Source organism: Sediminibacterium soli, from assembly GCF_009939225.1.
In the GTDB taxonomy this organism is placed as follows: domain Bacteria; phylum Bacteroidota; class Bacteroidia; order Chitinophagales; family Chitinophagaceae; genus Sediminibacterium; species Sediminibacterium soli.
In genome coordinates, this window is record NZ_JAACJR010000003.1 from 115,343 (window position 1) to 230,685 (window position 115,343).

At 50.7% G+C, this 115,343-nt stretch carries 102 protein-coding genes and 1 tRNA gene (2 of these 103 running past the window's edge); 70 read left to right on the forward strand and 33 right to left on the reverse strand.

The annotated features are described in order from the left end of the window. Positions 1-226: the start of a UDP-3-O-(3-hydroxymyristoyl)glucosamine N-acyltransferase gene (locus GWC94_RS00620; RefSeq protein WP_161833072.1), read on the reverse strand. Its footprint begins 719 nt before the window's first position; the window shows 226 of its 945 coding nt (coding positions 1-226); the start codon lies at positions 224-226; the stop codon falls past the left edge of the window. 421 nt (positions 227-647) lie between these two features. Here GWC94_RS00620 and GWC94_RS00625 point away from each other — a divergent pair, with 421 nt between their 5' ends. The 4 genes from GWC94_RS00625 (at position 648) to dctA (ending at position 4,694) form a co-directional block, all read left to right on the forward strand. Beyond that, positions 648-1,253: a pseudouridine synthase gene (locus GWC94_RS00625; RefSeq protein WP_161833073.1), complete on the forward strand. Its 606-nt coding sequence runs from the start codon at positions 648-650 to the stop codon at positions 1,251-1,253. Beyond that, positions 1,228-1,677 (forward strand): GNAT family N-acetyltransferase, encoded by a 450-nt coding sequence (locus GWC94_RS00630; RefSeq protein WP_161833074.1) that lies wholly within the window; start codon positions 1,228-1,230, stop codon positions 1,675-1,677. Before GWC94_RS00625 ends, GWC94_RS00630 begins: the two co-directional genes overlap by 26 nt. A gap of 70 nt (positions 1,678-1,747) precedes the next feature. Then, positions 1,748-3,271, forward strand: a complete 1,524-nt coding sequence (gene lysS / locus GWC94_RS00635; RefSeq protein ID WP_161833075.1) for a lysine--tRNA ligase — start codon at positions 1,748-1,750, stop codon at positions 3,269-3,271. Between the two features lie 178 nt (positions 3,272-3,449). Then, entirely contained in the window at positions 3,450-4,694 is a 1,245-nt protein-coding gene (gene dctA / locus GWC94_RS00640) for a C4-dicarboxylate transporter DctA (protein WP_161833076.1), read from the forward strand. Between the two features lie 102 nt (positions 4,695-4,796). Here the strand turns inward: dctA and GWC94_RS00645 are convergent, their stop codons facing one another. From GWC94_RS00645 to GWC94_RS17040, 4 genes are all read right to left on the reverse strand, one after another. After that, on the reverse strand, positions 4,797-5,615 hold the full coding sequence (locus tag GWC94_RS00645) for an SDR family oxidoreductase (protein ID WP_161833077.1): 819 nt from the start codon (positions 5,613-5,615) through the stop codon (positions 4,797-4,799). A gap of 37 nt (positions 5,616-5,652) precedes the next feature. Then, a complete protein-coding gene (gene gmk, locus GWC94_RS00650; RefSeq protein ID WP_161833078.1) occupies positions 5,653-6,228 on the reverse strand; it encodes a guanylate kinase in 576 nt (191 codons plus the stop codon). 50 nt (positions 6,229-6,278) lie between these two features. After that, entirely contained in the window at positions 6,279-6,863 is a 585-nt protein-coding gene (locus GWC94_RS00655) for a nitroreductase family protein (RefSeq protein WP_161833079.1), read from the reverse strand. Positions 6,864-6,947: 84 nt separating this feature from the next. Next, positions 6,948-7,694 carry a DUF6515 family protein gene (locus GWC94_RS17040; protein WP_394367105.1) on the reverse strand — a complete coding sequence of 249 codons (747 nt, stop codon included), beginning with the start codon at positions 7,692-7,694 and terminating at the stop codon, positions 6,948-6,950. Positions 7,695-8,024: 330 nt separating this feature from the next. On the opposite strand from GWC94_RS17040, the gene GWC94_RS17045 reads away from it, so the two are divergent. Then, positions 8,025-8,357 (forward strand): hypothetical protein, encoded by a 333-nt coding sequence (locus tag GWC94_RS17045; RefSeq protein ID WP_394367106.1) that lies wholly within the window; start codon positions 8,025-8,027, stop codon positions 8,355-8,357. A gap of 46 nt (positions 8,358-8,403) precedes the next feature. Here GWC94_RS17045 and murA read toward each other — a convergent pair whose 3' ends face one another. Together murA and GWC94_RS00670 are read right to left on the reverse strand one after the other, a co-directional pair. After that, positions 8,404-9,708: a UDP-N-acetylglucosamine 1-carboxyvinyltransferase gene (murA, locus tag GWC94_RS00665; RefSeq protein WP_161833081.1), complete on the reverse strand. Its 1,305-nt coding sequence runs from the start codon at positions 9,706-9,708 to the stop codon at positions 8,404-8,406. Positions 9,709-9,825: 117 nt separating this feature from the next. Continuing rightward, entirely contained in the window at positions 9,826-10,560 is a 735-nt protein-coding gene (locus GWC94_RS00670; protein ID WP_161833082.1) for a DUF4290 domain-containing protein, read from the reverse strand. Between the two features lie 123 nt (positions 10,561-10,683). Here GWC94_RS00670 and pheS point away from each other — a divergent pair, with 123 nt between their 5' ends. After that, positions 10,684-11,718: a phenylalanine--tRNA ligase subunit alpha gene (gene pheS / locus GWC94_RS00675; RefSeq protein ID WP_161833083.1), complete on the forward strand. Its 1,035-nt coding sequence runs from the start codon at positions 10,684-10,686 to the stop codon at positions 11,716-11,718. Between the two features lie 129 nt (positions 11,719-11,847). Further along, a complete protein-coding gene (gene recO / locus GWC94_RS00680; RefSeq protein WP_161833084.1) occupies positions 11,848-12,585 on the forward strand; it encodes a DNA repair protein RecO in 738 nt (245 codons plus the stop codon). Between the two features lie 31 nt (positions 12,586-12,616). On the opposite strand, the gene GWC94_RS00685 is transcribed toward recO, so the two are convergent. Next, on the reverse strand, positions 12,617-13,795 hold the full coding sequence (locus GWC94_RS00685; protein WP_161833085.1) for an amidohydrolase family protein: 1,179 nt from the start codon (positions 13,793-13,795) through the stop codon (positions 12,617-12,619). Between the two features lie 222 nt (positions 13,796-14,017). Here GWC94_RS00685 and rplM point away from each other — a divergent pair, with 222 nt between their 5' ends. The 10 genes from rplM (at position 14,018) to GWC94_RS00735 (ending at position 22,685) form a co-directional block, all read left to right on the forward strand. Beyond that, positions 14,018-14,461 (forward strand): 50S ribosomal protein L13, encoded by a 444-nt coding sequence (rplM, locus tag GWC94_RS00690; RefSeq protein WP_161833086.1) that lies wholly within the window; start codon positions 14,018-14,020, stop codon positions 14,459-14,461. A gap of 42 nt (positions 14,462-14,503) precedes the next feature. Beyond that, the gene (rpsI, locus tag GWC94_RS00695) at positions 14,504-14,893 is read left to right on the forward strand and encodes a 30S ribosomal protein S9 (protein ID WP_161833087.1); all 390 of its coding nucleotides are present in this window, start codon (positions 14,504-14,506) and stop codon (positions 14,891-14,893) included. A 101-nt stretch (positions 14,894-14,994) separates the two neighbouring features. Next, entirely contained in the window at positions 14,995-15,882 is an 888-nt protein-coding gene (gene rpsB / locus GWC94_RS00700) for a 30S ribosomal protein S2 (RefSeq protein ID WP_161833088.1), read from the forward strand. A gap of 111 nt (positions 15,883-15,993) precedes the next feature. After that, the gene (gene tsf / locus GWC94_RS00705) at positions 15,994-16,833 is read left to right on the forward strand and encodes a translation elongation factor Ts (protein ID WP_161833089.1); all 840 of its coding nucleotides are present in this window, start codon (positions 15,994-15,996) and stop codon (positions 16,831-16,833) included. A gap of 470 nt (positions 16,834-17,303) precedes the next feature. Beyond that, entirely contained in the window at positions 17,304-18,776 is a 1,473-nt protein-coding gene (locus tag GWC94_RS00710) for a sulfatase family protein (protein WP_235918411.1), read from the forward strand. 60 nt (positions 18,777-18,836) lie between these two features. Then, positions 18,837-19,082, forward strand: coding sequence for a hypothetical protein (locus tag GWC94_RS00715; RefSeq protein ID WP_161833091.1), 246 nt, complete (start codon positions 18,837-18,839; stop codon positions 19,080-19,082). A gap of 37 nt (positions 19,083-19,119) precedes the next feature. Beyond that, positions 19,120-19,266, forward strand: coding sequence for a hypothetical protein (locus GWC94_RS00720; protein ID WP_161833092.1), 147 nt, complete (start codon positions 19,120-19,122; stop codon positions 19,264-19,266). Between the two features lie 93 nt (positions 19,267-19,359). Next, positions 19,360-20,076, forward strand: coding sequence for a UMP kinase (gene pyrH / locus GWC94_RS00725; protein ID WP_161833093.1), 717 nt, complete (start codon positions 19,360-19,362; stop codon positions 20,074-20,076). Between the two features lie 58 nt (positions 20,077-20,134). Continuing rightward, a complete protein-coding gene (locus GWC94_RS00730; RefSeq protein WP_161833094.1) occupies positions 20,135-21,439 on the forward strand; it encodes a TolC family protein in 1,305 nt (434 codons plus the stop codon). Positions 21,440-21,530: 91 nt separating this feature from the next. Continuing rightward, positions 21,531-22,685, forward strand: coding sequence for a methionine aminotransferase (locus GWC94_RS00735; protein ID WP_161833095.1), 1,155 nt, complete (start codon positions 21,531-21,533; stop codon positions 22,683-22,685). Between the two features lie 52 nt (positions 22,686-22,737). On the opposite strand, the gene GWC94_RS00740 is transcribed toward GWC94_RS00735, so the two are convergent. The 7 genes from GWC94_RS00740 to GWC94_RS00765 form a co-directional block, all read right to left on the reverse strand. Beyond that, complete coding sequence (locus GWC94_RS00740; RefSeq protein WP_161833096.1) at positions 22,738-23,535, reverse strand: TIGR00266 family protein; 798 nt, start codon at positions 23,533-23,535, stop codon at positions 22,738-22,740. Between the two features lie 86 nt (positions 23,536-23,621). Continuing rightward, positions 23,622-23,831 carry a GxxExxY protein gene (locus GWC94_RS17050; protein ID WP_394367107.1) on the reverse strand — a complete coding sequence of 70 codons (210 nt, stop codon included), beginning with the start codon at positions 23,829-23,831 and terminating at the stop codon, positions 23,622-23,624. Next, complete coding sequence (locus GWC94_RS17055) at positions 23,765-23,998, reverse strand: GxxExxY protein (RefSeq protein WP_202628591.1); 234 nt, start codon at positions 23,996-23,998, stop codon at positions 23,765-23,767. Before GWC94_RS17055 ends, GWC94_RS17050 begins: the two co-directional genes overlap by 67 nt. 132 nt (positions 23,999-24,130) lie before the next feature. Continuing rightward, positions 24,131-27,694 (reverse strand): efflux RND transporter permease subunit, encoded by a 3,564-nt coding sequence (locus GWC94_RS00750; RefSeq protein WP_161833097.1) that lies wholly within the window; start codon positions 27,692-27,694, stop codon positions 24,131-24,133. 96 nt (positions 27,695-27,790) lie between these two features. Next, positions 27,791-28,990 (reverse strand): efflux RND transporter periplasmic adaptor subunit, encoded by a 1,200-nt coding sequence (locus tag GWC94_RS00755; RefSeq protein WP_161833098.1) that lies wholly within the window; start codon positions 28,988-28,990, stop codon positions 27,791-27,793. A gap of 26 nt (positions 28,991-29,016) precedes the next feature. Next, a complete protein-coding gene (locus tag GWC94_RS00760; protein WP_161833099.1) occupies positions 29,017-30,378 on the reverse strand; it encodes a TolC family protein in 1,362 nt (453 codons plus the stop codon). Beyond that, the gene (locus tag GWC94_RS00765) at positions 30,375-30,998 is read right to left on the reverse strand and encodes a TetR/AcrR family transcriptional regulator (RefSeq protein WP_161833100.1); all 624 of its coding nucleotides are present in this window, start codon (positions 30,996-30,998) and stop codon (positions 30,375-30,377) included. Before GWC94_RS00765 ends, GWC94_RS00760 begins: the two co-directional genes overlap by 4 nt. Positions 30,999-31,219: 221 nt before the next feature. Between GWC94_RS00765 and GWC94_RS00770 the strand changes: the two genes are divergently transcribed. The 16 genes from GWC94_RS00770 to GWC94_RS00845 all read left to right on the forward strand — a co-directional run bounded on the left by GWC94_RS00770 (position 31,220) and on the right by GWC94_RS00845 (position 51,077). After that, complete coding sequence (locus GWC94_RS00770; protein ID WP_161833101.1) at positions 31,220-31,861, forward strand: DUF502 domain-containing protein; 642 nt, start codon at positions 31,220-31,222, stop codon at positions 31,859-31,861. Between the two features lie 133 nt (positions 31,862-31,994). Continuing rightward, positions 31,995-33,086, forward strand: a complete 1,092-nt coding sequence (serC, locus tag GWC94_RS00775) for a 3-phosphoserine/phosphohydroxythreonine transaminase (RefSeq protein ID WP_235918413.1) — start codon at positions 31,995-31,997, stop codon at positions 33,084-33,086. 74 nt (positions 33,087-33,160) lie between these two features. Continuing rightward, positions 33,161-33,775 carry a TetR/AcrR family transcriptional regulator gene (locus GWC94_RS00780; RefSeq protein ID WP_161833102.1) on the forward strand — a complete coding sequence of 205 codons (615 nt, stop codon included), beginning with the start codon at positions 33,161-33,163 and terminating at the stop codon, positions 33,773-33,775. A gap of 33 nt (positions 33,776-33,808) precedes the next feature. Continuing rightward, positions 33,809-35,134: an inositol-3-phosphate synthase gene (locus tag GWC94_RS00785; protein WP_161833103.1), complete on the forward strand. Its 1,326-nt coding sequence runs from the start codon at positions 33,809-33,811 to the stop codon at positions 35,132-35,134. Beyond that, complete coding sequence (locus tag GWC94_RS00790; RefSeq protein WP_161833104.1) at positions 35,131-35,583, forward strand: phosphatidylglycerophosphatase A family protein; 453 nt, start codon at positions 35,131-35,133, stop codon at positions 35,581-35,583. Before GWC94_RS00785 ends, GWC94_RS00790 begins: the two co-directional genes overlap by 4 nt. Beyond that, positions 35,576-35,968, forward strand: a complete 393-nt coding sequence (locus tag GWC94_RS00795) for a GtrA family protein (protein WP_161833105.1) — start codon at positions 35,576-35,578, stop codon at positions 35,966-35,968. Before GWC94_RS00790 ends, GWC94_RS00795 begins: the two co-directional genes overlap by 8 nt. Next, complete coding sequence (locus GWC94_RS00800) at positions 35,965-38,517, forward strand: DUF5686 and carboxypeptidase-like regulatory domain-containing protein (RefSeq protein WP_161833106.1); 2,553 nt, start codon at positions 35,965-35,967, stop codon at positions 38,515-38,517. Before GWC94_RS00795 ends, GWC94_RS00800 begins: the two co-directional genes overlap by 4 nt. A 28-nt stretch (positions 38,518-38,545) precedes the next feature. Beyond that, complete coding sequence (locus tag GWC94_RS00805; protein ID WP_161833107.1) at positions 38,546-39,850, forward strand: DUF4833 domain-containing protein; 1,305 nt, start codon at positions 38,546-38,548, stop codon at positions 39,848-39,850. A 1-nt stretch (position 39,851) separates the two neighbouring features. After that, positions 39,852-40,790, forward strand: a complete 939-nt coding sequence (locus GWC94_RS00810; protein WP_161833108.1) for a phosphatase PAP2 family protein — start codon at positions 39,852-39,854, stop codon at positions 40,788-40,790. A 79-nt stretch (positions 40,791-40,869) separates the two neighbouring features. Continuing rightward, positions 40,870-42,096, forward strand: coding sequence for a DUF1015 domain-containing protein (locus GWC94_RS00815; RefSeq protein WP_161833109.1), 1,227 nt, complete (start codon positions 40,870-40,872; stop codon positions 42,094-42,096). A gap of 68 nt (positions 42,097-42,164) precedes the next feature. After that, positions 42,165-43,178, forward strand: coding sequence for a tetratricopeptide repeat protein (locus tag GWC94_RS00820; RefSeq protein WP_161833110.1), 1,014 nt, complete (start codon positions 42,165-42,167; stop codon positions 43,176-43,178). Positions 43,179-43,244: 66 nt separating this feature from the next. Next, positions 43,245-43,526 (forward strand): 2TM domain-containing protein, encoded by a 282-nt coding sequence (locus GWC94_RS00825; RefSeq protein ID WP_161833111.1) that lies wholly within the window; start codon positions 43,245-43,247, stop codon positions 43,524-43,526. Between the two features lie 32 nt (positions 43,527-43,558). Further along, positions 43,559-45,343 carry an AMP-dependent synthetase/ligase gene (locus tag GWC94_RS00830; protein ID WP_161833112.1) on the forward strand — a complete coding sequence of 595 codons (1,785 nt, stop codon included), beginning with the start codon at positions 43,559-43,561 and terminating at the stop codon, positions 45,341-45,343. A gap of 116 nt (positions 45,344-45,459) precedes the next feature. After that, positions 45,460-47,085, forward strand: a complete 1,626-nt coding sequence (locus tag GWC94_RS00835; protein ID WP_161833113.1) for an amidohydrolase — start codon at positions 45,460-45,462, stop codon at positions 47,083-47,085. Positions 47,086-47,159: 74 nt separating this feature from the next. Then, positions 47,160-49,556 (forward strand): PAS domain S-box protein, encoded by a 2,397-nt coding sequence (locus GWC94_RS00840; protein WP_161833114.1) that lies wholly within the window; start codon positions 47,160-47,162, stop codon positions 49,554-49,556. A gap of 42 nt (positions 49,557-49,598) precedes the next feature. Next, entirely contained in the window at positions 49,599-51,077 is a 1,479-nt protein-coding gene (locus tag GWC94_RS00845) for a response regulator (RefSeq protein WP_161833115.1), read from the forward strand. Here GWC94_RS00845 and GWC94_RS00850 read toward each other — a convergent pair. Together GWC94_RS00850 and GWC94_RS00855 are read right to left on the reverse strand one after the other, a co-directional pair. Next, positions 51,064-51,555 carry a nuclear transport factor 2 family protein gene (locus GWC94_RS00850; RefSeq protein WP_202628592.1) on the reverse strand — a complete coding sequence of 164 codons (492 nt, stop codon included), beginning with the start codon at positions 51,553-51,555 and terminating at the stop codon, positions 51,064-51,066. The genes GWC94_RS00845 and GWC94_RS00850 overlap by 14 nt on opposite strands. Next, entirely contained in the window at positions 51,556-52,062 is a 507-nt protein-coding gene (locus GWC94_RS00855; RefSeq protein ID WP_161833116.1) for a DUF1648 domain-containing protein, read from the reverse strand. It lies immediately after the preceding gene. An 83-nt stretch (positions 52,063-52,145) separates the two neighbouring features. On the opposite strand from GWC94_RS00855, the gene GWC94_RS00860 reads away from it, so the two are divergent. After that, on the forward strand, positions 52,146-52,619 hold the full coding sequence (locus GWC94_RS00860; RefSeq protein ID WP_161833117.1) for a DUF4112 domain-containing protein: 474 nt from the start codon (positions 52,146-52,148) through the stop codon (positions 52,617-52,619). 27 nt (positions 52,620-52,646) lie between these two features. On the opposite strand, the gene GWC94_RS00865 is transcribed toward GWC94_RS00860, so the two are convergent. The 10 genes from GWC94_RS00865 to GWC94_RS00910 all read right to left on the reverse strand — a co-directional run bounded on the left by GWC94_RS00865 (position 52,647) and on the right by GWC94_RS00910 (position 64,985). Then, complete coding sequence (locus GWC94_RS00865; RefSeq protein ID WP_161833118.1) at positions 52,647-53,123, reverse strand: DinB family protein; 477 nt, start codon at positions 53,121-53,123, stop codon at positions 52,647-52,649. Positions 53,124-53,240: 117 nt separating this feature from the next. Further along, the gene (locus tag GWC94_RS00870) at positions 53,241-54,356 is read right to left on the reverse strand and encodes an acyltransferase family protein (protein WP_161833119.1); all 1,116 of its coding nucleotides are present in this window, start codon (positions 54,354-54,356) and stop codon (positions 53,241-53,243) included. A gap of 139 nt (positions 54,357-54,495) precedes the next feature. Continuing rightward, positions 54,496-57,102, reverse strand: a complete 2,607-nt coding sequence (locus tag GWC94_RS00875) for an alpha-L-arabinofuranosidase C-terminal domain-containing protein (RefSeq protein ID WP_161833120.1) — start codon at positions 57,100-57,102, stop codon at positions 54,496-54,498. Positions 57,103-57,199: 97 nt separating this feature from the next. Continuing rightward, positions 57,200-58,084 carry an endonuclease/exonuclease/phosphatase family protein gene (locus GWC94_RS00880; RefSeq protein WP_161833121.1) on the reverse strand — a complete coding sequence of 295 codons (885 nt, stop codon included), beginning with the start codon at positions 58,082-58,084 and terminating at the stop codon, positions 57,200-57,202. 76 nt (positions 58,085-58,160) lie between these two features. Continuing rightward, positions 58,161-58,715, reverse strand: coding sequence for a cupin domain-containing protein (locus GWC94_RS00885; RefSeq protein WP_161833122.1), 555 nt, complete (start codon positions 58,713-58,715; stop codon positions 58,161-58,163). 128 nt (positions 58,716-58,843) lie between these two features. Further along, complete coding sequence (locus tag GWC94_RS00890) at positions 58,844-59,200, reverse strand: bleomycin resistance protein (RefSeq protein WP_161833123.1); 357 nt, start codon at positions 59,198-59,200, stop codon at positions 58,844-58,846. Between the two features lie 26 nt (positions 59,201-59,226). Next, positions 59,227-59,952: a YoaK family protein gene (locus GWC94_RS00895; protein WP_161833124.1), complete on the reverse strand. Its 726-nt coding sequence runs from the start codon at positions 59,950-59,952 to the stop codon at positions 59,227-59,229. Between the two features lie 66 nt (positions 59,953-60,018). Continuing rightward, the gene (locus GWC94_RS00900; protein ID WP_202628593.1) at positions 60,019-60,912 is read right to left on the reverse strand and encodes a hypothetical protein; all 894 of its coding nucleotides are present in this window, start codon (positions 60,910-60,912) and stop codon (positions 60,019-60,021) included. A 23-nt stretch (positions 60,913-60,935) separates the two neighbouring features. Then, on the reverse strand, positions 60,936-63,245 hold the full coding sequence (locus GWC94_RS00905; protein WP_161833125.1) for a glycoside hydrolase family 31 protein: 2,310 nt from the start codon (positions 63,243-63,245) through the stop codon (positions 60,936-60,938). A gap of 174 nt (positions 63,246-63,419) precedes the next feature. After that, entirely contained in the window at positions 63,420-64,985 is a 1,566-nt protein-coding gene (locus GWC94_RS00910) for a hypothetical protein (RefSeq protein WP_161833126.1), read from the reverse strand. A gap of 220 nt (positions 64,986-65,205) precedes the next feature. Here GWC94_RS00910 and GWC94_RS00915 point away from each other — a divergent pair, with 220 nt between their 5' ends. The 14 genes from GWC94_RS00915 (at position 65,206) to thrC (ending at position 83,968) form a co-directional block, all read left to right on the forward strand. Beyond that, positions 65,206-66,369 carry a 2-isopropylmalate synthase gene (locus GWC94_RS00915; protein ID WP_161833127.1) on the forward strand — a complete coding sequence of 388 codons (1,164 nt, stop codon included), beginning with the start codon at positions 65,206-65,208 and terminating at the stop codon, positions 66,367-66,369. Between the two features lie 73 nt (positions 66,370-66,442). Beyond that, a complete protein-coding gene (leuC, locus tag GWC94_RS00920) occupies positions 66,443-67,852 on the forward strand; it encodes a 3-isopropylmalate dehydratase large subunit (RefSeq protein ID WP_161833128.1) in 1,410 nt (469 codons plus the stop codon). A 48-nt stretch (positions 67,853-67,900) separates the two neighbouring features. Next, complete coding sequence (gene leuD / locus GWC94_RS00925) at positions 67,901-68,485, forward strand: 3-isopropylmalate dehydratase small subunit (RefSeq protein WP_161833129.1); 585 nt, start codon at positions 67,901-67,903, stop codon at positions 68,483-68,485. A gap of 6 nt (positions 68,486-68,491) precedes the next feature. Continuing rightward, positions 68,492-69,937 (forward strand): ATP-binding cassette domain-containing protein, encoded by a 1,446-nt coding sequence (locus GWC94_RS00930; RefSeq protein WP_161833130.1) that lies wholly within the window; start codon positions 68,492-68,494, stop codon positions 69,935-69,937. Positions 69,938-69,963: 26 nt separating this feature from the next. Further along, entirely contained in the window at positions 69,964-71,070 is a 1,107-nt protein-coding gene (gene leuB, locus GWC94_RS00935) for a 3-isopropylmalate dehydrogenase (protein ID WP_161833131.1), read from the forward strand. Between the two features lie 278 nt (positions 71,071-71,348). After that, the gene (ilvE, locus tag GWC94_RS00940) at positions 71,349-72,260 is read left to right on the forward strand and encodes a branched-chain-amino-acid transaminase (protein ID WP_161833132.1); all 912 of its coding nucleotides are present in this window, start codon (positions 71,349-71,351) and stop codon (positions 72,258-72,260) included. A 34-nt stretch (positions 72,261-72,294) separates the two neighbouring features. Beyond that, entirely contained in the window at positions 72,295-73,980 is a 1,686-nt protein-coding gene (gene ilvD, locus GWC94_RS00945; RefSeq protein WP_161833133.1) for a dihydroxy-acid dehydratase, read from the forward strand. Between the two features lie 92 nt (positions 73,981-74,072). Further along, positions 74,073-75,809 carry a biosynthetic-type acetolactate synthase large subunit gene (gene ilvB, locus GWC94_RS00950; protein WP_161833134.1) on the forward strand — a complete coding sequence of 579 codons (1,737 nt, stop codon included), beginning with the start codon at positions 74,073-74,075 and terminating at the stop codon, positions 75,807-75,809. A 5-nt stretch (positions 75,810-75,814) separates the two neighbouring features. Further along, positions 75,815-76,402 carry an acetolactate synthase small subunit gene (ilvN, locus tag GWC94_RS00955; protein ID WP_161833135.1) on the forward strand — a complete coding sequence of 196 codons (588 nt, stop codon included), beginning with the start codon at positions 75,815-75,817 and terminating at the stop codon, positions 76,400-76,402. Between the two features lie 77 nt (positions 76,403-76,479). Then, entirely contained in the window at positions 76,480-77,538 is a 1,059-nt protein-coding gene (gene ilvC, locus GWC94_RS00960; protein ID WP_161833136.1) for a ketol-acid reductoisomerase, read from the forward strand. Between the two features lie 56 nt (positions 77,539-77,594). Then, positions 77,595-78,953: a threonine ammonia-lyase gene (gene ilvA, locus GWC94_RS00965; protein ID WP_235918414.1), complete on the forward strand. Its 1,359-nt coding sequence runs from the start codon at positions 77,595-77,597 to the stop codon at positions 78,951-78,953. 238 nt (positions 78,954-79,191) lie between these two features. Next, the gene (gene thrA / locus GWC94_RS00970; RefSeq protein WP_161833137.1) at positions 79,192-81,633 is read left to right on the forward strand and encodes a bifunctional aspartate kinase/homoserine dehydrogenase I; all 2,442 of its coding nucleotides are present in this window, start codon (positions 79,192-79,194) and stop codon (positions 81,631-81,633) included. A gap of 66 nt (positions 81,634-81,699) precedes the next feature. After that, the gene (locus GWC94_RS00975; protein ID WP_235918415.1) at positions 81,700-82,638 is read left to right on the forward strand and encodes a homoserine kinase; all 939 of its coding nucleotides are present in this window, start codon (positions 81,700-81,702) and stop codon (positions 82,636-82,638) included. A gap of 34 nt (positions 82,639-82,672) precedes the next feature. Beyond that, positions 82,673-83,968, forward strand: coding sequence for a threonine synthase (thrC, locus tag GWC94_RS00980; RefSeq protein WP_161833139.1), 1,296 nt, complete (start codon positions 82,673-82,675; stop codon positions 83,966-83,968). A 357-nt stretch (positions 83,969-84,325) separates the two neighbouring features. Here thrC and GWC94_RS00985 read toward each other — a convergent pair whose 3' ends face one another. Continuing rightward, a complete protein-coding gene (locus GWC94_RS00985) occupies positions 84,326-85,336 on the reverse strand; it encodes a metal-dependent hydrolase (RefSeq protein ID WP_161833140.1) in 1,011 nt (336 codons plus the stop codon). Positions 85,337-85,392: 56 nt separating this feature from the next. On the opposite strand from GWC94_RS00985, the gene GWC94_RS00990 reads away from it, so the two are divergent. Continuing rightward, on the forward strand, positions 85,393-86,445 hold the full coding sequence (locus tag GWC94_RS00990) for an AI-2E family transporter (protein ID WP_161833141.1): 1,053 nt from the start codon (positions 85,393-85,395) through the stop codon (positions 86,443-86,445). A 30-nt stretch (positions 86,446-86,475) separates the two neighbouring features. Here GWC94_RS00990 and GWC94_RS00995 read toward each other — a convergent pair whose 3' ends face one another. Further along, positions 86,476-87,138 carry a DUF4159 domain-containing protein gene (locus GWC94_RS00995; protein WP_202628594.1) on the reverse strand — a complete coding sequence of 221 codons (663 nt, stop codon included), beginning with the start codon at positions 87,136-87,138 and terminating at the stop codon, positions 86,476-86,478. A gap of 149 nt (positions 87,139-87,287) precedes the next feature. Between GWC94_RS00995 and GWC94_RS01000 the strand changes: the two genes are divergently transcribed. Genes GWC94_RS01000 through GWC94_RS01020 form a run of 5 tightly spaced genes read left to right on the forward strand, consistent with a single transcriptional unit; the run spans position 87,288 to position 94,342 of the window. Continuing rightward, positions 87,288-88,289, forward strand: coding sequence for an AAA family ATPase (locus tag GWC94_RS01000; protein ID WP_202628595.1), 1,002 nt, complete (start codon positions 87,288-87,290; stop codon positions 88,287-88,289). A gap of 59 nt (positions 88,290-88,348) precedes the next feature. Then, complete coding sequence (locus GWC94_RS01005) at positions 88,349-89,236, forward strand: DUF58 domain-containing protein (RefSeq protein WP_202628596.1); 888 nt, start codon at positions 88,349-88,351, stop codon at positions 89,234-89,236. A 10-nt stretch (positions 89,237-89,246) separates the two neighbouring features. Further along, entirely contained in the window at positions 89,247-90,521 is a 1,275-nt protein-coding gene (locus GWC94_RS01010) for a BatA domain-containing protein (RefSeq protein WP_161833142.1), read from the forward strand. Positions 90,522-90,534: 13 nt separating this feature from the next. Next, positions 90,535-92,634, forward strand: a complete 2,100-nt coding sequence (locus GWC94_RS01015) for a DUF4175 domain-containing protein (RefSeq protein ID WP_161833143.1) — start codon at positions 90,535-90,537, stop codon at positions 92,632-92,634. Positions 92,635-92,653: 19 nt separating this feature from the next. Continuing rightward, positions 92,654-94,342, forward strand: coding sequence for a hypothetical protein (locus GWC94_RS01020; protein ID WP_161833144.1), 1,689 nt, complete (start codon positions 92,654-92,656; stop codon positions 94,340-94,342). Positions 94,343-94,561: 219 nt separating this feature from the next. Here the strand turns inward: GWC94_RS01020 and GWC94_RS01025 are convergent, their stop codons facing one another. Continuing rightward, positions 94,562-95,323, reverse strand: coding sequence for a LuxR C-terminal-related transcriptional regulator (locus tag GWC94_RS01025; RefSeq protein ID WP_235918416.1), 762 nt, complete (start codon positions 95,321-95,323; stop codon positions 94,562-94,564). Between the two features lie 173 nt (positions 95,324-95,496). On the opposite strand from GWC94_RS01025, the gene GWC94_RS01030 reads away from it, so the two are divergent. The 3 genes from GWC94_RS01030 (at position 95,497) to GWC94_RS01040 (ending at position 100,242) form a co-directional block, all read left to right on the forward strand. Beyond that, on the forward strand, positions 95,497-97,134 hold the full coding sequence (locus GWC94_RS01030; RefSeq protein WP_202628597.1) for a TldD/PmbA family protein: 1,638 nt from the start codon (positions 95,497-95,499) through the stop codon (positions 97,132-97,134). A 55-nt stretch (positions 97,135-97,189) separates the two neighbouring features. Further along, positions 97,190-98,527 carry a TldD/PmbA family protein gene (locus tag GWC94_RS01035; RefSeq protein WP_161833145.1) on the forward strand — a complete coding sequence of 446 codons (1,338 nt, stop codon included), beginning with the start codon at positions 97,190-97,192 and terminating at the stop codon, positions 98,525-98,527. Between the two features lie 89 nt (positions 98,528-98,616). Further along, positions 98,617-100,242 carry a TldD/PmbA family protein gene (locus GWC94_RS01040; protein WP_161833146.1) on the forward strand — a complete coding sequence of 542 codons (1,626 nt, stop codon included), beginning with the start codon at positions 98,617-98,619 and terminating at the stop codon, positions 100,240-100,242. Between the two features lie 163 nt (positions 100,243-100,405). Here the strand turns inward: GWC94_RS01040 and GWC94_RS01045 are convergent, their stop codons facing one another. After that, complete coding sequence (locus GWC94_RS01045) at positions 100,406-101,383, reverse strand: GlxA family transcriptional regulator (RefSeq protein WP_161833147.1); 978 nt, start codon at positions 101,381-101,383, stop codon at positions 100,406-100,408. Between the two features lie 285 nt (positions 101,384-101,668). On the opposite strand from GWC94_RS01045, the gene GWC94_RS01050 reads away from it, so the two are divergent. The 7 genes from GWC94_RS01050 (at position 101,669) to GWC94_RS01080 (ending at position 105,518) form a co-directional block, all read left to right on the forward strand. Beyond that, entirely contained in the window at positions 101,669-102,097 is a 429-nt protein-coding gene (locus GWC94_RS01050; RefSeq protein WP_161833148.1) for a VOC family protein, read from the forward strand. A gap of 108 nt (positions 102,098-102,205) precedes the next feature. Further along, positions 102,206-102,418, forward strand: coding sequence for a hypothetical protein (locus tag GWC94_RS01055; RefSeq protein ID WP_161833149.1), 213 nt, complete (start codon positions 102,206-102,208; stop codon positions 102,416-102,418). Positions 102,419-102,489: 71 nt separating this feature from the next. Then, positions 102,490-102,867 carry an ArsR/SmtB family transcription factor gene (locus GWC94_RS01060; RefSeq protein ID WP_161833150.1) on the forward strand — a complete coding sequence of 126 codons (378 nt, stop codon included), beginning with the start codon at positions 102,490-102,492 and terminating at the stop codon, positions 102,865-102,867. Next, on the forward strand, positions 102,836-103,303 hold the full coding sequence (locus GWC94_RS01065; protein WP_161833151.1) for an SRPBCC family protein: 468 nt from the start codon (positions 102,836-102,838) through the stop codon (positions 103,301-103,303). The genes GWC94_RS01060 and GWC94_RS01065 overlap by 32 nt, the downstream gene beginning before the upstream one ends. Before the next feature lie 57 nt (positions 103,304-103,360). Continuing rightward, the gene (locus GWC94_RS01070; protein WP_161833152.1) at positions 103,361-103,732 is read left to right on the forward strand and encodes a VOC family protein; all 372 of its coding nucleotides are present in this window, start codon (positions 103,361-103,363) and stop codon (positions 103,730-103,732) included. Positions 103,733-103,745: 13 nt separating this feature from the next. Then, positions 103,746-104,150 (forward strand): DoxX family protein, encoded by a 405-nt coding sequence (locus GWC94_RS01075; RefSeq protein ID WP_161833153.1) that lies wholly within the window; start codon positions 103,746-103,748, stop codon positions 104,148-104,150. Positions 104,151-104,213: 63 nt separating this feature from the next. Then, positions 104,214-105,518: a Gfo/Idh/MocA family protein gene (locus tag GWC94_RS01080; RefSeq protein ID WP_161833154.1), complete on the forward strand. Its 1,305-nt coding sequence runs from the start codon at positions 104,214-104,216 to the stop codon at positions 105,516-105,518. A 51-nt stretch (positions 105,519-105,569) separates the two neighbouring features. Here GWC94_RS01080 and GWC94_RS01085 read toward each other — a convergent pair whose 3' ends face one another. Both GWC94_RS01085 and GWC94_RS01090 read right to left on the reverse strand, forming a co-directional pair. Further along, the gene (locus GWC94_RS01085) at positions 105,570-106,736 is read right to left on the reverse strand and encodes a phospholipase D-like domain-containing protein (protein WP_161833155.1); all 1,167 of its coding nucleotides are present in this window, start codon (positions 106,734-106,736) and stop codon (positions 105,570-105,572) included. A 237-nt stretch (positions 106,737-106,973) separates the two neighbouring features. Next, the gene (locus GWC94_RS01090; RefSeq protein WP_161833156.1) at positions 106,974-108,407 is read right to left on the reverse strand and encodes a DUF3943 domain-containing protein; all 1,434 of its coding nucleotides are present in this window, start codon (positions 108,405-108,407) and stop codon (positions 106,974-106,976) included. 163 nt (positions 108,408-108,570) lie between these two features. Here GWC94_RS01090 and GWC94_RS01095 point away from each other — a divergent pair, with 163 nt between their 5' ends. From GWC94_RS01095 to GWC94_RS01120, 6 genes are all read left to right on the forward strand, one after another. Then, on the forward strand, positions 108,571-111,027 hold the full coding sequence (locus GWC94_RS01095; protein WP_161833157.1) for an outer membrane beta-barrel protein: 2,457 nt from the start codon (positions 108,571-108,573) through the stop codon (positions 111,025-111,027). Positions 111,028-111,143: 116 nt separating this feature from the next. Further along, on the forward strand, positions 111,144-112,211 hold the full coding sequence (locus tag GWC94_RS16965; protein WP_161833158.1) for a sensor histidine kinase: 1,068 nt from the start codon (positions 111,144-111,146) through the stop codon (positions 112,209-112,211). Next, entirely contained in the window at positions 112,208-112,924 is a 717-nt protein-coding gene (locus GWC94_RS01105; protein ID WP_161833159.1) for a LytR/AlgR family response regulator transcription factor, read from the forward strand. The genes GWC94_RS16965 and GWC94_RS01105 overlap by 4 nt, the downstream gene beginning before the upstream one ends. A gap of 90 nt (positions 112,925-113,014) precedes the next feature. After that, positions 113,015-113,914 carry a DUF1684 domain-containing protein gene (locus GWC94_RS01110; RefSeq protein ID WP_161833160.1) on the forward strand — a complete coding sequence of 300 codons (900 nt, stop codon included), beginning with the start codon at positions 113,015-113,017 and terminating at the stop codon, positions 113,912-113,914. A gap of 132 nt (positions 113,915-114,046) precedes the next feature. Then, a tRNA-Cys gene (locus GWC94_RS01115) sits at positions 114,047-114,117 on the forward strand. Between the two features lie 408 nt (positions 114,118-114,525). Continuing rightward, on the forward strand, positions 114,526-115,343 hold the beginning of the coding sequence (locus GWC94_RS01120) for a SusC/RagA family TonB-linked outer membrane protein (protein ID WP_161833161.1). It continues 2,437 nt past the right edge of the window; 818 of the gene's 3,255 nt are visible here — the first part of the coding sequence; the start codon lies at positions 114,526-114,528; its stop codon lies beyond the right edge, outside the window.

Below are 115,343 nucleotides of genomic sequence, written 5' to 3' on the forward strand. Positions count from 1 at the left end.
TTTTTCCCTCGGGGATCTGCACATCACCGGAGTTGATGATGATGGCGTCTGCATCGCTGCCAAGACATTTATCATAGTATTTAGGATGATCAACAAAAACCAGATCGCCTTTTTCAACTTTATGAATCTCGTTGATTCCGGTTACCTGAACCGATGTATTACCGGCGGTTTCTGCATTGATCAATGCGGCTATCCATTGCACTGAAACGGGAGCGGGAAACTTCATCTTGCCTCCTTTTGGTGAAAATCAAAGGTAATACCTCCAACCGACCGGAAATTTTTTTAACCTGCGGATAACGGTTCCGGAACCTTGTTTTCAGACTGCGCGCTGATGTTGCAGGTTGCTGTTCTTTGCGCGGAACAAAAAAATTGATTTCGCTGAAACCCTTTATTCATCGGCCTTTCAGCGAAATGAAAACGATGCACTGATCATAACTGCGGCGATTAAAGAGCAGTAAACCATTATGGGTAACATACAGATTCTGGCAATACAATTCACATTGCGCCGGAAAATGTTAATAAAATTGTTTAAAAAATTTTTTGCATTCGTTAAAACTCTTTTTAATATTGTGATGGGAAATTTATTTTCCCGTACTTACTAACCCATCCATATACAAAGTCTCGCTTCTGCGGGACTTTTGTTTTGTATGAACCTTTACTTCCTCATCCACAAACCTTACCAGGCACTTTCGCAGTTTTCTCCCTCGGAGCAAAAGAAAACGCTCGCGGATTTTTTTGATGTGCCGCGGGATGTGTACCCGGTAGGACGACTGGATTACGACAGCGAGGGACTGTTGCTGCTGACGAATGACAAAGACCTTAACCATCGCCTGCTTCATCCCCTGTTTGCACATGAGCGCGAATACTGGGTGCAGGTAGACGGCGCCGTTACCGAAGATGCGCTGATGTCTTTGCGGCAAGGAGTGGGTATTTCGGTAGACGGTAAACCATACCGCACCAAACCCGCGCGGGCTTTTTTATTTGACGGTGAGCCGGAGGTAAGCGAAAGAAATCCGCCGATCAGGTTCCGGAAAGAAATACCCGCGCCCTGGATACGCATGATATTGACAGAAGGTAAAAACAGACAGGTGAGAAAGATGACGGCAGCAGCAGGATTTCCTACCTTGCGTTTGATACGTTACCGCATCGGTCAGCTCGATATCGGCTCCCTGCAACCGGGTGACATGTCAGCGATCTCCCGAAACACCGTCCACCAAAAACTGTTCAATGTACACGGAAGCAACCAGAAATGAATATACCATCAGCACCGATTCTGCTAAACTGGATATAGCGGTGATCCATGGTTACCTGTCCAACGATTCTTACTGGGCGCAGCACATACCGATCGAAACGGTACAGAGATCCATCAACCATTCACTCTGCTTTGGTCTGTATGCCGCAGACAGGCAGGTGGGTTTTGCCAGGGTGGTTACCGACAGGGCCACTTTTGCTTACCTGGCCGATGTATTTATTTTACCCGGGCACCGCGGAAAAGGTTTGTCCAAATGGCTGGTGTCCGAGATCCATGCCCACCCCGATCTGCAGGGCCTGCGCAGGTGGCTGCTGGGTACAAAGGATGCTCATGGTCTTTACCGGCAATTTGGCTGGACGTCGATACCCGAAGAAATAGCCGGCCGTTTTATGCAGTTGCATAATCCCGATGTATACAGCCGATAACAGCGCCGGCAGCGGATGCATGTGTTTTCTTTTCCACCGCTTATCTTTGCATCCCTCTTAAAAAGCAATTATGAGCCTATCCCATTTGTCTGAGCAGGAGCTGATCCGTCGTGAGAAACTGGCAAAACTGCAGGAAGCAGGCATTGACCCTTACCCTGCGCCTTTGTACCCGGTAACGCATTATTCGGTTGACATAAAAGAACAGTATACCGAGGAAACAAAAGAACAGTTTGCCGCCGTTTGCGTGGCGGGCCGTATCATGAGCATCAACGATAAGGGAAAAGTATTCTTTATCAAGGTGCAGGACAGCAAAGGCATCATCCAGCTGTATGTAAAACGCGATGAGCTGTATCCGGGTGAGGATAAATCAGGCTGGGATGCACTTGTGAAACACGGGCTCGACCTGGGCGATTTCATCGGTGCAACGGGGTATGCATTCATCACCAAAACCGGGGAAACCTCCATCCATACCCAAACGCTGACCCTGCTGGCAAAATCACTGAAGCCATTGCCCGTAACAAAACGCGATGAAGAGGGCAATGTGTTTGACGCCGTTACCGATCCCGAATTCCGCTACCGCCAGCGTTATGCCGACCTGGTGATCAACCCCGAGGTAAAGAAAACATTCGAACAGCGTACAAAACTGATCAATACCATCCGCGATTTCCTGAATGCACAGGGGGCGCTGGAAGTGGATACGCCCGTGCTGCAGTCCATCCCCGGCGGTGCGGCGGCAAGACCCTTTGTTACGCATCACAATGCGCTGGATATTCCTTTTTACCTGCGTATCGCCAATGAGCTGTACCTGAAAAGACTGATCGTAGGCGGGTTTGACTGGGTATATGAATTCAGCCGCAATTTCAGGAACGAGGGTATGGACCGCACGCATAATCCTGAATTCACCGTACTGGAATGGTATACTGCCTACAAGGATTATTTCTGGATGATGGAGATCACCGAGCAGCTGATGGAGCAGATCGCCATCGCCCTGCATGGCACAACAGACGTAACAGTGGGCGATAAAACGATCAGCTTTAAAGCGCCGTTTAAAAGGATCAGTATTTACGATGCCATCCGGGAGAATACCGGTATCGATGTAAGTGAAATGGAAGAGGATGCACTGCGCAGAACCTGCCGTGAACTGAAGATAGATGTGCCCAATAATATCGGCAAAGGCAAACTGATCGACGAACTGTTCAGCGCAAGCAGCGAACACACTTTTATACAGCCCAGTTTTATCATCGATTATCCAGTGGAGATGAGTCCGCTTACCAAAAAACACAGGAGCAAAGCCGGTCTTGTGGAGCGTTTTGAGCTGATGGTGAATGGCAAGGAGATCGCCAATGCCTACAGCGAGCTCAACGACCCCATCGACCAGCGCGAACGTTTTGAAGAGCAGGTGAAACTGATGGAGCGCGGCGACGACGAAGCCATGTTCATCGACCACGATTTTCTGCGCGCACTCGAATACGGCATGCCGCCCACATCCGGTATCGGTATCGGTATCGACAGACTGTGTATGCTGATGACCAACCAGGCCTCCATCCAGGACGTGCTGCTGTTTCCGCAGATGCGCCCGGAGAAGCAGGGGTAAGACATCAGCGTGCGGGAGATATTATTCGCGGATTAGTGGATTTTCGGATTTGCGGATTTTTTGTGGAATACCAGGCTTACACGCAGGTAGCCTGGCGGTGCCAGTTATTCATCCGCAAATCCACTACCCCTTGTTCAATAGTCGATATTCCCTTAGTTTAGGCCACTAAACCCGCTGCATGAAATATCTCAAGGTATTGTATATACAGGTGCTGATCGGTATCTGCCTCGGTGTGCTGGTTGGCTGGCTGTTTCCCGGGTTCTCTTCCACCGCCAAACTGATCAGCGATACCTTCATCAACATGATCCGCATGGTGATCACACCGGTGATCTTCCTGACCGTGGTATTGGGTATTGCGGGTGCCGGCGACCTGAAAAAAGCGGGTCGGGTCGGCGGTAAGGGACTGATCTATTTCGAGATCGTAACAACGCTGGCACTGGTTATCGGCCTGGTGGTGGCCAATGTACTGAAACCGGGTGCGGGAATCCCGTCGGACCACCTGCCGAAAGAAAACCTCGACAAGTATACCGCCGCCGCCAAAGAAATGAACTGGGGCGAATTTTTTTCCCATATCGTTCCGTCCAATATACTCGATGCATTTGCCAAGGGCGATCTGCTGCAGGTGCTGTTCTTTGCGATACTGTTTGCGATAGCGATCTCAAAAATCGGTTCGGCCGGCGATAAACTGGTGGCCAGTTTTGAAAACCTCAACAAGGCATTCTTCGAACTGATCCATTTTGTGATGAAGCTGAGTCCTGCAGGTGCTTTCGGCGGTATGGCGTTTACCATCGGCAAATTCGGGTTTACCAGCCTGCTGGTGCTGGGTAAACTGATGATCGCATTTTATATTACCTCGCTGCTGTTCATATTCGTGGTACTGAATCTTATCGGCAGGTATTACGGGTTCAGTGTATGGAAGCTGCTGGTATACATCAAGGAAGAACTGCTGATCGTATTGGGCGCCAGCAGCAGCGAATCGGTATTACCCAATATCATGGAGAAACTGCAGAAAGCGGGTTGCGACAGAACGGTGGTGGGCCTGATCATTCCAACAGGGTACAGTTTTAACCTGGACGGAACAACCATCTACCTCAGTATGTCGGTACTGTTCCTGGCGCAGGTATTCAATATAGAGTTAAGTTTTGCGCAGCAGTTAACCATCATCGGTATTTTAATGATCACCAGTAAAGGCGCTGCAGGTGTTACGGGCAGCGGGTTTATCGTACTTACGTCCACACTTACCATTATGCATGTAATACCGATCGAGGGGCTGGCGCTGCTGATCGGCGTTGACCGTTTTATGAGCGAGGGAAGGGCCCTGACCAATATGATCGGCAATACCATTGCCACCGTAGTCATCGCGCGCAGCGAGAAGGCCGTGGATATGGAGGTGTACAGGAGGGTTGTGGAGAAGGCAACCTGAGATGGAGGGTATATGGCTGCATTGTCTTATGGTTGAATGGTTAAGTAACTGGTAACAATAAAACCATTGCAGTGTTTATGCAACTGCCAGCGCTGCATACGCTTACACAAACAGATCCTGGTATAACTGGCCGCCCGGCGTAACTGCATATTTTTCCAGATCGGTAATGCCTTCGGCAGCGAGTACCTGCTCATCGATAAATGTGTTGCCGCTGCAATCGGCGGCGGGTTTGCGCAGGATATAGTAAGCCGCATCTGCGAGGATATCGGTTGTGCGGCTCATTTTGGCAAGCGCTTCCCCGCCAAGCAGGTTTCTTACCGCGGCGGTATCGATGGTGGTTCGGGGCCACAGCGCGTTGGACGCGATTCCGTCTTTCCTGAATTCTGCCGCCCATCCCAGTGCCAGCATGCTCATGCTGTATTTGGTAATGGTATAGGCGATATGTCCGCCCATCCATTTGGGGTGCAGGTTTACGGGCGGCGACAAAGTGAGTATATGCGCGTTGCTGCCCTTTCTGAGATAAGGCAGGCAATGCTGTACCACGAGAAAAGTGCCGCGTACATTGATGCTCTGCATCAGGTCGAAACGTTTGGAAGGGGTTTGATCCGTAGCCGTGAGCTGTATGGCGGATGCATTGTTGATCACGATATCGATTCCGCCGAATGTGTCTGCGGCCTGCTGCACAGCAGAAGCAATCTGCTCTTCCTGCCGGATATCTACCTGTACCGCCAGCGCTTTACCGCCCGCCGCTTCCATCTCCTGCGCAGCAGAAAAGATGGTGCCGCCCAGTCTGGGGTCTTCTTCCACACTTTTTGCGGCAATAACAATATTGGCGCCTTCTTTGGCAAGTCTCAGCGCCATGGCTTTACCGATGCCCCTGCTGGCCCCGGTGATGAAAACGGTTTTGTTGCGGAACGACATATACTGCGGTTATACAATAAATGTCAGCAAAAGACCATTACCAGCCTAAGAAATTTTTGATCACCGCCTCTGTTTCCGCGCAGGCTTTTTCGAGGTGGTCGTTAACGATGATGCGGTTGAAATGGTGTTTGAAAGACAGTTCATAACTGGCTTTGCTGATGCGTGTGGCCAGGCTTTCGGCGCTTTCCGTTCCCCTGCTTTCGAGGCGGCGCTTCAGTTCATCGATAGAAGGCGGTTGTATGAAAATGGAGAGGCAATCACCTTCCAGCTGTTCCTGCACATGAATGGCGCCTTTTACGTCTATATCCAGTACCGGCACTTTTCCCCCGTCCCAGATCCGCTGCAGTTCTGCTTTCAGCGTGCCATAGTATTTTCCTTCGTACACCATTTCCCATTCGATAAAGGCGTTGGCATGGATCTTTTCATGAAAATCGTCCACGCTGATAAAATAATATTCAACACCGTTCTTTTCCGTTCCGCGGGGCAGCCGTGTAGTGGCAGAAATGGAAAAAGAAAGCCTGGAAAACTTATCGATCAGAAAACGTGTGATCGATGTTTTGCCCGCACCCGAGGGGGCTGTCAGAATGATCAGTTTATTTTCCTGGGAAGACATGCGCAAAGAAACAATTAAAACAGCAAATGCAAAGAAGGATCCCGCACGGTTTATTGCCAGCGGATCTTTTCTGCGAGCGGTATATTTCTTTTTGCCGGAGGCAGCGGTTTGTCGGTATAGCCAAGAAACAATAAACCCATTACGATATCCTCCGGTGCCATACCCAGGTAGGTTTTCATGGCCGGGTGATGTGTCATACCGCCTGTGCTCCATAATGCGGCGATGTTCAGCGCTGCGGCGCCCAGCAACAGGTTCTGGGTGGCGGCCGCAACGGCAGCCAGTTCTTCCTCTACCGGGATGGTGGCGCCGGGTGTTCTTTTCATATACACCACGATGATATGCGAGAGTGTATCGGCCTGTTCTTTCAGTTTATCGTATTTGCCCTGCATGAATTTATCTGAGCTGGTATGGGCGCGGTATAATTCGGCATGATCAAGACAAAATCGTTTTTTGGATTTCCCCTCGTAAACGGCAAAACGCCAGGGCTCGGTCCTTGCATGTGTGGGTGCCCAGTCGGCAAGCTCCAGTAACTGCCGTACCAGGCCATTATCGATGCTAACACCGTTCATATCGGCGGGTTTAACGCTTCTTCTTTTGCGGATGATACCCGATAACTGTTCAAATGATGCATTCATGCCGCAAAGGTACCTGCGCGGGCAGGAAATAAAAAACCACCGCGCTGTATACGGTGGCTTTTTATTGTCGATACACGGAATATCTTACTGATCGTAATCATCATCATAGTCGTCATCATAGTCGTCATCCAGCGCCACCACTTCGTATGCGTCCCTTCCATCTATGAGTATCGGCTGAAAAAGTGTGCCGTTGTATTCGAGATACACCATGCCATTGACCCTTATTTCATCGCATCCCTCGGGAAGATCGTACACGATGGCTCCGGGGGGCGCTTCCGTTACCACAAACCCGCGTGCGCTGGTGGCGTAGAATGTTCCCGCAAAATAATAATACAGGTTGCCGCCGAGGTTAATGGTGGTATAACCCGCAGGAAGGTGTGAAATATAAACACCATCGGGCGCAGGTATCACCTGGTATCCGTTGTTGTAAGGTTCGTAGAATATGCCCTGGTCATACCAGTAGTTTGATCCGTTCAGTATTACGCTGATGGCGGCGGGCCCCAGGTTTATCCTGAAATAACCTACGGGATGAAAGAACGATCCGTAAGAATACGGGCGGTAAGGATGGTAATTGTAATTATAGAATGAATAATACCTGCGGTTGTTCCATATTACCGGAGGACGCGAATACCGGGGGTGGTAGCCATAGGCATAGGTTCTGTTGGGAAAAGTAACGGCGCTGCCCATGCGCTCCATCCGGCGGTTATCGATGCGGGCCTGTTGTCTTCTGATATCGTAAGACCTGTCGTAGCCCCGCTGTGCTTCGCGTGTACGCTGCATACGCTGGTCCTGCTGCTCCCATTGGCGCTGGCGGTCGTTGTTGCGCTGCATTTCCCGGCTGCGCTGGTCGTTCTGGGCCTGTTGTCTCTGCTGCCATTCGCGTTGCCTGTCATTGTTCTGCTGGCGTTGCATTTCGGTTCCGCGCTGCGCATCCTGTCTTTGCTGCCACTCGCGTTGCCTGTCATCGTTCTGCCGGCGCTGCATTTCGGCCCCGCGCTGCACCTCCTGTCTCTGCTGCCACTCACGCTGGCGGTTTTCGTTTTGCCGCTGCATCTCCCGGTTGCGCTGATCATTCTGGGCCTGCTGTCTTTGTTGCCATTCGCGTTGCCTGTCATCGTTCTGCTGGCGCTGCATTTCGGCTCCGCGCTGCGCATCCTGTCTTTGCTGCCACTCACGCTGGCGGTTTTCGTTTTGCGGCTGCATATCGCGTCTGTTTTCAAAATTGCGGCCGGGATTGCCCTGTCTTCCTTCGCCACCTTGTCTTGGTCCGCCCTCCCGACCGCCTTCATGGCGTTGTGCTGCTGCCCCAAGGCTTACCGCGGCCAGCAGACCGCTCAGCAGGAGCTTATGTGTGTAAATGTTTTTCATATTGCAGGTTTTTCTGAGCAACTCACGGCAATACGCGTGCCTGAGATTGTTAAAGCAGAAAAACCACCGGGAAAAAAAGGCCGCACACCGGCATTAACAGCGTATTGGCGGCCAGGCCGCCGCTGACAGAAAAGCGGCAGGAATGGTTCATTGATAGGAGTGCCGTATATCTTCAGACCCTTTTTATATCGGCGCCCAGCCTGCGCAGTCTTTCATCGATAAACTGGTAGCCCCTGTCTATCTGTTCGATATTCTGGATCACGCTTTTTCCCTCGGCGCTCAGCGCTGCAATCAGCAGGGCCTGGCCGGCGCGGATATCGGGGCTGCTCATCGTAATACCGCGGAGTTTGTGTTTTCTGCCCAGACCGATCACCGTAGCGCGATGCGGGTCGCAGAGAATGATCTGCGCGCCCATATCAATGAGTTTGTCTACAAAGAACAGGCGGCTTTCAAACATCTTCTGGTGCACCAGCACACTGCCTCTTGCCTGTGTGGCCACCACCAGTACGATGCTTAAGAGATCGGGCGTAAACCCGGGCCAGGGATGATCATAAATGGTGAGTATGCCGCCGTCGAGGAATGTCTGTATCTCGTATACATCCTGCGACGGTATGTAGATATCATCTCCTTTTATCTCGAAGCGGATGCCGAGCTGTGCAAATTTTTCAGGGATAACACCCAGGTGCTCCACACCGGCGTTCCTGATGGTGATCTCGCTTTGCGTCATCGCCGCCATGCCGATAAAACTGCCGATTTCGATCATATCGGGCAGCATGCGGTGTTCGGTGCCATGCAGTACGGCAACACCTTCTATCACCAGCATATTGCTGCCGATGCCGCTGATCCGCGCGCCCATCCTGTTCAGCATTTTACATAACTGCTGCAGGTAGGGTTCACAGGCTGCATTGTAAATGGTGGTGGTGCCTTCGGCAAGTACGGCCGCCATTACGATATTGGCGGTACCGGTAACAGAGGGCTCGTCGAGCAGCATGAATGTACCCTTGAGCTGGTGTGTACTCAGTTTAAAACAACCGGCATCTTCGTCGTAGGCATAGGCAGCGCCCAGTTTTTCAAAACCGATGATATGGGTATCGAGTCTCCGGCGGCCGATCTTGTCGCCGCCCGGTTTGGGTATATAGGCACGCCTGAACCTGGCCAGCATAGGGCCGGCCAGCATAACGCTGCCCCGTAGCCTGCCCCCTTTTCTGCGGAACGCCTCGGATGCGAGATAGTCTGCATCCACCGAATCGGACTGGAATACGCAGGTATCGTTGCCGGTGCGCGTCACCTTCACACCGATATCTCCCAGCAGTTCGATCAGCAGGTTTACATCGAGTATATCCGGTATGTTGGAAATGGTAACCGGTTCCGCTGTCAGCAATACGGCCGATAATATCTGCAGCGCTTCGTTCTTGGCTCCCTGCGGAACGATATCGCCTTTGAGCTGTTTTCCGCCGATCACTTCAAATGAACTCATGATTGAATGGTTTAGGGGTTGTGCCGGTCCTTTCTTCGGGTTGGTCACAATCCAATAAAAAAGGCATCTTACGACGCCTTAAAATTATGTACCAGCCACAAACCAACCGGCAGATCGCTAAAATCTTTTCTTGAACTGACCGCCGCGGTTGTTGTTATTATTGTTGTTGTTGTTGTTGCGGTTGTTGTTCTTGTTACGGTTATTGCTGTTGTTGCGGTTATTACCCCTGTTGCCGCCCTGGTTACGGCCACCGAAATTCTGCTGCCAGCGTCCGCCGCGGCCGGAGGAATACTCGTCGCGCTCGAAATTCTGGTTGCGGTGTTTGATATACGGCGTGTTGCTGAACTCAAGCTGTCCGCCGGTGATATTGTTCAGTTCGGCGCGGATGGTATCGTCGTGCGCCAATTCCTTGTGCCAGTTGCTGTAGGCCAGCTTCATGTAATAGGCGATGGCGTGTGCAAAACCTGCTTTTTTCTCCGGGTCTTCTTCGCGAAGCGCCTTGTCGATCACCACTTCCAGGTTCTTGCCCAGGTGTGCATATTTGGGATGGCTTTTGGGATAAGGAAGCGGATCGGGTTTTTGCTTGTAGGTTTCGCGTTTCGGAATAGGGTAAGGGCTATCCACTTCGAGCTGGAAATCGCTGATGAAGAAAAGATGATCCCAAAGCTTATGACGGAAATCCTCCACGTTTTTGAGATGCGGGTTAAGAAAACCCATCAGTTCGATCACACACTGTGCCTGTTGCTGGCGCTTTTCACGGTCTTCGATGGTCAGCAGGTGTTCCACCATCTTCTGTACATGACGGCCGTATTCACGCATTCCCAGGTAATTTCTTTCTGTATTGTACTCCATAAATGTTCTGTGAGAACGACAAATGTACGGAATTAGCGGCTGGTGACCCAGAGATCGCTTTATTTGGCCGGTCTGCCGGTCCTGTCCGTCCTGAAAGCAGGCCGCTTTCCTTACCTTCGCCTTATGGAACAGTTAGTGCAACAGATCGAAGATCACCGCAGGGAAATAGCCGCTGCCGAAGCTGCCACACCCGAGGCGGTGGAGGAATTCCGCATCAGGTACCTGGGTACCAAAGGACTGGTAAAGAACATCATGGCCGAGATGAAACAGGTGCCCAATGAGCGCAAAAAGGAATTCGGCCAGGTACTGAACGATTTCAAACTGTTTGTTGAGAACAAATACGAAACGTTAAAAGAAAACCTGTCGGGTCAGCAGGCTGCGGATACCGTTTCGATCGACTGGAGCCTGCCGGGTAACCCTGTTCCGGTGGGTACCCGCCATCCCCTGAATATTGTTCGCAACCAGATCGTATCCATTTTCAGGCGGTTGGGTTTTGCCGTTGCAGAAGGACCTGAGATCGAAGACGACTGGCACAATTTCGGCGCCATGAACCTGCCCGAAGACCATCCTGCCCGCGATATGCAGGATACTTTTTATATCCATCAGAACCCCTCCTGGCTGCTGCGTACGCATACCAGCAGTGTGCAGGCCAGGGTGATGGAATCACAGAAACCCCCTATCCGTGTGATATGCCCGGGTCGGGTATACCGCAACGAAACCATCAGCGCAAGGGCGCATTGTTTCTTTCACCAGGTGGAAGGTTTGTATATTGACGAGAACGTGAGTTTTGCAGACCTGAAACAGACCCTGTATTTTTTTGTGCAGGAAATGTTTGGCAAAAATGTAAAAGTCAGGTTCCGCCCCAGCTATTTTCCGTTTACGGAACCCAGCGCTGAAATGGATATCAGCTGTCTGATCTGCGGCGGCAGCGGCTGCAATATCTGTAAACATACCGGCTGGGTGGAGATACTCGGCAGCGGCATGGTGCACCCGAACGTACTCGAAAATTTCGGTATCGATTCCAACAGGTATACCGGTTTTGCATTCGGCATGGGCGTGGAACGCATCACCCAGCTGAAATACCAGGTCAACGATCTCCGCCTCTACTCCCAAAACGACGTACGCTTTTTAAAGCAGTTTACCGGCGTGGTGGGATGAGGGGAACTCGTGAGTTGGCGTGAGTTATCGTGAGTTTGTCGGAAGCCAGCAAAATCGCTATTACGACACCATCCCAATCCACATCAACTCAGGTCGACTCACGATAACTTACGATAACCCCCACCTCTCATGGTCCACACCACCAAAGGCATCGTACTGAGAACGGTAAAATATGGTGATACCAGTATCATCACAACCGTATATACGGAGCTTTTCGGCATCCAGAGCTATCTGGTGAAAGGGGTAAGACAGAGCAGCAAAAAATCGGGCGGTAAAGCCGGGTTCTTTCAGCCCTCGGCCATGCTGGAGATGGAAGTATACCACAACGAGCTGAAGCAGCTGCAGTTTATCAAAGAATACCGCTGGAGTTACCTGTATGAGAAAGTGATGTCCGATGTGGTGCGGAATACCGTTGCCATGTATGTGATAGAACTGCTGCAGCACAGCCTGAAACAGCCCGAAGCCAATCCCGAACTGTTCTACCTGATCGAAGACACGCTGAAACAGCTGGATCGCGGAACGGATATGCTGGCGGGCAACCTGCCGCTTTATTTCACCCTGCACCTGGCTGGCGAGCTCGGGTTCCAGATGCAGGGAACCTACGCTGTAAACACACCGTATCTTGACCTTCAGGACGGAAATTTTGTAACCGCCTTACCATCGCATCCGTATTTTCTCGAGGGAAAACAGGCGGAAGCAACCTCGCAGTTACTGTCGCTGCAGTTCTACAGCGACCTGGATCATATTACCCTGAACCGGTCCATACGGCGGGATCTGCTGCAGGCTTATCAAACCTATCTGGCATTGCATATCGCCGATTTCGGTGATATGCGCAGTCTTCCCATACTGCAGGAAATCCTTTCCTGAAACGTATCGCATACAGCTGCGTGCAGCGTGGTTACAGCAGTTTTTGAATGGTTGTGGAATTGCCGATGCGGTTATCCGCTAAACCCTGCAGCAGGTTGATGCCGGGCGTTTTTCCTTTTTCAAAACTGCCGTATGCCGATTGCAGCTGCAGGGCCAGGGCTCCGTTATAGGTGGCCCACCCGAGCAGTTCTTCCACCGGTATTCCGGGGAAATGGCGGTGTATCGTTTTCAGTTCGTCTAGTACGCTTAGCGAGTGATTGCTTGCGAGGCTGTCTGTTCCTATTACGATCCTTGCACCGTACCGGCGCAGCAGCTGAACCGGGGGCAGTGACTGTTCAATATACTGGTTGGCATTCACACACAGGCACCAGTTGGCGGCAACAGGTACAGACGCCGCCCAGGCGATATCCGCTTCGCCGGTAAATGTATTGTGCACGAGCAATACCTGCCCGGCAGTCTGCAGTTTGTGCAGGTAGCATTGCAGGCTGGTCTTTCCCGGCGGGGTAAAGAAAGAAGTGTCCAGTTTCATCATCTGGTACATACGCGAAAAATCTCCCTGTCCGCTGGTGAACAGCTCGTCTTCAAAAGGGGTTTCCTGGTTGTGTATGGTGATCGTCTTCCCGGCAAATCCCGGCTGCATCAGTTGCCATAGCTGTTCCGATACCGAGTACGGGGCATGGGGCGATAAACTGGTTCGGTTGCCTGGCAGCAGGCCGTGTTCAAAAGCCGCTGCTGTTTCCTGGGCCCGCTCAAACCGGGCCTCAGCGGCTTCGGGCAGCCAGCCGCTTACTTCGGTGAAATTGTAATAGGCCATCCGCGCCTGCTGTTTCTGGGCAAGTGTGTGCATGTTATTACAGATATCGCCTACGGCAACAATGCCCGCATCGATCATATCGTCTTCGGCCAGGCGGATCGCGTCCAGGATCGCTTCTTCCGAAAAATGGCGCTCGGTAACCACCCGAAACACAAAATCCACCAGTCCTGTTTTTTCAGGGATCAGTCCTTTCATATGACTGAGTTCAAGATGGCAATGACAGTTGATAAGACCGGGTAAGAGAATACCCCCGAGTTGCTGGATATCCTCACCGGCCTGGCTGGCGGGTACCAGGTCGGCAACCGTTCCCTTTCCGTCTGTAATAAGAACAAAGCCGCTGCCCATCATTTCCGTTCCGGTAAATACCTGGTCTGCCTGAAATTTCCGGTAGTTCATGCTGCAAATGTATACAGGCGGGCGGTAGAAAATGGCAGCCGGCGGCACCCGCGGCGATTCCGTTGATCAAAAACAGTCAAAAAATTTATTGAAAATCAATTAAATACAAAGGTTCGATAAAAAATACAGTGTAAAATCTTTGGAAAAATGATCATTCTGCCGCTACCTTCGCCGTCCATTTTCAACCGGTGGGATAGCGCCGGGTCATTAAAACAGATAATCATGAGTAAACTTCATTTCACCACCAAGCATGCGAATGCGGCTACCGTACAGCACAACTGGTATGTGGTTGACGGTACTAATCAAACCGTGGGTCGTATCGCTTCAAAGATTGCTTCTGTTCTTCGTGGTAAGAACAAAGCGTATTACACGCCGCATGTTGACTGTGGCGATTACGTGATCGTTATCAATGCCGAGAAAGTTGTTTTCACCGGTAATAAGGGCGAGCAGAAACAGTATATCAACTTCTCCGGTTATCCCGGCGGTAAAAAAGAAGAAGCGGCAGAAGACCTGCTTCGTCGCCGTCCGGAAGTGGTTATGGAAAGGGCTGTAAAAGGCATGCTTCCCAAGAACCGCCTGGGCCGTAAGATGATCAAAAAACTGTTCGTGTACGCAGGTGCTAACCACCCGCACACTGCACAGCAACCCAAAGACTTCAAATTTTAATTCATTGCTTTTGCGCAAGCACTAAGCACCAAGCATACACAAATGGAAAAACAAAAAAATGCCGTTGGTCGCCGTAAAGAAGCCGTTACCCGTGTATTTATTACCAGGGGTGAAGGCAAGATCACTGTGAACGACAAAGATTACAAAGCTTATTTTCCACTCGTTTACCTGCAGAACCAGGTAGAAGCGCCTCTGAAAACTGCTGATGTACTGGGCAAATTTGATATCGTTATCAATGCCCAGGGCGGTGGTTTGAAAGGACAGGCCGAAGCAGCCAAACTGGGTATTGCCCGTGCGCTGCTCGAAGTAAACCCCGAGTTCCGTCCTGCACTGAAAGCTGCCGGTCAGCTTAAGCGCGATCCGCGTGGTGTTGAACGTAAGAAATTCGGTCATAAGAAAGCCCGCAGAAGCTTCCAGTTCAGCAAACGTTAATATCTGTCTATTGTTTGTGGTCTATGGTCTGTTGTTTTACAACCATAGACTACAGACCACAGACAACAAACCCTAATTGATCATCATTACAATAACAAAAGATGGAAAATAACACTTCACTGCAACAACAACTCCTGGAGGCCGGCGTTCATTTCGGTCACCTGAAAAAGAAGTGGAATCCAAAGATGCTGCCTTACATCTTTGCTGAAAAGAAAGGTATCCACATCATCGACCTGAACAAAACCGTTGATCACCTGCAGGATGCGGCAGCCGCTATCAAGCAGATCGCGAAAAGCGGTAAGAAGATCATGTTCGTGGCTACCAAAAAGCAGGCGAAAGAGATCGTGAGCGAATGCGCACGCCGCGTAAACATGCCGTTTGCCACAGAACGCTGGCTGGGTGGTATGCTCACCAACTTCAACACTGTTCGCAAGAGCGTGAAGAAAATGCAGAGCATCGAAAAAATGCTGAACGACGGCAGTGCGGAAAGCCTGACCAAGAAAGAGCGTCTGACCCTGAGCCGTGATAAAGATAAAATGGAGAAAGTGCTGGGTGGTATTGCACAGCTTGGCCGTTTGCCCGCAGCATTGTTCCTGATCGATATCGGTCATGAGCATATCGCATTGTCAGAAGCAAAACGTCTTGGCATCACTACTTTTGGTATGGTTGATACCAACTGCGATCCCAATAAAGTTGATTTTGCCATTCCATCGAATGATGATGCTACCAAATCAATTGCTATCGTAACCAATTACATCGTTGCCGCTATCGCAGAAGGTCTGGCCGAGCGTCAGGCTTCCAAAGACGAAGAGGAATCAGACGATGCGAACAATGAGAACGAAGCAAAAGCACGTCGGCTCGAAGCAGAAGCCCAGGCTGAAAGCGGCCGTGGCCGCAGCCGCAGCACCAATACAGAAGGCGGTGCGCCTGCAGGACCCAAACGTCGTGTACCCGGCAACCGCAGACCGGCGGGTGGTGGCCCACGATAGGTTGAATCAGTAATTGGTAATTAATAATTAATAATTGAGCGATCGGTTATTGCCGTATTACTGATTATCATTACTGCGTATTCATTGTTAATTATTAATCAGAAAAGCAACATGTCAACAGCAACAATAACCGCCGCAGACATCAACAAACTCCGCCAGGCAACCGGCGCGGGTATGATGGATTGCCGCAAAGCCCTGACAGAAACGAACGGAGATTTTGAAGCCGCTATCGACTGGCTGCGTAAACAGGGTCAGAAAGTGGCTGCAAAACGCAGCGACCGCGAAGCAAAAGAAGGTGTGATCATTGCAAAAACATCTGCCGATAACAAAACCGGTTTTATCGTTTGCATCAGCTGCGAGACCGATTTTGTATCTAAAAATGCAGATTTTGTAGCCTTTGCCCAGAGCATCGCAGATGCCGCCGTGGCAAACGATGTAAAGAGTGCAGAAGAACTGAACGAAGTAAGCGTGAACGGCGCAAAAGTATCCGACCTGATCAATGATAAACTGGCTGCCATCGGTGAAAAGATCGGTGTTGCCAAGTTTGAAAGAATTGAAGCGCCTTATGTGGCTTCCTATATTCACGGTGCATACCGCATGGGTGTACTGGTTGGCCTGTCGGAAGCTGCGGAAGAAGCGGGCAAAGATGTTGCCATGCAGATCGCGGCTATGAACCCCGTGGCAGTTGATGCCGACAGCGTTCCTGCCGAAACAGTGGAAAGGGAAAGAGCGATCGTGGTGGAAACCATGAAAGCAGATCCGAAAATGGCGGGTAAGCCTGATGAGATGATCGCCAAGATCGCCGAAGGCAAACTGAATGCATTCTTCAAAGAGCAGACCCTGCTGGCGCAGCCTTTTGTAAAAGACGGCGGCCAGAGCGTGGCTGATTACCTGAAATCAGTGAATTCAAACCTGAAAGTGACCGTGTTCAAACGCGTTGCCCTGGGATAATATCCATACGGAAAGAATATACAAACGGGAGCGCAACTGCGCTCCCGTTTTGTTTTCCGGCGATTGTATATCGGGATGAAAGGGCAGCGCGCAGGCACAGCCCTCCGCGGATGTCTCTCCGGAGGAGGACTTTGCTGTTTGGAGACCAGGTTATGACGGGCAATGGTATTTTATCTTAAGCATCTGAGCTTTGTTTTTTGCTACTATTATCATATTGACCGATGATATATTGTCGTTCTAAGCACAGCGCCCTCCTTTGGAGAGACATACATCTGCGAAGAATTGGTTGTGTCGGTAACGTAGTCCATGCGGAGAATGGAATAACTAAAGCAGTGAGTATACATCAAGACAATCGTTTGCAATGATTATAGGGGGCTGTATTCATTATATTAGCTGTACAATCAAGCCTTATCAAAATGACCAGCTATTTCATCCGGCCAAAAAAGCTATCAGTAATCGCTGCTCTTCTATTGGCGCAAATCATATCAGCGCAGCAAAAGCCTAATATCATTATTATCTATGCCGATGACCTTGGCTACGGAGACCTGGGTTGTTATGGTATGCGGGGGATTACAACACCGAACATAGACAGACTTGCGCAGCAGGGGTTGAAGTTTACCAATGCGCATACAACTTCCGCAACATGTACGCCATCGCGTTATGGCATTCTCACGGGACGTTATCCATGGAGACAAAAAGGGACAGGCGTGGCGCCGGGCGATGCGTCACTGATCATCCCGTTGGAAAGAGGTACCCTGCCTGCCGCTTTGCAGAATGCGGGTTACCGGACTGCCGCCATCGGCAAATGGCATCTCGGGCTGGGTAATAATGGTACGATAGATTGGAACAGAGAGATTAAACCGGGCCCTAATGAAGTGGGGTTTACTTATTCATTTATTATGCCGGCCACACTCGACAGGGTTCCCTGTGTTTACGTAGAAAATCATCATGTAGTGAACCTCGACCCGAACGATCCTATCGAGGTGAATTATAAACAAAAGATCGGCAGTGAGCCAACGGGAAAAGAAAATCCCGAGAAGCTTCGTATGAAACCCGATCCAAACCAGGGCCATGCCCAAACGATTGTAGACAGTATCAGTCGCATTGGCTGGATGAGTGGTGGCCACAGCGCTTTGTGGAAAGATGCTGACATTGCCGGTGATATTACCAAGAAAGCCATCACATTCATTGGAAAGAATCGCACGCAACCATTTTTCCTGTATTTCGCCACGGGCGATATACATGTGCCGCGTTATCCGCATAGCATGTTCAGGGGCAAAAGTGGAATGGGTTTACGGGGAGATGCCATATTACAACTCGACTGGACGGTGGGAAAGATCGTACATGCGCTCGACAGTCTTGGGTTGACAAAAAACACGCTGATTATTTTCAGCAGTGATAACGGGCCTGTTGTAAACGACGGTTACCTGGATGGGTCGGTTGAAAATCTCGGGGATCACAAGCCTGCCGGCGTTTTGCGCGGAGGTAAATACAGCATTTTTGAAGCAGGTACAAGAGTGCCTTTTATGGTAAAATGGCCAGGGCAGGTAAAGGCAGGTAAAACCACCAATACGCTTTTCAGCCAGGTGGATCTGTATGCTTCGCTTGCTAAACTTACCGGGCAATCACTGAAAGAAGGAGATGGTGCAGACAGTTTCGACAGGCTGAATGCCCTGCTGGGCAAAACTGCTGAGGACAGGCCCTTTGTTATAGAAGAGGCGCGCGGATTATCTATCACCAAAGGCGAATGGAAATACATAGCGCCCAACAACGGTGCAGCATTGGCTAAGGATGTGAACATTGAATTGGGCAACCTGCCGCAGCCCCAACTGTACAATATGAAAAATGATATACAGGAGCAGCATAATGCAGCGGAAAAACACCCGGAGATCGTAAAGGAATTGGCAGCGTTATTGGAAAGAATAAAGGAAGAGAAAAAATAGACCCTGCGATAAATACCTAATCAAAAAGCCAGCAGGATAGGTAAATTTGAAAAAGACAGTATGGGCATGATTTACGCCGATATCGAATTGATCAATGCAGATGATATGGCATTGCAGCGAAGGGGGCATATTGACCAGGATGAGATCAAAAAAATGCATATCAGTGTATTGGTGGATACCGGCTCCTATATGCTCGCAATTAACGAAAATATACAGCAGATACTTCAATTGCCTGTTATTGACAGCCGCAAAGCAAGGATGGCCAACGAGCAATCTATCTGGTGCGATGTAGTGGAGACCCGTTGAACTCCGGTTCGAAAATCGGAAAACGGTCTGCAACGCGTTGGTGCTGCCAGGCGATGCGGAACCGCTGCTTGGCGCTATTCCGGTGGAAGACCTGGACGTATTCATCAATCCGCTGAGGCAGAAGCTGACTGTAAACCCCGACTCGCCCGATTATGCCACGACCATCTTAAAGAAGATCGCCTAAGCCCATTTCACCGATTATTTCCGCTTTCTGCCTTCTTCTTGGCATTTGCCCAAAAAATCAGGTTATTTGCAGTCAATTCATCAATAACCTGCTATGCTTCCAAAGTACAAACGTATTCTCCTCAAGTTATCCGGGGAAGCCCTGCTGGGCGATCAGAAAAACGGTGACCCGTTTAACCCTCAGATCATCGAACAGTACGCACAGGATATCAAACAGGTAACCGATCTGGGTGTGCAGGTGGCGATCGTGATCGGCGGAGGTAATATCTACCGCGGTATGAACGAAGCCGACAGCGGTATCGAAAGAGCGCATGGCGATTATATGGGTATGCTGGCCACGGTGATCAATGCCATGGCCATGCAGGCGATGCTGGAGAAAATAGGCGTTTATACCCGTTTGCAGAGCGCCATCAATATGGAACAGGTGGCCGAACCCTATATACGCCGCAAGGCATTACGCCATCTTGAAAAAGGAAGGGTGGTGATCTTTGGCGCCGGAACGGGTAACCCTTATTTCACCACGGACACCGCCGGCTCCCTGCGGGCCATCGAAATGAAAGCCGATGTGATACTCAAAGGAACACGCGTGGACGGTGTATACGATGCCGACCCCGAAAAATACCCCGATGCGGTAAAATTTGAGAAGATCAGCTTCCAGGACTGCATCACGCAAAATCTGAAAGTGATGGATATGACGGCTTTTACGCTCTGTATGGAGAACAAACTGCCGATTATCGTGTTTGATATGAACAGGCAGGGCAACCTGCTGAAAGTGGTGGAAGGACAGAATGTAGGCACGCTGGTCAGCTGATCACCCGTTCGTCATAAAAAAGAATCAATCCCTGGTGCTGTCGGTAATTTCACGGAACATGAAACAAAGCCTTGTCATTGCTTTTTGCCTGCTTGGTCTGCAGAGCTATTCCCAACAAAGCTTGTCGCTGTTAGACGCGGTCAACGCCGCGCTTAAGAACAGTTATGATATCCAGATAGCCAGGAACAACCTGGAGATAAGCAGCGTCAACAACTATATCGGCATTGCCGGCGGGCTGCCTACCGTTACCGCCACGGCCAACGATAACGAGCAGATCACCACCATCAACCAGAAGTTCAACGATGCCTCGCGCAATACCAGCCGGAGCAACGTAGGCTCTAACAACCTTACCATGGGTGTTACCGGAAGCATGCTGCTGTTCAATGGATGGCGGGTGGTTGCCACCAAGCACAGGCTGGAAGAACTGGAAAAACAGAACCAGCAGGTATTGAACGCACAGGTGCAAAACACAATTGCTGCGGTGATGTCGAAGTATTACGATGTGGTAAGACAGCAGAACCTGTTAAACACGATCCAGACATCCATCACCGCTTCGCAGCAGAGACTTGATATCGTTAAAGCGCGCAGGGAAGTGGGCCTGGCCAACAATGCAGATTTGTTTCAGGCGCAGATAGACCTGAACGCCCTGCTGCAGTCGCTGCAAAGCCAGCAGCTGGTGATCAATACCGCAAAGACCGACCTGCAGTCGCTGCTGTCTGTGAAACCGGACAGCATGCTTCGTATTACCGATACGCTGATAACGATAGACAGGACATTGAACCTCGACAGCGTGAAAGCAGCCATGCAGGCAAACCCACAGCTGATCGCGGCTAACCGGCAGGTCAATATCAGCGAGCTGATCGAAAAAGAAACGGCGGCACAACGGTACCCTACATTGCGCGCCAGCACGGGTTACAATTTCAACAGTTCGCAGAGTGCGGCGGGCTTCAGCCTGCTGAACCAGAGCTACGGGCCATTCATCAGCCTGAACCTTTCGGTGCCTATTTACAATGGCACTATATTCAAGCGTCAGCAGAAAGTGGCGGAGATCAACACCCGCAATGCCGCGCTTATACGCGATGATCTTTACCTCAGCTTCGAGAACAGCGCGCTGCGTAATTACCAGGCCTATGCCAATGCCATCGGCCAGTTGAAAACACAGCAACAGACCTACGATATCGCCAAACAGTTGCTGGATGTTACCTTACAGCGTTTCCGGCAGGGTGTGGGTACGCTGGTGGAAGTAAAGCTTGCACAGCAATCTTTTGAAACAGAAGGATACCGGCTTGTGAACCTGAATTACCTGGCCAAAGTGGCCGAGGTGGAACTGAAAAGGCTGTCTAACCGCTTAACGCCACAATAACCACGGCTCCTGCTGCAAAATGATACCGGGAAGTGAATATCTTTCCGGTATCATTTTTTACCGGCGGTCCACACCGCAACAACAGATAACCATGATTGGAATACCGTCAAAACTGCCCGAGGTAGGAACAACCATTTTTACGGTCATGAGTCAACTGGCAGCCGAACACAACGCGGTTAATCTGGGACAGGGTTTTCCCGATTTTCCTATGAGCGGGGAGCTGACTTCGCTGGTGGCCGAAGCAATGCAAAACGGGTACAACCAGTATGCCCATATGAACGGTGTTCCGCTGCTGCGCGAGAGACTTGCAGAGAAAGCGGCAAAATTATACCGGGCTTCCATTGATCCCGAAACACAGATCACGATCACACCCGGCGGTACGTATGCGATCTATACCTCGCTGACAACTGTTTTGCAGCCGGGCGATGAAGTGATCGTATTTGAGCCGGCCTACGACAGTTATATCCCGAATATAGAAGTGAACGGCGCCATAGCGGTTCGCATATCGCTGCAATTCCCGTCCTATTCCATACCCTGGGAAGAGGTGCGCGCAAAGATCACGGCAAAGACAAGGATGATCATGATCAATACACCGCACAACCCCACGGGCAGTGTATTGAGCGAATCGGATATCGAAGAACTGCGCAAAACCGTCAGGGATACATCGATACTTATCCTGAGCGATGAAGTATATGAGCACCTGATCTTTGATGGCATTCGCCACCTGAGTGTGCTTCGCTATCCCGATCTACTGGAAAGAAGTTTTGTCTGTTTTTCATTCGGCAAGACCTACCATTGCACCGGGTGGAAGCTGGGCTACTGTATATCATCGCCTGCATTGATGAAGGAGTTCAGGAAAGTGCACCAGTTCAATTGTTTTTCCTGCGATACGCCCAAACAGGTGGGCATAGCGGCTTACACGGCCAACGAACAGGCCTATCTTTCACTCGGGGCCTTTATGCAGGAGAAGCGTGATTTTTTCCGCGAGCTGATGAAGGCAACGCCTTTTCAGTGCATTCCTTCGCACGGAAGTTATTTTGAGTGTTACAGCTACGGCCATTTTTCGCAGGAACCCGATAAAGACCTGGCAGCCAGGCTTACCAGAGAGTATGGTGTAACGGCCATTCCGGTTTCTGCATTCTATAAAAATGCAGAAGACAATAAAGTGCTTCGTTTCTGTTTTGCAAAAAAAGAAGCCACGCTCGAAAGAGCAATTACAGGGCTCAAAAATTTTCAGCCTGTGTAATGTCATTACTACCTGCCCTCCCGCAACATTCCCTGTTCCTTGCTCACTACTCTTACCGCCATCCGTCACCGTCCAGTAAATTGCCCAGACCGCCCAGTACGCTTCCTTCTTCACGCCGTGAGGTAGTGGCATACTGCAGTATCCGGCCGGCCAGGCGGCTGATCGGTAAGGTTTGTATCCATACCCTGCCCGGTCCTCTCAGTGTGGCAAAGAACAGTCCTTCTCCGCCGAAGATGGTATTCTTGATGCCGCCGACGAACTGTATATCGTAGTTAACCGTTGCGGTAAAGCCAACGATGCAACCCGTATCTATCTTCAGCATTTCTCCCGGCTGCAGGTCTTTCTGCAGTACATGTCCGCAGGCATGCAGGAAAGCCATGCCATCGCCTTCCAGCTTTTCCATAATAAAACCTTCTCCGCCAAAAAGACCCGTACCCAGCCTGCGCTGGAATTCGATGCCCACGCTTACGCCTTTGGCGGCGCACAGAAAGGAATCTTTCTGGCAGATGATGCGGTTACCCAGCTGCTGCAGGTCAACCGGTATGATCTTGCCAGGATAGGGTGAAGCGAAGCTTACCTGTCTTTTGGCGTGGCTGATATTGGTGAAAGCGGTCATGAACAGGTTTTCCCCTACCAGCACGCGCTTACCCGCATTCCATAGTTTGCCCAGCAGCCCGGTGTTCTGCTGCTGGCTGCCATCGCCGAAAATGGTTTCCATGCCGATGCCTTCATCCATCATCATAAAGGCGCCCGGTTCGGCTATGGCGGTTTCATTTGGATCGAGTTCTACTTCTACATACTGCATCTCCTCACCAAAAATGCGGTAGTCTATCTCGTGGTTTCGTATCATGGGGAATGGTTTGTGTGAAATTAGTAGGGATTGCGCTGATTTTATTACATGTCATCCCAAAAATCTGTGCTAATCTGTGGCATAAACTATAGTACAACCCGCTTTATCTTTAATGAGTCCTCCCCAAAATTTATTACAAGCCCCACCTTGCACCTGGAAACACGCAGATAATTCAGTAATTGCGAATATTGTATGTCTGCAATGCCCTCCTGAGCCTTTACTTCAACAATCACACTGGCAAATGCAACAAAGTCTGCGAAAAATTTATGAGGCAGTGTATAACCCTTGTACTGTATACGCTATTCCTTTTCTCTTTCATATGACAGAGACCGCTTTTGAATTCATATTCCAGCGCATCTTTATAGACGATTTCCAGGAATCCTTTTCCAAGAATGCGATGTATTTCAAATGCAACACCTATGATTGTTCGGGTTTCGGGTTGAAGAGGGTAAGATGTTGACATGGGATTTTTTTTGCCACAGATTGCACAGATTACCACAGATTTTTTAAGTAGGGTAGGGTATTTATACCTGATAAAAAAACCGCCCCTGTTGCTAGGGGCGGTCTGATTATTCAACCAAATATACAACTGAAACTAGGCTATGCGTTTTACCTCTCTCATTTTACCCATCCATACCCGTTTACCCTGTATCCATTTCACAAAGAACATTACACCGACAAGGATAAAGAAGAAAGGACCTGTAAAGCCCAACAGTGCTACGAACTTGGTTCCGTAGAACCTGGCCATCGGTCTTCTCAGGCGTTCGCTGATGATATACATACTTGGCACCATCACCAATGTCAGGAAGAACGCAAACAGCAGACCAAAGATGATCGTCCAGCTCAGCGGCCCCCAGAACACCACGCTGTCGCCACCGAAGAAGATATGCGGGTTCAGGTCACGGAACAGCGCCACGAAATCGATATTGAAGCCAACGGCCAGCGGTAACAGACCCAGCATCGTTGCAATAGCGGTAAGCATTACAGGAATGATACGGATCTTACCCGCCTCGATAGCGGCCTCTCTTGTTTTATAACCTCTTCCGCGCAGTTCATCCGTGAACTCGATCAGCAGGATACCGTTCTTGATAACGATACCCGCCAGACCGATGATACCCACGCCCACCATGATCGTTGCCATCGTCATACCTGTAAAGGCATAGCCCAGGAATACACCGATGATGGAGAAGAATATCTCTGTCAGTACAATAAACGGTTTGCTCAGGCTGTTGAACTGCAGCACCAGGATCAGGAAGATCAGCAGCAGCGCGGTCATCAGCGCGGTTCCGAGAAAGCTCATGGTTTCTGCCTGCTGCTCGCTTTCGCCCGTTTGTTTGATGGTTACATCGGCAGGTATCCTGGTCTTTTGCTTGAACTCTGCGATTTTCTTGGCGAGTTCCACATTCACCGGGCCCGTCAGTGAAGGGTCCAGTACGTTAGACTGCAACTGTATCGTGCGTTTTACGTTCTTTCTCTTTACACCGCCCGAGGTATTGGTATAGTCGATCGTTGCCACCGCGTTCAACGGTACCTGTTTGATGCCCATGGTTCCCATATCGCGGAAAGTAAGGCGCATATTCATCAGGTCGTTGATATTGTTGCGCTGCAGCATATCGTAACGGATCTGGATCTTGTATTCATCTTCGCCGTCTTTCAGCTTACTTGCCTCGCGGCCAAATACGGCCGAACGTATTTCCTGTCCTATCTGCGCGGTGCTCAGTCCTTCACGCAGCGCCCGCTCGCGATCGATATTGATGGTGATCTCGGGGTTCTGCAGGTCCACATCCATCTTCAGGCTTTCGATGCCGTAGATGCGGTTGGTGTCGAGGTGGTTCTGCAGGTCGTACGCCACTTTTGCGATCTGGTCAAAGTCATCGCCGCTGATCTCGATGTTCACGGGAGGATCGGTGGGAGGACCGGAGTCTTCCTGTCCAACCTCTATACTGGCGCCGGGTATGCCTTTCATCTGTTCGCGTATCGCAGCCATGATCGGTGCGGTTGACCTGCCATCGCGGTCCTTGAATTCAACAAAGGATACCTGCAGGCGACCGAGATGGCTTTGTGTGCTCCTGTTGTTATCACGCGGGTTGTTGGCGCTCACCGCCACGTTGGCGATCACGCTTTCCACCAGCGAGCCGGGTGCGCCGGGCTGGTCTTTACCCAGTACGGTATACACACGTTTTTCGAGTATGCGCAGTGCCGAATCGGTTGTGGCCGTTTTTGTACCGATGGGCATTTTCAGGTAAACATATACAAAATGCGGATCGCCGCTGGGGAAGAAGGGTTTGGGGTTATTACGGATCACCAGCAATACCAGCGAAACAGGGAACAGCAGGAACATGGCCACAAGCAGTCTTGCCGGACGTTTACCTTTCAGCACCCAATGCAGCAGTTTTTCGTACCGGTTCATCAGTCCGGGTAATATCCTTTCCTGGAAATAATGAATGATGCCGCGCAGTACATACCGGTTCAGCACCATCAGCAGCGCCATGAATAAAAGGAAATTGCCGAAGCCGTGCCATCCGAAGAGGTTGAACAACAAACCGAATGCGATGGTTACCCAGAAAAGCGGTTTACGGAATATTTTATTCTTGGCTTCTTCAAACTCCCTGCCTTCGGGGCGCATAAAGCTCACCGCGAATACGGGGTTGATGATGAATGCAACGATCAGCGAAGCCGCCAGCGTCAGGATCAGCATGGTGGGCAGGTAGATCATGAACTTACCGATAAGCCCTTTCCATAACAACAGCGGGAAGAAGGGTGCCAGCGTGGTAAGTGTACCGGCCAGCACGGGAACGAACACTTCACCCGCAGCTTCTTTTGCGGCGCGTTCAATCTTTACCTTGCCGTTGTGGTAAATACGGTGTGTATTCTCGATCACCACGATGGCGTCGTCCACAATAATACCCAGGCCGAACAGCAGCGCAAACAGCACAATGAAGTTCAGCGTTACATGCGTGCCCACAATGCCATCCGCCACCGGAAGAAAGAGGAATGCCACAAATACGCTCAGCGGCACACTCAGGGCAACGAAGAACGCATTGGTTACGCCCATAAAGAACATCAGTACCAGCAATACCAGTACAAAACCGATGATGATGGTGTTTACCAGGTCGTTGAAGGAGGTTCTTGTCTGTACGCTCTGGTCGCCGGTGATCACCACTTTCAGGTTGGGAGGCAGTTCGCCCTTGGTTTTCATATCGGCAACAACGGCTTTGATCTTATCCGCCGTTTCGATCAGGTTCTCACCGCTTCTCTTGATCACATTCAGGGTAACCACGTTCTTGCCGTCGAGGCGCGCATAGCTTTCGGTTTCTTTTACGGTATCAACGATCTGCGCTACATCGCGGAGATAGATAGGCGCCGCCTGCAGATTTTTTACCACGATGTTCTGCATATCGAATGCGGAAACAAACTGGCCTTTTACACGGATGGTTCTTTTCATTTCACCCACTTCCACAAGACCACCGCTGATATCGCGGTTCTCGTAGTTGATGGCATTGGCGATATCGGTAAAGGAAAGTTTGGCGGCCTGCATTTTGAATGGATCCACGTTTACCTGGATCTCACGCTCCGGCGCACCCACGATATCGGCACGGTTGATCTCGCTCAGCTCTTCGAACCTGTCCTGCATCTTGTCGGCATATTTCTTCAGCGTCATTCCGTCAAAATCACCGCTCACGTTCACGTACATGATGGGCATTTCGCTGAAATCGAATTCCTGCACATTGGGCTGCTGGGTAAGATCGTTGGGAAGATCGGTCTGCGCTTTGTCGATGGCATCCTTTACTTTGGTCTTGGCCAAATCCGTTTTTACATCCGTATCAAACTCGATGATGATCAGCGAATAGTCCTGCTGCGAGGTGGAAGTGATCTTGTTCACTTTTGCACCGCTGATGCCCTTCAGTTGTTTTTCGATGGGCCGGGTAACCAGGTTCTCGATGTCTTTGGGAGAAGTGCCAAAGTATACCGTGGTAACGCTGATGGTGGGCACCACGATATCCGGAAACTGTTCCTTGGGCAGCGTATTGAATTTTGTCAAACCATATAACGATATCAGTATCGTAATGATATAGACGGCCGTACGGTTGTCAACAGCCCAGCTGGTTGGCTTGAACTGTTTGAATTTTTTTGATATGCCTTCTAAGAATTGGTGCATATAATTGTTTTTAGTAGTCAGCTATTGGTTCGGGTAAAGTGAAAGGCAGGCGGTTGAAAGCCCGTGAGCCGGCCGGCTGCTTTTCACATTTGACTGTTAGGATTTCCGCAATACCTGTCCGTCGTAAATATTCTGGTATCCTTCGGTGATCAGTTGCTGTCCGGCGATCAGGCCGCTCCTGATCTCGATTGCCTGTCCGTAAAGCTCGCCAACCACCACATGTTTTTTGCGGGCCACCAGTTTACCGCCTTCGGTTACGGCGATGAACACAAACTTGCCGCTTTCATCGGTGCCCACTGTATTTACGGGAACGGCGATGGCATTGGCTGCAGAGTAGTCAAGTATTTTCACTTCTGCGATCTGGTTCGGGCGGATATTGTTATCCGCCGGCAGTTTGGCTTCCGCGCGGAACGAGCGGTTATTCGGATCGATCACCTGTCCGGAAAGCGTGATCGCCACCGTAAAGGTCCTGTTCACATCGGGCAGCCTTACTATCACCTGCGAACCGGGGCGCACTTTACCGCTGTAGTTCTCGGGTACATCGGTGATCACTTTCAGGTTATTGGTATTTACGATCTTGATCTGCGGCGTGGTGCCTACTGCACCGCTGAAAATTTCGCCCACCCTTACGTTCACTTCATCGGCAACGCCATCCACATCGGCGTAAACATTATAGCCACTCAGCTGTTCCTCCTGCACCTTGATGCTTTCATTGGCGGCGGCCAGCTGTTTTTCGAGTGTTTCCACATTGGTGCGCGCGGTAATCAGTTCTATTTCGGTGCCGATACCCTGTTTCCATAAATTGTTGCGGCGGTTGTATACATCTTTCGCCAGCGACAGTTGTGTTTTGATGGTTTCGGTATTCTGTCTTGAAGCGGCTACCTGCTGTCTGATGATCGCATCATCCAGTTTCAGCAGCAGCTGTCCTTTTCGTACCCTGTCGCCGCGTTTTACATAGATGGCCCTTACCTGTGCAGGTCCCATACGGGGGGCGATATAAGAGATATTGTCCGATTCAACACGTCCCTGCAGGTCTATATAGTGAGCAAAAGGCTGCAGCACCAGCGGGGCGGTGGTTACCAGTTTGGCTGCATCGCTGCCCGCGGCCGATGTATCGAGTTTGGCGATCTCCTGCTCCAGTGTTTTGATCTTGTCGCCGATAGCGGCCTGGTCTTTTTTCAATTTCTCCAGTTCGGTCTTTTTGCCTGCAAGGGTATTGGTATCGGTTGTACCACCGCCACAGGAAGCAACCGTAAGCGCCGTTGCCATAAAAATCACCTGTACTATCTTTTGCATATACTGAGTTTTGAAGTTTTGGTTAATTAGAGTTTGCCCGTCGCCTTGAGGTAATCAACCCTTGCGATGATGGCATTATAAAGTGCATTGATATAATTGGTTTGCGCGGTCACCAGGTCTGTCTGCGCTGCATTGATCTCCGTATTGGAGCCGGTACCGGCTTCGAATTTCTTTTTGGTCTGGCTGTATACGTTCTCGGCCAGCTGCATATTGCGTTTCTGGAAATCCATTGTCGCCAGCGCGCTGCTGAAATTGATCTTCGCGGTTTCCACTTCGCTGTCTATCGTTAAACGCAGGTTGTCCAGCTGGTTATCCGTTTGCTGCATCTCCAGTTTTGCCTTCCTGATGCGTGCGTCTTTGGCAAACCCGTCGAAGATGGGAATAGACAGGCTCAGCCCGATATACGAAGTCGTGAACCAGGGATACTTGCTGCCGCCCTTGAAAAAGGAAAAATCGTTGCGCTGTGCGTTCTTGCTGTACGAGGCATTGAAGGAAAGCGTTGGCAGATAGGCCAGTTTGTAACGGCGTATATTGAACTCGTTGAGTTTTCTGCCCAGTGAAAGGTACTGGTATTCCTTCCTGTTGTTATAGGCATAGCCCGTGTCGGCCAGTATACCGCTTTTTACCTGGTCGTCTGTGATCCTGTCTGTAAGCACCAGCGTATCCTTTACAGGCATACCCATCAGTGTTTTCAGGCCGATATAGCCCACAGAGATGCTGTTCAGCGCTTTTGTCTTTTCTGTCTGCAGGTTGGCCAGCTGCACGGATACTTTGTCGATATCCAGTTTTTCGGCAAAACCGTTTTTATACAGTTCGCCTGCATCGCTCTGCAGTTTGGTAAGACGGGCGATATTGGCATCGAGCAGTTCTATCTGTGTTTTGCTCACCGCCAGCTGGTAGTAGATCTTGTGGATATTTGCCTTGATCATCTCCTCGGTAACCTCTGCATTTTTCTGCTGGAAATCAAGCGATGTGGCCCTTGCCTGCAGCCCGATGAACACCTGTCCGTCGAACAGCAGCTGGTTCAGCGTAATACCGCCGTTGGCATTGTACTTGGTGCCGAACTGCACAGGTATATAGGTACCTGCCGGCTGACCGAACACTTCGCCCGGGATCAGTGAAGTGGGAATTTTGAGGTAATCGGTAACGCCGATATTGGCTGATACCTGCGGTAAAGCGGCGGAAGTAATGTCCCTGTTGGTCTGCTTCTGAATCTGCAAGTTCAGCAAGGCATTTTTAACCTGTACATTATGCTTCCTTGCATACTCCACCGCCTGCTGTACTGTGAATTCGTGACGGGTACTGCTGTCGCTCTGCGCCTGAACGGCAAACATTGCCAGCAGCCAGCCGCACAGCATCATGATACTTTTCATTCGTCTGTTGCTCATAAGGTGTGTGGTTTTTGTCTTTGGTGCTTATATTTTTGAATCAATTTCTGACCCTTTGCGGTGGCCAGTCCGCATAAAAAATTATCCGTGATCTCCTTGATCACCACGCCCAGGTTATGCCTGCCGGCCTGGAACAGCTCGGGGTTGAATACCAGGAATATCGACGCCAGCCTGAAACGGCTGAGGATATCCACCTGTATATCCTCGCGGTAAAGCCCGTCGCTGATACCCGATTCAAGGTTTTCCTTTACCATGGTGTACAGGAACTTATCTTTGTAATCGTTGTATTTTTTGAAAGCCCTCGGGTGGTATTTCTCCATATCGAAGATCAGCGAAGGGTTCATGCGACTGAAAATATCCAGTACCATATCCATGGCCATAAATATTTCATGTACCGCGTTTTCGCTTTTGTGTTTGTGCTGTTTGCACATTTTCTCACTGTCTGCGAGCTCGATATCGATCACATCGTCCACCAGCGCGTCTTTATCGGTATAAAACTGGTAAATGGTTTTCTTGCTTATACCAAGCTGGTTGGCCACCTCATCCATGCTTACGCTGCGTATGCCGTAACGCATAAACAGCTCATGGGCTTTGCTGACAATTCTTTCCTGTGGTTCCATAATCATATAGAAGGACGCAAAACTATGGAAACTTATTTTGAGGTTAGAGTTTCCAACGCTATTTTTTTATGAATTTGTGTTGAACGGTAAACGATCGCCCCTAAACAAATTCCCGCTGTAATGCTTATCGCTGTCAGTTTTCCTGATTGGTTCACTGACAAGTAAATGAATTACAGCGGCGATTGCTGATTTCTTGTTTATTTTACAGCGCAATACCACGCATGGCCAAAACCAACAACCCTACCCTTCGTTTTTACCTCAGACGTCTGCTCCAGCTGTTTATCCAGGGACTGGTGGTGCTGGCGCCCATCGGCATTACGCTATGGGTTGTCATTGGTCTGTTCAGTCTTGTAGATAATATACTGCCCAATATTATCCATACCGTGGCCCCCAGCCTTTTACCCAGGGATGCCGACGGTAATATCAACAGCATACCCGGTCTTGGCTTTGTGGTGGTGGTAACGCTTGTACTGATAGTCGGATGGCTCTCCTCTTTATTTTTTATCGGACGCGTAGTTTCTGTTTTTGATGCTGTTTTGGAGAAAACGCCGGGTATCAAGTTCATCTATTCCTCTGTAAAAGATTTTTTCGAAGCTTTTGCGGGCAACAAAAAGAAATTCGATAAACCCGTACTGGTCAATGTGGATGGGGCCGATGTATGGCGTATCGGTTTTATCACCCAGCCCAATGCCCACGAATTTGGTCTGCCGGAGCATGTAACCGTTTATGTGCCACACTCTTATGCCATTTCAGGTATTACCTATATGGTTCCCCGCAGCAGGGTCAGGCTGCTCACCAATATCAGCGCGGTGGACGCCATGAAGTATACCGTATCGGGTGGGGTCACGGATGTGCATGAGTGAGAGGGTGGTTTAATGGCTGCACTGTTATATTGTTTTACCGCAGACCGGGAAAAAATAATGCGCTGCCTGGCCAAACGGCAATCAAACCATGCAGCCATGAAACAGTGTCACCCCCCGCCCAAAAATCCCTACCTTGCAGCCGCAAGCAAACGGGATGAAACTGCATAATTTTAATTCAGGGCCTTCTATTCTGCCCCAGCCGGTACTCGATGAGGCGGCAAGAGCCATTCATGATTTTAACGGTACGGGTTTATCGATACTCGAGATCGGGCACCGTACGCCCTGGTTCCAGGAAGTACTGAACGAAGCGGTGGCTTCGGTAAAGAAGCTGATGCAGCTGGATGATGCCTACGAGGTGCTGTTCCTGCACGGGGGCGCTACCACGCAGTTCATGCAGGTGCCGATGAACCTGCTGGATACCGGCGATGCCGCAGCCTACTGCGTAAACGGCATCTGGGGAAGCAAGGCATCCAAGGAAGCCGCTGTGTTTGGCACCGCCGCCGTTGTATCCGATTCTGCCGATAAGGGACATACTTATATAGGTAAGGATTTTGATGTGCCGGCAGGCGCAAAATACCTGCATATCACCACCAATAATACCGTGGAGGGCACACAATGGCATAACTACCCATCTGCCGGCGCGCCGCTGATAGGCGATATGAGCAGCGATATCTTCAGCAGACCTGTTGATTTCAGGAAATTTTCACTGATCTATGCAGGCGCACAGAAGAATATGGGTGCCGCGGGGGTAAACCTGGTGGTGGTGAAGAAAGAGATACTGGGCCAGGTGAAGCGCCGCATACCCATCATCATGGACTACCGCAAACACATAGAAGCGGGCTCGCTGATGAACACGCCGCCGGTATTTGCCGTATATGTGAGCATGCTTACCCTGCGCTGGATACTCGCCGAAGGCGGGCTGGAAGCGATGGGTAAAAAAAGTAAGGAAAAATCCGATCTTTTATACAATACGATCGATACCCTGCCCGTCTTTACCTGTAAGGTGGCCAAAGAAGACAGGAGCCAGATGAATGCCGTTTTTTTTCTGACAGACCCTGCCCTCGAAACCCCCTTCCTGGACCTCTGTAAAAAAGAAGGCATGATAGGCGTAAAAGGCTATCGTACCGTTGGCGGTGTACGTGTAAGCATGTACAATGCGCTTGCCCCCGAAAGCGTTCAGGCATTTTGCACACTGATGAAGGATTTCGCCGTTAAACATGGCTGATCAACCGACTGAAAGCAGACAGAAAGTATTTTCCCCTAATTTTGGACCGGAAAACGATTTTGGTCGAAAATTATATGCAACCATCCAAAGACGATATCATCCGGGAAGACATCCTGCGCGAAGCGCAGAAGCTTTTCAGGCAATTCGGTTTGCGTAAAACAACCATGGAAGATATTGCCAAAGCCATCGGCAAAGGCAAAAGCACGCTGTATTACTACTACAGCAGCAAGGAAGAAATATTTGACGCCGTGGTGATGAAGGAAATGGCCGAGGTATTCACCAACGTACAGCAGGCTGTTGAAAAAGCCATGAGCGCCGAAGACAAGCTGAAAGCGTTTACCCTGACGCGCATCAAGGCCGTTCAGAAAAAAGTTACCCTTTACAAGATCGTTAACCGCGAAATGCAGGAAGCGGTGCACTGCATCAAGCACCTGCATACCGAATACGATACGCGCGAGACCAGGCTGGTGGAGAATATTCTGCGGTTCGGCATCAGTAACGGGGAATTTGATAAACAGCTGGCGGCAGAGCTGGATATACTGCCTTCGGTGATGGTGAGCTCGCTGCGCGGGCTGGAAAGGGATATGTTCACAGAGAGCAAATACGCCAGACTGGAATCCAGGATGGAGTCGATCATGAGCATTATGATGCGCGGGCTGAAAAGCAGCAAGCGCAGAACATTCGCCTGATACATTGCACAATAACTATAAAAACAACCAAACATGAAAGAACAAGTTCAATCTGCTGAGGGTAAACTGGGCATCTTGCTGCCCGGTCTGGGTGCGGTAGGTACCACGCTTATTGCGGGAGTGATTGCAGTTAACAAAGGAATTGCACAACCTATCGGTGCATTGACCCAGATGGGTAATATCAGGCTGGGAAAAAGAACAGAGAACCGGTATCCGCTGATAAAGGATTTTGTACCCCTGGCAGAATTGAGCGATGTGGTATTTGGCGGATGGGATGTATATGCCGACAATGTATACGAAGCGGCCAGCAAGGCAAAAGTGCTGGAGTCTTCGCTGCTCGATGCCATCAGGCCCGAACTCGAAGCCATTGTTCCCATGAAAGCGGTGTTTGACAAATCCTATATCAAAAACCTCGACGGAGACAATATAAAGAAAGCCGCAAGCAAACACGACCTGGCCCTGGCGGTAATGAACGATATCGAAACTTTCAGCCAAAAGAACAACTGCAGCCGCGTGGTGATCGTATGGTGCGGTTCCACTGAAAAATACCTGGAAGAAACCGATGTGCACCAGTCTGTAGAGGCATTTGAAGCAGGCTTGCACGATAACGACCCCGCCATTTCACCCAGCATGATCTATGCTTATGCGGCCCTGAAACTCGGCGTACCATTTGCCAACGGCGCGCCCAACCTCACCTGCGATATACCCGCGTTGATACAGCTGTCAAAAGAAACAGATACGCCCATCAGCGGTAAGGATTTCAAAACCGGTCAGACATTGATGAAAACCATTCTTGCACCCGGCTTGCATGCAAGGGCATTGGGCGTGCGCGGCTGGTTCTCCACCAATATCCTCGGCAACCGCGACGGACTGGTGCTGGATGATCCTGATAATTTCAAAACAAAAGAAGTTTCCAAACTGAGTGTGCTCGAAGACATCCTGCAGCCTGATATCAACCCGGGTCTGTACGGCGATCTGTACCATAAAGTGCGCATCAACTATTACCCTCCGCACGGTGATAACAAGGAGAGCTGGGACAATATCGACATATTCGGCTGGCTGGGGTATTCCATGCAGATCAAGATCAATTTCCTTTGCCGCGATTCCATCCTGGCCGCACCGATCGTGCTCGATCTTGCGCTGTTCATGGACCTTGCCAAACGCGCCAATATGAGCGGTATACAGGAGTGGCTGTCGTTCTATTTCAAATCGCCGCAAACCGCGCCGGGTCTGCGTCCCGAGCATGATATCTTCAAACAGCTGATCAAACTGCAGAACACGCTCAGGCATATGATGGGTGAAGACCTGATCACGCACCTGGGATTGGATTATTACCAGGACCTGGTGGAGGCATTATGATAAAACTGCACAAACTGTTCGCCAGTTGCCTGGGTATCGGCCTTATCAAAGGCGGCGGTACCCTGACGGCGGCAGTGGTATGTGCGCTCTGGTATTTTTTTCAGACAGACAGCGGCGCGGAGAACATACTGGTCATTATTACGTTCGCGATTACGGCGATGGGAATATGGTCGGCTCACCGGGTGGAGAAAGACTGGGGAAAAGACAGCAGCCGTGTGGTGATAGATGAGGCGGCAGGCATGTGCATAAGCCTGCTGCTTATTCCCGTAACCACAGTGCATGTGCTGATGGCACTGGGGCTGTTCCGTTTTTTTGATATCCTGAAACCGCTGTTCATCAGGAAAACCGAAGTGCTGCCCGGCGGATGGGGTGTAATGATGGATGATGTGCTGGCCGGCGTGTACAGTAACCTTGTTTTGCAACTGCTGATATACACCTTGCATGTTTAACTACCGCACATTCATCAGGGCACAGGCCTCATCATTCACCGCTTCGGCAACAGACTTTGCCGTAACGGTGGTGCTGAAAGAGTGGGCGCATTGCTGGTACCTGCTGGCAAGCATACTGGGCACGGTCAGCGGCGGTATCGTGAATTTCAGCATGAACCGCAGGTGGGTATTTGCGGCGCACAACAGGAAAATGTTCTTCCAGGCGGTGAAATACGTGCTGGTATGGGTGGGTAACCTGGTACTGGTGTCGCTGGGTGTTTTTTTGATGACGGATTACGGTAAGATCGGTTACCTCGTATCCAAAATTACCGTATCGCTGTTCGTGGGCTTTTTTTATAACTATACACTGCAAAAAAGATTTGTGTTTAAACAGGCGGATGAATGAAAAATAGACAGATGATAAGGAGGGGACTGGTTTCATTGCTATTGCTTCTGGGAATGATGCAATTGTCTGCACAGACCGTTGTACAGGGTGTTATCCGCGATATGGTCAGCAAACAGCCGCTGCAATATGTAAGCGTGGTATTCAAGGGCGGCCGCGGCACGGTTACCGACAGTCTGGGACAGTATACACTGCGTTCTTCGGGTAACGGCAGTTCCATACAGATCTCCTATGTTGGATATAAGGCAATACTGAAGACGATAGTGCCGGGCACCACCCAGCATATGGATTTTGAGCTGGAAACAGATCCCAGGGCCATCAACAACGTTACCGTAAGCACCAACAAACGCGCACCCTATCGCAACAAGGGCAATCCCGCAGTGGAACTCATCAGGCGTGTGATCGAGAACAAATCCCTTAACCGTGTGGAGCATTACGATTATGTGGAGTACGACCAGTACGAGAAAATACTGGTATCCATCAGCAACCCTTCGCAGAAACTGACCAGCTCAAAACTGCTTCGGAGATACCAGTTCGTATTCGATAACAAGGACAGCACCACGCTTGAAGGAAAAACCTTGCTGCCGGTATACCTGGAAGAAACCACCTCCAAAAAATACTACCGCCGCAAACCCGAAAAAACAAAGACCGTGGTAACCGGTGAAAAAAGGGTGAACTACGGGGAGTATATCGATAACAAAGGCATCAGCAGCTACCTCAACAGGCTGTATATGGATGTTGATATCTATGACAACGATATACCCCTGTTTACCTACCAGTTCCTGAGCCCTATCTCCGATCTGGGCCCTACCTTTTACATGTACTATATCCGCGATACCATTACCGATGCAAGCGGACTGAAACTGATCAAACTGTACTTTACGCCCCGTAATACCAACGATCTTTTGTTCAGGGGTAATATGTACGTAACGCTCGACGGTAACTATGCCGTGCAGAAGATCAATATGTTCCTCAGCAAGAATGCCAACCTGAACTGGGTGCGCGAGCTGCATATCGATCTTGATTTTGAAAGAGGCACCGACAGCCGCTATCACCTGATCAAAAGCAATGTGATGGCCGATGCCAGCGTAACCAAGAATACCGGCACCGGGTTCTTTGGCGAGCGCACCGTTTCGTTCCGGAATTTTACCATCAACCAGCCGCAGCCAGACAGCATATATGCCGGCGCCGACCTGGTAAAACAGGAGAAAGCAGAACAAAGAACGGATACATTCTGGACGGCCAACCGCCATGATACGCTGACGAATATCCAGGCCAAGGTGTACAGCAATATCGACAGCCTCGAAAAAATGCCATCCTTCCGCAGAACGATGGCGATCGCCATGTTCCTGTTCTCGGGGTATACTTCGGTGGGTCCGTATTTTGAGGTTGGTCCCGCGGCGGCATTCTACAGTTTTAACCCTGTGGAGGGTTTCAAACTTCGTTTTGGCGGAAGAACAACACCCAAATTCAACAAGCGTCTTTATTTCGAAACCTATGGCGCGTATGGCTTCAAGGATGAGAAATGGAAAGGTTTTCTGAGCACCACCTATTCGCTCAATAACAAGTCGATCTATACCTACCCGCTGAATTTTCTCCGGGCCAGTTTCCAGTACGATACCAAGATACCCGGGCAGGAACTGCAGTTTGTTTCGGAAGACAATTTCCTGCTTTCGTTTAAACGCGGCACCAACGACAAATGGTTATACAACCGCAACATACGACTGGAGTATGTGCACGAATTCGGCAACCATAAATCGTACACCTTGGGTTTCAGGAACTGGCAGCAGGATCCCGCGGGGTCTATCGTGTACGCCAAGCAGCAGAACGGAAGCATGGTTAACGTAGACAGGCTGACCACCACCGAACTTTCTGCAGAATTCCGCTGGGCGCCCAACGAACAGTTTTACCAGGGCAAGGTGTACCGCATACCCATCATCAACAAATACCCGATCGTTACGCTCCGCTTTATTGCGGGTATCAAAGGGCTGGTAAACGGAGAATACAATTACCAGAACCTGAACTTCCGCGTGGAGAAAAGGGCGTATATGTCGCAGCTCGGGTACAACGATATCGTGATCGAGGGCGGGTATATATTCGGCAAACTGCCCTATCCGCTGATGACGGTGCACCGCGCCAACCAGACCTATGCCTACCAGTTGAATTCCTATAACCTGATGAACTTCCAGGAATTTGCGAGCGATCATTTTGTTGCGGTGAACCTGGACCATCATTTCAACGGTCTTTTCTTCAACCGCATTCCGCTGCTGAAGAAACTGAAACTGCGGGAAGTGGTATCCGCCAAAATACTGTACGGCGGTGTGCGCAACGAGAACAACCCTTACAAAGACCCCACATTGATCCAGTACCCCTCGGTGAGCGGTATACCCGCTACCTATGCGCTGGATAAAACACCGTATATAGAGGGCAGTGTGGGTGTTGCCAATATTTTTAAGCTGTTCAGGGTAGACCTGGTGAAAAGGTTCAACTACCTCGATCACCCCGGAGTATCCTCGCTGGGCGTACGTGCCCGGTTCAAATTTGAATTTTAATTATTTTTGCCGATTGAAACAAACGGAAATGGCCGATATATCTCTCAGAACAAAATTGCAACACGGTATCTACCGTATCATCGATCCGTTTGTAAAATTCCTGATCAAGTGCGGTCTGACACCCAATGCGGTTACCACCATCGGGTTTATACTGAATATCTGTGTTACGGTGATCTTTATACTTGGCGCCGAAGCGGGTAACCGCAACGATCTTTCCTATGTGGGATGGGCAGGCGGACTGATATTGTTTGCGGGTTTGTTCGATATGCTGGACGGGCAGGTGGCAAGACTGGGCAACATGAGCTCTTCCTTTGGCGCTTTGTACGATTCGGTGCTGGACAGGTACAGCGAGATGGTGATGTTTTTCGGTATATGTTATTACCTGGTGGGCCACCATTATTTCTTCAGCTCCATCTTTGCATTTATTGCGCTGATCGGATCCATGATGGTGAGTTATACACGTGCAAGGGCGGAGGGGCTTGGTATTGACTGCAAAGACGGTCTGATGCAGCGGCCCGAACGCATCATACTGATCGGCGTATCTGCCATGGCATGCGGCATTACTGCGCATTATATAGGGGGCGATCACAAATGGTATATACCGGGTGTGAAGTTCCATGTACTGGAAACCATGTCTATTTTTACGATGCCTATTGTGCTGATGGCCCTGCTGACCAATATCACCGCGCTCAAAAGGCTGCTGGGCGCCAAGAAAACCCTCGACCAGCGCGATGCGGGCGGTAAAAAAATAATAGTGGCCGCTTCACTCATCGTGCTTGGCGGAATGGGGTTTACCTATAAGGAAAACGATGGCCGTAAGCTGCCCGTTGCAACGCAATCGGTCGTATCGGCCAAAGACCCGGGAGATAATTTCCCTGTTCCCGCCGGTAATGCCAACCAGCTGTTTTACCTGCAGCGAAACGCCAATTCCAATACGGTCGTTTACGAACTGAATTATGAAAAACCGGGCCGGCTCGATGAAGATGCACCGATACACCCGTTCTGGATCCGGTATGCCGATGGCGGCGAAAAAAAAGAACTCAATTATATCCAGCGTGTGTTTGCCTACGGCGTGAAAGTGTGGCCTAAAACAGACGACAGCTACGAGTTTGCATTTGTATCGTACAAAAAACAAAAATTCACATTGGCGCGCTCTCCCAAAGACGGGAAATACCATGTATATGCCACCATCAACCAGAAACAGGCCCTGCTCACCAGGGTATTCATACAGGTGGACGGAGGAACGTTCTGGTCGCCCAATGTTGTCTATATGGAAAAAAAAGGGATCGATCCTGAAACCGGCAAAGAGGTGATGGAAAGATTCAAACCCTGATATGTCCGCAACCACCGAAACAAAATCGCTGTATACCGGGAAGAGTTTTCTTATTGCCTGTACGGTATCGGCTGTTTACCTGCTGCTTTCCTGGCTGCTGATCGGGTATAAGCCGGATCAGTTATACCTGGTGGTATTCTTCAACAGTTTTTATTTTATATCCCGCACAACCAGGAAGTTCATCACCGGACTGTCCATCTTTATCGTGTACTGGGTGATCTTCGATTATATGAAGGCTTTTCCCAATTACCGGTATAACCAGGTGCATATAGCCGATCTGTACCAGGCCGAGAAAAACCTGTTTGGAATTTCAGGTGAGGGTGCAACCCTTACGCCCAATGAATACTGGGCGCTGCACAGCCGCAGTTTCCTGGATGTGATCACGGGTATATTTTATCTGTGCTGGGTGCCCGTTCCGCTGGCATTTGCCGTATACCTGTTTTTTAAGAACAGGATGGGTTTTCTGCATTTTTCGCTTAGTTTCTTCCTGGTGAACCTGATCGGATTTGCGGTCTACTATATCTACCCCGCGGCGCCGCCCTGGTATGTGCAGCAGCACGGGTTTGCTTTTATCGCCAATACACCGGGCAATACGGGCGGACTCGAGAAATTCGATCTTTTTTTCGGCGCGGGTATTTTTCAGTCACTTTACAGTAAGAGCTCGAATGTGTTTGCCGCCATGCCTTCGCTGCATGCTTCTTATCCGCTGATCGTGCTGTATTACGGTATTGTGTATAAGGCAAAATGGTTTAACCTGTTTTTCGGCATGGTTATGCTGGGAATATGGTTTGCGGCGGTGTACAACAGCCATCATTATGTGCTGGACGTGCTTGCAGGCATCGGTTGTGCCATTATCAGCCTGCTGGTATTCAGGGTATCGGTACAGAGAGAAACCTGGGTAAAGCGATTTGTGACCGGATTCGTCAAAAAAATTTCCTGAGCCTCAGCGTTTTTCGCATGTTTTATTTTTCCGCCCCGTTCTGACTTTTCGTTTGTAATTAATTGCGGATATTTGTCCAATGGCAATCGTAAAACCGTTCAAGGCGTTGAGACCGCAGGCCCAGCTGGCAAAACAGGTAGCAAGTCGCCCATATGATGTATTGAATAGCACCGAGGCAAAAACAGAGACGATAGGGAACCCCAATTCCTTTCTTCATATCACCAAAAGTGAAATAGACCTTCCCGATACAACCGATGTACACGATGCATCGGTATACGAGCAGGCAAAAAAGAACCTCTCCGCTTTTATCCAGCGCGATGTGCTGTTCAGGGAAAACAAAGCCTGCTTTTATATTTACCAGCTGGTGATGAATGGCCGCAGCCAGACCGGACTGGTGGGTGTAAGCAGTGTTGATGACTATGAGAACGATATCATTAAAAAACATGAATTTACCCGGCCTGAAAAAGAGCAGGATCGCATCAGCCATATCAGGGTATCGGGGGCGCAGACCGGGAATGTTTTCCTGGCCTACCGCAGCAATGCGGCACTCGATGAACTGATCGGCGACTGGAAGAAAAAGAAATCCGCTGTGTACGATTTTACCGCCGACGATGGTATACAGCATACAGTCTGGATCGTTAACGACGATGCGGCCATCGAAGCCATTGCGCAGGTTTTTGAAAAGAATGTCCCCTTTACCTATATCGCCGACGGGCACCACCGGGCGGCATCGGCAGCCAAGGTAAGAAAGGTGGCGGCCGGCGAGGGCGCCGATTATTTTCTGACCACCCTGTTTCCCTCAGACCAGTTGTACATTATGGACTATAACCGGGTGGTGAAAGACCTGAACGGCCTGACGGAAAAAGCGTTTCTCAAGGAACTCTCCCGGCAGTTCACGGCAGAACCGGTAACCGAGGGCGCTGTTAAACCGGCAAAACTGCACGAGTTCGGGATGTACCTGAACAAACAATGGTACAGGCTCGAAGCCAAAAAAACAAGCTATACCACCGATCCGATAGGCGTGCTGGATGTAACGATACTGCAGAATAACGTACTCGATAAACTGCTTGGCATCAAAGATCCGCGTACCGACAAACGCGTTGATTTTGTTGGCGGCATACGCGGATTGCAGGAACTGGAAAAACGGGTCAACAGCGGCGAAATGGCCGTGGCATTCAGCCTGTATCCCGTAACCATCGAACAGCTGTTCGATATAGCAGACAGCGGCAATGTAATGCCTCCCAAAAGCACCTGGTTTGAACCCAAACTCCGGGATGGCTTGCTTACACACCTTATTTACGAATAACAGGCACGATTTTTTCAGTTACCCTGAGCCGGTTCCTGGTATCGGCATAAACCCGGAAACCCTTTCACATGAAATATTTCGCGATCATACTCTTCGCCACACTGGCAACTGTTCAATTACAGGCACAAAACACAACCCAGCTGCGCGAGCAGTCGAGAACGGCTTTGCAGCAGGGCGATTTTGACAAAGCCATTGCCACGCTTAACCAGGCAAGACAGGCAGAGCCGAACAATATTGAAGTGCTGAAAGACCTTACCTATACCTATTTCCTCAAAAGAGATTTCGGTGCCGCGATAGAAACCGGCAAACCCATGGTGGAGCTTCCGGAGGCAGACCAGCAATCGTTCCAGATACTCGGTCTTTGCTACAAAGCCACCGCCTCTGCCAAGGAAGCAGCGAAACTGTACAAAACCGCGTTGCAGAAATTTCCCAACAGTGGCGTGATCTATAACGAATACGGTGAGCTGCTGGCCATGGATAAGAACCTGGATGACGCAATCGGCGAATGGGAAAAAGGCATTCGCCAGGATCCGAATTACAGCGGCAATTACTACAATGCCGCCATGTATTACAGCCGTACCATGAACTGGACCAGGCTTGTTTTGTACGGGGAGAATTTCCTCAACCTCGAAAGTTTTACAAAACGTTCCGATGATATAAAATCCGTTTTGTTCGATGCTTATAAAAAAGCGCTCGCGCCGGGGGCACTTGCCAACCTGCAGCAGGCAAAAGGTCTTTCCGATTTTGAGAAAGAGGTACTCGCCTCTTTTGTCCAGGCCGCTTCCGCAGTAAAAGACGGCGGCACGGTTGAAAGCATCACCGCCATGCGCAAACAGTTCATCCAGGACTGGGTGCGCATCAAACGGACACAATACCCTTACCGTTTATTCGAACACGGGCAGCAACTGATCGGCGATGGTTTGTTCGATGCCTATAACTACTGGCTGTTCCATACACCCGCCAATGAAGCTGCTTACCAGAGCTGGCAGGGCACCCACGCAAAAGAAGCAGACGGGTTTAAAAAACTGCAGGAAAGCAAGGTGTTCAAGATACCTGCGGGACAGTATTATTTCAAGTCGTAACAGTCCATCCGCCTGCTATAGTTATCTCAGCTTTTTTGCTTATTTTGACAGTTCTAAATCCTTTTTATGGAACCGTCAAAAGATCAGCGTCTCTGGCGAATGGCTCAGAAAAGAGCCAGCTTCAAGAAATCATTATACAGTTACCTGGTGATCTGTGCTTTCTTCTGGGCAATCTGGTGGATCACAACCGGGCGCACACAGGGCTTCAGCAGCCACCCATGGCCTGTATGGGTTATGCTGGGCTGGGGCGTTGCGCTGGGTTTCCAGTATTTTGATGCCTATAGCGGAAGTAAGGAAGACCTTGCCGAAGAGGAATATGAGCGACTGAAACGCGACCAGGGAGCCTGATCTGCTATTCTTTGATCTGATTAACGATTGCCATGACCACCAGGAGACTATTTGATTGTATCGATTACCAGCTGGAGCATTTTCCCAAACCCGATATGCTCAACGCCAAGGAAAAAGGAGTATGGGTGAACTACAGCACGCAGCAGGTGGCCGATATCGTGAACCGCTTCAGCGCAGGCCTGCTGAAACTCGGTGTAAGCGGCGGCGATTTCAGTGCAGAGAACAGCGATAAGATCGCCATCATCAGCAATAACCGCCCCGAATGGATCTTTACCGATATGGCCGCGCAGCAGCTGGGGGCCATCCTGGTTCCGGTTTACCCAACCACCAATCCTGCGGAACTGGCTTTTATCCTGCGCGATGCCGCGGTGAAATACATGTTCGTGAGCAGTCACGACCTGCTCGAAAAAGTAAAAAGCATAACCGCAGAAGTGCCCTCTCTGCAGGGCATTTATACTTTTGAACCTATCGATGGGGCAAAACACTGGAGCGAAGTAACCGCACTGGCCGACGAAGCCGCGCTGCAGCAGGTGGCGGTGATCAGGCAGTCAATCCCCGTAACACATCTTGCCACCATCATCTATACTTCGGGCACCACCGGTACGCCCAAAGGGGTGATGCTGAGCCATAAGAATATTTACAGCAACCTGTATTTTTCAAAACAGAGTTTCCCGTTCGAAGACGCGCCGCAAACCCGTGTGCTGAGCTTTCTTCCGCTGAACCATATCTTCGAAAAAACGGTTTCTTATATCTATCTGTACAGCGGCATCAGTATTTTTTACGCAGAGAGCCTGGAAACCATCGGCGATAACCTGCGCGAAATAAAACCCGACGGGTTTACCACCGTACCGCGCTTGCTGGAGAAAGTTTTTGAGCGGATCATGCACACCGGTTCGCAGCTAACAGGTATCAAAAAGAAACTGTTTTTCTGGGCGGTGGCGCTGGGAGAGAAATACGATAACCGCGTCAGCGGCGGCGCCTGGTACAATATGCAGCTGGCCATTGCCAATAAACTCATCTTCAGCAAATGGCGCGAGGCGCTGGGCGGCAAAGTGTCCTATATTGTAACCGGCGGTGCGGCCTGCCAGGTAAAACTGCTGCGCATTTTCAACGCCGCAAAGATCCCCGTTTACGAAGGGTATGGTCCTACAGAGAACAGTCCTGTGATTTCGGTTAACCGAAAAGAAGCAGGCGGAACAAAATTCGGCACCGTGGGTCCGCCCATCAAAGGCATCGAGGTGAGGCTGGAAGAAGACGGTGAAATATGCGTGTCGGGCCCCTGTGTAATGGAGGGGTATTACAAACGCCCCGATCTTACGGCAGATGCGGTGATCAACGGGTGGCTGCATACCGGCGATATCGGCGTATGGGACGAAAACAAATTTCTGAAGATCACCGACAGAAAAAAAGAACTGTTCAAGACAAGCGGCGGCAAATACGTGGCGCCGCAGCCGATCGAGAACAAACTCAAGGAAAACCCCTTTGTGGAGCAGGTAATGGTGGTGGGCGCGGAAAGGAAATTCGTAGGGGCCCTGATCGTTCCTTCCTTCACCTCGCTGAAAAACTGGGCAAAAGAAAAAAACATCAGCTTTCAAACCAACGAAGAACTGATACATAAACCTGAGACACTGGCATTGTACAAACAGATCGTGGAAGACAATAACGCGGTCTTTAACCATGTGGAACAGATCAAAAAATTCGAACTCCTTCCGCAGGAATGGACCATTGAAACCGGTGAGATGACACCCAAGCTGAGTCTGAAACGCAAGGTGGTGATGGAGAAATTCAGGGAAGCGATTGAGCGAATATACGGGTGAGGGAGTATCGGATATTGAACAGGGAACAGCAAATGTCGCAGTATTGATTTCTGCAGATCGGTATTCCCCCGCCCGGTAATCGGTATTTTCTTATTGTAAACTAAAACATCTCTGCTATGTCCACATTGCTTCGCCGGATGATGCCGGCTTTGTTATTTACGGTATGCGGTGCAACGGTTTTATGCGCCCAGCCGGTAAAAAAATATGATTCGGTTTTTGTCGGCAAACTGAAAGCCGCTGCGTTAACAGCTGTATCGGGCAAGGAAAAAGCGGTGCAGGAAATGGTGGATATGGTGTTCAGCTTCGGCGAGCTGGGCTTTCAGGAAACGGAAACATCAAAATACCTCACAGGCATTCTGGAAAAGAACGGGTTCGCCATCGAACGGAATATTTCCGGTATACCCACTGCCTGGATGGCGCGCTGGGGTAATGGCAGCCCGGTAATTGCACTGGGCAGCGATATCGATTGTATTCCCAAAGCTTCCCAGAAACCGGGCGTTGCCTACAAAGATCCTATCGTGGAAGGCGCGCCCGGTCATGGTGAGGGACATAACTCCGGTCAGGCCGTGATCATCTATGCGGCCATAGCGGCCAAGGAGCTGATGCAGAAAAACAATATACCCGGCACCCTGGTGATCTGGCCCGGCGTGGCGGAAGAACTGGTGGCCAGTAAAGCCTGGTATATACGCGACGGCTATTTTAAAAATGTGGACGCCTGCATCTTCACGCATGTGAGCAGCGATTTTGCCGCCGACTACGGCGATCCGGGTAATAACGGACTGGTATCCGTTCAGTTTTCTTTTGAAGGCGATGCGGCCCATGCAGCCGGCGCGCCCTGGAGAGGCAAAAGCGCATTGGATGCGGTGGAACTGATGGATATCGGCTGGAACTTCAAACGCGAGCACCTCAAACCCACACAGCGATCGCATTACGTGATCACCGATGGCGGCGACCAGCCCAATGTGGTGCCTTCCAAGGCAAGCGTATGGTATTATTTCCGCGAGCGCACTTACGAGGACATACAGGGCCTGTATGATGCAGGCGTAAAGATAGCGCAGGGTGCGGCTACCATGACCGATACAAAAATGAATTACCGCATACTGGGCACCGCATGGCCCGGGCATTTCAACAAGGCGCTGGCCATTGCCATGCATAAGAATATAAAAACGGTGGGCTTTCCGCAATGGAGCGAAGCCGATCAGCAGATGGCCCGGGCCGTGCAGAAACTGGTGGAAGCGCCCAAAAAAGACAACCAGGGAAAACCCATCGACGGGTTGAAATCAAAGATCGACACCGTAAAAGGTTCCGTGCCCTTCTCCTGGGGCGGCGGCTCTGACGATATTGCGGATATTGCATGGAATGTGCCCACCATCGTATTGCGGTACCCGGCCAATATACCCGGCACAAAAGGCCATCACTGGGCCGATGCCATCGCCATGGCTACCCCTATCGCACACAAGGGATCCCTGGCTGGGGCCAAAGCCACCGCGCTTACACTGATCGATCTGTTTACCGATCCGCAGGTGCTGGCAGAGGCAAAGGAGTATTTTCTGAACGTGCAGACAAAGGATGTTCAATACAAACCCTTTATCAAAAACACCGATCCTGCACCGGTTTTTCTCAATAAGGAGATCCAGGGAACCTACCGCGAGCAGATGAAGAAATTTTATTACGATCCGTCCAGATACAGAACCTATCTCGAGCAACTGGGCATCACGTATCCCACAACCGAAAAAAAATGATCTTGGCGGTTAAATAAAATGTAGCGAATTTAGACAACTTGCAACCAGCAGTAAGAATAAACCCGTCTGCTCCAATGCCATTACTGGTAAGTATAGATTCGTACCGATCGCTGTTTGAGAAATCACTCGATGCATTCTTTATTGCAAGACCTGAAGAAGGCAGGTTGGTCGAGGTAAATATGGCAGCCTGCCTGATGTTTGGTTACACCAGGGAGGAGATGTTTGGCCTGCACCGTGACCAGGTGATCGATACCTCCGGTCTGCATTTTTCCATGTTATTGCACGAGCGCAAGGAAGAAGGAAGCGTCAAAGGGGTGATTACCGGTATCCGGAAAAATGGCGAACGGTTTCCGATGGAGCTTTCTTCCGTGATCGTCGAAGACGAAAAAGGCGAGAAATTTGCCTGTACCGTTGCCACCGAGGTATCGGATAAAGCACTTGGTCCGGCAGCCGATATCATCAAGGGCGCCTCTGTGCTGCACCGGAAAGAAGAGGACAGCCGCGCGCTGCTTGAAAATGTATTGAACAGTCTCACCGACGGCTTCTTTATCCTTAACCGCAACTTCACGATCCTTTTCTGGAACGCCGCCATTGAAAAAATACTGCACCGCCCCGCCGCAGAAGTGATCGGCAGGAATATCTGGGATGAGTTTCCGGAATTCATCAAACTGTCCCAGCACGATTATTTCCATCACCTGGTGGACGATAACCGTTCTATCCGTTTCCGCGATTTTTTTCCCGAATACCATATCTGGGCGGATGTAAGCGTTTACCCTTCCGAGAAATATATTTCGGTGTACGTGAAAGACGTGACGGAGGTCAAGAACCTGCGAACGCTGGAGAAACTGGAGCGCGATGTGCTGGAGATGAATGCCCGCCCGAACAGCAATATCGAAAACACGCTTGATTTTTACCTGCGCGCCATCGAAGGATTGCACGAGGGCATGTATTGCTCGGTAATGCGTATCAAGGGCAATATGCTATATGAATGGGCGGGATCGAGCCTGCCGAAACCTGTCAGGGAGCGGTTGCAGAAAGGCATTCCGGTTGCGGAAAACTCGGGATCCTGCGGCACTTCGGCTTTCCGAAAAGAGAAAGTGGTGGTGACCGATATCGAAAACGATCCGCAATGGGCGGAAACCTGGCCCGAGGCCGCAGAAAGCGGGATCAAAGCAAGCTGGTCGCTTCCCATCATAGACTCGCATAACAGGGTAATGGGCACGTTTGCGATCTATTACAAAACCAATAAAACACCCACACCCAACGAAGAATACACACTCGAAAGGGTTAAGAACCTTTTGATGATCATTCTCGAAAACAAACTTTCGGTGGAGGCCGTACGGCACAGCAACCAGCGCTACGATATGGTGGCGCTTGCCACCAACGATGCGATATGGGACTGGGACACCGAGTCGGATATGGTATCCCGTACGGGCAAGGGATTGAAAATGTTGTTTGGCTACGATCTCGAGGAATCGCAGGACGACGGGAATTTCTGGCACAAACGCATACACCCGGATGATATTGGCCAGGTATTTGAGAAACAGAAAAGGATACTGGAGAACCCCGCGGAAATGTATTGGGAAGACGAATACCGTTTCCTGAAAAAGAGCGGCATCTATGCGTATGTGCACGACAAGGGATACATTATCCGCGACGATGCCGGCAGGGCCGTTCGGGTACTCGGTGCCACCAGGGATATCACGGAACGAAAGGAAAGCGAGGCGCTGCTGCTGGAACTCAATAACCGGCTGAAGCAACGGGCAGACGAACTGTCGGCCTCCAATGTGGAGCTCGAACGGTTTGCCTATATCGCCTCGCACGATATGCAGGAGCCGTTGCGGATGATCACCAGCTTTTTGCAGCTGTTCAAGAAGAAATACGAAGACCAGATAGACGAAACAGCGGAACAATACATCCATTTTGCGGTAGACGGTGCGGAGCGGATGAAAAAACTGATACAGGATCTCCTGCAATATTCGCGCGTGGGCTCCAACAAGGAAAATTTCGAGGAAATCAATACCAATGCCTTGCTTGATGAAGTGGTGAACGTATTTTTAGCGGCCCTGGAAGAAACAGGTGCCATCATTACTGTAGACGCATTGCCTGATCTGAAAGCAAACCGGACGCAGCTGTTCCAGCTTTTTCAGAACCTGATCGGCAACGCCATGAAATACCACAGCGGAGAACCGCCGGTGATACAGATAGAAGGAAAAGAAGAAGACAACCATTACCAGTTCAGCGTAAGCGATAACGGTATCGGCATCAAACCCGTTTTTTTTGAAAAGATATTTGTGCTGTTCCAGCGCCTGCACCATAAACACGAATACAGCGGCACCGGCATAGGGCTGGCTATCTGCAAGAAGATCGTTGACAGACATCATGGAAAGATCTGGGTTTCATCCGAACCCGGTAAAGGCAGCACTTTTTTCTTTACTATTGCCAAACATCTTGACGGAAAACTGAATTGATCAATACATAAACAGGAACAAGGCCAGCAGCCAGCAAGGTATATGAACGAAAAGCCCGCGAACATATCGGAGAACATCCATCAGTTGAACATACTGATCGTAGAAGACAATCCCGGAGACATGTTCCTGCTGGAAGAAACGCTTGGTATGACGCGTATTCCTTTTGGCAAGGTATGGAAAGCGCATACCGCCACGGATGCGATCAAAATACTGGGAGAACATACGGTTGATGTGGTATTGCTGGACCTTTCGCTTCCCGACAGCTCGGGGTTTAATTCTTACGAGCAGATCAATGAACACGCGTCCGCCATTCCCATCATCGTGCTGACCGGTCTGGCCGATATGGATCTTGCACTCGAAACCATGGCCAGCGGCGGACAGGATTACCTGATCAAAGGCGAGTTCGATGAACACCTGCTGGCAAAATCCATCCAGTACAGCATCGAACGCAACCGCATCCGCGAAAGCCTGCGCGAGAGCAACGAGAGCTACCGGAACCTGTTCTATAATAACCCCATGCCCATCTTCATCTGGGATCTTCATACCATGGACGTGCTGGAAGTGAACGAGGTGGCGCAGAAAGAATACGGGTACACCAGGGACGAAATGCTCACGATGAAGATCACCGATTTCAGGCCGAGCACCGATCATGAACGTACCAAAGCGTTTGCACAGGAGTTCCTGCTGTCGGATGTTGCGCGCAAATCAGCGATCTGGCACCAGTTGCGGAAGAACGGCGAACTGATGGTGCTGGATGTTTCATCGCACCGGATCGATTACAAGGGGCGCACTGCCATACTGGCCATCCATAACAATATCACGGAACGGGTGAGGCTGGAGGAAAAGCTGGAAGAGGAACGCCTGATGAAGCAGAAAGAGATCACCGAAGCCACCATACGCGTACAGGAAAAAGAACGGTACGATATCAGCTCCGAGTTGCATGATAACGTAAACCAGCAACTGACGGTGGCCATGATGTACATAGCCTCGGCCCAGCAGAGAAGTCCTGAAAACACCGAACTGCTGAAACAGTCCTCGTCGTTTATCCTTAACGCCATCGAAGAGATCCGCAAACTATCGCAGAACCTGGTTACCCCGCTGATCAAACATTTTGGCCTGGGAAAAGCCGCCGAAGGTTTGCTGGACGATATTTCCGCTGTCAATAATTTTCATATAGACTTCAACGCGGACAGTTTTTACGAAGAGGATATCCTGTACGATTTTAAACTGAACCTGTTCCGTATCCTGCAGGAGGTGATGAACAATATCATCAAACACGCAAAAGCCAGTACGGTAACCATCACCTTAACAAGAGATGCCTCGTTTATTCATCTTGCCGTGGTAGATGATGGCGTTGGATTTGATACCGGGAAACACAAAAAAGGCATCGGCATCTACAATATCATGAGCCGCGCGGATCTCTACAATGCAGAAGCGGAAATAAAATCCTCTCCCGGCAATGGCTGCCATATCACCATTCGTTTCCCGCTGACCGAAGACATCCTGGTCAGTGAAGACTGATCACCCTGGACAGCTTCCACTTTCCGTGTTCTTTGCGCCAGAGCTGAACAAATTTGGCGAAACGTGTTTGCGGGGGCGGTTTTTCCTGGTTATTATGAAACCCGTGCATACCCATTTCCACGGCGCCTGTATTGGGAATGGCATACACTTCTATACTGCCGGGTTTTAACTCGCGGGTCACTTTTCCGCAGATATTGTTCCTGAGTGCGGTCAGTATATCCTGTTTGTTGGTGGTGAGTCCGCCCTGGTCGTGGTAGAATTCAATATCGGCCGAGATCATCGAGTCCATCACCGCCATCTTGCAGTTGTTATACGCATCAAAGAAAAGACTGTCGGCCCTCACGATTTCTTTGTACAAACTTTCTTTATCGTCTGCTGCGTGTGAGAGACGGGCTGTTTTGCCGGGGTTGTTGCCTGCGGGGGCGCAGAAACCCATGGTTGCTGCGGCAAGCAGCAGCCAGACATGATTTTTTTTCATTTAAACGGATTTGGATGAACGCAGGGACCTGACCACAAAAAACAGAACGGGTACAAACATAAACACAATGATTATCGGGATCAGCCATGTGCCCATATGTATGTTTATTCCGGTTGCAATAAAATAAGTGTACACAAGTATGATCAGGAACAGCACCAGCAACAGGGTCTTCAGGTAACGGATCAGTCTTGTTGCCAGTGTGTATTGCCTGACGGCATTTGCCCCCGTGATGGATACCGGGTAATTGAAAATATGCGGGAACCGGTTGATCAGTGTCAGCAGAAAAAACAAAAAAGAACCGATCAGCGGCAGGATAAAAATGCTGCGTTTGTTACCCGATCTGTCTGCCACACCTTTGAAATTGAAATGGGTGGGAATGATATCCGGCAGCCTGCTGTAGGCAAAAACAGCAAACGCCCAGAGGCAGAGCAGCAGCGCTATACCCGACCATTCCAATACACGATCGGCTTTGGTTTGTGTGAGTTGTATTCTTGGTCTCGGACCCATGCAAAGCAATTGCGTAGTAAGGTACATACTTTTTTAACGGCCTCCTACCCCGGGCATGGCATTAAATTGGTACAACATGCGCTATGCGGCCAGTCAACCACCATAAAAGAGCGATGCAGTATGCCGAGCGACTGGTAAAACTGATGGATACCCAGTTCCGGATACCGGGAACGGGTATTCGTTTTGGCATAGACCCGCTGCTGGGGCTGGTACCGGGCATTGGTGATATGGCGGGTTTTGCTGCGGGCGCCCTGCTGGTGGTATTGCTGGCACACGCCGGCGCAAGCGGTTTTTTACTGGCGCGGATGATCTTCAATATTTTTATTGATGCGGTCATCGGTTCGATACCGGTAGTTGGAGACCTGTTCGATTTTGCGTACAAAGCCAACCGGCGCAACCTGAAACTGGTAAAGGAATATGCGCAGAAGGGAAAACACCGCGGTTCCGCATGGAAGCTGCTGTTACCGCTGCTGCTGCTTTTATTTACCGCGCTGGCCGCATTGGGCTATGGGTCCTTTCTGTTGATACGGTGGCTGGCAGCGGCAGCGGGTTATTGATGCAGGACCGGTTGCCAAAGCGTACGGTCACTGCCGGGCGGCACCCGTTACCCATTTTCTGATCAGTACGATCTGGCCAAGATGGTAATAGCCGTGTTCAATGATGCCGAATACACTGGCCGCAACAGTAGACCTGCCATTGTTTACGGGCGCCTGCCATTTCTCGTCCGGCAGCAACTGGATCCTATGCGACAGTTCCCTGAATGAATGGCGTGTTTTTTCGATCAGCTGCTGCCAGGAGAATTCATTGCTGATCGGTCCTGCATCAAATCCGTTGGATTCCGGTATCGCCGGACTTTCGCCATCGAGCCGCTGCAGGATGATATGGTTCCAGTAAGTGATATGATGCAATAACCCCGCAATGGTATTGGCCGAAGCCGGCGTTCGCAGGGTAACCTGTTCAAAATGCAGATCGCGGATGGCATCCTCTATCGAAACATCTGTCCAGTTGGGACCCGTCAGTACCTGTAATAGGTTTTGCGAAAGTGTGTCGGTGAGCTTCATGGTCGTAAAAGGTTGTAAGGTGATAAGTGTAATGGTTGCACAGTTACGGCGCCGAATAACAGAGATTTCCCTCCTGCTATAAGAAAGCCATTTAGCCATGCAGCCCGGTTCACCCGATCAATCCTGCCGCACCGTTTTCGAAAGCCATTTTCTTACCGGTATATCGTACCAGCGCAGGCAGGCATAGGCAAGCAGTATGGCCGCAGACACCACAGCGATTCCCCATACAACTGCCATACCTGTTTCCGTGCGGTGTTCGGCCACCCAGGCGGTATACAGGTAAACCAGGGGGTAATGGGTGATGTACAGCGGGTAGGAAAGATCCCCGAGAAACCTGCATACCGCAGTTGCTGTCTTCCCTTTTATTTCGCCGCCGGCACCTAAAAAAACGATCAGCGGAAACAGCAAGATCACGGAAAGCGCATCATACCATCCATTCATCCACAGTGTATCTGCACCGCCGATCCTTGGCATGGCGAGGACGAGAACCGTCAGCAGGCTGCACCAGGTAAAAGCGCTCGGGATCTTTTTCAGTCGTATGATCCTCGACAGCAGCAGCCCGGCCAGAAAAGGGTACAGCAGCCTGGTAATACCGATCCGCAGCTGCGGCGCATCCAGCGACCAGCCGCCGATCAGGTCGCCCGATTGGCTGGTAACGGCAAGCTGTATCAATGCCAGTGCCGCGATGGCGGTGAGGATACCAAGTACCAGGTCAGGTAATTTCCGCAGAACAAAAGCATAGAGGATATTGGCTGCATATTCAAAGAACAGTGACCATGCCGGTCCGTTCAGCGGGTGCATTTCATGCCAGCCGCGTATATCCATAGAGGAAGGTATGGGCACCAGCGTTAACCCGATGACCGTCACCAGCAGCATCTTCCAGAAAGGGGTTTCGCTGATCATCGGCCACAGGGTGCCTGCCTGGGAATAAAACAGCAGCGCGCCAACGATCATACCCGCCACCACCATGGGGTGCAGCCTGATCAGCCTGCGGCGAAAAAAACCGCCAGTGCGCATGCGGCCCCAGCGGTCGTCGTATGCATAGCCGATCACAAAACCGGAGAGCACAAAAAAGAAATCAACGGCAAGGTATCCGTGGTTGATGAACATATCCAGGTGACTGGTTGCATGCGCCTCGCAAACATGCATCAGTACCACCATCATGGAGGCCACACCACGCAGTCCGTCGAGGACCTGGTAATGGGGCTTACTGGGGAGCGGGGTATTTGTCATAGTACGGCAAACTTCTGTTTCCAAGATACAATTATAGCGGATGCACCGGCTTATTTTCAGGATGGATTTATACGCCGGCGAATAACCGCTGCCGCAGCCTATTTGTGCCGTGAAATTTACCGCGGCCGGCGCCCTGGCATTACTTCGTTTTTAACCGCAGCACCGTAAATGAATAGGCGGGCAGTTCCAGCAGCGGGGCGCTGCCGTTTAGAGACAGCCTTTCGGTTACCGGAACCACATTTTTGTCGGAAGGTTTTCCGCTCATGACCGTTCTGGTGGCCAGGTATTCGCTGCCAAGCATTCCGTTACAGTCGATGCGGCTGTTTACCGCAACCGGCAGCATGTTCACCAGTTTTACGATCAGTTCGCCGGTCTTGGTATCGGTTACCGCCGAATACGCAATGCGTTTGCTGATCGCTTCCTGCGTATGAGAGAGTTGTATGGTTGCCGGTATATATTGGTTTCCTGCATGACGGCCGTACAATTGCTGCACATAATAGCCGGTTGTTGGGGTAACGGTTGTGTTGTTGAAGTAGATCATATCCGGGTTCCACTGCGTATGTCCTTCCTTACCCAATAACGGTGCATAGGAGGCCATGCTCACCACATCGCCGTTGCGCTCGATGGCCGTAAGGTACAGCGCTTCGGCAAGCGATGTTTCCCAGTAAGTTTTGTTTCCGCCGGGCAGGCTGGCGGCATATTCGCCCAGGTATATTTTTGATTTTGTTCTGTCGTAACGGTCGTAAAAATCCTGGTTATGGATAAACCATCCCGGCGACTGGTAATAGTGTTCATCGATGAGCGGCACTTTCAGTTCGGATGCGATCCGCCATCCCTCTTCGTAATCCGTTCCTTCAAAAAAAGGTCCTGCCGTGCCTATCACGGTGATTTCGGGATGCGTTTTTTTCAACGCCTGGTAGATCATCCTGAAACGCTCTTCAAACACCGTGGTGATCTGGTCTTCGTTGCCGATGCCGATGTATTTTAGATGAAACGGTTCGGGGTGACCGGCTTCCGCCCTTTTTCTGCCCCAGGTGCTACGGGCATCGCCATTGGCATATTCGATAAGATCGATGATGTCCTGTATGTACTGCGGCATATCGCTCATGGCAATGCCGCCCTGCTGTCCGCCGCCGCCCGTTCCGGAGTTCTGGCAGGGCACGCCGGCAGCGATCACAGGCACCGGCTCGGCGCCGATGTCTTCACAGAACTGGAAGTATTCAAAATAACCAAGTCCCATGCTCTGGTGGTAGTTCCAGAGATTGCGGTCGGGTTTGCGTGTTTCCAACGGACCGATCGTATTCTTCCACCGGTAGATATTGCCGATGCCATCGCCATGTGCAACGCATCCGCCCGGAAAGCGAACGAACCTGGGATGTATATCGGCTATCGCCTGGGCAAGATCTGCTCGCAGACCGTTGGGTCTTTGCCGGAATGTTTTTTCCGGGAACAGCGATACCATATCGAATGCCAGTGTGCCGGGTTGCCGGGGTTCCAGTTCAATATGTGCATCGACCGCATCGGCAGACGGGGTCAGTACCGTTTTTCTGCGCTCCCATGCGGAAGAAAGATCGCCAATGCTTTGCTGCGCCAGCACGGCTCCCTGCGCACTCACCAGTTTTACAAGCACCGTGTTGTTACCGGAAAGCTGCCTGATAAAAGCGGAGAATGCATAGCTGTCTTCTTTTTTAACGGCCATTCCGTCGAACCCGCTGTTGGTGAGAGAGCTTCCTGGCGTAGTTACGGTCAGCACCGCATAATGAGACGTGTTTGCATGCACCGGCAAGACAGAATCGATCGAAAAAACGGTGCCCTCGCCGCGCAGAGACCAGGCGAATGTATGCGTCCAGTTTTTATCGCGATAGGATTTATCCGATGGGCGATACTCGAATCCCCTGTTCTGCACCAGCTCGGCATACAGCCCGCCGTCTGCCGCATAATTGATGTCTTCAAAAAAAACACCTGTCAGCAGGGTGCTGATGGGTTTTGCTTTCTGCGGCTGCAGATGTATGGCGGCGTCTACGGTGGTTAATCCTGCAAACCGTTGTGCATCCTCCCGGGCTGTTTCGGCGTTCAGCCTGCTGGCATATTGTCTTCGCTCATAGGCACTGATCAGTTCGCGTACAACCGCCCAGGGCACTTTGTGCATTTGTCCGCTCACCGCAGCGGTATCTATCCTGACCGTGATGCTTGCGTTTTTGTATTGCGCGGCGGTAACTTCTTTTGCGGTCGTATAAGACCGCAGGTCCCTGGTGGTGGTCTGGTAATATTTCCGTACCGAATCTGTGTATACAACCGTATACAGATCGCGCTTGTTATCGTAGGAGATCACCGGGCGCAGTACATTTCTGCCGCCATATACATAGGGGTAGCTCTGCGCCCGCCAGGTAACCAGGTTGTTCGAACTGGCATGCGCAAACTGCGGCGTGTAACTGTTCAGGCTCCAAACCAGCTGCCACGAGGCGTTTTTGCCCTGTATCAGGTAAGGCGTCACCATTTTCTTTTCAGCGCCCCAGCGGCCATAATCGCTTACGATATAGGCATGACCTTTGCCGATCGATAGCCAGTTATGGGTATCCTGGCTCCAGGCAAAACGCAGGCCGTTGATGCCGTAGGAGAACAGGTATACCGAATCGGGTTCGTTATAAACACCGGTTTTTTTAGCCGATACCGGCAGCGATAAACAAAGGGATGCGATACACAGGGGTAGCCATTGTCTTGCCTGGCAAAAGATGCGGGTAATCATTATGCAGTCTGGTTAGAAGTGCCAAATAAGTGAAAATACGGCTGTTTGCCGTTATGCACCTGCCTGCAAAAAGAAATAAATGAAAATAACGGGGCGCCTATTCCGATTTACGCGCGGTAAGCGTGGTTCTGTCGCCGTAATGGAAAGTGGCGAATACGGGGTAGTGATCACTCGATCTCGAAGTCTCTATTTTGTAGGCGTTTGCCAGTTTCAGTCCTTTTGAAAATACATAGTCGTGTCTGGGTTTTACCATTCCCATCATGGCCCTCGCGGTACTGCCCACTTTTGAAGTGGCCCATTCAAAACCGCCGCCGCTGAACTTTTCCACCACCCTGTTCCCGTCTTTCGGGAAAATGGTATTGAAGTCGCCCCCGATCAGTACATAATCGTATTCAGGACACTGCATCCTGGCATGGCTGATGATGGTATCGATCTGGTCCATACGCTTGCTTCTTTTCATCGAAAAAGTTTCGGTATGCACACTGTATACCAGGATCTTTTTCTCGTGTATGGTCACTTCGCCGATCGTTACATCGCGGCGCTGCTGGTTCTGCCATTTGGCATGTGGCAGGATCAGTTTCTCCGGTTTCTCGATCGCTCCTTTGCTAAGGATGGCGTTGCCGATATTTTTGTGGTCTGCGTTGTCATGTACGATGGGGATATACAGATAGTTCAGCCCGAGTGCCGCGGCGATGGCTTCCACACCCTGCTCGTTCATTTCCTGCAAGAGGTAAATATCGATGGGTTTCTGCTGACCAAACCGGCGAAGCTCCGCAATGGCCAGGTCTATCTTCTCGGCTTTTTTAATGTTGAAGGTGACGATGTTCAGCGAATCGGCCCCTGCGGCCTGTGCGGATGAATCCTTTTGACTGGCATAGTAGAACGGCCTGGAAGGATCGTTGTAAAACCGTACCGCGCGGCACGACATGGCACCGGCAACAAGGATCAGTAAATACCATTTAAGGGTTGAACGTGTTTGCATCTGTGACAACAAACTTAGAGAACCATTTTTCTAAGCGGCGGTTAATTGTGAAAACGATAACAGGCCTTACCGCTGCCTAAATGCTGAGGGGCGGGCCCACGATCTCCATGCCGTGGCTTCTCCATAGTTCCTTCAATTCTTTTTCCTGGTTCTTTGGTATGTCCTTACCCAGTTTCGCCATCTGCAGAAAAAAATCTTCCATGGTGCCTGCGGGCTGAAACAGCACAAGCATCTGTGCCTCCCCCTCGCTGGTTTTGGCAAAGGCATGCGCGATCTTACGCGGTGCAAAAGCGGAATCGCCGGGGTTAAGGGTAAAGGTTTCCTCTCCCACTTTCACCATAAAAACACCTTTGATCACATAGAACCATTCGTCCTGTTCGTGGTGAACATGCATGGCCGGTCCACCTTTTGTTTCGCGTACGGTGTCGTATACAAGCAGGTCGCCATCGGTGTCTTTGGATGATATCTTACAGTCGAATTTGCCGCCCATGATCTGCAGCTCTTCCTGGTAGCGGTCTTTGTTGGCGGCGATTTTAAACCCTTTCTTGCCCCTGTCGCCAGCGGGGTTTTTTGCCTGCGCGGCCAGCGCAGAGGCAACCAGGGGAAACTGGAGAAACAGTCGACGCTTCATAGTAAGTGGTTTAAATGGATAATTGGGTTTTACAAACAACAAAGTAAGCAACCCTGCCGGTATTTCAAATACCCCTGTATTGCCGTTACCGGAAATCCCTGCTGTATGCCTGTGGCCAGCGGTTAATTTTAGACTGTTTCGCCGAAAGTCAGCAGGTTGTTATCGGGATCGAGGAGTGAGAATTCTTTTTGTCCCCAGGGTTTTTGCTGCAGCCCGCCATTGGGGTGTACGGTTGCGCCGGATTCCTGCAGCTGCCTGTACACCTGGTCGATATCGTTTACACGGATATACACCTGCCCGTAATTCTCCTTAGGATCCAGCGCAGCAAACAAAAAGAAATGGATCTCAATGGCATCTTTTTTCACCATCAGGTATTCTGGATAATCCGCTGTGCCCAGCTGGCTGAAACCGAGTGTATCAATATAAAATGCTTTGGTCAGCTGCTTATCCCGCATAGGCAGTTTCGGATGGATGGCTGTTAACATGGTACTGAAATTAACTATTTCCCGAATTATCCTTTTTTTATCTTCCTGCGAAGCAGCAGCACCCTGAACTTCAGGCTGTCGTAAAAAAGCCCAAGCAGCAGAATGCCGGCAGCGGCAGCCAGTATCTGCAGACCGTACCCTGCGTAGGCAATACCCCCTACGATGCCGCCGGTAAAAAAGAAAGCAATGATGGTCAGGCGAAGCCGCATAGACGAAACAAGTCTTTGTCTGTGTTCTCTGGTTTTGTAAAAGAAATACTGCGACAACTCTATTCCCAGGTCCGTGAATAAACCCGTCAGGTGCGTTGTTCTGACATGAGCATTGGAAATGGTGGTGACCAGTGAGTTCTGGAGACCCATGGCGAACAGCAGGCCAAAGGCAATGGTATCGGGATGAGCCGATACCCAACCGGCATGCAGGGTTCCGGTGATGAACAGGAGCGCAGATTCGATAACCACGGGAACAACATACATATACCGTTCGCTTTTTCTCGACACCGACTCGATGATAAAATTGGAAGCAAACGATCCGAGGAAGAAGAACACTATGTAAAGGAAATAAACCAGCCCCTGTCCGAAATTCAGTTTGACGAACTCGTCCATGAAATAGGCAAAATGCCCCGTTACATTCGTCGTTAGCCTTTGAACCGCAAAAAAGCCCACCACATTCACGATACCTGCGATGAAAGACAACAGGGAGGCGATACGCAGGTTATGGTATAAGGTTCGTGTTTTGCCCTGGTGCCTGAACATATAGCGGGTTTCGACCTAAAGATAAAAACTTGCCTCAACCTGCGGTATAACCGGTGTATCCTTTGCCTAATTGCCGTTTCTTTTTACAGGGCGCGCATTTCTGCCGTAATAGATATCTGCCGGCACCCGGTGGCTCAGATACACTTCACCAAGAATCTGGTAAAGCGTTGGGTCGTAGGCCTGCAGTTCTTCCGGTGTCTGAACCCTTGTCTGGCCGTCGTAAAATTCGATGTTCGACCAGAACCACCATTGCGTACCCTCGGCCCAGTATTCGGCTACCGTGTTGATCGCATACTGGCCTTTGTAAAGCCCTCTGGTTTTGGCGTCTTCATATGCCAGTTCGATCTTACGGTATAAAACAGAGTCTGCGGTGCGCATGGCGCCCATGATATTGTGACTGAATTCATGCACCAGGATATTTTCACCATAATACCTGGTGCCGGGATAACCCAGTAAATTCTCTTCGGCGCAGGAGGTAACGGTGCCGCCCATACCACGCGCGCGGCGATTCCAGTATTCCCTGTCGGTCATGCCGGCTATACCGCCGGGCTTATCGTAGTTTTCCCGTTCGCCGGGTGTAAGACGCCTGTCGTCTCTGGCCGGTTTCTTCCAGTTGCTCCGTTCGGGCAGATCGGTTTCCATTTCTGTCTGCGCCATCACCAGCACACGCGCTTTTTTTGCCACCAGCACCGCACGTATATCGGGTCTTTTTACCAGCATATAGTTTACGATATCACGCGCTATCAGCAGGGCATCATCCGGCACTTTTGCCGACGAAACAATGGGGATGCCGAAAGCGTCTGCATATTTTTTATAGAAGGTGTCCACGCTTATCGTGGCTGGCGGCGGCGCAATCATGGCCTGTGCATACTCCCTCACAAGGGGCTGCTGCGCTTTAACACAGGAGCAGCAAACGCCGAATACGGCAAAGACAATGCATTTTTTTACCGGAAGTTTCATGGTTGACATCATCTGTTGAAGGGTTAGAATTGTATGGTTACCGGTTTGCCCGCGTAACGGATTTCTTTAATGGTTCCTGCCGGCAGAAGCTGCAGTTTAAATACCCGCGGGGTATTGCCTTGTTTTCCCGAAGGCGTAAGGGTGAGCTTTTTGTCTGTATCGTTCCAGGCAATGGTGGTCAGCGAAGCAATTCCTTTCAGGTAGTCCTGGCTGATGCCATCATCTTCATACAGCGTAAAAGAACCATTGGCCCCGCTGAACACTTTCAGCATGGTAGGCTCTTTTACCGTTTCAGCAGTGTGCTGCCGTACAGGATCGAAGGGAATAATGGCGCCCGCCTTCACATAAACAGGCATGGTGGCAAGATCCACCGCGCGGTGAACGGTTTGTCCTCCGGACTTTTTTTCATTGGTCCACCAATCGTACCAGTCGTTGCCTTCCGGCAGGTATACATCCCAACTGGTAACGCCTTTTTTAAATACGGGTGCAACCAGCATGTCGCGGCCCCACAGGTATTGAGAGCCCATGGCGCTGGCCTGTTTATCGTGGGCATAGTGCAGCCATAAGGCACGCATCAGCGGCATACCGGTATTGCGTGCCTCCCATGCCAGTGTGTAGGTGTAAGGCAGGAGCTGGTAATGCAGTTCATCGTATTTCCTGGCAATCGGTTCTATGGCGGGATTGTTCAGTTCCGACATGAGCGGTGTTATCCTGTCTTCAGAAGGGCCCATATACGATAAACCCCATCCCCAGGGAAGCCTTGTGCGCCAGGTTCTGCCATGCGATCTGAAAGAACCGCAGAAAGAAGCAAACTGGAACCAGCGTGCATACAGCTCGCCCGTCAGTTCGGTATTGGAATAAAACCCGCCGATATCGGAACCCCAGTACGGGCCGATGCTCAGTGAATAATTGATGCCTACGGCAACCTGTCCTTCCAGTGTCTTCCAGGAAGATTCCGTATCGCCCGACCAAACCCAGCCGCCCCACTGCGCAATACCCGGATACCCGTTGCGCTGCAAACTCCATGGGCGGATATTGGGGCGGGTGGAAAGCATGCCCTGGTAATACAACTGGTGCCGTTTGATCCTTTCAAAGAGATTGAACCAGTCGCCCTCATCGGGCCAGAACCCGTCAACACCGGCATTTACCAGCGGCACATGGTATTGCCAGTAATTCCTGATATGCGAGGCATCATCGGGTTCGCCGGCTTTGGCGGGAATGGATCCCTGCAAACTGGGCAGCTTATCCCTGTCAAACGGCACCATATGCAGGATCAGTTTTACCTGTTTATCGTGCATATCTTTTACAAACTGTGCCGGCTCACGGTGAAAAACTTCAGGATTGAATTCGAAAGAAGGCTGCTTTTTATTCCATCCCACCGGCGCAAAACCGGTGCCTAGATAGATCACGGCATCAACGGGAATCTGTTTATTGCGGAAAGTGTCCACGATCCCCAGCATCTGTTTTTCATCGATAAGGGTGCGGTGCGACTGCATATATCCCAATGCCCATTTGGGAGGCATGGCGGCAGGACCGGTGATGGAGGAAAAATCTTTCATATAGACGGCGGGGTCATGCGCATCGAACACAAAAAAATCATAGAGACCTTCTACGCGTTTCTCTGCGGGATGAATGCCTTTGCCCTGGTTCAGTTGCTGGTTGCGGGCGGTCTGCGGGGCGTTGACCGAAGCAGTGGGTTGCCAGGGAATAAAATAACCCTGGTCTTTGTGCTGCATATCAACCAACACCCAGGGCGTAGCCACAAACAAACCCCAGCCGGCCGTACCCAGCAGCAGGGCCACCGGGTTGCGCGAACCATAGGCATCGGCCTGCCAGCGCGGCTGCATACTGTCCATCATTCCTCTCCGATCGAATTGTATGGGTTGTTGCCGCCAGTTGACACCGCGTTCGGGCTTGGGTCCGCCCTCGCCCATTCCCAATACCGGTTGCGTATCGAGCCGGAAAGCCAGGCGGCCGTCGTCCAGAAAACGAAGTTCCTGCACCGGCTCGCCTTTGCTGTTGGTAATGGTTATGGTGAGGGGATTGGGTTTAATTTCAACCGTAAGATTGCCAACCTGTTTTTTTATCGGCTTATCAAGGCTGCAGATGGTGATGGCCGGTGCAGGATATTTTTTTTCTACCAGGGCCGGCGTAAACGGAAAATCGCCTGTATAGCCCAATGGCTTCAGCGTAACACGGATGCTGGCAGGCGTGGCCTGTCTGATATTGAGTTCGGCAGGTTGTCCGGCCGCCGTGATCTGCTGGGCCTTTGTTTGTATAACAGCTGCGGTAAACAATACCGGCAACAAAGAACGCCGCAAAAAAACATGCATATAGAAAGGTTTAGGTATGACAAAGCGGATCGGGCAGGAGCGCGCTGTTGCCCATCGGGTTGGTTCAACACAAAGCAAATTATCGTGTTTTGAAAGCAGGGGGTGCTTACTGATTAACCTATCCTTATCCATTTTTAACAGGGCGGCGGGGAAGCGGCCGCAATAGGCCTGCGCTTATTCTCCCAGCGTTTCCACCCTTCTTTTTCCTTCCAGGAATTTTTGCCGGATCACATCCTGTACGGGGGTATGGTTGATCTTGCTCTCGAGCCAGGAGATGATATCGAGGTACATAAACGCACGGCTTTCGAGACGGTTTTTTTCCAGCGGCCGCAGGCTTGCAAGCAGGGACTCGAACTGGGGCTTCAGCTGCCGGGGTGTGAGATGGAACGATTGCCGCAAAAAACGGAACACCTGTTCTTCCACTGCCCCCAGGTTCTGCATTTTGGCCATGAAACGGTAAACGGATTTCAGCAGGTACTCGAGCAGGTCAAAATGTCCCAGCTCGTAGTGGGCAATAAGGTGCAGCAGCCGCGCATAACATTGCAGATCGGTGCGCAGGTCCATCTTCCAGTTGATGATCTTGTTGAGGTAATCGATGCTGCTGCCAAAATCGCCGCTGCCAAAATACAGCGATGCGATCTTGTAATAAAAAACCAGTATGCGGTGCCTGTCGAGGTACAGTTCGTATTGCTGCAGTCTTTCTTCCAGTTCCGGAACCAGTTCCAGTCCTTTTGTAAACGTGCCCTCGAGAAAATGTTTGTTGATGCGCGCCGTTTGAATGTATACGAATGTCTGCACCACGTTGTTGCGGTTCTGCTGTACCACATCGGTTTCGGCAAATGCTTCAAACGCTTTGATGACTTCGTTGAACTTCTGGTAATTGCGCAGGTCAAAATGCGCGCTGAGCAGGTTGTGCATGCCCTTGATATAATGCGCCGTCTCTATCGCGATCATCTTGGGATCGTTATGGAAAAGATCCACCCATTTTTGGCAGTAACGGTAATACACCAGCAGGTCCTGTGTTATGAAGGCATGCCAGCAGTAACACTGGTACAGGTACAGCCGTTCGTAAAACCCTTCGCAGGACCTGGCCTGCAATACCGCGGCTTTCAGCAGCAGACTATCCACTTCCGCCGTATCCTCCGCATTGCGCGAATGTCCATTGCGGATATACCAGCTGTACAGTTCAAGCGAAAGATCCGACAGTCCGCTTACCAGGCTCAGCCTGGCCGTAACATTCTCCGCCTCGCGGCTTAAGGTCTCGGCCCTGTCCTGCATACTTCGGGTGATATGCAGCGATTCTATTTTCTTCTCCAGAAACAATGCCTGCAGCAGGTAGGTGGCCTGGTAATTTGCCTTTGCCTGTTCCTTTATGCGGTCCAGCGTTTTGAGGCTCTGGTAGTACAGTCCCTTGTTATACAGTATCCGCGCATAATCCAGCTGCTCATGCAGGGCCAGGTCTATATTCGCTTCGGGGTTAAGCAAACGAAGACTGCTCAGTATCTCCCTGTACAGATGCGCTTTGAGATTGGATAGCTGCTGTTTCTGAATACCGGGGTTTTTGGCCAGCAGCTGTTCTTCATCGTACAGCTTCATCTTGTCGAGCGCATCAAATAACTGCACCACTTTCAGATCGCCCGAACCGGAGTTGCGCGTCATATAGAGTTTGAAATTGCGCTTTTCTGACCTTTCCAGCGATTGGACCAGTTGAAAAAGCATATCGGTGGAGCGGTTGGGCATCGTAAATCATTTAACTACAAATAAATCAAAATCAATAACTTAAGTATTGGCTGGTCGGTTTATAGACCGTAAAATACCCCCAATTTTGATCTTTTCGGGCATGTGTACCTGAGTATATTCGATATGGCAGGCTATCAGGTTTGTTATTAAAGGCAATCGGTAACAAAAATAAATAGCCTGCCTTTTTTTATCTAACGATTCAAAAAACTGTTTTACTTCCATGGAGCAGGTCTATATTTTCGATACCACACTGCGCGACGGCGAACAGGTTCCGGGCTGCAAACTCAATACCAGGGAAAAGCTGGAACTGGCATTGAAACTGGAAGCGCTGGGAGTGGATATCATTGAAGCGGGTTTTCCGATCTCGAGCCCCGGCGATTTTGAATCGGTGGAAGAGATCTCCAAAATCATCAAAAATGCCACGGTTTGCGGACTGAGCCGCGCCGTTCAGAAAGATATCGAAGTGGCCGCGGCCGCATTGAAGCATGCCAAAAAGCCGCGTATCCACACCGGTATCGGCACTTCCGATTTCCATATCAGGTCCAAATTCAATTCCACGCGGGAAGAAATTCTCGAGCGCGCCGTTCAGGCGGTTAAATGGGCCAGGAATTTTGTGGATGATGTGGAGTTCTACGCAGAAGATGCGGGCCGTACCGATAACGAATACCTTGCGCGGGTGATCGAAGCGGTGATCAGGGCCGGTGCCACGGTATTGAACATTCCCGATACCACCGGCTACTGCCTGCCCGAGCAATACGGCCAGAAGATGGCTTACCTGAAGAACCATGTTCCGAATATCGACAAAGCCATTCTCTCCTGTCATTGTCATAACGACCTGGGCCTGGCCACCGCCAATTCAATTACGGGCGCGGTTGCAGGGGCAAGACAGATAGAATGTACCATCAACGGTCTGGGCGAAAGAGCAGGCAATACATCGCTCGAAGAAGTGGTGATGGTACTGAAGCAGCACAAACACCTTGGTTTGTACACCAATATCCATACGCAGATGCTGAACCCCATCAGCCGCGAGGTGGCCGATACCATGCGTGTACCGGTTCAGCCTAACAAAGCAATCGTGGGCGGCAACGCGTTCTCGCATTCATCCGGTATTCACCAGGATGGATTCCTGAAAGACTCACAGACCTACGAGATCATCAACCCCGATGAAGTGGGCGCCGATGGCAGCAAGATCGTGCTTACCGCACGCAGCGGCCGCAGTGCGCTGGCGCACCGTTTGCAAAAGATCGGTTATTCCTTTAACAGGAACGATGTGGATGTATTGTACGAATCATTCCTGCGGGTGGCAGACAGTAAGAAAGAAGTGGAAGAGGAAGACCTGCACCAGCTGGCGCGTGCATATAAACAGGAGCCGGCAACAGTTTAGGATTTTCTCATCAGTATAGTTTTAGTTTGAGAGCGTGGCGCTTCTGCGTCACGCTTAATTTGAATCTTCGTTTATGCCAAAGACATTATTTGACAAGATCTGGGAAAAGCACGTTGTACAGCAGATAGAAGGCGGGCCTTCCGTATTGTATATCGACAAACATTTTATTCATGAAGTAACCAGCCCGCAGGCATTCAAAGGGCTGGAGAAAAGAGGACTTAAGGTGTTTCGCCCCCAGCAGGTAGTGGCAACGGCCGATCACAACGTGCCTACCATCAACCAGCACCTGCCTATCAAAGACGAGTTATCGCGCCTGCAGGTGCAGCAGCTGATCGAGAACTGCAGAAAGCACAACATAGAATTATACGGTCTGGGTCATCCCTTCCAGGGTATTGTGCATGTGATCGGTCCCGAACTGGGCATCACGCAGCCGGGTATGACCATTGTTTGCGGCGACAGCCATACCTCCACACACGGTGCATTTGGCGCCATCGCATTCGGCATCGGCACAAGTGAAGTGGAAATGGTGTTTGCCTCGCAGTGCCTGTTGCAGAGCCATCCCAAACTGATGCGTATCAATATCGACGGTGAATTGCCGAAGGGCGTTGTTTCGAAAGACATCATTCTTTATATCATTTCAAAGATCACTGCAAGCGGCGCCACAGGCTATTTTGTAGAATACGCAGGCTCTGCCATCCGCGCACTGTCGATGGAGGCAAGAATGACCATCTGCAATATGAGCATCGAAATGGGTGCACGCGGGGGCATGATCGCACCCGACGAAACCACATTTGCGTATATGAAAGGCAGGTTGTTTGCACCGGGCAACGGCCAGTGGGAGCAAAAACTTGCTGAATGGAAAGAATTGCACAGCGATGAAGATGCGGTATTCGATACCGAACTCAATATCGATGCGGCCGATATTCAGCCCATGATCACCTACGGCACCAATCCGGGACTGGGTATTGCAATCAACGGCCAGGTGCCGGCAACAGATTCCATAGCCGATGAAGGCGAGCGGAAGAATATCGTTAAGGCACTGCAGTACATGGGACTCGAAGGAGGTAAATCCTTATTGGGTATGCCCGTGCAGCATGTGTTTATCGGCAGCTGCACCAACTCGCGCATCGAAGACCTGCGGCAGGTTGCCGCACTGGTGAAAGGAAGGAAGAAAAATGAACATGTGCAGGTGATGATCGTTCCCGGTTCGCAGCAGGTGGCCAAGCAGGTACAGGCGGAAGGACTTGATAAGGTATTTGCCGAAGCAGGGTTTGAAATACGCCAGGCGGGATGCAGCGCCTGTTTGGGTATGAATGAAGACAAGATACCTGCAGGCGAGTACTGCATCAGCACCAGTAACCGCAATTTCGAAGGCAGGCAGGGCGCAGGCGCCAGAACATTGCTTGCGAGCCCGCTTACCGCGGCAGCGGCCGCTATCACCGGCGTGGTAACGGATGTGCGGGAACTGATGGGGAACCAGTAATTAATGACCAATAGCGGAGACCCGGTGTCTCCTTGTTAAAATTTTACAATGGATGCATTAAAGACCATACAAAGCCGGTTTGTTCCGCTTCCGATGGAAAACGTGGATACGGACCAGATCATACCCGCGCGTTTTTTGAAAGCGACTACGCGCGACGGGTTCGGTAAAAATCTGTTTCGCGACTGGCGTTATGAGAACGACGACGAAGCAAGACCCAAAACAGATTTTGTGCTCAACCAGTCGCAATACAACGGCGGGATACTGGTGGCAGGGAAGAACTTCGGCTGCGGCTCTTCGCGCGAACATGCGGCATGGGCCATTAAAGACTATGGATTCAAAGCGGTGGTATCGAGTTTTTTTGCAGACATCTTCAAGAACAACTCGCTCAACAACGGCCTGCTGCCGGTAACAGTGAGTGAGGCTTTCCTGACAGCTGTTTTTGCGCAGAGTAATGAGGCCACACTTACCATCGATCTCGATAAACAGACCATCACCATCGATGCAACAGGAAAAAGCGAAGACTTTGAGATCAACGCTTACAAAAAAACCTGTCTGCTGAACGGCTACGATGATATCGATTATTTATTAAGCATAAAGCCGGCGATCGAAGTATTCGAAGCACAGGCACACTGATCCGCTATGCATACAGCCACCCTTTTGCAAGTGAATGACCTGGCGGTAAAACTGTCTGGCAGCGCTTTGCTGGAGGGTATTTCTTTTTCGCTGCAAAAAGGAGAACACCTGGCTGTTGTTGGCCCTTCGGGCAGCGGTAAAACAACGCTGATCAATGCACTGGCGGGTAAATGTTTTGCCAACGGCAGTATACATTTCGCCGGCGACGCAAAACCTGCGATAGCGGTGATCACGCAGCACCACCAGTTCAAAAGTCTTTCCAATCTCAGCTCTTTTTATTACCAGCAGCGGTTCAATTCCGCTGATTCGCAGGACAGCAGTACGGTAAAGGAAGACCTGCTGTCGAAAGGTTTTTCGGGTGGCGAAATAGAATCACAACTCGAACAGCTGGGTATGACACATGTAGCCGGCACACGCCTGATACAGTTGTCCAACGGCGAGCACAAAAGATTTCAGCTGGCCCAGGCCTTATTAAAAAAACCTGACTGGCTGTTGCTCGACAGTCCTTACACCGGCCTGGATGCGAAAGCCAGGGCCACCCTTAATCATATCATCGATTCGCTGGCAGAAAGTGGAATGAACATACTGTTGGTTACTTCCGAAGCCGATATGCCGTCGTGTATCACACATGTTGCATTGCTTAATGCGGGTAAACTGCGTGCTTTTCTTCCTGCGGGCCAGATTAACACCGTTAAACAGGAAAACGCCAGCGCGGTTTCTTATCCCCTCCGCCCCGTTAACCTCGCCGGCTGGCGGCCGTCTTCAGACGCCGATTTCTCTGTTGCCATCAAAATGGTGGACACGAATGTGGTGTATGACGACAGAAAAATACTGCACAATATCAACTGGGAAGTGAAGAGAGGGGAATGCTGGAATGTGTCGGGTCATAACGGATCGGGCAAATCCACATTGCTAAGCCTGGTGAACGGCGACAATCCGCAGGCTTTTGCCAACGAGATCTATCTGTTCGACAGAAAAAAAGGCACAGGCGAAACGATATGGGATATCAAACAGAAAATAGGGTATGTGTCGCCGGAGCTGCACCATTATTTCGAGCCGGGTATTTCCTGTTTCCAGGTGGTGGCTTCGGGATTGTTTGATACCATCGGTTTATTCAGACAGCTGAATGAAGCGCAGAAGAAAACGGTGGAGGAATGTATGGAGCTGCTGCATATCCGGCAGTTCGAAAAACGCGTATTCAGCCGGTTGTCGAACGGAGAGCAGCGTTGTGTATTGCTGGCAAGGGCCCTGGTTAAAAATCCGCCGCTGCTGATACTTGATGAACCCTGCCAGGGACTGGATGCAACCGTTTCCGCGCAGTTTATCGCGTTGATCAATGACATATGTGTGCAACTGAACAAAACGCTGATCTATGTAAGTCATTACGAAGCCGAAATACCGCCCTGCGTAACGCATACGCTGAAACTGGAGCAGGGAAAAATAGCCGCTTAGAAAACTAACTGAAACTACTATACAAGATGGAAAAGAAAATTGCAGTCATTTTAGGAGACGGGATCGGTCCCGAGGTCACGCGACAATCGATCAAGGTGCTGAATACGATCGCCAAACGTTTCGGACATGTATTTCAGTATACCGAAGCGATCATGGGCGCCGATGCGATAGACAAAACAGGCAACCCGCTTCCCGATGAAACCATCGCTGTCTGTCTTGCGAGCGATGCCATTCTTTTTGGCGCCATCGGTCACCCGAAATACGATAACGACCCGACGGCAAAAGTCCGTCCGGAACAGGGTTTGCTGAAGCTGCGCAAAGAGCTGCAGTTATTTGCAAATATCCGTCCCATAAATACCTATGCGGCCCTGCAGCATTTATCGCCGTTAAAGGCAAAGCAGCTGGCCGGTGTGGATTTCATCGTATTCCGAGAGCTGACAGGCGGCATTTATTTCGGAAAAAAGCAATTAAGCGAGGATGGTGCAAGCGCTGTTGATGAATGCACCTATACAAGAGTGGAGATCGAAAGGGTAACCCATCTGGCATTTCAATATGCGCAAAAAAGAAAGAACAAACTGACCCTGGTAGACAAAGCAAACGTACTGGAGACATCGCGTTTGTGGAGAAAAGTGGTGCAGGAGACAGCGGCGCAGTACAGTGATGTGGCGGTGGATTACATGTTCGTGGACAATGCGGCCATGCAGATCATACTCAATCCATCGCAGTTTGACGTGGTGCTTACAGAAAATATGTTTGGAGATATTATCAGCGATGAGGCAAGTGTGCTGAGCGGATCACTCGGGTTATTGCCTTCTGCATCTGTGGGCAATAAAACCGCTTTGTTCGAGCCGATACACGGGTCTTATCCGCAGGCTGCGGGAAAAGACATAGCCAACCCGCTGGGATCTATTCTCTCTGCAGCGATGTTGCTGGATCATTTCCAGCTGACAGAAGAAGCAGAAGCCGTGCGTAAAGCGGTTGAATGGACGCTGGCCAATGGGTTTGTTTCAAAAGATATCGATCCTGTCAATAATTATTCCACCACCGCTATCGGCGACCTGGTGAGCGATCATATTGAACGGCACAGCAGGCATAACCATCATGCCAGCGTAAACCAGTCGACGATCATCTAACACAACTAACGCATGTTTGTAAAAAACCTGCGCGATTTGTGGTACAGTTCTTTGTTTTTTTAAAAAGGCGGGAGTATATTCGTTCTGACAAATCTTTTATGTTCAGAAACAGGATACATACGGTAATGGGTATTGCTACGGTAATTATTATTGTGGTAGTCATTATTGTCCCTGTACTGCATGGAGGAGGCGTTCATTGCTGATTAAAGCGAACCAACATACGAACCCCGCCTCCACCAGGCGGGGTTTTTTGTTTTCGCCCGGTAAAAACAATGTATATGGCAAGTTATTATGACAACAACACGGTGATCTATCACAACGGCGCTTTTGTAAAAGCCGCCGATGCAAAAATGGACCTCTACAGCCAGTCGCTGCACTATGGCTATTCTGTTTTCGAGGGCATTCGTTCCTACAGGACGGCAGACGGTGAAACAAAGATCTTTAAGGTAAAAGAACACTACGACAGGCTGCAGGCTTCTGCCGCGGCGCTGAACCTGCCTTACACATGGAATACGCAGGAGCTGACTGATATCACTTACGAAGTGCTGAACCGAAACGGACTGGGCGATGCGTATATACGTCCGGTGATCTATGCGCCGGCAAATATGTCGTTCAACCCGAACGCCGAATCATTGATCGTAATAGAGGCATGGGAGATGGCGCCGTTCCTGGGAGAGAAACTGCTGCGTGTGACGGTATCGTCTTTCCAGCGTCCCAATCCCAAAGGATTTAAGATACATGCCAAGGCGGCAGGTCATTATGTGAATTCGATCCTGGCCAGCCAGGAAGCAAAAGGCAAAGGCTATGATGAAGCCCTGCTGCTCGATATGAACGATAAAATAGCCGAAGCGCCGGGTGCGAATGTGTTTTTCGAAAAAGCAGGCGTGTTGTATACCCCTGCGCTTGGCAACATACTGCCAGGTATTACAAGGGCCACGGTGCTGGAACTGTGCGATGAGTTGAACATACGCGTTGTGGAAGGGCAGTTTACCCAGCAGGACCTATACGGCGCGGATGCCGCTTTCTTCTGCGGAACGGCTGCAGAAGTGGTGGGTTTTCAGTCGCTGGATGATGTTGGTTTTGCAATGCCATGGGAAGAAACGCAAAGCAGGCTGGTACAGATTGCGTACAAAAACCTGGTGGTGGAGAATAAGACGGAATTGGTAAATGAAATAACAGGGATTGAATAAAATCTCTGCGTAACGCAGAGGGTAACAGAAAAAGATGGCAGAGTTAAACAAATACAGCAAAACGATCACACAGGATGTGACGCAGCCGGGCGCGCAGGCGATGCTTTACGCGATCGGTTTTAAAGACGAAGATTTTCAGAAGGCACAGGTAGGCATTGCCAGTATGGGATGGGACGGCAACCCCTGTAACATGCACCTCAACGACCTGGCCACTACAGCACGCGCCAGCGTGAACGGAGTGGAGGGACTGATCGGTCTTCGTTTTCATACCATTGGTGTAAGCGATGGTATCAGTATGGGAACGGATGGCATGCGCTACAGCCTGGTGAGCCGCGATGTGATTGCCGACAGTATCGAAACAAATGCTGGTGCACAATATTATGATGCGCTGATCACGATCCCCGGCTGTGATAAAAATATGCCCGGATCGATCATGGCCATGGCCAGGCTGAACCGCCCGTCGATCATGTTATACGGCGGAACCATTGCGCCGGGGCATTACAAAGGGCAGGACCTGAACCTGGTTTCTGCCTTCGAAGCATTGGGACAGAAAATAGCCGGCACGCTCGATGAAAGCGATTTTAAAGGCATCGTTCGTCACGCCTGTCCTGGCGCCGGCGCATGCGGCGGTATGTATACGGCCAATACCATGGCAAGTGCGATTGAAGCGCTGGGTATGAGCCTGCCTTATTCCTCTTCCAATCCTGCGATGAGCGAGGAAAAACAGAAAGAATGCGCGGAGGTTGGCAAAGCGATCAGGTTATTGCTCGAAAAAGATATCAAACCCAAAGACATCATGACGCGTAAGGCGTTCGAGAACGCCATTACGGTGATCATGGTACTGGGCGGAAGCACCAATGCCGTACTGCACCTGATCGCCATGGCCAAAGCCGTAGGCGTACAGCTTACGCAGGATGATTTTCAGGCTGTCAGCGACAAAGTGCCCGTACTGGCCGATTTCAAGCCAAGCGGTAAATACCTGATGGAAGACCTGCACGCGCATGGCGGCGTACCCGCGGTGATGAGGTATTTACTGAGCAAGGGTATGCTGCACGGCGATTGTCTTACCGTAACGGGAAAAACCGTTGCCGAGAACCTGGCCAATGCCCCGGTGCTGGATTTTACAAAGCAGGATATCATCTATCCGCTGGAAAAACCATTGAAAGCAACCGGTCACTTGCAGATACTCTACGGCAATCTTGCCGAGGGTGGCAGTGTTGCCAAGATCAGCGGTAAAGAAGGCGAGCGTTTTGAAGGAACGGCCCGCGTATTCGACGGGGAGCATGAGCTCATTGCCGGACTGGCAAGCGGCCGCGTGCATGCCCGTGATGTGGTGGTGATCCGCAATATCGGTCCCAAAGGCGCGCCCGGTATGCCCGAAATGCTGAAACCAACCGGCGCGATTATTGGGGCCGGACTGGGTAAATCGGTGGCGCTGATCACCGACGGCAGGTTCAGCGGCGGCACACATGGATTCGTGGTGGGACATATCACCCCCGAAGCATTTGACGGCGGCCTGATAGGTCTGGTAAAAGACGACGATATCATAGAGATAGACGCAGTGAAAAACAGCCTTACGCTGAAAGTGCCCGATGAAGAGATCGCCAGACGTAAAAAGGAATGGAAACAGCCTTCTCTGAAAGCAACATCAGGTGTTTTATATAAATACGCAAAACTGGTACGTCCCGCATCAGAAGGATGCGTGACAGATGAAAACTGATTTGAAAATTTGAAAATGGTCATATCATCAGCCCGATAAAAAGCAGCCATTTTCAAATTTTCAAATACTCAAATTTTCAAATTAAAAAAGCTATGAATACAGTTGAAGACATCAAACCCGCTGCAGCCGCTAAAGCAACAACAGAACTGTCGGGTTCGCAGGCTGTGCTGGAAGCATTGATAGCCGAGAGTGTGGATACCATTTTCGGTTATCCCGGCGGTGCCATCATGCCTATCTATGATGCTTTGTATGACTACCACGAGAAGCTGAAACACATCCTGGTCCGTCATGAGCAGGGAGGCATTCATGCAGCGCAGGGATATGCCAGGTCGTCGGGTAAGGTAGGCGTTGTGTTTGCCACCAGCGGACCCGGTGCCACCAACCTGGTAACGGGACTGGCAGATGCCATGATCGACAGTACGCCATTGGTTGCCATCACCGGTCAGGTGTTTGCACACCTGCTCGGCACGGATGCGTTCCAGGAGACAGATGTAATCAATATCACCACGCCTGTTACCAAGTGGAATTACCAGGTAACCGATGCAACGGAGATACCTGCCGTGCTGGCCAAAGCATTTTATATCGCGCGCAGCGGCAGACCGGGGCCGGTGCTGATCGATATCACCAAGAATGCGCAGCTGCAGAAGTTTGCGTACAAGGGATATGAAAAGAGCTGCCATGTGCGCAGCTATCGCCCCAAACCGATCGTCCGCAAAGAATATGTGGAAGAAGCGGCCAGGCTGATCAATGCGGCGGAAAAACCGTTCATTGTATTCGGTCAGGGTGTGATACTGGGTAAGGCGGAAAAAGAATTCCGCGCATTTGTGGAAAAATCAGGTATCCCGGCGGCCTGGACAATACTCGGATTGAGTGCCTTGCCAACCGATCACCCGCTGAATGTGGGTATGCTTGGTATGCATGGCAACTACGGACCCAATGTGATGACGAATGAATGCGATGTACTGATCGCCATCGGTATGCGCTTCGATGACCGTGTTACCGGCAGGCTCGATAAATATGCAAAGCAGGCGAAAGTCATTCATCTTGATATCGATCCCGCAGAAATAGACAAGAATGTAAAAGCAACCGTTGGCGTTTGGGGCGACTGTAAAGAAACACTGCCTATGCTGACCAAACTGGTTGAGGAAAGGGTGTACCCAAAATGGGTGGAGAAATTCCGCGCCTACGAGCAGGAAGAGAACAAGGAAGTGGTGTTTGAAGAATTGCATCCGTCTACGGAGAAGATGACCATGGGCGAGGTATTGCGTAACCTGAATGAACTCACCGGCGGCGATGCGATCATTGTCACCGATGTGGGCCAGCACCAGATGGTGGCCTGCCGGTATGCCAAATTCAACCAGACAAGAAGCAATATCACATCGGGTGGTTTGGGTACGATGGGCTTTGCGCTGCCCGCTGCGATAGGCGCCAAATTCGGGGCCATGGACAGAACGGTGGTAGCCATCATCGGCGATGGGGGCGTACAGATGACGATACAGGAACTGGGAACCATTATGCAGACGGATCTCGATGTGAAAATATTGATCCTAAACAACGAATTCCTGGGTATGGTGCGGCAGTGGCAGCAATTGTTCCACGATAAGCGTTATTCTTTCGTGGATATTACCAGCCCGGATTATGTACAGGTTGCCAAAGGATATGGTATTGACGGAAACAAAGTAACCGATCGGAAAAACCTCAGACAGTCATTGCAGACTATGCTGGAACACAAAGGCTCTTACCTGCTCGAAGTAATGGTGGGAAAAGAGAACAATGTTTTCCCGATGGTGCCACAGGGATGCAGTGTAAGCGAAATACGTTTAAAATAAACAGCATGAAACAGGAATTCACCATAACCGTTTACGCGGAAAACCATATCGGCCTGCTGGTTCGTGTGGCCACGATTTTTTCGAGAAGAAAGATCAATATAGAGAGCCTCGGAACATCGCCTTCCGAAATAGAAGGCATACACCGCCTCACCATCGTGATCGAAGAGACCGAGGAAGTGGTGCGCAAACTGGCGCGCCAGATAGAAAAACAGGTTGAGGTACTGAAAGTGTACTATAATAACGGCGAGGAAATCGTATGGCAGGAACTGGCATTGTATAAAGTGCCCACAGACGTGATTGCCGAGAAAGTAAAAGTGGAACGCCTGCTTCGTGAGTACGGCGCCCGGGCTGTTGTGATCAGAAAAGACTATACCATTTTCGAAACCAGCGGCCACAGGGAAGAAACAGATAAACTCGTGAATGTGCTGGCGCCGTACGGACTGATAGAATTTGTGAGAAGCGCACGCGTGGCCATCATCAAAAACAGCAAAGGCTTCCACGAAAAACTCAAGGAATTCGAAGAAACAGAACCCGGCCAGGAAGTGGTGGAGAATGAATTCCTGAACAAACAGGACGAAGTGTTTACGATGTGAGAAAGGTCGGTAACAATCGGCAATCAACAAATTGGCAATCAATAAACAAGTAATCAACAAACAAAAAAGACCTAATCATGGCAAAATTAAATTTCGGCGGAGTGGAAGAGAATGTTGTGACTCGCGATGAGTTTCCCCTGGCAAAAGCGCAGGAAGTTCTGAAGAACGAAGTAGTGGCGGTGATCGGCTACGGCGTACAGGGACCCGGCCAGGCATTGAACCAGAAAGAAAATGGTGTCAACGTAATCGTTGGTCAGCGTAAAAATTCCAAAAGCTGGGATAAGGCCGTGAAAGATGGTTTTGTACCGGGGCAGACACTCTTTGAAATCGAAGAAGCGCTCGAGAAAGGAACGATCATCTGTTACCTGCTCAGCGACGCTGCCCAGATAGCTATGTGGCCCACGGTAAAAAAACACCTTACGCCGGGCAAGGCGCTGTATTTCTCCCACGGCTTTGGTGTTACGTATAACGACCAGACAGGCATCATACCTCCTGCGGATGTGGATGTGTTTCTGGTGGCACCGAAAGGTTCGGGTACCTCGCTGCGCAGGATGTTCCTGCAGGGCCGCGGTCTGAACAGCAGCTACGCCATCTTCCAGGATGCCACGGGCCGTGCATATGAAAGAGTGGTGGCACTGGGCATCGCCATCGGCAGCGGATACCTGTTCGAAACCGATTTCAAAAAAGAAGTGTACAGCGATCTTACCGGCGAACGCGGTACGCTGATGGGAGCGATACAGGGAATTTTTGCGGCTCAGTACCAGGTGCTGCGCTCCAAAGGGCATTCGCCTTCGGAAGCATTCAATGAAACCGTTGAAGAACTTACGCAGTCACTGATGCCGCTGGTGGCTGAGAATGGTATGGACTGGATGTATGCAAACTGTTCCACTACCGCGCAGCGCGGTGCACTTGACTGGTGGAAAAAATTCCGCGACGCCACTTTGCCCGTATTCACCGAATTGTATGAAAGCGTGGCGGCAGGCAAGGAAGCCGGTAAATCTATCGAAAGCAACAGCAAAACAGATTACCGCGAGAAGCTGGAAGAAGAACTGAAAGAACTCCGCGAAAGCGAAATGTGGCAGGCAGGCAAAACGGTAAGAGGCCTGCGTCCCGAAAACCAGCAGGCTGCCTCCTGAGCATAAACCCATAAGCAAATCCACCGGAAAAGAAGGCGATACGGGTGTCAAAACCTATGGCCTTCTTTTCTCTCTTCCTGTCGGCAGGAAGTCTGTGGATGGGCACCATCGCCGGTTACCCTGCCCGCAGAGTACCTGAAACCGCAGACAACAAAATGCAAAAACAGTACACCCTACCGGTTCCGCAGCTCGATTTTCAATCGGCCGTATTGCGGCTTAAGAACGTTGCCACGCGTACACCGCTTACGTTCAGTCTCAGCCTCTCACGCAGGTACCAGTGCAATGTTTACCTGAAAAGAGAAGATCTTCAGGTGGTGCGCTCCTATAAACTGCGCGGGGCCTACAATATGATGAACAGTTTGCCGCAGGCGCAGCTGAAAAAAGGGGTGGTATGCGCCAGCGCCGGTAACCATGCACAGGGGTTTGCCTATAGCTGTAAAAAACTGGATGTGAAAGGTGTGGTATTCATGCCGATCATTACTCCGAACCAGAAAGTGAACCAGACAAAAATGTTCGGGGATGGTAACGTAGAAGTAAAACTGGTAGGCGATACTTTTGACGACTGCGCGGTTGCCGCGAAGCATTTTACCGCGGAACACGGCATGACATTTATCCCGCCATTTGAAGATATCAGGATCATTGAAGGACAGGCAACCGTAGGCATAGAGATACTGGAGGATCAGCCGGATATCGACTACCTGTTTGTTCCCGTCGGCGGAGGCGGACTGTGTTCGGGGGTGGGCACGTATTTCAAGACCTTTTCCCCAAAAACAAAGATCATCGGTCTGGAACCCGAGGGCGCACCTTCCATGAAACGCGCCATCGAAAACGGCGCCCCCATAACACTCGGACAGATAGAACGTTTTGTGGACGGGGCTGCAGTACAGCGCGTGGGCGATCTTACATTCAGTATCTGTAAGGAAGTATTGGACGATATGCACCTTGTTCCCGAGGGGAAAGTATGTTCTACGATCCTGAAACTGTATAATGAAAACGCGATCGTGGTGGAACCCGCCGGGGCCCTGTCGATAGCCGCACTGGACGATTATGCAGAAGAGATCAGGGGAAAGAATGTGGTTTGCATTGTCAGCGGCAGCAACAATGATATCGATCGCATGCAGGAAATCAAAGAGCGTTCGCTGCAGTATGAGGGACTGAAACATTACTTCCTGGTACGTTTTGCACAGCGCCCGGGGGCATTGAAGGAATTTGTGAACCATGTGCTCGGTCCCGACGACGATATCACCCGTTTTGAATACATGCAGAAGCACAACAAGGAAACAGGTCCGGCACTGGTGGGTATTGAACTGAAATCCAAATGCGATTATGAAAAGCTGCTGGCGAACATGCAGCGGTACCAGATCAACTTTACGGAATTAAGACAGGATGATAACCTGTTCGGATACCTTGTATAAACAGAGAAAATATATTTCGTTGTTAGATTTAATTCCCTATCTTCACGGTAGACAATGATACAGCAGCAGTCATACAACCGTATTTCTACCCAAACAGTCTCCCTGTTTGCGGCTGCTATTATTACGATTACATCTACAACAACCCTGTAAAGGGTTATACATTTTCATATCATCGTCTGGGCTTCACAGCTGTTTTCCGACAAAGGGTCTCTCTTTTCTTTATTCACATTAACACAACATGCAGGTAGTAAAATTCGGCGGCAGTTCCGTTGCGAACGCGGCCAACATACAAAAAGTAGTATCGATCGTTAAGGAACTGGTCGATAAAGAACCGGTGATCCTGGTGGTTTCTGCCCTAAGCGGCGTAACCGACCTGTTACTGAAAACCGGCGAGCTGGCATCGCATGCCGATGAGTCTTACAAACCATCTCTCAAAGAAATGGAGCTGCGGCATCTTGATACAGTTCGCGAACTGTTACCGATACAGCACCAGAGCGCCACACTCAGCCTGGTAAAACAACAGTTCAACGAACTGGATAATATCTGCGACGGTGTTTTCCTTCTCGGAGAACTGTCGGCAAGAACAAAAGACAGGATCGTAAGCTATGGAGAGCTGCTGTCTTCGCTCATCATATCCGCCACTTTTCAGTCGCTGCAGACCAACCAGCACTGGCTTGATTCGCGAAAGCTGATCGTTACCAACGAACGGTATGGCAATGCATCGGTGGATCACCAGGCCACAGAAAAAAGAATCAGTGAATACCTTTCGCAGCACAGGCACCGGCTGTATATAGCGCCCGGGTTTATTGCAAGCGATGCACATGGCAATACCACCACGCTGGGTCGCGGTGGCTCAGACTATACAGGCGCCATATATGCCGCGGCGGTACAGGCATCGGCACTGGAAATATGGACGGATGTAAGCGGGATGATGACGGCAGACCCGCGACTGGTTCAGAATGCAAGACCCATTGCACAGATCTCTTACCAGGAGGCAATGGAGCTCTCGCATTTTGGTGCAAAGATCATTTATCCGCCCACCATCCAGCCTGTGATGAACAGGAATATACCGGTATGGGTGAAGAATACCTTCGAGCCCGCCGCCTACGGTACGCTGATAGAAAACAAAACCACCGCATCGGATGGCATCATCCGTGGCATTTCCAGCATCAACGCGGTAAGCCTGCTAAGCCTGGAAGGAAGCGGCATGATCGGGATACCCGGTTTTTCGAAACGCCTGTTTGAAGCGCTGGCCAATGAAAATGTGAACGTAATCCTGATCACCCAAAGTTCGTCCGAACACTCTATCTGTGTTGCGATCAACGAAGCAGACACCTATAAAGCCAAACAGGCCGTTGACGGCGCATTTGACTACGAGATAAAGAACGCCCAGCTGGATCCCCTGAAAGTGGAGCTGGGTTTGTCGATCCTGGCGCTGGTGGGCGAACAGATGAAAAGCCATCCCGGCATCAGCGGTAAAATGTTCGGTGCGCTGGGCCGTAACGGTATCAATGTACGGGCGATAGCGCAGGGCTCTTCGGAGAAGAATATATCGGCGGTGATCTCTTTCCCCGATGTGCGTAAAGCGATCAACGTATTACACGAAGTGTTTTTTGAAACAACCTACAAGCAGCTGAACGTATTTATTGCGGGCGCCGGAAATGTAGGCGGCAAATTACTGGCACAGATAGCCAAGCAGGCATCGTTCCTGCAAAACGAACTGAGGCTGCAGCTGCGTGTGATCGGTATCGCCAACAGCCGCAGGATACTTTGCGAGGAAGAAGGCATCGATCTGGCTAACTGGAAAGAGCAGTTAAAAACTTCAGGAGAGGGTAATATCCATGATTTTGTACAGCAGATCATCCGTAAAAATCTTCGTAACAGCGTATTTGTAGATGTCACCGCCAATGCCGAAGTGGCATCGGTATACGGAAAACTGCTGGAGAAAAGCGTTTCCGTGGTGGCATGTAACAAGATAGCCTGCTCCTCGTCGTATGCCTCGTACAAACAGCTGAAATCGCTGGCGAGAGAATACAACGCTTCTTTCTTTTTCGAAACCAATGTGGGCGCGGGTCTGCCGGTGATCGGCACCCTGAACGACCTGTTGCGGAGCGGCGATAAAGTAAACAGGATACAGGCGGTGTTATCGGGCACGCTCAATTTTGTATTCAATCATTACGATGGCAAACGGCCATTTGCCGAAGTGGTTCGGCAGGCGCAGGATGAAGGCTATACCGAACCGGATCCGCGGCTTGACCTGGGCGGCACCGATGTGATGCGCAAGATCATGATCCTTGCCAGGGAAGCCGGCCAGCAGCTGGAAATGGAGGATATCCACAACGAATATTTTCTGCCGCAGTCTTGTTTTGCAGGCAGCGTGGAGGACTTCTACGCAGAAATGGGGCGGCAGGAAAAACATTTCAGGGCCCTGTACGATTCGGCTGCGGCGGAGAACTGCAAACTGAAATTTGTTGCCTCATACGAGAACGGCCATGCATCTGTTGGGCTGAAGCATATTCCAGGCGACTCAGATTTTTACCACCTGTATGGAAAAGACAACCTGGTTTTGTTCTACACAGACCGCTATCCCGAACAGCCGCTGGTGATCAAAGGCGCCGGCGCCGGCGCCGATGTAACGGCATCGGGTGTATTTGCGGATATTATCAGGGTGGCGGGATAGGATGATAAAAATGCGCAGTGTTTGGGTTTTCTATACGAGCTAAAAACAATGTTAACAAATCAAGCCATGGTATCTCCACATAATAAAACCGTTTCCGTACGCAGTCCGGCTACCGTTGCCAATATGGTTTGCGGGTTCGATGTGCTGGGTTTTGCAGTAAGGGAACCTTACGACGAAATGCGGATCTGCTTTTCGGATACGCCGGGTATCAGCATCGTTAACGAAGATGATTTCGGACTGCCTGCAGACCCTCAGAAAAATGTGGCCGGCGCAGCACTGCTGGCCATGCTGGAAGAAGTGGAAATAGAGGCAGGTCTGACCCTGAGGATAAGAAAGCACATCAAGCCCGGCAGCGGCGTAGGTTCCAGCGCGGCAAGCGCAGCGGGTGCTGTGGTGGCAGCGAACCATTTGTTCGGAAACCTGTTCGACAAAAAAGACCTGGTCCGTTTTGCCATGCACGGAGAAAAACTTGCGTCGGGCGTAAAGCATGCCGATAATATAGCACCCTGTATTTATGGCGGCGTTACGCTGATACGTTCGATACATCCGCTGGATATCATTCCGATCGCATCACCCGAGCTGTTCGTTACCATTGTTCACCCGCAGATTGAAGTGCGCACCGCCGATGCGCGCAGCATACTGAAGCAGCAGGTACAGTTAAAGGATGCGATCAGGCAATGGGGTAATATCGCCGGACTGGTGGCCGGACTGCTGCAAAACGACCACGACCTGATCGGCAGATCGCTGGAGGACGTGCTGATCGAACCCGTTCGCAGCATACTGATACCGGGTTTTGACGAAGTGAAAAGAAAATGCAGGGAAGCAGGTGCGCTCGGCGGTGGTATCTCGGGCTCAGGCCCTTCGATATGCATGCTGAGCAAAGATGCCGTTACGGCAAAACAGGTAGAACAGGAAATGAAATGTGTATACGACCGTCTGTCTTTGCCGCACCATACCTATGTTACCACCATTCATCCTTCGGGCATTGAGGTCATGAACGACTGACGAATGCCTATTCTCCATTGTTATTGAATCCAACATGAATTATTTCAGTTTACACCAACAGTCGCCGGTAGTTGATTTCAGGGATGCCACTTTGCAGGGACAGGCGCCCGACAAAGGTTTGTATTTCCCGCAATCCATACCGGTGTTCGAAAAAGACTTTATCTTCCATATCGAATCGCTTTCCCCGGCGGAGATCGCATTCCGTGTTATGCGGCCATATACGGGCAATACGATCCCGGAGGAAGACCTGCTGCGTATCGTTTCTGAAACCATCGGCTTTCCTTTTCCGCTGGTGGATATTACGGGCAGCATTGCATCGCTTGAATTGTTTCATGGGCCCACACTTGCCTTCAAGGATGTGGGCGCCAGGTTTATGAGCCGTTGCCTGGGCTATTTTTCCAGAGACACGGATAAGAAAACAACGGTACTGGTGGCCACTTCAGGCGATACAGGCGGCGCCGTGGCAAATGGATTTTTGGGTGTGGACGGCGTGGATGTGGTGATACTGTATCCTTCGGGAAAAGTAAGTCCCGTACAGGAGCTGCAGCTAACCACCTGCGGTCAGAATATTACCGCGCTTGAAGTGGACGGAAGTTTTGACGACTGCCAGGCGATGGTGAAAGACGCGTTCATGGATGCATCCCTGATGACGCACCGGAAGCTGACATCGGCCAATTCCATTAACGTGGCGCGCTGGCTGCCACAGCAGTTGTACTATCTCTTTGCCTGGCGGCAATGGAAGGACAAGGATCACCCGCCCGTGATCTCCGTACCCAGCGGTAATTTCGGAAATCTTTGTGCAGGCTTACTGGCACATTGCAGCGGTTTGCCGGTAAAGCAGTTCATCGCAGCCTGCAATGCAAACGATGCGGTGGTTGATTACCTGAATACCGGCCGGTATGCGGCAAAAAAAGCGGTAGCCACCCTCTCCAACGCGATGGATGTAGGAAGCCCCAGTAATTTTGTACGCATACTGCAGCTGTTTCAAAACGATCACCACCTTGTTGCGCAGAAAATAAAGGGATATTCGGTAAGCGATGCGCAAACAAAAGAAACGATTGCAAAAGTATACCGCGCCACAGGGTATACACTTGACCCGCATGGCGCCGTGGCCTACCATGCCCTGCAGGAATACCAGGAAAATAACCCGTTGGAAAAAGGACTGATACTGGAAACGGCCCACCCGGTTAAATTCCCCGAAACAGTGGAAGCCGCAACAGGCGCCCAAATTCCCGTACCCGATTCAGCACGGGAGTTATTTGGCCGCGAAAAGAAAAGCATACGCATAAACCCCGAGTTCTCCGCACTGAAAGAGTTCCTGTTTTCCTGATCCCCCTTTGTGCATTCTAAGTTCTTTGTTTAACCAAATATCTTTTGTTAAAGGTGCCATTAGGATAGGTTGGTTTATGCAGGCCATCGGGGTCTTGGCTTCAGCTATGCGCGGTGATAGTAAAACTTGTTTTTCGTATCCCTCTGTGTACCTCCGTGCCCCTGTGCCTCTGTTTTGAAACTGTGTCTCATTTACCTCCCGGTTTCAATAACCCGATGGTCGGGATTTTTTTCAACACAGAGCCACGGAGATACGGAGTTGCACAGAGATTTTTCTCCGACCTCTGTGTAAAAAAAATTAGCCGCGCGGCAAACATGCTATCGCTACGGATGACAGGGGCACAGAGGTTGCACGGAGTTAGTTGCCGAAGATGCGGTGCCAGTATTTACGCAATACCTCGCGGTTCCATCCTTCCAGTCTGCCTTTCTGCATAAACGCGAGATCGCGGGTGGCGGGTTGTAAGAAATAATGAAATACAAAACGGGCTTTGGGATCGTCCCAGCCGATGATCTGCCCGAAACGGAGATCGTTGAAAACAAGGGTATCGTTCCATTTCTCCACAGTATAGAACTGCTGCGAAAATTTTACGAGGTGCTGTACATCTTCCCGCAGCATCAGGGGGTTGAGCATGGAATCGTTCCTGGGGAAATAATTGAACCGTATTTCTTTTTTCTGATCCAGTACCGAGCGAAACCCCACGTAATACCCGCTGTCGTCACCCGCCACAACATACCATAGCCAGTTCTGTAAGGGAGCGGGCGTGGTAAAATACCGCTCGTGCGGAATTTTCTGCAGGGCGAATATCTCCCTGGCTTCCTGGTCGATCCTGAATTTGTTGTAGCTGCAGAGCAGCAGGTAAGCTGCCGGCAGAAATACCCCGAACCGCCACCAGAACCTGCGGTGACGATGGAACCGGTTCAGCACAGCCAGCACAACAAAGGCAATACCCGCCCATAGCGAGAAAAATGCATCGGCCACATAAATGGCGTTGAGCGAGAAGCGTATATCACTGAAAGGCTCAAACCAGCCCACACCGTAATTGTTGTACCCGTCCAGGAAAAGATGCACCAGTATTTCTGTTGCAAAAAACAACAGCCATTTTCGGAAAGAGATATCGTGCGGGCGGTGTACATGATCGGCGGTAAAGGCAAATGCCGGTATCATCACCGCGGCAAATAACAGGGAATGCGTGATACCCCTGTGTGCAAGCAGGTTGGCGGAGGGATCGAGCCAGAACGCCGCCAGGAAATCGATATCGGGAATGCTTTGGGCCAGCGCTCCCCAGATCATCGCTTTTTTGCCAAACCCTTTTTCAAAAAAAGCTTCCCCGATACAGGCGCCCAGGGCAATATGGGTAATGGAGTCCATGGTTATGCGCTAAGGGAGTTTTGTTTTATTTTCACTCTGTCAAATCCCAAAAAACCATGCCCGTAGAACATGTTTTTAACAACAAGATACGACAGGTAATCCTTTTGCTCATCCTGCTGGGACTGGCATTGGTGCTGCTGATCGAGCTGTCGGAGTTTATCCCGGCATTTCTCGGGGCGATCACGCTGTATATCATCAGCCGCGAACGGTATATCTATCTTACCACAAAAAGAAAATGGAAGCGGGGCGCCAGCGCCCTGTTGTTTATTTTACTGTTCCTGTTATGCATCGGCCTGCCTGTATGGATAGCGGTCGATATCCTGTCTCCGCGTGTTCAGTCGCTCTTTAACAACCAGGAAGCGATCATGCAAAGCCTGAAATCCATTTCGGCCCAGATACATAAATGGACAGGCCAGGAGCTGCTGTCCGATGCCAATATTGTCAATATCCAGAAAAAACTCACGGCATACATCCCTACCTTACTCAACAGCACGCTCACCATTCTGAGTAACCTGGCGCTGATGCTGTTCATCGCTTATTTCATGTTCACCAATCACCAGGTAATGGAAAAAAAGCTGGAAGGTTTTATCCCCTTACAAAGCAGGAACGTGCATATACTGGCCGGTGAAACAAAAAACATGATCCGCGCCAACGCACTGGGTATACCGCTGATCTCGCTGATCCAGGGCGTATTTGCGATGATCGGCTACTGGATCTTCGGTGTAAAGGATTTTGTGTTGTGGGGATTTATCACCGGTCTGTTTGCCTTCTTTCCCCTGGTGGGAACCATGATCATCTGGGTGCCCCTGGTGGTTTATGTGTATTCCACCGGCAGCTCCTTCAACGGCACAGGTTTACTGCTGTACAGCCTTATTGTTACAGGCAATGTAGATTACCTGGCACGCATCACTTTATTAAGAAAGATAGGCGATGTGCATCCCCTGATCACCGTGCTGGGCGTAATCGTGGGGTTGCAGCTGTTCGGGTTCTGGGGTTTTATTTTCGGCCCTTTGCTGATCAGCTATTTCATGCTCATGATCCGTATCTACAACAACGAATTCGGCGGATTTGGCGCGCAGACGCATCACCCCACCGGTGATAAGGACTGACAGCTATGGATTGTTTTTAATACCGCCAGTTCATAATCCCATCGCGTACAGGATGATGTTAACAGCGAATTTGGTATTGTCTTCGGATAGAAATCGTTTGTTGCGGAAATCGTAGTCCCATTCGCAACCATAGTCCTTGTTACTGTACAATACACCGATACGGCCGTTGATCTCGATCGCCTTCAGGTAGTCATGGATCAGGTCGTCGCCCCAGCCATTCAGTTCAAAACCGGTGTTGGGCGGCCCTTTTTCAAACCGGAAAAAGGAATGATAGATATCGTGTGTGTTCGGGATCTTTTTCATAGCGCCGCTGCCGAACAATGCGTTCATCTGCGCCTCGAAAGATTTTGCAAACAACCCGTCTATATCATGGTTGCAATCGTCCACAAAAACAAAACCGCCGTTCTGCACATATTTTTTAAAATTCGCGGCTTCCTGAAAATCGAACTGTACCAGTTTATGGCCGCTTAAATAGGCAAACGGATAACGGAATACCTCCGCGCTGGAAAGATCCGCCACTTTCTCCTGCATGGCTACGGGAATGGTGGTGTATTCGATGAGGGAATTGAGCACATTGGAGGGCATACGCTGGTCGGTGTCCCAATCGCCCGAGCGGTAACGAAGCCGCATAAAGGTAAATTTCGACCGGTCGGGCGCCTTGTTTTTAACTGGTATCATTCTTTCTTCAGCCATTTATCCTTTTTATCCGCAACGACCGGTTGCCATACCCTCAATTATCGCATTTTTTTTCTAATTTCCAACGGTTCGATGATGGACGGATCAATATCGGTCGCCGCCTGCCTTCAGGGAACAATTATTCAATTACTTCAAAAATCGTTGCATTGGACAGTACTGCAAAAACGGTAACGGATCTGTTGGCTAAACTGCCGGAGCTGAAAAAGGAAATTCAAAAAGTGATCGTAGGACAGGATGAAGTGCTGGATGAGATCATTGTGGCATTACTGGCTGGCGGACATTGTTTGCTCGAAGGCGTACCCGGTCTGGCAAAAACACTGATGGTGCGCACGCTTTCGCAGGCGCTGGCACTGCAATTCCGGCGTATACAGTTTACGCCCGATCTGATGCCCACCGATATTGTAGGAACGGAAATACTCGAAGAAGACCATACCACCGGCAAACGTTTCTTTAAATTCAACAAGGGGCCTTTGTTTGCCAATATCATCCTGGCGGACGAGATCAACCGCACGCCTCCCAAAACACAATCGGCCCTGCTGGAGGCGATGCAGGAATTTGAAGTGACTTATGCGGGCCAGACCTACCCGCTCGACAGGCCCTTCTTTATCCTCGCCACACAAAACCCCATCGAGCAGGCGGGAACCTATCCCCTGCCGGAAGCGCAGCTCGACAGGTTTCTTTTATATGTAAAGATCGCCTATCCTTCCCGGGAGGAAGAGATACAGGTGCTGAGCAATACAACCGGTACAAAAAAAGCAACCATCCGGCCCATACTCACCGCCGCAGAGATACAGCAGATGCAGCAACTGGTAAGAGAGGTAACCATTAACCACGACCTGGTACAGTATGCCGGTGATATTGTTCGCGCCACCAGGCCCGACGATACCCAGGTGACTTTTGTAAAGGAATGGGTTCGCTGGGGCGCGGGCCCCAGAGCAGGGCAAAGCCTAATTCTCACAGCTAAGGCAAGAGCGCTTTGCAAAGGACGTTATGCAGTGCTGACGGAAGACATCGCCGCGATGGCATACCCGGTGCTGCGTCACCGCGTACTGATGAATTTCAAGGCAGATGCGGAAAACATCAGCTCCGATCAGGTAACCGAAATGCTCCTGAAAGAAATAAAACGTCCCGCAACGATCCTGGGATAGGCGGACTTTGTAATTGAAAACTGTTCGGGTTATTTTTTATTAACGATTAATCATTTCCCTTGTCTCATCTGCTTCATCCAAAAAACCTGATCGCCATCCGCAACCTGGCACTGGCCGCGCGGACAACGATCGATGGGTTTATGGCAGGTATCAACAAGAGCAAGGTGAAGGGGCCGGGCCTCGAGTTCAGCCAGTACCGGAGCTACCAGGCCGGCGACGACCTGCGCTGGATGGACTGGAAAATGTACGCGCGTTCCGACAGGTATTATATCCGCGAATCGGAAATCGAGACAAGTGTTTCCGTTCGTTTTGTGATGGATGCAAGCGCATCGATGCTGCATGAAGACGACGGCATCAGTAAGATCGATTATGCGCGGTATATCATTGCATCACTGGCATGGCTGGCGCACCTGCAGGGCGATTCCGTGGGAATGTATGTATGCGGGGAAAACGGGTTGTATGCACTTCCTTCCCGCAATGACCACCAGCATATGTGGCGGTTATACCACCAGCTGGAACAGGTTGCGCCCGGCGGAAAAATGACCAACCCGGTTCATTTCAAGGAAATACTGGCAGGCAGTAACCGCAGGGAACTGGTGATGGTGGTAACCGATCTGTACCAGGAATCGGATGAGATATATCGTTTGCTCGATACTTTTTCAACACTCAAACATGAGGTCATGGTGCTGCATATCATGGGTGCCAACGAAATGCAGCTCCGCTACGAAGGATATGCCACGCTGGAAGACCTCGAAACAGGCGCGGTGATGGATATCAATGCAAACCAGTTGCGGAAAGAATATGATGCCAGGCTGCAGGAATGGCTGTCTGCAGCACGCATGGCCATGCTCGACAGAAATATTGCTTACCGCCTGGTGGTGATGGACGAACCTGTTGACCAGTTGCTGCGTGATTTCCTCAAACAAAGAAACAGGACCAAAGCCTGAGACCGACAACATGCTGCAATTACTGCAACCGATATGGATGTATACGGCAACCGCGATGGCGATACCATTGGCGATACACCTGTGGAACATCCGCAAAGGCAAACGCCTGAAAGTGGGCAGTCTTTCGCTGATCACCGAGTCGGTTCAGAAAAAAGCAAGACAGATCAGGATCACCGAATGGCTGCTGCTGTTGCTGCGCTGCCTTCTGGTATTACTGCTGGCCCTGTTTCTTTCGCAGCCGGTATGGCGGCGGTCACCGGCGCAGATAGGAAAAGGTTGGGTGTTGGTACCGCGCGAATCCGTAGCGACCGTATATCCCTCTTTCCGGCACGAAATAGATTCCCTGCTGAACGAAGGCTATACATTTCATCATTTCAATTTCCCTTTCGATGAGGCTTCGGTATCACAGCAGGTGCAGGATGCCTCGGGCAGCGATGTTTCTTACTGGCAAAGGATAGCACAGCTGAACGGGGTGCTGCCCGCGGGCTGGCCGGTATATGTGTATACGCCAGGCGGTATAGCCGGTTTTACAGGTGAAAAACCGGCGCTGGATATCGCGGTAACCTGGAAAACAGATCCGGCACCGGACCTGTATACAAGGGCGCGTTCCGATTCCTTACCCCTGCACATCAGTTTGTATTACGATAACCGGCACCGCGAAGATGCCAGGTACCTGGGTGCTGCGCTGGAGACCATCCGCTCTGTGCTGAAGCAAAACCTGGTGGTGCACCAGACTACCGAACCGGTGACCAGCGGTGGGCAGGACCTGGTGATCTGGCTGTCGGAGGAAGAGCCGGCCTACCGGGATACCGGGGCGCTCTATATCAGGTATGCAGCAGGAAAGACGGTTTCGGAAAACAGTCCGCTGGTCATTAACCGGGTTTCGGGTATGACCAACCCCCTGCTGATCTACCGGCGTGTTCTGTCGCAAAATAATCCGCATAAACCCCTATGGACCGACGCCTACGGAAACACAATCCTTGATTTTGATGCAATGAACAGGCAACTGCTGCTGTATACCCGCTTTGATCCGGGCTGGAACGGACTGGTCTGGGATGCTTCTTTTCCCGAACTGATCAGCCGTTTGCTGCAGCCGGAACACACAAACGCCACCCCACAGCAGGTAGATGCCAGCCAGCTGGTGTTTGCACCGCTCGCTAATCATACCAAAACGATCGCGGGAAAAGAAATGCCGGTAAGCGGTTTCGCCTGGTGGTTACTGGTTGCCTGTTTTGCAGCCGAGCGCTGGCTCTCATCATATAAACGGAAAAAGGATGCAGCCTGATCATCCCGCCTATATGCTCCATCGCATCGGCATCCGATGGAAACGCAGGATACTGCTGGCGGGAAGCCTATGGGCCATCGGCATCTCCATGCCTTTGGGTGTGCTGTTGTGGCGGTTATGGCAGGTATCACTTTTCTGGCTGGTCGTTTTCATTCCCCTTGTGTACATCGTTTTTCTTTTTCTAAACCGCTCCTGGCGTATCGGTGCAAACGATGTGGCGCGTTACCTTGATAAAACAGAACCTGCACTGGAAGAAAGCTGCATCCTGCTGCTGAATCCACCAACCGGCGTATTGCCTGGCCTGCAGTTGCAGAGAATTACCGCCGTTCTGCAGACGATCGATATGCCGAAGCCATGGTTATCGCCGTTGAAAAAATCACTCGCGGCATTAGGTGTTTCGGTGCTGCTGGTTCTGCTGGTTTGTTTTACGCCGCTGAAAAACAATATAGGCGGAAACAGCAAAGACACGGCTTCCTTACCTGAAAAGCATCCGCAGGGCGTATCTTCTGTGCGGGTGCGCATTCTTCCGCCCGTGTATACAGGAAACGCCGCCAGGGAACAGAAACAGTTTGGCCTGACGGTGGAAGAAAACAGCGGGGTTTACTGGACGGTGCAAACCAATTACCGGGCAGCAAACCTGTATTTTGTATTCAACGACTCGGTAAAACTGCCACTTCAGCCCGATACGGCACACAGGTATTGGAAACTGGAAAAACAGATTACCCGAACAGGTTTTTACCAGCTGGCAGCGGATTCGCTGTTGTCGGAACTGTATCGCATCGATATGGTGCCCGATGAATCGCCTTCCATCACCGTACACCAGCCCAGGGCCGGCACGGTAATCGATTTTGGCATGCCATTGCGCACCGGTTTGCGTGCAACGGTAACGGATGATTATGGCGTACAGGAAGCCTGGATTATGGCAACCATTGCCAGCGGCAGCGGGGAAGGAGTGAAATTCCGTGAAGAGCAGCTGCGTTTTCCCGTATCGTTTGCCGCTCATGCCAGACAGTACGCACTGGAAAGAACGATCGATCTTGCGGCGTTGAAAATGATACCCGGTGACGAACTTTATTTTTATATCCTCGCCAGAGACAATGCCGGGCACGAAAAGCGTTCAGATATATCATTGATCACGCTGGCGGATACCGCGCAGCTGATGAGCCTGAGCGGTCTGCAGATCGGCATGAGCGTAAAACCCGATTTCTTCCGCAGCCAGCGGCAGATCATCATTGAAACCGAACAGCTGCTTCGCGACAGGGATACGATCAGTACGGAACGTTTCCGGGAGCGAAGCAATAACCTCGGTATCGACCAGAAACTGCTGCGGATGCGGTATGGTAAATTCCTGGGCGAAGAAAATAACCTGGACGGGGCAGCTGCCGATGACCACGACCACGAAGGCGGCGGCAACGAGGCGGCGGATTTTGGCAATGCAGAAAAGATACTCGACGCCTTCTCGCACAAACACGATATTGCCGAAGACGCCACATTTTTCTCCGCCGAAACAAAGGCGCAGCTGAAAGCCACGCTGGCAGAAATGTGGAATGCAGAGCTGAACCTTCGTTTGTACAAACCGCGGGAAGCACTGCCTTATGAATACAAGGCATTGCGTTTGCTGAAAGAGCTGCAGCAGAAAGACCGGGTATATGTTGCCAAGACAAGCACCCGAACCACTCCGCTGAAACCGGAAAAACGGCTCACCGCCGATCTCAGTAAGATACAGGAACCGCTCTGGCAGAAAACGCTGACCCTGCCCGCGGAAGATACCCGGCAGTTAAGACTCGCCATGGCCGAACTGGAAAAGATGCGGTTGTCGGGACAGGCGCTTTTTCCGCCATCGATGAATATGGCCTACCGATACATCAGCAATGCGGCGGCTTCGGCGCCCTCCACCTACCTGACCGCGCTCGCATCGGTCAGGCGGATACAGGATGCCGCGGCAAAAAAACAGCCGGCCGCAAAAACGGATGTTCTGCAAACGCAAAAAGCATTGCAGCAACTGACCGGTGCAGGATTGCCCGCACCCTATCACCCCGGAACATCGATGCAGCAGGCAGGGCGGGATTATTTTCAACATTTACAACAGCAACGATCCTATGAACGGCCATGAAACAGCGGTAATAGCAGCAATGACAACGGTCTGGCTGTTGTTTGCCTGGCTGGAATGGCGCAGGCCAAACAGGAGTTATGTAGGGATGCGCATCTTCGCGATCACAATGGCATCGGTCTCTCTTGCCTTGCTGGGCATGGGCCTGCCCCGGAAAACGGTAACAGGCGTTGTGGGTCTTATGGTAACAGAAGGTGCCAAAGACACAAGCAGTTCAGCAACCAGGCAATACACCTACGAAACCTACCTGGCTTCGGGCGATACCTCGGTGAGGAAATGGCTGGTAACAGGCTACGGACTCTCGGAAGCACAGTTGCAATACCTGAAGCCCGAGATCACCGGTCATATTTACGAAGAACCCAAAGCCGGTATCCGTTCGGCGGGCTGGCAGCAGCAGCTGGCGCCGGGCGGGTCTTTGCAGGTGCAGGGTCATTGCTTTAACCGAACGGGGAAAGAGATGCAGCTGGCACTCGAAGGCTATGCAGCCCTACAGGACAGCATCCGTATTCCCGCAGGAAAAGAGATCGATTTCCGGTTGCGATCGGCGGTGAAGCATGCAGGTCGCGCTGTATTTCACCTGCAGTTAAAAAACGGGAAGGAGCTTATCGAAAACAACCCCGTTCCCTTCCTGGTAACGGAACCCGGCAGGATACGGGTACTCGTACTGGCGTCTTCGCCCGATTTCGAATACCGCTTTCTGCAGCGCTGGCTTGGCGAAAACGGTTTTACCGCCGTGGTGCGTACCGCCACCAGCAAAAACAAATACCAGCAGTCCTTTATCAACAGGAACGCATTCCCGCTCTCTAAACTCTCTGTCTCCCTGCTGGATAGTTTTGACGTATTGCTTGCCGACGAAGCGGCACTGAATAATATTGCCTCCGATGAAAAAGCCGCCGTCAGACAACAGGTCGGCGACAAAGGGCTCGGGTTACTGCTACGCACGGACACGGCGTTTACGGAAAAAGCGTTTTATTCAAAGGGGTTCCGTTTCCGGTCTGTGGTACCCAGGCAGCAACAGCTGGTTGCTGTACTTACCCAGACATCAGACTCGCTGCCCGCAGTTTCCCTTAACCAGTTTCTCTCCATCCAGCCCCAAGACCAGCTGCAGCAGCTGATCGGCGATAAGGAAGGCCATTTGCTCGCTGCATCCGCTTTATATGGAACGGGTCGTATAACGGTCAGTACCCTTGCAAACACTTTTAACTGGCAGCTCGCGGGTCAGCCGGCTGCCTATGCCGCTTACTGGACCTATCTGCTCGAACAGCTTGCAAGAAAGCAAACGCCATCGGGTCTTATAACGATACCGCAGGGTTTTTACCGCCTGGGCGGGTCTGTGCCGGTTACCGTTGTCGCTGCCGGCAATGCCGATACCGGTTTATTGGTGACGGATGAGGGCATTCGCGTACATACCGCCAGGGATACCCGTGTGCCCTATCTGCTGCATGGCGATTTCTGGCCCCTGCACGAGGGATGGCAGCGTATCGGCAGCGGACAGGCGGCAGCTGAGGTATATGTCTTCGGTAAGAGCGACTGGCCCATGGTGCGGGCATACCGGCATATTACCGCTACAAAGGAATGGATCAGCCGGCAGACCCGGTGGGGTAAGGAAGCGTTGCCGTATACGCCCCGGCCGTTTAACCCGTGTTGGCTAATCGGTCTGTTCCTGCTGGCGGCAGGCTTTTTATGGGCGGAGCGTAAATTCCTTTCCTGAAGCACCCGTCGGAAACAATATACCTACTAGTGGGTATTTGCCACCCTCTGCGTATGGTGTAAGTTCGCGTTCTGTATTTTAACCGAATTTATTGTGAAAAAGAAGGAAAGTATGTGGGGTATGCGGCTGCGCCGGAATATGCAGCCCAGGAAGGTATTTTCTATTATTATCCTGTCATACCTGCTTTATATGCCCTCGCTTACCGGGGGAAGGCCGCAGTTACAGGTCGAAAAACACCTTGTACCCTACCAGTTCCGCCATATTCCTGCAGTCAAGCTTGCGGAGAATATTGCGCCGGTGCGTAAGCACGGTGTGCTGGGAGAGAAATAATTCATCCGCGATCTGTTTACTGCTGTAACCGCCGGTGATCTTAACCAGTATCTCCCGCTCGCGGAGGGTCAGCTGCATAAACCGCCGGTAGCTTTCATGCGAAAGATTTTTGGGATGCAGCAGGTTCCGCAGCCGTTTTAAATAAAAAGGCAGCTGTTCAAGATCCACTTCCAGTCTGATCGTGGCAGATTCATCCCCCAGCTTATGATCGATCAGTAAATTGATTTCCTTGCTGAAAGGCAGCGTATTCGTTTCTTCTTTGGCTGTTATCCATTCCATCGCCTTATGGGCGCTGCCAAAATAGCGGGGATAAAAAGCAAACTTTCCTTCCTCAAATACATCCATCGTTGACAGCTGCGCCATTACATCACTGCCGAGTACGAATGCCAGTTTGTGCATGCCTGCCCGGTTACCCGGTTCGTTTACCTGCTCGTCTATCCAGCCATGCAGCGCAGGAGGTATGTTGAAATGAAAATCCGTATGATCCCATAAAGCGCGTTTTGGGTTGGCTTTTCCCAGTAAGTGAATATACTGCTTCATTTCACCAATGAATGTCTCTGCCGTCATTTCCTTACCTGTCCACCTGGGCATGATCAGCTTCTGCGATTCTATATAATCTATCGAAATCAGATCAGAAGCGTATTGGATCATAAACCGGGTTTCCTGTAATGATAATATAAAATCGGTACCGCGCCAAACGCCGGATGGTGAGCTCCCGGCGATGCCTGTTTTCCATTCACCCATTCGTCCATAAAACCGGGTAAAAATTTCTTTAAACAAAGCGGGTTCAATATATTACGAACCCAACCAAAACAGGAGGTAATTTGAAACGGAAAGACTTTTTACAAATGACTGCCATGGGAGCGGGCGCTATGTTCCTGCCCGATTTCTCCCTTTTTGGCCGTTCGGTGGATGCCGCCGAATTGCTGAACCCCGGTCCGGATGCGGCCTTTAAAAAACAGCTTGCCGATGTGGCTCTAACCGCCGCCAAAGCCAAAGGCGCCAGTTATGCCGACGTACGTATTGGCCGTTACCTGAACCAGTTCATCATTACCCGCGAGAACCGCGTTCAGAATATCGCCAATGGTGAATCCTATGGAGTAGGCATACGCGTGATCGCCAATGGCAGCTGGGGTTTTGCCGCTTCCAACGAAGTGACAAAAGAAGCCATTGCCAAAACCGCGGAAAGAGCGGTGGCGGTTGCCAAGGCCAATGCCAGGATCATGACCCAGCCCGTACAGCTGGCGCCGCAGAAAGGTTACGGCGAAGTGAGCTGGAAAACACCGATCGTTACCAACGCGTTTGAAGTGCCGATCAAGGAAAAAGTAGACCTGCTGCTGGCGGCAAACGCGCTTGCTATGGCAGGCGGCGCCAATTTTGTGAACTCGCAGATACTGGCCATCAACGAGCAGAAATATTTTGCCTCCACAGATGGTTCCTATATCGACCAGGATATCCACCGCCTGTTCCCGAGCTTTAATGTAACCAAAGTGGACCGCAACAGCGGTAAATTCGAAACACGTAAGGCGCTGAGCTCGCCCGTAGGCATGGGTTATGAATACCTGTCTGCCACCGATGCCGATAAAGTGGGCGGCGTGGTAACACGTTACAAGAACCGTTACGACCTGATGGAGGATATGAAAAACGCCACCGCGGAAGTAACGCAGAAGATCAGCGCAAAATCCGTAGAACCGGGTAAATACGACCTGATCCTCGATCCATCGCATCTCTGGCTCACCATACACGAGTCTGTGGCACACCCCACAGAGCTCGACCGCGTACTCGGTTACGAAGCCAACTACGCGGGCACCAGCTTCCTCACACTCGACAAGCTGCACAGCAAGAACTTCCAGTTCGGCAGCAAGCTGGTGAACATTGTGGCAGACAAAAAGCAGACCGGCTCACTTGGTGCGGTGGGATATGATGATGAGGGCGTGGCAACCAAAACATGGGATATTATCAAAGATGGCGTACTTGTTAACTTCCAGGCCATCCGCGACCAGGCGCATATCCTGGGCATGAAGGAGTCGCATGGCTGCTGCTATGCACAGAGCTGGAACGATGTACAGTTTCAGCGTATGCCTAATATCTCTTTGCAGGCGGGCAAAACACCGCTCAGCGTGGATGATATGATCAAAAACACGGAAAAAGGCATTTATATCATCGGCGACGGTTCTTTCTCCATCGACCAGCAGCGGTATAATTTCCAGTTTGGCGGACAAACCTTCTACGAGATCAAAAACGGCAGGATCGCGGGTATGCTGAAAGACGTGGCCTACCAGGCAAATACACGCGAGTTCTGGAATTCCTGCACTGCCATCGCCGATGAAAAAGATTACCGCCTGGGCGGTGCATTCAACGATGGCAAGGGACAGCCCGGCCAGTCGAATGCGGTATCACACGGCAGTTCCACCACCCGTTTCGACGGCGTGAACGTGATCAATACAGCGAGGAAAATTTAATAAACGGCAGAAGCCGGACAGGAACAAAACATTTCAAAACACCTAATCAAATACAATGGCAATACTCACGAAAGAAGAAGCCAAGGCGCTGCTTGCGAAAGTGATGGCGTTCTCCAAAGCCGAAGAATGCGAGGCAAGACTCAGCGGCTCCGAGCAGGGCAATATCCGTTATGCATTGAATGCCGTATCCACCGCAGGCGATGTAAGCACACTCAGCCTGTTTGTAAGCTCCACATACGGTAAAAAAACAGCCAGCGCATCCATCAACGAATTTGATGATGCCTCGCTGGAAAAAGTGGTACGCCGCGCCGAAGAGCTGGCCAGACTGGCACCCGACAACCCCGAGCGCATGCCGGCACTGGGCCCGCAGGATATCAAAGACAATCCGGCACAGTTCATCAACAGCACCGCCGCTCTTACGCCCGAAAAACGCGCCGAGATGGTAGGACAAAGCATCAAAGCCGCAAAAGAGGCCAAACTGGAAGCAGCAGGCTTTTTGGTCAACACATCGGGGTTCTCGGCCATGATGAACTCGAAAGGACTGTATGCCTATGATAAAAGCACGAACGTAAACTTCTCCGTTACCACGCGCAACGCAGACGGAACAGGTTCGGGCTATGCGGCAAAAGGATTTAATGATGTAAACAAAATGGATACGCTGGCTGCCACCAAAGTGGCTGCATCCAAAGCAAATGGTTCTGTTGGCGCCAAAGCGATAGAACCCGGCAAATACACCGTGATCCTGGAGCCATTGGCCGCAGCTTATATCATGGAAAACATGTTCGGCGGTTTTGATGCGCGCAGCGCGGATGAAGGCCGTAACTATATGAGCAAACCCGGCGGCGCCAACCGTTTGGGCGAGCAGCTGTTCGATGAAAAAGTAAACATCTATTCCGATCCGTTCCATCCGGATCTGCCGGGATCTACCTGGACAGGCGAGGGACAGCCCGTAAACAAAATGCATTGGGTGGAAAAAGGCGTGGTGAAGAACCTGGGCTATTCCCGTTACTGGGCGCAGCGCAAAAATGTGGCTGCAGTGCCGGGCCCTTCGAACATCATCATGGACGGAACCAATGCCTCGCTCGAAGACCTGATCAAAGGAACCGAAAAAGGTATCCTCGTATCGCGTTTCTGGTATATACGCCTGGTGGATGCACAGAGCATGCTGCTCACAGGACTGACACGCGACGGAACGTATTACATCGAGAACGGCCAGATCAAATACCCGATCAAGAACATGCGTTTCAACGAAAGCCCGGTGATCATGCTCAACAATGTGGATGCACTCGGCAGACAGGAACGTACGATCGGAACAGAATCGGGACGAAGCCTGCTGATACCAGCCATGCGTATCCGCGACTTTACCTTCACTTCTCTGTCGGACGCCGTTTAAATTTTTTTACCGATTGCCAAAGCCGTTGGGTTCCAGCCCGACGGCTTTTTAATTTCGCAACTGCATTTTCTCTGTCATAAATTGATAACATGAAAAGAAGAGATTTTATTCATCTTACCGGTATGGGCCTGGGCGCCGCGGCGATGCCCGCCTTTGGCCGTTCCGTCAGTATAGAAGAAGCACTCATACCTGTGGATACGGTCCTCAAAAAACGCATGGCCGATACCGCTTTGAATTCGGCAAAATCAAAAGGCGCCACGTATGTGGATGTGCGAATCGGCCGCTATCTTAACCAGGTAGTGGCTGCCCGGGAAAAACAGGTGCAGAACATCAGCAACACCGAATCCTACGGAATGGGCGTGCGCGTGATCGTGAATGGCTGCTGGGGATTTGCAGCTACCAACAACCTCACCACAGACAGCATTGCCAAAACCGCAGAGCTGGCCGTGCGCGTTGCCAGGGCCAACGCCAAACTGATGAGCGAACCGGTGCAACTGGCCCCGCAAAAAGGGTATGGAGAAGTAAACTGGAAAACGCCGATCATCAAAAATGCATTCGAAGTATCGATCCAGGAGAAAATAGACCTGCTGCTGGGTGTAAACAACCTGGCGCTTACCAACGGCGCCAATTTCATCAACTCGCAGTTGTTCCTGGTGAACGAACAGAAATATTTTGCGTCCACCGAAGGATCGTATATCGACCAGGATATCCACCGCCTCTGGCCAACTTTCACCGTTACCAAAATTGATCGTACAACCGGCCGTTTTGAAACGCGCAATGCATTGAGCGCCCCGCGCGGTATGGGATACGAATACCTGTTGCCCGATAAAAGCGAAGAAGTGCAGGCGCATTTTCCCCTGTATCGAAACAGGTATCATATCCTCGAAGACGTACGGCTGGCAACGGAACAGGCCGCGGAAAAACTTAAGGCGCGGCCCGTGGAACCGGGTAAATACGACCTGGTGATTGATCCCAGCCAGTTATTCCTTACCATACACGAATCCGTGGGTCATCCCACCGAACTCGACCGTGTGCTCGGTTACGAAGCCAACTATGCGGGAACCAGTTTTGCCACCCTCGATAAATGGAAGACAGGGCAGTTCAATTTCGGTAACAAACTCGTGAACTTTGTGGCAGACAAAACAGAACCCGGTTCCCTGGGCGCAACGGGCTACGACGACGAAGGCGTGAAAACCGGCGAATGGGATATCATCCGTAACGGCGTTCTGGTGAACTACCAGGCCACGCGCGACCAGGCACATATACTCGCCCTGAAACAATCACAGGGTTGTTCTTATGCCGATAACTGGGACAGCATCCAGTTTCAGCGCATGCCGAATGTTTCGCTGCAGGCCGGCAGGGAAAAAATGAGCGCGATGGATATGATCAAAGGCGTGGAAAAAGGTATTTATATGCTGGGCCGAAGCTCGTATTCGATAGACCAGCAGCGCTATAACTTCCAGTTTGGCGCACAGCTTTGTTACGAAATAAAGAACGGGCAGATAACCGGTATGCTGAAAGATGTGGCTTACCAGTCCAATACCCAGGAATTCTGGAACTCCGTGGGCGCTATCTGCGATAAAAGCGATTACCGTCTCGGTGGTTCTTTCTCAGATGGCAAGGGACAGCCCTCACAGGTAAGCGCCGTATCGCATGGATGTCCGACAACAAGGTTCAATGGTGTGAATGTAATTAATACGGGGAGGAAGATATAGGGGCACAGAGTTGAATGGAGATGGACACAGAGGTGAACGGAGACACGGGTTCAACACAGAGACACGGAGGCACAGGGTTGCACAGAGTCCCCTCCGTGTTCCTCTGTATCTCGGTGTCTCTGTGTTAAAAAAACTCCACACCCCAGTGCATTCCGCTATACATTCACGCAATGGCATCCTTGTGATACCGGTTCCGGTATTCGATAGGAGAGAGCCCTGTCACTTTCCGGAAAATGGTGCGGAAGGCTTTGACATCCGAATATCCCACATCATACATCACTTCATTCACATTCTTCCTGCTGGTTTCAAAATTCTTTTTCGCCGCTTCGATCTTTACACGCTGCATGTATTCCACCACCGTGTTGGACGTGGCTTTCTTGAACCGACGCTCGAAATTCCTTCTGCCGATCGATACCATGGCGGCCAGCTGCGCCACCGTGATCTTTTCCTCGAAATTCTTTTCGATGAATTCCTGCGCGATGCGCACCGGTTCATCGTTGTGTTTGATCTGCGTGTTGAAGATCATAAAAGGCGATTGCGATACGCGGTCCGGCTCAATGGCAAAGATCTTGGCCACATGAATGGCCGTAGGTCTGTCAACATATTTTTCAACCAGGTACAGCAACAGGTTCCAGTAAGAAGTGGCGCCGCCGCTCGAGTACAGGCCTTCTTCTTCTGTAATGATCCTGTCGTCTACGAGGTTCACCTGTGGAAACATGGCGCGGAAGGTATTGGCATGCTTCCAGTGGGTAGAGCATTTCTTGCCGTCGAGCAATCCTGTTGAAGCCAGCAGGAAAGCACCCACGCAAAGGCTTACGATCTCGGTTCCCTGCTCGTATTGTCTGACAAGCCATGGCATCAGCGCACTGTTTTTTTCCAGCGCTTTTTCCATATTACCCGCCAGCGCCGGCACAAAAATGATATCGGTCTGCCGGATGTCTTTGACCAGTATGTCTGTATGCACCGTATAGCGTTCGTCGTGCAGTTTTACTTCACGCGTCATTCCCGCCATCTGCACTTTGAACAGCGGTTCTTTGCCCGCTTCTTTCAGCAGACCGTTTACCACGGCAAACAAATGCCTCGGATCATCCACGCTGGCCAGTACGGCCGATTCAGGTACCAGGATCGTTACTTGTTTCATAAAATCAGGTTAGAGAGGTTGATGGATTAGCGGATTATTGGATTTTTTTTGACGCCGGCCTGGTGCATGCAAGAGTCGAATCAGTTGCTGACCGGGTATGCTCTGCGAAACTCCCCGTTTTCCTCCCGATCTTATCTCCCCAATCCGCCAACCCATAATCCGATAATCCGCTAATCCTCCACAAATGTAATCACCCCGCCTGTCGCAATCAACCCCTTTAATTGCCGGTTTTGCACCCGTTGGAACAGGCAGGGTGCGGGTAGTTTTACAGTCTAAATGTTCTGTATGACCTATATCAGCGCCTACCTGAATTTTAACGGCAGATGCCGGGAAGCCATGGAGTTTTACAGGGAATGCCTCGGCGCGGAGCTTACCCTGCAAACCGTTGAAGGCTCGGCCATGGAAAGCCAGTGCCCCTCTGCCATGGGACATTATATATTGCACGGCACTTTGCAGAAGAACTGCCTGCTGCTGATGGGGTCGGATATGACGGGGCCCGATGGCTTTTACCAGGGAAACAATATGGCGCTGAGTCTTAGCTGCAGCAGCGAAAAAGAGATCAGCGATTTTTACACAAAACTATCCGATGGCGGACAGGTGATCCACCAGTTGCGCACAGAATGCTGGGGCGCCATCTTTGGTGTATTCAACGACAGGTTCGGTATCCGCTGGATGCTGAACTACGACAGGGCCAGCAGCCCCAAAAATGAATAACAGAACAAGGCGCAGCCCAAACAAAACCGCCTGATTCCTCCCCGATCTCCATTCCTTGTTCATCTGCTCCTTGTTCCCTGCTCATCTGTTCACCCGTTCCCACTCCCCATGATCGAAGTATTCAAAACCGATATCAGCTCCTCCGCCCAGGCAAGCCATATAGCCGGTTTGCTGGTGCGGCATTTTCCGGGCGGGCGTATCAGTGTGGATCTGCAGGATTGCGACAGGGTGCTGCGGGTGGAAGCGGAAGCCGTTTGTGCGGAAACGGTGATACGGCTGCTGGCCGACCAGGGGTTTGCCTGCTGTGTGCTGGACTGGTAAAAAAAAGTTTACCGGAATTTTTGTGAAACCAAAAGGTTTCCTAAATTCGTGAAACCTTTTGGTTTCATTTTATGCGAAGAGACGTTTTCCAGGCCATAGCAGACCCCACCCGCCGGGAGATACTGGGCATGATCGCCCGGCAGCCGCTGAATGTGAACACCGTATCTGAACGGTTTGACGTAACCCGTGCGGCGGTGTACAAACACATGAAGATTTTGACGGAATGCGGTCTGGTGGTCATCAAACAGCAGGGAAGGGAGCGGTATTGCGAGGCCAAACTGTCCCAACTCAGCGAAGTGTCCGACTGGGTAGGGCAATACCGCGCTTTCTGGAACAAACGCCTCGATGCACTCGAAGCCTATCTTGACGAATTACAGTCTGAAAACCTGTCGGCCACCGGCAAAAAAAAGAAAAAACATGGCAAACCAGGATCCAAACGCAGACCGTGAGCTGCGGTTTTCACGCCTGCTGAACGCCCCGCGCGAACTGGTATTTAAAGTATGGACCAGTCCGGAGCATGTGGCCAAATGGTGGGGCCCCGAGGGGTTTACCAATACCATCCACGAAATGCAGGTTGCACCCGGCGGTAAATGGCTGCTGACGATGCACGGGCCCGACGGCAGGGACTATCCCAACACCATCCTTTACCGCGAGGTGATTGCACCTGAGAAACTCAGCTGGTGGCATGGCTCCGACGAACCCGGCGACCCGAACGGTTTTGAGGTAACGGTTGAATTTGAAGACAGGGGAGCGCAGACCCTGCTTACCATGCGTATGCTGTTTGCAACAGCCGCCGCCAGGGATTTTGTAGTGAGGGAATACGGCGCCATCGAAGGCAACAAACAGACCATGGACAGGCTTGAAGCCTATCTTGCAACTGTTTGACCGCAGTAACCGGTTTGCTGGTATGAAATTGGTGTACATCAAATACAAATCCTGAGAATGCATTCCGACAAACATCCCACCCTGGGTAACGGCAAGATCTGTTACCTTGAGCTGCCTGCGGAAAACATACAGGCATCAGCCGAATTTTACCATGCGGTATTCGGGTGGGAAACACGCGAACGCGGCGATGGTGCGCTGGCTTTTGATGACGGCGTGGGAGAGGTAAGCGGTATCTGGACACAGCGTTTTACGGCCAATGCCGGTCCGGGTATCCTGGTGTACATTATGGTGGACGATATGGACACAACGCTGGAACGGATCGTTGCCAATGGCGGGCAGATCGTACAGCCGGTGGGGATGGATGCGCCGGAGATTACCGCAAGGTTCAGCGATCCGGCAGGGAATATTCTCGGTGTATTTCAACAATAAACCCAAGCATAGTATGAAAAAAATCCTCAGCTCCTATTCCTGGGGCAACGACGGCGCTATCCTGCTGATCAGGTTAATACTGGGTGGTATGATGATGTACCATGGTTACGGCAAGATCGTTAACTACCATACGATTCTTCCGCAGTTCACAGACATTATCGGTATCGGCGCCAGACTGTCTTTTCACCTGGTGATCTTCGCGGAGTTCTTCTGCTCTTTCCTGGTACTGATCGGTTTCCTCACAAGGTTTGCCGCGGTGCCCATCCTGATTACCATGTTTGTTGCCTATTTCGTGGCGCTTAAGGACGCCGAATTTTCTGTGAAGGAACTGCCCTTTGTCTTTCTTTTGCTGAGCCTGGTGGTGATCGTCACCGGCGGCGGCAGGTATTCTGTTGACAGGCTGGTATTCAAGAATTAATTGGCATCGGAAATGAAAATGTGCTAATTTGAAGCATTAGCACATTTTCAATCCGATTGCACCATGCAAAAAAAACAGTTGCCCCTCAACACCCGCCGGCAATTTATGAAACAGGGCCTGCGGGCTGCTGTGGCATTTACCATTATTCCCAGGTTTGTAATGGGTCGCGGTTATACCGCGCCCAGCGATATGCTTACGCTGGGTTTTATCGGCACCGGTAAACAGGGTAATATCCTGCTGGATTATTTCCATAAGAATACGCAGACCGTTGTACTGGCTGCATCGGATGTTGACAGTAAAAAACTGCAGGCGTTTCATAAGCATGCCGAAAAACTGGCTGCACAGAAAGAAAACAAACTGCAGTACAAACCATTCTCACCCTATCCCGATTTCAGGGAACTGATACAGCGCAAAGACATCGACGCCGTGGTGATTGCCACACCCGATCACTGGCATGCCGTAATGGCTGTTATGGCGGCCAATGCCGGCAAACACGTGTATTGTGAAAAACCGATGGCGCACAGTGTGGGCGAGGGTCGCGCAATGGTCAATGCCATGAAGCGGAACAAAGTGATCCTGCAGACGGGAAGCATGCAGCGTTCCTGGGATAAATTCCGCACGGCCGTGGAACTGGTACGCAATGGCTATATCGGCGAAGTAAAGGAAGTGCTGGTTACCGTGGGCGATCCCGCGGTTCCCTTCGATCTTCCGGGTATGCCCGTTCCCGATTACCTTAACTGGAACGGATGGTGCGGTCCTTCCGTACACGGCCCTTACCATACCGAACTGTCGCCACCCATTGAACAGGATATCTACCCGCACTGGCGCAACTACAAAGAATACGGCGGCGGTATTCTGAGCGACTGGGGTGCACATATGTTCGATATCGTGCAGTGGGCGCTGGATATGGACAGCAGCGGCCCTATAAAATTCGATGCGCCCAAAGACAATGCGGTAAAAGGTCTTACCATGACCTATGCGAACGGCATTGTGATGAAGCATGTTGATTTCGGCAGGAAATATGCTGTCCGTTTTATCGGCGAAAAAGGCACCATCGATGTAAGCCGCGAATTCCTCGACAGTAACCCGGCCAATATTGCCACAGCCACACTGGCGCCCGATGCAAAACGGGTGTACAACAGTGCCAATCATTACCAGGACTGGCTGGATGCGATCAAAACCGGCAAACAGCCCATAGCCGATGTGGAAACAGGTCACCGTACCAGCAGCGTATGCGCGCTGGCCAATATCGCTTACTGGCTCAGGCGCCCGCTGGAATGGGATCCGCAGAAGGAAAAATTCAAAAACGACACCGAAGCCAACCTGCTCCTTACACCGAAAATGCATAGTGGCTGGAAGCTGCGGTAGAAGAATGATGGTCGATTTGCGATTGCCAATTGCCGACTCACAACTCACGCTTCACGCTTCCTTCCTGAAATAGAAGGTGAACAAAAACAGCACGACCCTGATAAACTGGTACGAGAACCAGCGGTAGAGCTGTTTGAACAGGTTCCCGGTTTTTTTGTGGTATTCGGCGGTTACTTCCACACAGTCTTCGCGGATGATCGTCTCGAGGATTTCTCTTGTGTTACGGGTAAAATCGTCGTTGCGTATGTCCAGGTTCAATTCTATACTGGCATAGGCGCTGATATCGTTCACATTGTAGGAGCCGATCGTCATCCACCTGTCGTCGCATACTGCAAGTTTGCCATGCAGTACGGTTTTCTGGTATTCGTACAACTGCACACCGTTGCGCAGCATCCAATCATACAGCCATCTCTCCGCTTCCTTGGCCAGCACCACATCCGACACACCGGCGGCGATCACACGAATGCGTACACCCCGCATCAGCGCCTTGCGTATCTGCCGCCTGATCAGTTTACCCGGCAAAAAATAACTGCAGAGGATCACCACATCGTGCCGGGACTGTTTCAGCAGTTCTATATAGCTGGAGGAGACCTGCAGTTTGTTGCGCACCCAGTCGTTGCGGCGCATGCGGATAGCTGTGCGTTCGGGTTCGGGTATTTCGGGCGGGGGTTGGTTAAGGTACAGTCCCTTATCTTTTTTGGCGAGAAAGCCGTTCCAGGTCTTCCAGCAGAGCATATGCAGTTCTTTTGCAATGGTGCCCTGCACATCGACCGCAAAATCAAGCCAGGCGGGAATACCCTGTACATCGTTGTACCTGTCGGCGATATTAATACCGCCTACCAGTGCGCGCCGCGCATCGGCCACCACTACCTTATGGTGCATCCTTCTTCCGAAATAAAAATGTTTGCTCCTGAACAGCGGTTCAAAAAAACGGAACGAAATACCCGCCTGCTCAAGATCGTGGATAAATGTTTTCGACAGATGCTGTGAGGCATACCCATCCACCAGCAGGTACACGATCACTTTGCGCTGCACCGCTTCTTTCAAAGCATGCGCGATTCTGTGCCCTGTTTCGTCATCGCCAAAAATATATACCTGCACATGAATGATCCACCTTGCTTCGCTGATCAGTTGCAGCAAGGCATCGAAATAAGGTTTGCCTCCTTTTATCAGCGATACTTTGTTTCCCGAAGTATATGTTGTGACCGGTTGCCTCATGCGGGGAATGATTGGATTTTGGGAGCTTTTCCGTCAGGGGTATTATTGTATCGCTTCATCCGCCGGTTGTTTCAGCGCGGTATAACCTTGGCCCTGCCTTCAGTAGTGATGTCATCAACCTTAAAGTTAGGCGCAAATATTTTTCGAAAACAAAAGAACCTGCCCGGCAAACGTGTTTTACAGGTATGCAACCGGCTGACTGTCTCAACCGGGGACTGGCATCCTGATGTAATGGCATTATATTGGCGCCGTGCATTTTAAGGTGAGCCGCAGGTAAGGGTAACTCCTGATCATATCCCCGTGATCCGTGTAAAAACCCCTTAGTTTAAAGAAGCCCGATTCGGCGCTGATACCCCAGTATTTGCCAAACTGCCAGCCGAGTTCATTGGTGAAGGCGCTCAGGTAATAATCCGATCTGCCGCCGTTGATGGTATAACTCCACCCGCCGCGGTAACGCAGGTTGTAATAAAAGCGGTTGTTGAAATTGAGAATGCCCCCCACATGAAAAGCCAGACCCGTGCCGTAATCGTAATTGCGCCCATAATAATCTTTGTGCGGATTGGGAATGGCCGATAACAGGATTGGCCCGAGACCGAAATAGGTGTTCAGTTTTTTCCGCCGGCCGAGATTGTATTCCGTAAGCAGGTTCATCTTTACCGCTTCGGCGCTGTAGAAGAATGCCTCGTTCCTGATATAATCGTAGTTGGCGGTTACCATGGCAAAATGCGCATTGTTCAGCATGTTCAGCTTCCAGCCGGTTACGGATGCCTGTACGCTTACCACGTTCAGCAGCGAGGAATCATCCTGCCCGAATTCTGTTACGATCGAAAAATTGCTGAAAGGTGTTTTATAGTCCACACCCGGCGAGCCATAGTTCAGCGTAAGCCTGCCGAACACGCCGAACTTGCCTTTTTCCAGGATCTTGTTATCGTTTACATTGAATTTCCGCAGACCCAGCTCCATGGCCATGGTAAGCGGCGGCAGCTCCTGTTTCTGCTCGGCCGTAGGCGAACTGCCCCATTTACCGTCGAGTACGCGGTTCAGCCCGTCCATCGGGTTAATCAGCGTGGCAAACACCTCACCCGCTTTTTTGGCAAACCCGCGTCGCCGGCTGTTGTGTATTTTTTCAGCGAGGCGATGCGTCACTTCGCCCAGTATGATCCCGCCGAAACTGGTATTGATAAAATCGTTGGGCGCAGGTGGCTGGGTTTCGGAAAAGGTTTCCCACAGATAGCTTCCTGCAAAAGCGGCCGGCATGGATTGCCAGAAATTATAGCCGTTTGAACGGAAACTGTTGTAAAAGATGCTGCCATGAAAGGGGTGCCCGATCTGGTTGGTGGGAAAAGGATCATTGTCCCATTCCCAGCTTTTGGGCGACAGGTGGGAGGCCATCGTCTGGAAATTGATATAGGCCCAGTCGGCTTTTTTCAGGTAGCGGTCGTAACCCCATACCAGCGATTCGGACAGTCCCAGCTCGATCATGGACCTGCCAAAACGTTTCTGCGGTGTCATAACACGCCGGTTCCTGATCTTGATGCTGTCCGGGCTGAAGGGCTGGTTATGATCCGGCACCTGGGCATGGATGCTGTCTGCTGCCAGAAGCAGTAACAATACCACCAGGTATTTTCCGGTAAAGCCCCTATGTAAGTGTTGGCGTAAAAACGCGATCATGCTGCAAGACATAAAAAATTCATGCCTGCATCCACGCCCGCAAGGCGGGTATACCCCTCTCGTATCGGCAATAACCCGTTTCGTATAATTTTCTGTACCAGGCCCCGGCACCGGTCTAAGTTTGACCTATCAAATGATCAAAAACACCTTAAATATCCGATTTATGCCAAAACTTCTGACCATCCTGTTACTCCAGACACTGTTTATACCGGGCGTTTTTGCCCAGTCGGCCTCCGGCCTGGTAAAAGACGATGCCGGCAAGCCTGTTGCAGGCGCTACCATCTCGCTGCTCCGTGCAAAAGATTCCGCTGTAGTGAAATTTGCGGTCAGCTCCGAGAAGGGTGAATACCAGTTCAACAGTATTACTGCCGGCAATTACCGTGTCAGTGCAGCTTATACCGGTTTACAGACAGGTTTTTCAGCGCCATTTGCGGCAAATGGAGCAGACAGCCGGCTGCCCGAGATGCAGCTCGCCAGGCTGACCAGCAACCTGGGTAATGTAACGGTTACCGCGCGTAAGCCGCTGGTGGAAGTGAAAGCAGACAAGATGGTGGTCAATGTGGAGTCTACCATCAACGCCATTGGCTCGGATGCCATGGAGCTGCTGCGCAAATCGCCCGGCGTTACGGTGGATAAAGACGATAACCTGGGCCTGGCCGGTAAATCGGGCGTTCAGGTATATATCGACGGCAGACCGTCGCCGCTGGCCGGACAGGATCTTGCCAATTATCTGAAAACACTGCAATCGAGCCAGATCGAATCCATCGAGCTGATCACCAGCCCATCGGCCCGTTACGAAGCGGCGGGTAATGCGGGCATCATCAATATCAAACTGAAAAAAAACAAATCACTGGGTACCAATGGCACCGTAAATGCGGGCTGGAGCATAGCCACCTATGCCAAATACAACGCGGGTCTTTCACTCAACTACCGCGATGCCAGGCTGAACATCTTTGGCAACTACAGCTACAACTCGGGTATCAACGAACAGAATATGTCTTTGCGCAGAACGGTGGTGGATTCACTGTTTGACCAGAAGAACCATATTCTGATGAACATGAAAACACATAACGTAAAAGCGGGTATGGACTATACCCTTAGCAAGAAAAGCATACTGGGCGTGATGGTCAACGGTTCGTTCACCGATCCTACTTTTGAAAGCCGGAGCACCACGCCTATTTCCTATATCCCCACCGGGGTGGTGAACCGCATACTGGTTGCCGAAAACAGGAGCACCGGTGTACGCAACAACCTGAACGAAAACCTGAACTACACCTATACCAATACAAACGGCAACGTGTTTGCACTGAATGCGGATCATGGCAATTATCGTATCGATGGCAACCAGTTTCAGCCCAACTATTACCTGAACCCTTCCACCAATGCCCTGCTCAACAGCGTGATTTACCAGATGATGACACCTTCCGATGTGGAGATCAACTCGCTGAAGGCCGACTGGGATAAGAACCTGAAGAAAGGCAAACTGAGTTTTGGCGGTAAAACGTCTTTTGTTCATACCGATAACGATTTTCAGCGTTACGATGTCATCAACAGCAGCAAACAGCTGGATAGAGACCGGAGCAACCGTTTCCGCTACAAGGAAAACATCAACGCCGCTTACCTGAGCTATGCACATCCGTTTAAAACCGTGATGGTACAGGTGGGTGTTCGTGTGGAGAATACCAATACAGATGGCCGTTCAACCGGTTTGAAGAATGCGGGCGGCACTTATCTGAATTACGATTCAAGCTTCAGCAGGCATTATACCGACCTGTTCCCGAGTGCGTCGGTCAGCTTTATCAAGAACCCGATGAACCAGTGGACTTTGGCATACAGCCGTCGTATAGACCGGCCGGCCTACCAGGACCTGAATCCTTTTGAGAACAAACTGGATGAATACACTTCGCAGAAAGGCAATATCAACCTGCGCCCGCAGTATACGGATGCGTTCAGCGTAACCAATGTGTTCAAAGGCAAACTGGTATCCACGCTCAGCTACAGCCATGTAAAAGATCTGTTCACCATGCTGTTTGATACGGCCAATAAATCGCAGGCTTTTGTAACCAAGCAGAACCTGGCCACGCAGGATATCATCAGCCTGGGCATCAGCTATCCTTTTCAGAAGGGTAACTACAGCCTGTTCAGCAGTGTAAACAGCAACTATTCGTTCTATAAGGCAGATTACGGCAAGGGTCGTGTGGTTGACCTGAATGCCTTTGGCCTGAATGCGGTGTTGCAGAACAGCCTGCGCTTTGGCAAAACATGGATGGCGGAACTCACAGCCTTCTATAATGCACCAACCGTGTATATGGGAAGCTTCGAAGGTAAATCGCTGTACAGCATCAGCACGGGTCTTTCCAAACAGGTGCTGGGCGGCAAAGGTTCTGTGAAGATCGCCGTAAGCGATGTGTTCAATACATTGAAATTCCGCGGGGGAATCAATTTCTCCGGACAGCATACCGACCTGGTACAGCAGGGCGAAACACGCCAGTTCCGTATCAACTTCAGCTATCGTTTTGGTAACAACGGTGTAAAAGCCGCACGCCAGCGCAACAGCGGTTCTGAAGACGAGAACAAACGTGTATCATCCGGCGGCGGAGGTATCAGCGTAGGACAGTAATTACCCGTTTCCGGTAACGATCGATCCGTGTAGCCTGATGCAGTATGCGCATGGTTACACGGATTTTTTAGTCGGTTATGGCGGGTCATATTCCTTATTTTTATAAAAACATCCCGGTGGCACTTGAGAAAAGATATTCATTCAGGCAGGTAATGACGGTAACGGCGATAGCCTGCGTTTTCCTCATCATACTGCAGTTCCTGGCATTGCTGCTGGTGCCCAATGAAGCGGGGGGTATCAAAAAATACATCAGCTGGTACTCGCTGTTCTCGCATCTTGGGGTTTTCGGTTTTATGTCGGTGTTCTATTACATTACCGTCAACAGGTTCTATACGCTGGTGAGCGGCAGAAAACCGTTTACCAAATACATACCGGTAACGGTGCTGGCCCTGCTGGCCTATGCAGGATACAATATCGCCACATTCATGGTAAGCCGGAAGATGGATAAAATGCCGCAGCTGACGGTGGGTCTTATGACATTCTCGATCATCGTTACCAGCACGCTGATGACGGGTATTTCGATGCTGATCGCCTACCTTACCAGTTTGCGTGACGAAGCCAAACAGCGTAAAGTGCTGGAGAAGCAGAAAATGGAACTGGAAATGCAGAACACCCAGGCGAACTTTAATTTTCTCAAGGCCCAGATCAACCCGCATTTCCTGCACAATACACTGAATTTTTTTTATGCCAAGGCATTGCCGCTGAGCGAGGAACTTTCCGAAGGCATCCTCTGCCTGTCCGATATCATGCGTTATGCACTCAACGAGGGCGGTAAGGACGAGAAAGCGCTGCTGCGCGATGAGATAGAACACCTGGGCAATGTGATACGCATTAACCAGCTCCGTTTCAGCAATAACCTGAACGTACAGTTCCAGGTGGAAGGCGAGGTGGGCGGCGCCATGATCGTTCCTTTTGTGCTGATCACCATCGTTGAAAATGCATTCAAACACGGCGACCTCAGGAGCAGGGAACACCCGATCATCATCCGTATTAAAACAGAGGGAAAGCATTTGTATTTTTACTGCCGTAATAAAAAGAACCCGGGCTTCAAGGAGATTTCAACCGGTATCGGTTTACAGAATATACTGCGGAGACTGGATATTGTGTACGGAAAGAATTTCCTGTATAAGGTGCATGATGAAGCCGAGTTCTATACCACAGAATTAACCATTGACCCGCTATGATCCGGTGTATCATTGTCGACGATGAACAACCCGCTATCGATGTACTGGTTACCTATGTAAGCCAGTCGCCGCTGCTGCAGCTGGCCGGCACATTCACAAACCCCCTCGGAGCCCTGAAGATGGTTTCGGAAGACGATATACAGCTGGTGTTCCTGGACGTGCAGATGCCGGAGCTGTCGGGGATGGATTTTATCCACGCCATCAACGGCAAATCACAGGTGATCCTTACCACGGCGTACAGTGAGTTTGCGCTGAAAGGATACGACCTGGATGTGGTGGACTATCTCGTAAAACCCATTCGCCTCCCGCGTTTTTTGCAGGCCGTACAAAAGGCAGCAGCCCGTATCGGTGACAAAAAGGAAGCGGCGGAGGTTATCCCGGCACCGGACCATATTTTTGTTAAGACAGGCACCAGGGGTAAACTGCAGCGGATCAGTTTTGCCGAGATCGGCTATATCGAAGGCATGAAGAATTATGTGGCATTTGCCTGCGGCAAACAGAAAATACTGGTGTACGCCAGTATGAAAGAGATCGAGGAGCACCTGCCCGCCGACAGGTTTATGCGTGTGCACAAATCCTTTATCATTCCCATTAACAATATCACCGGCATCGAGGGCAATACCATTCATCTGAAGGATGTAGACACGGAAATACTGATCGGCGAAAACTATAAGGCCGAGCTGATGCGTGTGATAGGTGGTAATATAATTTAAGCAATTGCAATGGGCGTTTTGAAAAAATGCAGGCAATCATTTATTTCCTACTAATTTGGTAGACTAATAAAATTATCCTTACTTCGCACTATGAAAGGGATACGGATCATTTTGCTGGCGATGGTTTTGGTGGTGTCTGCGGGCACCTATGCGCAGGAGGCCGCCGGGTATGCCGGCAGTATTGAACAGTGGCACAGCGAAAGAGTGGAAGGCCTGAAAAAAGAGAACGGCTGGCTGAACCTGGTGGGTTTGTACTGGCTGAAACCGGGTAAGAATTATTTTGGCACGGATGCTTCCAATGATATTGTTTTTCCGAAGGGGTCCCCGATTGCCGCAAAAGCGGGGTATGTTGAATGGGAAGACCATATGGTTGTGCTGGTGCCGGCAGAGAACAGCGGTATTACCCTGAACAAACGCAGCGCGGACAGAATGGCCTCTATTGTTTACCACCCCGATTCGGCACGGGTACCGGTGGCGGCTGCGGGGTCTTTGCGTTGGAGCATCATCAAACGGGATGAGAAGTTAGGTATCCGTCTCCGCGACCTAAACGCCGCAGCGCTGGCCTCTTTTAAAGGAATAGAACGCTATCCCGCAGACACCCGGTGGAAACTGGAAGCTACGCTGCAGACCAGCGGGTTCCCCGACCGCATCAGCATCACCAATGTGCTGGGGCAAACCAACCTGCAGAAATCGGCCGGTAAACTGGCGTTCACCATCGATGGTAGAACCTACCGGCTGGATGCGCTCGACGAGGGCGACCAGTTGTTCGTGATCTTTGCCGATCAGACAAACAGCACGGAGACCTATCCCTCGGGCAGGTTCCTGTACGTTACAAAACCGGATGCATCCGGTAAGACCATCATCGATTTCAACAAAGCTTATAACCCTCCCTGCGCGTTTACCGAGTATGCAACCTGTCCTTTGCCACCCAAAGAGAACAGCTTGCCCATAAGCATCACGGCAGGTGAAAAAAAATACGATACCCATTGATGCGGAACACCGAAACGATACCGGGGTCGATCCATGCAACCGGCTCGGCGCATGTTTTCTGTTACGGCGATTTTGCGCCGCTTATCTACGGTTGTTGACCGTACTGATCATACGATAACAGGTACAAACTATAGCCGCGTGGCCGAGCGGAAAGGCAGGGGTCTGCAAAACCTTTTACGATGGTTCGAATCCATCCGTGGCGTCTTTTATATGGCAAGCAATCGACGGCCGGTATGTCTATACTGGCCTTTTTGTTTCTGCCTCGGGGACCGGCACAGTCCACAGATTTTTTTCTGCATGCGGTATTTTTTCTTCCATACATTTTAAATGTCAAAACAACAAGTAATCTTTTCAAACGGTAGGAATAATTTCGGTTTGTTTTTTTACAATTTCATAATATTCACAATCCTGTAACGATGATAGTTTTACACCCGAATTACGCAGCTTGTCATCGTTATTTGCGTTATCCATTGAGAATGAAAAACAGGATTTTCCTTCGGGATTGATCGTCCGGTAATCCCATATAAACATTCCAATAATAACATACTGTTCAATGTATCGCTTTATGCGACCGGCATTGTATTGCCACAAACCAAAGAAAAACAACTGTTATGATAAACAAGATCCGGTTTCTTTTTTTCTTCCTTGTTTCAATGTGGTACCTCCCCCAACTGCATGCGCAGACCGGCAGGAGTGTAACGGGTACGATACAGGACGAAAAAGGCGAACCCATCCGCGGCGCAAACATCATCGCCAAAAACACCAGAACCAATGCAGGCTCAGGTACGCAGACAGATACCCTGGGTAATTTCAGTTTTGTTAAACTGCCTGCAGGCGGTCCGTATACATTTACGGTCACCTCACTTGGTTTCCAGACGCAGGTACTTACCGGATACGAACTGAAAGACGGTCATACCGTTACCATCTCCCTGAAACTGAAAACCGCGGCCAATAATCTCGGCGATGTGGTGGTGGTGGGTTATGGCACACAAAAGAAACTGAACCTTACGGGCGCGGTGGCGCAGGCAGGGGGCGAGGTGCTCGAGAACCGCTCCATCTCCAATATCGCCCAGGGTCTGCAGGGTGTGATCCCCAACCTGAACCTTACCATGGGCGATGGTAAACCGATCCAGTCGCCCACCTTCAATATCCGTGGCACCACCTCCATTGGCCAGGGCGGTAATGCGCTGGTGCTGATAGACGGCGTACAGGGAGACCCGGCCTTGCTGAACCCGATGGACGTGGCTTCCGTATCGGTATTGAAAGATGCGGCTTCTGCCTCTATCTATGGTGCAAGGGCCGCCTATGGTGTGGTGTTGATCACCACCAAGAACCCCGCACGTGACCGTCTGAATATCACGTATTCTTCCAACTATTCGCTGAAAACACCCACCACGGTTCCGGATATCGTTTCAAACGGTTACCAGTA

Excerpts from the sequence above, each read along its gene's own strand:
- GWC94_RS00975 (WP_235918415.1), top strand. The coding sequence starts at position 81,700 with ATGGTATCTCCACATAATAAAACCGTTTCCGTACGCAGTCCGGCTACC.
- GWC94_RS00625 (WP_161833073.1), top strand. The coding sequence starts at position 648 with ATGAACCTTTACTTCCTCATCCACAAACCTTACCAGGCACTTTCGCAG.
- GWC94_RS01050 (WP_161833148.1), top strand. The coding sequence starts at position 101,669 with ATGACCTATATCAGCGCCTACCTGAATTTTAACGGCAGATGCCGGGAA.
- GWC94_RS00875 (WP_161833120.1), bottom strand. The coding sequence starts at position 57,102 with ATGATTACCCGCATCTTTTGCCAGGCAAGACAATGGCTACCCCTGTGT.
- leuD (WP_161833129.1), top strand. The coding sequence starts at position 67,901 with ATGGATGCATTAAAGACCATACAAAGCCGGTTTGTTCCGCTTCCGATG.
- GWC94_RS00825 (WP_161833111.1), top strand. The coding sequence starts at position 43,245 with ATGGAACCGTCAAAAGATCAGCGTCTCTGGCGAATGGCTCAGAAAAGA.
- GWC94_RS00870 (WP_161833119.1), bottom strand. The coding sequence starts at position 54,356 with ATGACAAATACCCCGCTCCCCAGTAAGCCCCATTACCAGGTCCTCGAC.
- GWC94_RS01055 (WP_161833149.1), top strand. The coding sequence starts at position 102,206 with ATGATCGAAGTATTCAAAACCGATATCAGCTCCTCCGCCCAGGCAAGC.
- dctA (WP_161833076.1), top strand. The coding sequence starts at position 3,450 with ATGAAATATCTCAAGGTATTGTATATACAGGTGCTGATCGGTATCTGC.
- GWC94_RS01020 (WP_161833144.1), top strand. The coding sequence starts at position 92,654 with ATGACAACGGTCTGGCTGTTGTTTGCCTGGCTGGAATGGCGCAGGCCA.
- GWC94_RS00795 (WP_161833105.1), top strand. The coding sequence starts at position 35,576 with ATGTTTAACTACCGCACATTCATCAGGGCACAGGCCTCATCATTCACC.
- GWC94_RS00760 (WP_161833099.1), bottom strand. The coding sequence starts at position 30,378 with ATGAGCAACAGACGAATGAAAAGTATCATGATGCTGTGCGGCTGGCTG.
- GWC94_RS01085 (WP_161833155.1), bottom strand. The coding sequence starts at position 106,736 with ATGAGGCAACCGGTCACAACATATACTTCGGGAAACAAAGTATCGCTG.
- GWC94_RS01110 (WP_161833160.1), top strand. The coding sequence starts at position 113,015 with ATGAAAGGGATACGGATCATTTTGCTGGCGATGGTTTTGGTGGTGTCT.
- GWC94_RS00805 (WP_161833107.1), top strand. The coding sequence starts at position 38,546 with ATGGCCGATATATCTCTCAGAACAAAATTGCAACACGGTATCTACCGT.
- rplM (WP_161833086.1), top strand. The coding sequence starts at position 14,018 with ATGAGTAAACTTCATTTCACCACCAAGCATGCGAATGCGGCTACCGTA.
- GWC94_RS00820 (WP_161833110.1), top strand. The coding sequence starts at position 42,165 with ATGAAATATTTCGCGATCATACTCTTCGCCACACTGGCAACTGTTCAA.
- GWC94_RS01095 (WP_161833157.1), top strand. The coding sequence starts at position 108,571 with ATGCCAAAACTTCTGACCATCCTGTTACTCCAGACACTGTTTATACCG.
- GWC94_RS00885 (WP_161833122.1), bottom strand. The coding sequence starts at position 58,715 with ATGAAGCGTCGACTGTTTCTCCAGTTTCCCCTGGTTGCCTCTGCGCTG.
- GWC94_RS01025 (WP_235918416.1), bottom strand. The coding sequence starts at position 95,323 with ATGATCCAATACGCTTCTGATCTGATTTCGATAGATTATATAGAATCG.
- GWC94_RS00750 (WP_161833097.1), bottom strand. The coding sequence starts at position 27,694 with ATGCACCAATTCTTAGAAGGCATATCAAAAAAATTCAAACAGTTCAAG.
- GWC94_RS00755 (WP_161833098.1), bottom strand. The coding sequence starts at position 28,990 with ATGCAAAAGATAGTACAGGTGATTTTTATGGCAACGGCGCTTACGGTT.
- GWC94_RS00800 (WP_161833106.1), top strand. The coding sequence starts at position 35,965 with ATGAAAAATAGACAGATGATAAGGAGGGGACTGGTTTCATTGCTATTG.
- GWC94_RS00865 (WP_161833118.1), bottom strand. The coding sequence starts at position 53,123 with ATGAAGCTCACCGACACACTTTCGCAAAACCTATTACAGGTACTGACG.
- GWC94_RS01080 (WP_161833154.1), top strand. The coding sequence starts at position 104,214 with ATGCAAAAAAAACAGTTGCCCCTCAACACCCGCCGGCAATTTATGAAA.
- ilvE (WP_161833132.1), top strand. The coding sequence starts at position 71,349 with ATGGCAAGTTATTATGACAACAACACGGTGATCTATCACAACGGCGCT.
- ilvD (WP_161833133.1), top strand. The coding sequence starts at position 72,295 with ATGGCAGAGTTAAACAAATACAGCAAAACGATCACACAGGATGTGACG.
- ilvC (WP_161833136.1), top strand. The coding sequence starts at position 76,480 with ATGGCAAAATTAAATTTCGGCGGAGTGGAAGAGAATGTTGTGACTCGC.
- tsf (WP_161833089.1), top strand. The coding sequence starts at position 15,994 with ATGTCAACAGCAACAATAACCGCCGCAGACATCAACAAACTCCGCCAG.
- GWC94_RS00815 (WP_161833109.1), top strand. The coding sequence starts at position 40,870 with ATGGCAATCGTAAAACCGTTCAAGGCGTTGAGACCGCAGGCCCAGCTG.
- ilvA (WP_235918414.1), top strand. The coding sequence starts at position 77,595 with ATGGCCTTCTTTTCTCTCTTCCTGTCGGCAGGAAGTCTGTGGATGGGC.
- GWC94_RS00790 (WP_161833104.1), top strand. The coding sequence starts at position 35,131 with ATGATAAAACTGCACAAACTGTTCGCCAGTTGCCTGGGTATCGGCCTT.
- GWC94_RS00860 (WP_161833117.1), top strand. The coding sequence starts at position 52,146 with ATGCGGCCAGTCAACCACCATAAAAGAGCGATGCAGTATGCCGAGCGA.
- GWC94_RS01075 (WP_161833153.1), top strand. The coding sequence starts at position 103,746 with ATGAAAAAAATCCTCAGCTCCTATTCCTGGGGCAACGACGGCGCTATC.
- GWC94_RS01010 (WP_161833142.1), top strand. The coding sequence starts at position 89,247 with ATGCTGCAATTACTGCAACCGATATGGATGTATACGGCAACCGCGATG.
- GWC94_RS00780 (WP_161833102.1), top strand. The coding sequence starts at position 33,161 with ATGCAACCATCCAAAGACGATATCATCCGGGAAGACATCCTGCGCGAA.
- GWC94_RS01045 (WP_161833147.1), bottom strand. The coding sequence starts at position 101,383 with ATGAAACAAGTAACGATCCTGGTACCTGAATCGGCCGTACTGGCCAGC.
- GWC94_RS01015 (WP_161833143.1), top strand. The coding sequence starts at position 90,535 with ATGCTCCATCGCATCGGCATCCGATGGAAACGCAGGATACTGCTGGCG.
- GWC94_RS00985 (WP_161833140.1), bottom strand. The coding sequence starts at position 85,336 with ATGGACTCCATTACCCATATTGCCCTGGGCGCCTGTATCGGGGAAGCT.
- GWC94_RS00685 (WP_161833085.1), bottom strand. The coding sequence starts at position 13,795 with ATGAACTACCGGAAATTTCAGGCAGACCAGGTATTTACCGGAACGGAA.
- GWC94_RS00835 (WP_161833113.1), top strand. The coding sequence starts at position 45,460 with ATGTCCACATTGCTTCGCCGGATGATGCCGGCTTTGTTATTTACGGTA.
- GWC94_RS00765 (WP_161833100.1), bottom strand. The coding sequence starts at position 30,998 with ATGGAACCACAGGAAAGAATTGTCAGCAAAGCCCATGAGCTGTTTATG.
- GWC94_RS17055 (WP_202628591.1), bottom strand. The coding sequence starts at position 23,998 with ATGTCAACATCTTACCCTCTTCAACCCGAAACCCGAACAATCATAGGT.
- GWC94_RS00930 (WP_161833130.1), top strand. The coding sequence starts at position 68,492 with ATGCATACAGCCACCCTTTTGCAAGTGAATGACCTGGCGGTAAAACTG.
- GWC94_RS01040 (WP_161833146.1), top strand. The coding sequence starts at position 98,617 with ATGAAAAGAAGAGATTTTATTCATCTTACCGGTATGGGCCTGGGCGCC.
- GWC94_RS01060 (WP_161833150.1), top strand. The coding sequence starts at position 102,490 with ATGCGAAGAGACGTTTTCCAGGCCATAGCAGACCCCACCCGCCGGGAG.
- GWC94_RS00915 (WP_161833127.1), top strand. The coding sequence starts at position 65,206 with ATGGAGCAGGTCTATATTTTCGATACCACACTGCGCGACGGCGAACAG.
- leuC (WP_161833128.1), top strand. The coding sequence starts at position 66,443 with ATGCCAAAGACATTATTTGACAAGATCTGGGAAAAGCACGTTGTACAG.
- GWC94_RS00670 (WP_161833082.1), bottom strand. The coding sequence starts at position 10,560 with ATGGAGTACAATACAGAAAGAAATTACCTGGGAATGCGTGAATACGGC.
- GWC94_RS00855 (WP_161833116.1), bottom strand. The coding sequence starts at position 52,062 with ATGGGTCCGAGACCAAGAATACAACTCACACAAACCAAAGCCGATCGT.
- GWC94_RS00645 (WP_161833077.1), bottom strand. The coding sequence starts at position 5,615 with ATGTCGTTCCGCAACAAAACCGTTTTCATCACCGGGGCCAGCAGGGGC.
- GWC94_RS00850 (WP_202628592.1), bottom strand. The coding sequence starts at position 51,555 with ATGAAAAAAAATCATGTCTGGCTGCTGCTTGCCGCAGCAACCATGGGT.
- GWC94_RS00735 (WP_161833095.1), top strand. The coding sequence starts at position 21,531 with ATGATTGGAATACCGTCAAAACTGCCCGAGGTAGGAACAACCATTTTT.
- GWC94_RS01090 (WP_161833156.1), bottom strand. The coding sequence starts at position 108,407 with ATGATCGCGTTTTTACGCCAACACTTACATAGGGGCTTTACCGGAAAA.
- GWC94_RS00630 (WP_161833074.1), top strand. The coding sequence starts at position 1,228 with ATGTACACGGAAGCAACCAGAAATGAATATACCATCAGCACCGATTCT.
- murA (WP_161833081.1), bottom strand. The coding sequence starts at position 9,708 with ATGAGTTCATTTGAAGTGATCGGCGGAAAACAGCTCAAAGGCGATATC.
- pyrH (WP_161833093.1), top strand. The coding sequence starts at position 19,360 with ATGCTTCCAAAGTACAAACGTATTCTCCTCAAGTTATCCGGGGAAGCC.
- lysS (WP_161833075.1), top strand. The coding sequence starts at position 1,748 with ATGAGCCTATCCCATTTGTCTGAGCAGGAGCTGATCCGTCGTGAGAAA.
- GWC94_RS00730 (WP_161833094.1), top strand. The coding sequence starts at position 20,135 with ATGAAACAAAGCCTTGTCATTGCTTTTTGCCTGCTTGGTCTGCAGAGC.
- GWC94_RS00880 (WP_161833121.1), bottom strand. The coding sequence starts at position 58,084 with ATGCAAACACGTTCAACCCTTAAATGGTATTTACTGATCCTTGTTGCC.
- rpsB (WP_161833088.1), top strand. The coding sequence starts at position 14,995 with ATGGAAAATAACACTTCACTGCAACAACAACTCCTGGAGGCCGGCGTT.
- GWC94_RS00785 (WP_161833103.1), top strand. The coding sequence starts at position 33,809 with ATGAAAGAACAAGTTCAATCTGCTGAGGGTAAACTGGGCATCTTGCTG.
- GWC94_RS00715 (WP_161833091.1), top strand. The coding sequence starts at position 18,837 with ATGGGCATGATTTACGCCGATATCGAATTGATCAATGCAGATGATATG.
- ilvN (WP_161833135.1), top strand. The coding sequence starts at position 75,815 with ATGAAACAGGAATTCACCATAACCGTTTACGCGGAAAACCATATCGGC.
- GWC94_RS00995 (WP_202628594.1), bottom strand. The coding sequence starts at position 87,138 with ATGGCTGAAGAAAGAATGATACCAGTTAAAAACAAGGCGCCCGACCGG.
- rpsI (WP_161833087.1), top strand. The coding sequence starts at position 14,504 with ATGGAAAAACAAAAAAATGCCGTTGGTCGCCGTAAAGAAGCCGTTACC.
- GWC94_RS00655 (WP_161833079.1), bottom strand. The coding sequence starts at position 6,863 with ATGAATGCATCATTTGAACAGTTATCGGGTATCATCCGCAAAAGAAGA.
- pheS (WP_161833083.1), top strand. The coding sequence starts at position 10,684 with ATGGAACAGTTAGTGCAACAGATCGAAGATCACCGCAGGGAAATAGCC.
- GWC94_RS00890 (WP_161833123.1), bottom strand. The coding sequence starts at position 59,200 with ATGTTAACAGCCATCCATCCGAAACTGCCTATGCGGGATAAGCAGCTG.
- recO (WP_161833084.1), top strand. The coding sequence starts at position 11,848 with ATGGTCCACACCACCAAAGGCATCGTACTGAGAACGGTAAAATATGGT.
- GWC94_RS00845 (WP_161833115.1), top strand. The coding sequence starts at position 49,599 with ATGAACGAAAAGCCCGCGAACATATCGGAGAACATCCATCAGTTGAAC.
- GWC94_RS00740 (WP_161833096.1), bottom strand. The coding sequence starts at position 23,535 with ATGATACGAAACCACGAGATAGACTACCGCATTTTTGGTGAGGAGATG.
- leuB (WP_161833131.1), top strand. The coding sequence starts at position 69,964 with ATGGAAAAGAAAATTGCAGTCATTTTAGGAGACGGGATCGGTCCCGAG.
- GWC94_RS01105 (WP_161833159.1), top strand. The coding sequence starts at position 112,208 with ATGATCCGGTGTATCATTGTCGACGATGAACAACCCGCTATCGATGTA.
- GWC94_RS00905 (WP_161833125.1), bottom strand. The coding sequence starts at position 63,245 with ATGCATGTTTTTTTGCGGCGTTCTTTGTTGCCGGTATTGTTTACCGCA.
- GWC94_RS00770 (WP_161833101.1), top strand. The coding sequence starts at position 31,220 with ATGGCCAAAACCAACAACCCTACCCTTCGTTTTTACCTCAGACGTCTG.
- thrC (WP_161833139.1), top strand. The coding sequence starts at position 82,673 with ATGAATTATTTCAGTTTACACCAACAGTCGCCGGTAGTTGATTTCAGG.
- GWC94_RS01065 (WP_161833151.1), top strand. The coding sequence starts at position 102,836 with ATGGCAAACCAGGATCCAAACGCAGACCGTGAGCTGCGGTTTTCACGC.
- gmk (WP_161833078.1), bottom strand. The coding sequence starts at position 6,228 with ATGTCTTCCCAGGAAAATAAACTGATCATTCTGACAGCCCCCTCGGGT.
- ilvB (WP_161833134.1), top strand. The coding sequence starts at position 74,073 with ATGAATACAGTTGAAGACATCAAACCCGCTGCAGCCGCTAAAGCAACA.
- GWC94_RS00910 (WP_161833126.1), bottom strand. The coding sequence starts at position 64,985 with ATGCCCAACCGCTCCACCGATATGCTTTTTCAACTGGTCCAATCGCTG.
- GWC94_RS01035 (WP_161833145.1), top strand. The coding sequence starts at position 97,190 with ATGGCAATACTCACGAAAGAAGAAGCCAAGGCGCTGCTTGCGAAAGTG.
- thrA (WP_161833137.1), top strand. The coding sequence starts at position 79,192 with ATGCAGGTAGTAAAATTCGGCGGCAGTTCCGTTGCGAACGCGGCCAAC.
- GWC94_RS00830 (WP_161833112.1), top strand. The coding sequence starts at position 43,559 with ATGACCACCAGGAGACTATTTGATTGTATCGATTACCAGCTGGAGCAT.
- GWC94_RS00840 (WP_161833114.1), top strand. The coding sequence starts at position 47,160 with ATGCCATTACTGGTAAGTATAGATTCGTACCGATCGCTGTTTGAGAAA.
- GWC94_RS00990 (WP_161833141.1), top strand. The coding sequence starts at position 85,393 with ATGCCCGTAGAACATGTTTTTAACAACAAGATACGACAGGTAATCCTT.
- GWC94_RS00895 (WP_161833124.1), bottom strand. The coding sequence starts at position 59,952 with ATGTTCAGGCACCAGGGCAAAACACGAACCTTATACCATAACCTGCGT.
- GWC94_RS01070 (WP_161833152.1), top strand. The coding sequence starts at position 103,361 with ATGCATTCCGACAAACATCCCACCCTGGGTAACGGCAAGATCTGTTAC.
- GWC94_RS17040 (WP_394367105.1), bottom strand. The coding sequence starts at position 7,694 with ATGCAGCGCAACAACGACCGCCAGCGCCAATGGGAGCAGCAGGACCAG.
- GWC94_RS00900 (WP_202628593.1), bottom strand. The coding sequence starts at position 60,912 with ATGAAACTTCCGGTAAAAAAATGCATTGTCTTTGCCGTATTCGGCGTT.
- GWC94_RS00810 (WP_161833108.1), top strand. The coding sequence starts at position 39,852 with ATGTCCGCAACCACCGAAACAAAATCGCTGTATACCGGGAAGAGTTTT.